The following is an 84,071-nucleotide window of genomic DNA, read 5'->3' as shown; positions in this document are numbered from 1 at the left end:
GGGCAGAAATTACCCTCATATAGGTAAACCTGCCCAAGTCGGCATACGCCGCCTCAGGGTTTCAGACCGTTCTATGACTTTTCAAACAGTCACTTGGCGGAAGCCGGCATCTGAACCGCTGGGTCGTCGGAGCGGGCAGTGCGGGTGTCGTTCTGAACATTCTGGGCATGAACGGGGCCTTCATGTCGTTTCTTCTTACCTTGGGTATTATTCTTCCGCCGATCGCACCGGTCATTCTGTTGGATGTCGTGATGCCGCCCCTGCCGGGCATGCGGTCGCGCACCGTTATCCACTTGCTGGCCTGGGGCGGGGGTGTGCTGGCCGGCATCTCCTCGCTGGCCGGTATGTGCGCCTTGACCGGCGTGCCCAGTCTGGATGCACTGATGGCCGCGGCTTTCGTGTCCGTGGCGGCGCGTCTGGTCCTGCAGATTCAGGGCATGGGTACCATCGGGCGCCGGCGGCAGGTTTGACGTCGATCATCACGTTTCAGGAGCCTTCATGGGTAGACAGATAGGATTTTCCACGCTGGCCGAGCAGTTGGCCAGCGTGCAGCCGCTGGCGCAGGATCGACCGGGGATTCCGGACGGGGACTATGCGGTGCGGCTCGGCAAAGCGGTGGAACTGTGCGCGGCGCGTGATATCGATGCGCTCGTCATCGGTGCCGGTTCGTCACTGCGCTATTTCAGCGGAGTACCGTGGAAGGCCAGCGAACGACCGGTGCTTCTTGTGCTGCGCGCCGGCGCGGAACCGGTCATGCTTTGTCCTGCGTTCGAACGGGGCTCGCTTCTCGACTGTCTGCGGATTCCGTGCGCCCTTGCATTGTGGGAGGAGCATGAAGATCCCTGTGCGGCGCTCGCGGACCTGCTGCACGGCAGGAAGCGGGTCGCGCTCGATCCCGAACTGCCGTTCCGGATTGCCGGGGCCGTCGCCGCGCTGGTCGAGGGGGCTGCGTTCGAAAGCGCCGCGCCGGTGATCGACGCGCTGCGGATGGTGAAATCGGCGGCGGAAATCGCCGTTCTGCGCTATGCGATGACGCTGACGCTCCAGGTTCATCGCCATGTGGCGGCGGCCATGCGTCCGGGGGTGCGGGCCAGCGAGGTCAGGCGCTTCATCGACCAGGCCCACCGTCGCATGGGGGCCGATAACGGGGCCTCCTTCGCGGCGGTGCAGTTCGGCCAGGCAACGGCCTTTCCGCATGGAATCGGGGGAGACCAGATCCTGCGGGACGACGAACTGGTGCTGGTCGATTGTGGCTGCCAGATTCACGGATATCATGCCGATATTACCCGCACCTATGTCTGCGGGATGCCCGGGAGCCGGCAGCGGGAGATATGGGATATCGAGCGCCGTGCGCAGCAGGTCGTCTTCGATGCCGTAAAGCCGGGTGTGCCCTGCGGCGCGCTCGACGACGCCGTGCGCGGCTTCTTGGCGGACAGTGGGCTTGGACCCGGCTACCATCTTCCGGGCCTGCCGCATCGGACGGGACACGGGATCGGCCTGGATATTCACGAAGCGCCCTACATCATGGGGGGCGATCGCCGTCCGATCGAGGTCGGCATGTGCTTTTCGGACGAGCCGATGATCGTGGTGCCCGATATATTCGGCGTGCGGCTTGAAGACCATATCCACGTCTCGGAGGCCGGGCCGTGCTGGTTCAGCCAGCCGGCGGTCAGCATCACACAACCCTTTGACGAGAAATGAACGGAGGTCAGTCGATGAACGAGCAGAAGACGGACGTGATTGCCGCTGCCGACGTGTCGCTTTCCCCGGCGGTCATGCGGGTGCTGGATGACGCGCAAAGGCGCTTTGCGGAGATCCTGCCCTTCCGCACCTTTACCGTCCTGGTCCTGGACGAGGCGCGGGGGTTGAACCGGCGCATCTATTCCAACGTGCCGCACATGTATCCGGTCGGCGGGGCGAAGCCGATCCCGCATACCGCCTGGTTCGATATCGTGGTCGGCCGCCGTGAGCCGTTCGTGGCTGGAGATGTCGCAGGTTTTGCACCGCATTACGGCGACTGGGCCTATCTTGAGTCCCATGGGCTCCTGTCCGCGCTGAACCTGCCGATCGTGGTGGACGATCGTTGTGTCGGGAGCTTCAATTTCATGGGGGAAGGGGAGGATATCTTCACGCCCGCCATGGTCGGTGCCGCAATGGCATGTGCGGCCGACCTTGGCCCGGAATTGAACGGGATCGAGGCTTATGTGTGACGCGATCGTCGATTGGCACGCAAACGGGACTTTGATTGTTTCGCCTGAGCGGAGCAGCTAGAGTCGAAGGCTGTTCATCGGTTTCGGTGATATGAAAGACGAGTCCAGGATTATATGCATACCAAAAGCAAAGCGGACCAACTCTATACCCGGTCTATTTCCGACCAGCTTTATGATTTGCTGCGTGAGCGTGTTCTCTCGGGCGAACTGCCTGCCGGCAAGCCGATCCGGCAGGATGTGATCGCGTCCTCGTATCAGGTGAGCAAGATCCCCGTCCGCGAGGCGCTGGCGCGCTTGCAACAGGACGGATTCGTGTCCGTCCATGCCAAACGCGGGTTTTTCGCCACATCCTTGACCCGTGCCGAAGCCGAGGACGTCTTCCGTCTGAGGCTTCGGATCGAGCCGGAAGCCGCCGCGCTGGGAGCGCAAAACGCGACGCCGGAAGATGCGCTCTATGCGCGCGAAACACTGGAGGCGCTGGAAGCGGCGATTGATCGCAAGGATGCCCAGCGCGGTGTCTACAACAGCCGTTTTCACTACGCCCTGGTCAAGCCGGGTGCTGGTCCGACCACGCTTCATGTTCTCGACCTGTTGAACGTGACGGCGGATCGCTACGTGCGATTCCACCTGCACATGCAGGATCATGACACACGTGCCAATCAGGAACATCGGGCGTTGCTCGAATGCTGGCTCAAGGGCAATAAGCGCCAGATCGAGAACCTGATGCGTGATCATATCCAGACGACGCTGGACGATCTTCGCAAGGCACTGTAGCGCTGGGAGAGAGGAAAGCGCGAGGCGGAACCTTTTGCGCGGCCAACTTTCTGCTGAGCCCTGTCGGTGGCGCCGCATAGGCTGGAAAAGTCTCGATTTGACGACTTTTTGCGAAATATCAGGAAGATGACAAAATCGCGTGGAGGTGAATATTTTTCATTCCGCTATCAAATGATACATAGTATACGATAAACGATAGCCTCGTCATTCGGCGGTGAGGCGAGCGGGAGTATGAGTTCATGAAGTGGTCCGGTGTTTTCCCGGCGGCGACGACGCAGTTCCATGCCGATCTGTCCATCGACATCGCTGGTACGCAAAAGGTTCTCGATACGCTGGTTGACGACGGCGTGCATGGTGTCGTGATCATGGGAACATGCGGCGAAAACAATTCGCTGGAGCCGGACGAAAAGATAAGTGTACTCGAAGCGGCGGTCGAAGCCGTAGCGGGAAGGGTCCCGGTCATCGTCGGCGTGTCGGAACTGACGACGCCCCGGGCCGCCGCATGGGCGAAGGAGGCGGCCAGGATCGGCGCCGACGCGCTCATGGTCCTGCCGGCCATGGTCTATGTGCCCAAGCCTCATGAACTGGAGTACCATTTCCGCGCGGTTGCGGCGGCGAGCGATCTGCCGATCATGCTCTATAACAACCCGACGGCCTATCGGGTGAATATCGGCATGGATGTGCTGCAGCGCCTGGCGGAGGTGCCGACGATCGCGGCGGTCAAGGAAAGCTCCGCCGATACGCGACGCTACACCGATGTCTACAATACGTTCGGCGATCGCTTCGTCATCATGGCGGGTCTGGATGATGTGGCCTTCGAGGGGCTTCTGCTGGGCGCACAGGGATGGGTCTCGGGCCTGACCAGCGCCTTCCCGAGGGAATCGGTGGCGCTGGTGGAGGCGCTGGCGCGGGGCGACGTGGAGACGGCCCGGAAAATCTATCGCTGGTTCATGCCGCTGCTGCATCTCGATGCCGAACATGATCTGGTGCAGTCGATCAAGCTGGCGGAGCAGATCATGGGACGCGGAAGCGAACGAGTGCGGCTGCCGCGCTTGCCGCTGGAAGGCGCGCGGCGCGACGAAGTCGTGCGCATGGTCGAGCGGGCGGCGGCATCCCGGCCGCTCTGAGAGCCCGTTGTTGGAAAGACATGGAGAGCCCGCTATGCGTCACACCTTCTTTTGCATCGACGGTCACACGGCGGGTAATCCGGTGCGGCTGGTGGCGGGTGGGGCGCCGCTGTTGCGGGGGGGCGACATGAGCGAGCGTCGGCTGGATTTTATTGCACGCTATGACTGGATTCGTACCGGCCTGTGCTTCGAGCCTCGCGGTCATTCGATGATGTCGGGCGGCTTTCTTTATCCGCCGACACGCGACGACAGTGATGGTGGCATTCTGTTCATCGAAACGTCGGGCTGTCTGCCGATGTGCGGGCATGGCACGATCGGCTTGGTCACGTTCGGGCTGGAGCATGGATTGCTGACGCCGCGCGTTGCCGGGCGGTTGCGCCTGGAAGTGCCAGCGGGGATTATCGACATCGACTATGTGGTGCGGGCGGGACGTGTCGCCAGCGTGCGGATCCGTAACGTGCCGTCCTATGTGGCGCGCACCGGCATCGCGATCACCGTTCCGGGGCTTGGGCCGCTGACGGTCGATGTTGCCTATGGCGGCAATTATTATGCGATCGTCGAGCCGCAGGAGGGTTATGAAGGGCTGGACAGCCTCGGGGCCGCGCGCATCCTTTCGCTCAGCCCGCTCGTGCGCGAAGCCGTGCGGGCGCAGTTCCATCCCGTCCATCCCGTGGACCCTTCGATCAACGGTGTCAGCCATGTCCTGTGGGCTGACCGGGGGGCGACACGGGAGCGCGGGCGGAACGCGGTGTTCTACGGCGACAATGCGATCGACCGCAGCCCCTGTGGAACCGGAACCTCGGCGCGCCTGGCGCATATGCGGCACAAGGGCATTCTTGGGGTCGGCGACCGGTTTATTCATGAAAGCTACATTCACAGCAGCTTCATTGGCACTGTGGCGTCCGACACCAGCCTTCCGTCGGAAGACGGCCCGATCCCGGCTATCGTTCCGTTGATCGAGGGAAGCGCCGTTTCCACCGGGTTCAATACGATCTGGATCGATTCCGAAGACATGTTCCAGCACGGATTCCAGGTCATATGACGGGTGGGGGCATGGGACATGCCCCATGAGGCGTAATGGACTGCGGTATCGACGAGATATTGGTTTTGACAGTGATGACGCGAAAAATGGCCTCCGGGCATGTCGTTTCGTCGTCATGGCAGGAAGATGACAGATGCAGATTACGACAAGGCGTATTGCGACGGATGTCGGTGGAACCTTTACCGACCTCGTTTATTTCGAGACCGATCCGTCGACCGGAACGCAGAGGATCGTCACGGCGAAAGCGGACACCACCCCGCCGAACTTTGCCAAGGGGGTGCTTGACGTCGTGGACAAGGGGGGGCTGAAACTGGCCGAAGTCGATTTCTTCGCCCATGGCTCGACGGTCGTGATCAATGCCTTGACCGAACGCAAGGGGGCGCGAACAGGACTGATCACGACGGCGGGCTTCCGCGACGTTCTGGAAATCGCGCGTGGAAACAGGCCAGATTTCTTCAATCTGTTGTACGAAAAGCCCGAACCCTTCGTCGAACGCTATCTTCGGCGGGAGGTCGGGGGACGGATGGATTATCGCGGCAACGAGACGGCACCCCTGGACCTGTCGGGCCTGCCCGCGATCCTGGATGATTTCCGGCGGGACGGGGTGGAGGCGATTGCGATCTGCCTTCTGCATGCCTATGCCAACCCAGCGCACGAACAGGGGGTAGCGGAGGAAATCCGTCGTCTGTGGCAGGATGTTTCCGTTGTCGCGTCACACCAGATTACGCGGGAATGGCGGGAATACGAGCGTACGAGCACGACCGTGCTGTCGGCCTATGTCCAGCCGGTGGCCGAACGCTATCTCAGCGGACTGGGTGATGGCCTGCGCGACGCGGGATATCGGGGCAGCCTGTATGTCATGCAGTCTAATTGCGGTGTCGATTCCCTGGCATCGGCGAAGGCGACGCCGATCACCATGGTCGAATCGGGACCTGCATCAGGTTTCTGGGCGGCGGCCGAACTTGGGCGGCTGATCGGTGAGCCCAATGTCCTGGCACTGGATATCGGTGGTACGACCGCCAAATGCTCGCTAATCGAAAATGGCCAGGTGCGTGTCAAGACAGATTACTGGATCGAGCGGAATCGTAAATCGGCGGGTTATCCGATCATGGTACCGGTCGTGGATCTGGTCGAGATCGGCAATGGCGGCGGTTCGATCGCCTGGGTCGACGAATTTCGCAAACTGCATGTTGGCCCGCGATCGGCGGGCGCGATGCCGGGGCCGGCAGCCTATGGGCGCGGTGGAACTGAAGCGACGACGACCGATGCGAACCTGGCGCTGGGGCGGATCAATCGTGATTATTTCTGTGGCGGGACCGTCGTGGCCGACATGAAAGCGGTGGATCGCGCGCTGGAGCGGCTTGCGGTGGCGCTGGACTGCGAGCCAGCCGAAGCGGCACGCGGAATCGTCCGGATCGCGAATGCGAACATGGTCAATGCGCTGAAGCTCGTCTCGGTCAATCGCGGCTACGATCCGCGTGATTTCACGCTCGTCGTCTTCGGTGGCGGCGGGGCGATGCATGGCGTGGCCCTGGGGCATGAACTGGGGGTGCGCAAAGTGGTCGTGCCACGCGGAGCGCCGGTATTCTCGGCGTGGGGCATGATGATGAGCGATCTGCGCCGCGATTATTTCATGACCCGGTTGCTGGAACAGGACGACGTGGGTGGGCTGGATACTCTGGCGGGTACGCTTGTCGACCATGCGACGGCGCGTTTCATCGAGGAAGGCATTCCGGCAGAGCGGGTGCGGCACCAGGTACTCGTCAAGCTGCGCTACATGAATCAGGAACATGCGATCGAGGTTCCTCTGGCGGCCGGCCCGGTGGATGCGGCGTCGCTGGCCCAGCTGTTGCGCGATTTCCACAATGCCTATGAGCGCGAATATACCTATCGCCTGGATTCGGGCGTCGAGATCGTCGGATTGCACCTGATCGCCTCGGCCGAGGTCGGTCGGTTGGAGGTTATGCCCCTGCCGGTTACGGGGGCGGTGCTTTCCGATGCCGTGAAGGGCCGCCGCCTGGTCGATTATGCAACGGACGGCATCCATGAAGCGACGGTGTACGATGCCGAACGGCTTGAACCGGGCATGACCTTCGCAGGGCCCGCCATCATCGAGGATCCGGGTACGACGATCGTCGTCCATCCGGGTAACGGCGTCACCATCGACGCCTACGGCAACACGCATATCGAGCTTGGGAACTGAAGCCATGGGTCATCCTTCCCACGACCAGGTCACGTTCGACATTATCCAGAATGCGCTGGAAGCCATTGCAGATGAAATGTTCGTCGTCCAGCGCAAGACGTCGATGAGCGCGATCATCTATGAGGTGCTGGACCTCGGGACCGGCATCTGCGACGCCAAAGGCGATATCGCTGCGTCGGGTGCCGGAATTCCGGCCTTCATCGGGGTACTCGACAAGGCCGTGACGGCTATCCTGAAGAAGCATCCGCCCGAGACGATCCAGCCGGGTGACCTGTTCGCATCGAACGACCCTTATTGGGGTGGTGTCACGCATCTGAACGACATGATCCTGGCGATGCCGGTCTTTGCTGCAGGGCGTTTGGTCGCCTGGACGGCGAACATCGCCCACTGGAACGATGTTGGTGGACTTGTACCCGGCTCGATGTCCTCCGACGCGACCGAGATCTATCAGGAGGGTGTGCGGATTCCGGCCGTCAAGCTGATGGAGGCGGGCCGGCCGAACCAGGCGGTCTTCGATATCCTATATGTGAATACGCGGTTGCCTGCCTTTCTCAAGGGCGATCTCTGGGCGGGGATCGCGGGTGTGCGCATCGGCGAGCGTCGGCTTCAGGAACTGATCGCGAAATATGGCGTGGACGTCGTGATCGCGGCGATCGACGACTTCATGGATCTGGGGGAACGCCGCGCCCGGACAGCGCTCAAGGGTTTGACGAAGGGTGTCTTCACCTTTGCGGAGGAACAGGACGACGGCGCGGTCTACAAGGTCAGCATCGAGATTACCGATGATGCGTTCATCGTCGACCTGCGCGATAATCCGGACCAGTCCGGATCGCGCAATTCCAGCCTGGAAGGGGTGGTTATCGCGGCGCAGCTTGCCTTCAAGGCTGTGACCGATACCGATGCCCCCGGCAATGGCGGATTCTTCCGCCCATTGAAGGTCGTGACCCGGCCCGGTTCGGTCTTCCATGTGGTCGAGCCCGGAGCGCTGGGCTATTATTCCGAAGTCGAGATCAGGCTTTTCGACCTGATCCTGCGCTGCATGGCCCGGTATGTGCCCGAACTGGTTCCGGCTGGAAATTTCGCGTCGATCTGTGGCACCAATATCGGCGGAAAACATGCCGAGACAGGACGTCATTACACGATTGTCGAGCCGCAACTGGGCGGTTGGGGCGCCCAGCGCGGCCGGGATGGCAACAGCGCGATGTTCTCGGGCTTTCATGGCGAGACCTTCAATTGCCCGGCGGAGGTCGCCGAGGCGCGCTATGGCCTGGGGGTTGAGGAACTCGCCCTCAATCCCGCTGCCGGCGGCGAGGGCCAATGGCGCGGGGGCAAGGGGATTTCCCTGCGCTACCGGGTGCGCGCCGACGACAATTTCCTGAGTGTCGGCTACACGCGCTCGCGCATTCCGCCCTGGGGGGTCGATGGCGGACTGGATGGCTCGCCGAATTTCGTCGAGGTGCTGCGGCCGGGGGAGATGCCCGAGCGCTATGCGTTCGGAACCAACATCCCGTTGCGCGAGGGCGATGTCGTCCACGTCGTGACAGGGGTGGGAGGTGGCTTCGGACCGCCGGAACGCCGTTCTCGCGAGGCGGTGCTGCGCGATCTGCGTGACGGATACCTGACCGGTGAGCGCGCGCGTGAAATCTACGGCATCGAAGACTGAGAGAAAGGGACGACGTATGGTCACGCAGTCCGAAAGCCTAGCAGCGCGCCTTGCGCAGGCGGTGGAAGCCGACTGGGCCAAGCAGGTGTCCTGGCTCGGCACGTTGGCTTCCTTTCCCAGCCTGCGCGGCCAGGAAGCCTCCTGCCAGGACTGGCTGGCGGGCCAGTTCGCCGCGCGCGGCTGGGCCGTGGACCGTTTTACCCTGGCCGAGGTCGAGATCGAGGCGCTGCCGGGTTTTTCTCCAGTTTTCGAGGCCGATTACGAAAAGGCCGTCCAGGTCGTGGCGACGGTGCCCTCCAGCGTGGGAGGGGGGCGTAGCCTGATCCTCCAGGGCCATATTGATGTCGTGCCTCCGGGGCCACTACAGGACTGGGCGCATGATCCGTTCGCTCCGCGGATAGACGGCACGTGGATCTCGGGCCGGGGGACCGCCGACATGAAGGTCGGCGTGACCGAGATCGTGTTTGCGCTCGATGCGCTCCGTGCCGTCGGCCTGCGTCCGGCCGCCCCGGTCCATGTCGAGACGGTAAGCGAGGAGGAATGCACGGGTAATGGCGCCCTGGGCACCCTGGCCCGAGGCTATCGGGCCGATGCCTGCCTGATTGCCGAGGCCGTCGGCAACCGCCTGCAAAGGGCACAGCTTGGCTCCATCTGGTTTCGTGTGCGTCTTTCCGGTACTGCCGCGCATATTCTCGAAGCCGGTCGTGGCGCCAGCGCGATCCTGGCGATGTATGATTTCATCACCGCATTACAGGGGCTTGCCGACCGCACGAACGAAGAGCACCGGGACTCCCGATGGTACGGGCACATGGCAGCGCCCGTTTCCTTCAGCGTCGGCAGGATTCGGGGCGGGGACTGGATCGGCATGGTTCCGTCCTGGTGCGAGATCGACTGCCGTATCGGCATCCTGCCGGGACAGTCGCTGGAAGCGGTGCGTCGCGCTATTCTCGACACGGTGGCCGCATGCGCCGGCGAGAAAGGCAACGAGGCCGGCGCGGACGTGACGTGGGTGGGATTCCAGGCGGAGCCATACGTCCAGGAACCGGGCAGCGCGGCCGAGGCCGCTCTGGCCCTGGCGCACAGGACCGTTTTTGGAACCGAGCTGGAAAGTTTCAGCATGCCGGCGACCTGCGACGTGCGTCTGTATGGATTCCATTACGGCATACCGACGCTCTGCTACGGCTCGCTTGGAGAGGGGCTGCACAGTCCGCGAGAGCGTGCCGACCTGGAAAGCATGAAAAAAACGACTGTCGTGCTGGCACTTTTCATCGCGGAGTGGTGCGGAACGGCACCGCTCAATTCTGCGGACTACGGATAAGGACGACAGCGTATGGTAACCGTCTTCGATCATTGCAATCTGCTCGATCTGGAACTGGGCGATATGCGGCCCGCCTATATCGTGGTCGAGAAGGGAACGGTTCGGGAAGTCTCCGACACCAGACCGTCCTTCAGAGAGGCCAGGAGGATCGATGTCGGGGGGCGGACCGTCATGCCGGGCCTGATCGACGCCCACGCGCATGTGACCCTGAGTGAAGTGAATCTCGGCCGGCTCGGCGCGGTGCCGCCGACCCTGATGGCCGCACGGGCTTCCAGTTCGATGCGAGCGATGCTTGACCGGGGCTTCACGACGGTTCGCGATATGGGCGGCGCCGATTACGGGCTGGTTCAGGCGGTGCGCGAAGGCCATTTTGCCGGCCCGCGCCTGTTCATTTCGGGCCGACCGCTCTCGCAGACCGGGGGGCATGCCGATCATCGCCTGCGGACCGAAGGGGACGGCTGCGGATGTAGCGGTGCCCTCGCGTTCCAGTCGCGCATCGTCGACGGGCGGGATGCCGTCCGGCGCGGGGTGCGCGAAGAGCTGCGTCTGGGCGCGCACCAGATCAAGATCATGGCCTCGGGTGGCGTGGCATCGGAGCATGACCCGATTGACGGTACTCAGTTTTCCATCGAGGAAATCGAGACAGCGGTCGCGGAAGCGGCAAGCTGGGGTACCTATGTCGGCGCGCATGCCTATGGTGCCGACGCGATCCGCCGGATCGTGCAGGCGGGTGTGCGCACAGTGGAGCACGGCAATCTGCTCGATGCGCAGGGTGCGCGTCTCATGGCCGAGCGGGGGGCCTACTTGGTGCCGACATTGGTGGCTTACGACATGCTTGCCAAATCGGGGGCCGAGCACGGTCTTTCCCCGGCGAGCGGAGAAAAGCTGCAGGTCGTGCTGGCGGCTGGCCTGGATTCTCTGCGACTGGCTCGCAACGCTGGCGTGAAGATCGGCTTCGGCTCCGATCTGCTCGGTCCTTTGCAGGGTGCGCAGTCCCGGGAGTTCCTGATTCGCGCGGAAGCGGAACCGCCGATTGACATTCTGCGTTCCGCAACCATGGTTAATGCCGAGATCGTGCAACAGAGCGGAAAGCTGGGCGTCATCGCACCTGGGAGCCACGCCGATCTACTGGTTGTTGACGGAAATCCCTTGAAGGATTTGTCCGTGCTTACTGATACGGGTGCAAGTCTGGAGCTTATCATGGCCAATGGTCGCATTCATAAAAACAGGATCGGGTAAAAACCGTCTATCTTATCACGAAATCAGCGGCTTATTTTATTCTGTATAATAAATGATTCAGCCGGATATTTGGTATCCGGCTTCATTTCAAGAATGCCCATGGCGGGTTCGGTCCATACTGGAGGGTTATGCCGAATGCCCGGATAGGGAGGAATGGCCACCTTCATGCCGATCCGGGAAAGCCTGGTTTGATTGTTTGTTTGCAGGGGCTGTATTTCCATCGTAGCCGTTGTCGGGTCGGCTCCATCTTCATTAAACATGCGACAGGAAACGGGCCATCGGGCACGTCATAAAAATTCTCATTACGAAGAAGTATCGTTGCGCGGACCTTTCATTTCGTATACGGTATCCGAATGAAGAACTTCGTCTTGCCATATGGGAGAATGTTGATGGCCGGCTCTTCGCATCTGATGGCATTGCTCGTCATTCCAGGGGTTCTGGCGGCAAGTAGCATCGCGTCAAAAGCTTATGCCCAATCCACATCGGACGAGGCGTCGAGCAAGTTGAAAACACGTGGACCGGCGGCAATGAAAAGGTCGGATTCGATGGACGAACGGCCATCGTCCAAGATCCGTGCCTCGCGGGATACAGCAAGAACCGATTCCCCGGCCAAGCCCGAGGACATCATGGTGACCGGCATTTCTAGGCGCGAGGCAATGCAGAAGGCGCCAGTTACGGCCAGTGTCTTTACCAGACAGCAACTGGCGGATGCGCGGGTTCAGTCGGTCGAGGACCTGATCGCGATGGTCCCGAATATGGCGATTTCGCAGGGTGAGAGCGTTGGCACGACGTTCGTGACGCTGCGCGGCATTTCTCAGGTGCGCAACGGGCAGAGTCCGGTCGCGGTCGTTGTCGATGGTGTCCAGCAAATGAACTACCGTCAGTTCACGCAGGATCTTTTCAATCTCGACCAGATCGAAGTACTGGAGGGCCCTCAGGGCGATCTATGGGGACGCAATGCCATCGGCGGTGCGATCATCATCAATACGAAGCAGCCGACCAATAAGCATCAGGTCGATCTTCAAGGCCAGTATGGCAACGGGGGTTACAGGGTGGGGCGTATCTCACTTCGGGGACCGCTTGTGAAAGACCGCCTCTATTACGATCTGAATGCCGACGTGCGTGATTTCGACGGTCTGTTGTATAATGTCTATCGCGACAAGACGGTCGATTTCCAGACGGAATATTCCGCCCGTGGCCACATCAAGGCTATTCTGACCGACGATCTGGTCGCTGATTTCCGGGCGGGAATCGATGAAGTGCGTGGTGGCGCGTTGAATGCCTGGTACCAGGGGACAAAACTGCAGCCGGGTACATGCAACCCTTCGGGTTCTAGCTACAGCAGCAGCACGTTCAGTGCCGATCACGTATATGATACATTCTGTGCGAATAATGGTGGCCTGAATACAAGGGATATTCGCGATGCATCATTTCGGCTGACCTATACTCAGCCATGGGGGCGGGTTACGAATACACTCGGATGGATGAAGCTGAATGAGTATTTCGCCAGCGATAATTCGCCCTATACCGCTGCCCTGGATGGGACCCAGTCCCAATGGCGTACCAATACCTCGTGGGAAGACGAACTTCGCGTCACGTCCTCCGACCGGTGGAAAGTCAAGTGGATGTTCGGAGGCTATTTTTTGGATGAGCGCGACTTCCTCTCGACGACCAGCGCCACGGATACGGGCCAGGGGATCGCGCGTGTCAGTACGACGCCGTTGTTTGGCTATGCTCCGAACCCGACGAATTCGTTCTTTGCGAATTCGGATCACAACCAGGATTTTGCGCTATTTGGCCACCTCTCCTATGATATACTCAAGAACTTGACCGCGGATTTTGGATTTCGTTACGACTGGAACGATTTGAGCCAATATGTGTCTCCAGATAGTACGGCTGGTGTTCCAGATGGCTGCTCAGCTTCCGATGGCGCGACATGCAAGCGTGAGCGCTGGTTCAGGCAGGCGCAACCAAAAGGCACGTTGTCCTATCGCCTCACGCCGCAGGTGACCTTCTATGTCGACTATGGCATCGGATTTCGGAGTGGCCAGTTCAACCAGAGCGGAACGGCCGCTGCCGTCGGGTTGCCGGGTGCCTATGATGTCGTCAAGCCCGAGCGTGCGAATACGGTGGATGTCGGCTTCAAGACGAGTTGGCTGCACGACAAGCTGCGAATCAATGGCTCTTTCTTCGATACGAGAGATCACAATTCATTTTTCTTCCTGTTTAATCCGTCTGTAAACGCGCAGATACTGGTTAATATCGACCAGGTGCATCTGACGGGTGGTGAATTGTCGGCGACCTATAATCCTCTTCCCGGTCTCAGCTTCTTTGCCAATCTGGGTTATACGCATAGCAGCATAACGAAATACAGCTACAATCCTTCGGCACAGGGTAATGCCGCGCCGGTCGTTCCAGAATATACGGTTTTTCTTGGAACGCAGTATGAGCACAAGCTTTTCCGGGGTGTTAACGGGTTCGGGCGGTTCGATATGACTTCGACCGGGAAAGAATATTGGGATCCGGAAAATACGACGGCACGCACCGCGTTCAATCTTTATAATTTCCAGCTTGGCCTGACGGCGCCGAACAAAAAGTGGCGCTTCGTCGGGTGGGTAAAGAATTTTACAAACAAGCGTTATAATTCAGAATATGATAGCTATGGCTGGTCGTATGCCGCCGAGCCGCGCACCTATGGCGGATCGTTCACCGTTTCTTTCTGAATTTGGAACGGGGCCGGTAATCATCCTGTGACGGCGGTATCGGCCAATGCTGAAATCAAGCGGACAGTCGTGATGAAAAAGCCATCATGGGAAGATTACCATGATGGCCAGTAGGCGGGGTGGACGGCATGACCTGGTATCGCTGCTTTCTGATGTTTGTTCTGGTATCGGGTGTTTGGTGTGGCGGGGTGTTCGCTGCGCATGGGGCACCTCCGCAGCATCGCTGGCGGATCGCGTTCCTCGCTGCCGGTGCGCAGAATGGATATAACCAGTCAGTCTGGAATGGTATCCTGGCCGCTGCCGCGCGGGCAGGCAATGTCGATGTCCGCCTGTTCGATGGCGGTTTTGATTCGACTCTACAATACAATCAGGTGGAAGATGTCGTTGCGTCCCATCATTATGACGGGATCATCCTCTTTCCCAATGATACGGTTTCCATCGCATCGGCAGTTGCTGAGGCGGCGGCTCTTGGCATGCCGACCGTTGCTCTGAATTTTCCGATCGGGCCTGATCTCGAGCAGATCACGCCGCAGGCACGGGGAGTGGTCTCTACGGTGGCGACGGCACCTGCTGTCATGGCTCGGCGTCAGGCGGAGGATGTGGGCTTGCATTGTCGTGCCCGGCCGGTGTGCAATATCCTGCTCTTGATCGGGCAGAAGGTCTATCCGTTCGATCAGTTGCGCTATCGTGTCTACCGCCAGACCCTGGCTAGTTTTCCCAATGTGCGGATCGTGGCGACAATCGAAGGGCAATATGATGCTGGAACAGCGATGAACGGCGTGCTGGACCGGCTTCAGGTTGATCGCCACATCGATGCCGTCCTGTCCACTGCGGATATTCAGACCATCGGGGCGGAAATGGCGTTCAAAAGTTATGGAATCGATCCGGCGGGGCTTTATCTTTCATCGGCAGGAGGGTCAGGAATCGGGGTGAGGGCTGTGCGGGAGGGGCGCTGGGCAGTCACTTACGGGACCCTGACCAGAAGCATGGGAGAGGCAGCGCTGGATGCGATTGTCGGCGCCGTGTCCGGACGAAAGATTCCCCCGGTTATCGACGCCGACAGCCTGTCGCCGCTGCCGCCGCTTTGGACGCGCGATATATTGCTGGCGCACCCTGCCTTTCAGGCGCAATGGGCGGGATAGGGATGCCGGAAGTCGGTCACCAGTCGTCTTCCACGGAAAGCTTGTTGAGCTTGAGGGGCATTTCCAAGCAGTTCGATGGGATCAAGGTTCTGTCGGATGTTAGCCTTGACGTCCGTGCTGGAGAAATTCACGCGCTGATCGGTGCCAACGGGGCAGGGAAATCCACGGTGGGCAAGATCGTCGCCGGGTATTACCGCCGTGACGCGGGCGAGATTCTTCTTGCCGGCCAGACCGTCGGATTATGGACGCCGCACCGCGCTCTCAACAGCGGTGTTGCGATGATCCATCAGGAGATACAGTTGGTACCGGGGCTTTCGGTGGCCGATAACGTGTTCCTGGGGCAGGAGGAACGCCGTGGCTTCTTCCTGCCGAAGGGAAACAGGGAACGTTATCAACAATTGGAATCCGAACTTGCGTTCGGCATTCGCGGAGATGCGATTGCGGGAACGCTGCCGCTTTACAGGCAGCAGCAGGTGGAAATCATGCGTGCGCTGGCGCGGCGTGCCGACGTCATTGTCATGGATGAACCGACGGCGATACTGGGGCCACATGAGGCGGAGCGCCTGCATGATATCATGCGTGCATTGCGAGCGAAGGGGCGGGCGATCATCTATGTTACGCATTTTCTCGATCATGTGCTGTCGCATTGCGATCGCGCGACGATCATGCGCGATGGGCAGGTTGTCGAAACCTGCGTGTTGAGCGGCCGGCGGCGGTCCGATCTGGTCGAAGCCATGCTGGGGAGATCCGTTACGCAGAGTTACCCGGACAAGCGCACTCCGGCCCCGCAGGCGCCGACGATATTGCATGCGCGGGGACTGACGGCTGGCTCTGCCGTCAGAGATGTGTCGCTGGACGTGCGAAAAGGCGAAATCGTCGGGCTTCTTGGTCTGGTCGGCAGTGGGCGGACCGAAATTCTCCGGGCGCTGGCTGGGGTGGATCGGCGCGACGGAGGGGATGTGATATTCGACGGCCGGGCCCTGCCGTCCGGAGACCGACATCGCGCGCGGCAGAGCGGGTTGGTCCTTCTTCCCGAAGATCGTCGCAGGCAAGGGATTTTTCCAGAGGAAAGCGTGTGTGCCAATATGACTCTGCCCTATCTGAGCCGGTTCAGTCGTTTCGGCTTTGTCAGGCGGGGCGCGGAGCGGGCGGCAGTCGGGAAGCGAATCAGGCAGTTCGCCATCGTGCCGTCGAACATGAATCTGAAAATACGTGGTCAGTCTGGTGGCAATCAGCAAAAAGTCCTGATGGCCCGATGGCTTCTGGATGATCCCGGGTTGATCATGCTCGACGAACCGACGCGGGGAGTAGATATCGGCTCCAGGCAGCGCATTTATGATGTGATTGTGGACATGGCAGCGTGTGGGATGGCGGTTCTTCTCGTGTCATCGGATTTCGAGGAGGTGCTGGGGCTGGCCCATCGCGCCTATCTCATACGGGAGGGCCGTACGATCGGCGAAGTCGCGCCGGACCGAGTTGCTGCGGACGACATCACGCGCATGCTTTTTTCCGGCGACAACAGGACTGGGCGGGATCTGCCATGACGGCGCATTCAGCGGATTCCCTTCGGCGAGGCCTTTCAGAGCGGCTGGGATCGCTCTCCCGGCATGATGTTTCAGACATGCTGCGTTCGGGGGCCGTGCTTATTCTCATCCTGCTGACGGCAGCCGTCCTGGCCGTTGGCAGCCCGCATTTTCTTGACCTGTTGAATCTGTTTAATATTCTCAACCAGAATGCGCCGCTCCTGATCGTGGCATCCGCTCTCACCCTGGTCGTGATCGGTGGTGGCTTCGACCTGTCGACTGGGGCGATCTTTGCGTTGTCGGCTGTCGTCTCGGCCAAGTGCGCGCACGATCCGTTCTTTATCCGCTGGTTCGGCGCGTCGGCGTGTTTCCTGGTTGGGCCGATGGTCGGGCTGGGGCTGGGGGTGATCAATGGGGTCCTCATCACGACGCTGCGTGTCCACTCCTTTCTGGCCACTCTGGCGACCGCCCTTATCTTCCGTGGCGTGGCCCAGCAGATTGCCGGTGGGAATTCTCTGACGCTGTTCGACCTCATGCCGGCGATCGAATGGCCGATACTGCCGCGCATCGGCCTGATCACGATTGCCTTCATGACCATGGTGGGATTCTGCGTGGCCATGGCGATCATTCTTAGTCGTACGATATTCGGGCGCCATGTCTTTGCGGTTGGTGGCAACGAAGATGCGGCGGTGCTCGCGGGAATCAGCCCCGCCAAAGTCAGGATCGGTGCCTTCGCGCTTGTTGGTCTGGCGGCAGGCCTTGCAGGTTCCATCGGGCTTTCGCGCGTTCTTGCCGCCAAGGCCAGCGACGGTGCGGGCCTAGAGTTCGATGCGATCGCGGGCGTTATTCTGGGTGGTAACAGCATCTATGGGGGGGCGGGCGCGGTCTGGCGCTCCTGGGCGGGGGTCATCCTGCTGGCCTTGGTTAATAATGGGTTCAATATCCTTCAGATTGATCCTTTTTATAAGGATATTGCGAAGGGGCTGATTATATTGTCTTCGGTAGCGATCGGCGTCCGGCGGCGCGCCTAGCTGTTAGGTTGTGAGACGTCATAGGCGTAGATCATGATGTGCTCCACGGCGGCCATAATGTCTTCTTTCGGCTTGGGTCGGAAGTGACGATTGGCAAGAGATGGTTTCTGCTCGAGGCGTTCGGCGACTTTGGCGGTTGGCGACAAACCGCCCAACAGGCATTGCCGACGCTGGTTATAGGCTTGGTTGAACCCGTGGCCGTTTCATTTTCCTTCGGGGTTTAGTGTGTCGGCTTCAAAAAAAAATTGAATGTTTTTTGAAAACGCGCTTCCTGTGTTTGTGGGTTAAGTAAATTATTGTACTTTACAGAAATTTCTCTGATTTTATTTGAAGAAAAAGTAAATCGATCGTGGGAGTTCGTGCATATTTCCAATATGATTTGGCTGCGCAATAATGGGCGTGGTGCGAAGCCTTCTGGCTTCATGGAGATCATGATGAGATTTAACACGTCGAACGAACTGTTTTCGTCCGGGATTTTCAGGGTTGGTATCGCGGCGGTATTGGCGCTGGTGGTTCTTCTGATTTTGAACCCGTTCTACCAGGTGGCATCGGGCTATTGTGGCGTTCTGCTGAATTTTGGCTCGGTGCAGCCCACGCCGCTTAATCCGGGTCTGCGCTTCGCGATCCCTGTCTACCAGCAGATCGTGCTTGTCTCGACACAGCCGCAGACCGTGACCTCCGACGAGCGGGCGGCCACCCATGACCTGCAGAACGTTCACACCGCGGTTTCGGTGACCTTTCACATCAATCCGGCCGATGCGCCGGGGTTCTATCGGGATTTCCGGGCCTTCAACGTTCTGGGGAGCCGTATCATCGGGCCGACGGTTTCCAACGACGTGAAGGCGGTAACCGCGAATTACAATGCCGAGGAACTGATCACGAAACGGGATATCGTTGACGGGCAGATCAAGGACCTGGTGATCAAATCGCTGCTTCCATACCATTTGAGTATCGAGGCCGTGAATATATCGAACTTTGCCTTCTCGCAGGTCTATGAGCAGGCCATCGAAGCCAAGCAGGTGGCCCAACAGCAGGCCCTTCAGGCACAATATACCTTGCAGCAGACCCAGATATCGGCACAGCAGCAGGTGGTGCAGGCCAAGGCGCAGGCCGATGCGGCGATCGCGACCGCGCAGGGGCAGGCGCAGGCCCTGCTGGTGACGTCGCAGGCCCAGGCCAAGGCCAATAATCTGGTCTCGCAATCGCTGACGCAGCCGCTGTTGCAGCAGAAGGCGCTGGATCGGTGGAACGGCACCATGCCGACCTATCTGAGCGCGGGGGCGCCGATACCGTTCATCGGCAGTACGATCACGCCATAGAAGCGATGGGCAATGTTTCGCGGCCGGGCCGGTGAGGTTGCACCCCCCGGTCGCCGCAAAAGGCCGTAAACGCGCGTTTACGGCCGACCCCTGACAGGCGAATAGAGCATTCATCTTATCCGTCAGGATGTGCTCGACCATTTTCTTTCAGATGGTGCATGTCGTCTTTGAAAGACGCCTTCAGGATTCTCTGTTCCAGACGGTTCAGGGTCAAGTATCTGCTATCCAATCCGACGTCCTGCAGAAATTTACGGATGCTCTTCCTGGACGGTTGTGGAATGTGCTCTTTTTACGGTTTTTTGACATGTGCGATGGAGCATCGGGATTTCTGGGGCGGGAACCTTGTCCGGGGCGCTGGCGGTCGGGGCTCGTCGGATATGGGAAAGATTCACTTCCGCATTCAGAAAGACATCGCTGCATTTTCCGGTTTCAGTCGGTGCGAAGAATTGCAGTGAAAGCCGGGGTATCGGGAGTGGCATGCACGTTTGCCATCGTCGCGCGATAGCCGCGCGTTTTATGACAGGCGTGCGTCGGGTTGAATTTTCCCCTCGGCACGACACAGGGATTCGTATTCTGGCCGGTCTGCGGTCCGATGCGGGATGCCATTGGATCCCGCCCGGTGTGGGGGATGTTCAGCCGTGCATCGCCTTTTTGATTTTCTGGTCCGTCTTGTACTGGCTGAGGGCGTAGACCGACCAGATTGCGGCGGGAATCCAGCCGATGACCGTAATCTGAAGAAGCAGGCAGATGATGCCGGCAATGGGTCTGCCAATGGTGAAAAACTGAAGCCAGGGTAGAAGGAGAGCGAGAAGGAGGCGCATGTGGATGGTCTCTGTGCGAAATGTTGATCAATGAGTCTCCTCGCGACGCAAGGAAACCCTGGGCCATGTATTCTGCGTGCGTTTCGGCCGCAAGCCAAAGGAAAGTTCCGGGGTGGCGTTGCGGCGTGACGTGTTGGGTCCTGCCACAGGGGCCCTGTGTACAATCATGTGGATAACGGGTACAATCATGGGATGGGCCGGCGGAACATGGCGCGCATCTATAATTAACCAGCCGGAAAGTAATGTCGGACATCGTGATGGTGATGGCCGTGTCTGCTTGAGGTGAAGGGAGCCGGTTCTGCCGCGCTATGGGGTGGAGCGGGTATTGTTGCAGTATGGCATAGAACTGTTGGCTGGCTGAGGCGTTCTGGCTTCGGACTATACGGCTCGGAATGACGTGATCAGGCGGCTGTCGTGCGTCGCGTCTCGGGTTGTTGTTTGAATGATTTGCTGAAAGGCTCTGCCATGCTGATGAATCGATTCTCCGCTCTTGCCGTTTCCTGTGGTCTGGCGTTTTCCGTCGTGGGGGCCGCGCAGGCGCAGGGTGTGCCGGCACAGGTGCCTGCCGGGACGACGCTCTCGACCCCGCCGGCTGGCAGCGTGCCGGTGACGTCGCCGGTCGATCCGGCATCCAATCCTGCGACGCAGGGTGCGCAGATTGTCAATGGCGTGACGGGTTCGACGACTGCGGCGACGCCCGGCGTGCTGGGCGAAAACGGGTTGCCGACGCTGGCCTCGGCCAGTGCGGGCAATGTTGCCGGTCTGGTGACGTATTGCATTCACAAGAAACTCGTCTACGGCACCACGGCGCGTACCACCGCGCGGGCGCTGGTCAAGCGTGATGACGTGAAGAACGACCAGTTCTATTCGGTCGGTGGGCAGGGTCTGTTGCAGACCGGTACCAGCACGCCGTTCGATATCTCCACGCTCGACCGGTCCAAGCGGGTCGAACTGTGCAGCGATTTGGTCAAGAAGGGCCAGTCGCTGGCCGACTGATACGGTTTTCGTGACCGGTGCATGCCGTGCGGCGCGGCATCACCGGTCATGATTTCTGGATTGCTGGCGGGTCGGGAGGTGAACGGTGTGTTGCCCGTGCTCGCCAGCACGCATGTCCAGGCAGGTTTTGTGAGTGTGCAGGGAGGTTGGCGGTGTCTGGACGGGGCGTGTGCGTCATTCTGCTGGCGGCCATGGCGATGGGTTTTTCCGGTGCGCGGGTGGCGGTGGCGGCACCGCAGGTGCTGGTGCTGAATCCGGGAAATACGGAGGCGCGATTGCATGCGCGGTCGGCGCTGACGGATATTGATGGCAGCTTCGCGGGCGTGTCCGGGCGGTTGCAGTATGATCTGGATCGGCAGACCTGCCATGTGGACCTGACCATGGATGTCGGGTCTCTGAAAGTCGGCAGTGCCGTCATGAAACAGATCATGCTCTCCGGCATCATGCTGGATAGCGACGCGCATCCGACCATGCGTTATGTGGGAGAGTGCCGGCCGAGGATCGTGGGTGGTGAGGTTCATTCCCAGCTTGTCGGCACGTTGACGATGCGGGGGAAGACGCATCCTGTCACGTTTGAGACCCAGATGCGCTTTTCGGGGAATACGCTGCATCAGATCGTCAGCAATGCGACGTTCGATCAGCGGCTGTGGGGTGTCAGCACGCTGTTGCATTCGGTCGATCCGATGGTTCGGTCAGAGACGGTCATTACGCTCAAATAGCTGATCCGTTCAGGTGTTTTGCGTGAACGGATGACCATGCTTTCGCACGTATAAAAGTCTTTTTCCTCTTTTTCATCAGAAAAAGAAGACCCCCTTACAACCGCGCCAGCAGCCCGGCGATCGGCATGATCAGGTGCCGATGAAGCCATCGGTGCAGCGGCTGGAAAGGCCGCGCGTAAGACTCCAGGGCAGCGGATTGAAAATCGGGTGCGGCGCAATGCCGGCCGAAATTCTTTGCGAAGGGGACGGCTGCGCCTTGCCGGACATAGCGGTGGTACAGGTCGGCATCCGCTCCCGTGCCCCAGCCGGCGGCCTGGCACAGCACGGCGGCGAAGGCCTGAGAGCGGGGAGGGAGCAGATCTGCCGCGTTTTCGGCCTGGTCGACGGCGATGGCGCGGTAGTGGAAGCGGCGGTATGGGGCGGCTTCGCTGGCGGCGAAGCGGGTGCGTTCGCCCTCGGTGACGAGCGGGCCGGACAGGGCGGCGGCGGTGCGAGCCTTTCGGGTGATGGGGAGTGTCGGCTGGTTGTCGGGCGGGACGAGAACCGCGACGGTGCGGCCGGCGCCCATGGAGAAGCCGCCGAGGAAGACCGCATAATCCGGGTCCTGCTCGGTGCCCATGATGTCCATGCCGTGGGTGCGGGCGATGGTCGCCGCCGTGAACCATGCCTGGGCGCGACCGACTGCCGTCCAGCGATGCTGCGCGTCGTGCAGCGCGTTGCCGTAGGTTCTGGCCCAGGTGCGGAACGGGGTGGGCTTGCCGTCGATGGCGTAGCGGGGATCTTTGTCTTCGGGGAAATAACCCAGGGATTCGGTGACGCGGCCGGCGCGGACCAGTCGGCGGGCGAGGATCATCCTGATCGTGTCGGGTTCGGGCGGGGCCGCCCATGGGATGGCCGGGCCGTGCGTAGCGGGGATGTGCGCATCGACATAATGGCGGAGTTCGTCGGTCGTGAGCACCCGTTCGGCGACGTAGGCGGCATCGAAAGCGATGCCGCTACGGCTGCCGGCGCTGGCGGCGGCGGTGTAGAGGCAATCGAAGGCCGCGACATATTGGCCGCGGGACAGGGTGAGCACGCCCTGCTCGGCGCGGAGGCGGCTGATTTCCTCCGGTGCCAGATCGTCATGGAGGGGGGGAAATCCCTTGGCGGCGTCGGCGTAATGGCGGGAGGCGGCGGCGAGGTCGCCATGCTGGATGGCCAGTTTGGCCAGCACCCAGTGCGATAGCGGGCCGGGCTGCATGGTGGCCAGTGTTTTTGCCAGATCATAGCGGCCGCCGCGATAGGCCAGGGCGGCCAGGCGGTCGGCCTGCGCGATGTGGTTGAGTCCGCGTGCCTGAATGGCATCGACGAGAGTGACGATGGCCGGATTGGGGCGGATGGTGCGGATTGCGGTGCAGTAGGGGCAGCCATTGCCGCGAAGGCCGCGCGCCGCGTCGTGATAGCCGAGGCCGCCCCGATCCGGTGCGTCGTAGTCGGATGCCGTGGCGGGGTCGTCGTTGATGATGTCGCCGGTGCGGGCCAGCGCATAGGCGACCAGGAGTTTCTGGGCGATCGGGTCTTCGATCAGGCGCTGGGCGCGGCGCGGGTCCGCCATGGCCCATCCGGCGATCAGTTGCAGCGAGATGACGCCGCCAGTGGCGCCGCGCGCGGCCTGTTGGGCATAGAGGCCGATGGCGTGGTTGAGGTTGGCGGCTTCGATATGATCGGCACAGGGGGCGCTGGTCAGGAAGGCTTTCCAGCCGCAGGCGGTCCCGCCGTCCATCAGATAGGATCGGGCCTGCTCGCCGTAGCTGGCGACGGCGAGGGAGAACGGATCGGGCGCGCCCTGCCGGGCGAGGGCGCGGGCCTGGGCGAAGGCGTGCGCGGCCGCCGCGCGGGCCTCGGCATTGCCGGTGGCGAAGAAACGTTCCTGTTGCAGGCGGCCGAGCATGTAGGCGGCCCAGACGGCGCGGCTCTGGCCCTGGCCGTCCGGGAGGTCGAGCACGGCCTGGAAATGCTGGCGGGCGTGCTCGGCATAATCGCCTGGGATGCCTTTGCGGGCGAGGGCGTAATCGACCGCGCCGGCAGTATAGAGGCGGATCGCGGGAGGGATGCCGTCGCCCTGGTTGTAGGCGGAATCGCCATCTATCGCGTTGCGCATCATGACGATGCGGTTCTGTTGCAGGGGTGTCAGGGCCTCCATGCCCGCTTCGGGCGGGGGGCTGTCGGGATCTGGGGATTGGGCGGGGCGGGGGACGGAACTGGCGATGCGAAGGGCGTCGTCCGGGACGACGAGATGGCTGGCTTCGTAGGCGAAGGACGTGGCCGGCGTGCTTTTGAGCGTGCCTTCGCGGTCGTCGAGCAACTGGTTTGGAAAATCCATGCCGCAGGCGAGCACGAGCGAGATGCCGGCTGCGCTTGACAGTGCGAAGGCCAGCGCGTGGCGGCGGATGGCGTGCGCGGCGGGTGCCTTCGGGGCGGGTGGATCAGCTCTGTCTGTCATGGGTTCCGGCATAGGCTCTGACTGTTCCCCGATCGCACCGCACCCATCCGATGACGGCCTGTTGCCCTGCCCGCAGCAGGCCGGGCTGCGCGCGCCGCAGCCACATGCCCTGGGCATCGTAATCCAGATTATAGCCGTTCAGGCCGTCGGCTCCGGATGGGCAGGGGCTCTCGATTCGGATGGCCGGCGGGGCTTCGGCATCCGCGTTGCCGGCATTGGCCAGGACGATATCGTAGGGCGCCGTGGCCGAGGGACGGTGCAGGCTGACCGACAGCGCGGTGCGCAGGGGCTGGTGGGTGATGACCGCGCGCCATGTCGGCAGGCTCCAGGCCCTTCTGTCGTCGGAAGTGGGCAGGCGGAACCAGGCCCAGCCGGCCAGGCCGTGCGGCGGGGCGTGTTCGATGCGTTTCATGAAGGCGGCGATTTCGGCGGGAGGGGCCACGAGTTCGTGGCCGCTGTCGGCGCCCATGAGACGGTCCTGCTCGCTCTCGATGCCCGCGATCCGTCCGTCGGTGCCCCATGTGACGCGCGTGCCGTAGGCGGGGAGGGCCACATGCCATGGGCCGCGACGGCGCTGGGCGAAGGTTCTGACCCATTCATGGGCCTTCTCGGGATTGAAGAGGCCGAATTGCGGATTCTGGACGGCGTGGATCTGCAAGACCGCGTCATCGACCCGGGCCAGCACCTCTTCCAGTTCGGGGGAGGCCAGCCAGGTCGGCAGGACGGTGATGGAAAGGGGCGTCGGCTCCAGCCGGCCGTGCAGCAACCCCAGGAAACGCGCATAGGCCGGCAGGCGGACGGTGGCGCAATCATGGTCGATTTCGAGGCCAGAGACCGTGATGCCGCGCTGCTGCCAGGCGGCTTTCACGGCGAGGATATGGGCGGCCAGTTGCTCCTCATCCCAGTCGGCCAGTTGGCCTTCGATGCGGATGACGGCGATGACCGGCGTGTGTGTGCGTGCCAGCAGGGGGCTGTCGGGGGTTGTGTCCACCCAGGAGCCGTGGCCGTCCAGCTCTGCCGCGAGGATGCGCCATGTGTGGATGACGGGCTGGCTGGCGGTGACGGCGGTGCTGACGGCCGGGGTCCATTGGCGTTGCCAGATATAGGCGTCACTGGGCAGCGTCCGGCCCGTGCGGGTGGTGAAGGCGGTGTGGATGCCGACCAGGCATAATAAAAATGCGATTGGGATGTAGGGCTTTTTTAAAAAATCGGTCATTTCGTCTGGTCGGGGGCTCCGGAAGCGGTGGAGGGCAGGGTCGCTTGCGAAGCGCGGTTGCTGAATGATCATGCCGTGACGGGCGCGCGGTCAACCGTCTTTCCTGCCGTGCTGTCCGGTTGGGGGCGCGCAACCTGGCTGGAGAGGGGGCTGTAAAAAAACTTTGCTCCGCCGGGGAGCCTTGTGCCGGGAGCATGGGATGTTCCCTGACCGAATAAAAGCCTTCCGGCTTCTTTTCCTTCAGAAAAGGGAAAGAGCGGTTGCGGTCTTTCCAATAATGTTCATCGTCGGGAATGGTGGTTTCCTTTAAAATAAAAAACGCATCTTTCGCTGCGGCGTCGTGTTCTGTCGGGAAGTGCTGCGATGGGGGGGCACGAAAGCGTGATGACTGCGCTGTTCCGACAGGAGCGGCAGGCGGTATTTTTCGGGGGCGTTCTGCTACTGCTATTGTCAATCGCCCGGCTTCTTGTCACGGATCTTGCGGAATGGCTCCGAAACGGGCAGGGGGCTTCGCTCTTGTCGGAGCCATCCTGCATCCGTCCTTTTTTCGAGAACAGCCAGAGTGACCCATCCCGCCCCTTCCTCTTCGTCTCATGGCGGTGCCGATACGCTGCGCGGCATCATGCTGGCCTTTGCCGCATTCGCCGCGTTTTCGTGCAGCGATGCCAGTGTGAAGCTGATCCGGGACGGGCTGCCGCCGTATGAATGCGCGTTTTTCGGCTCGTTGTGCGCGCTGGTGGTGTTTCCCTTCCTGCTCGGCGGGAGGGATCGGCTGGTTGATGTGTTCACGACGCAGAACCGTACGCTGTGGATGGTGCGCTTCATCGCCTATCCGCTGGGCATTATCGGCAGCGTTACGGCGTTCAGCCATCTGTCGATGGCCGAGGCGTTTACGCTGATCTTTCTACAGCCCTCATTCGTGACGCTGATGTCGATCGTCTTTCTGAAGGAGCGGATCGGCTGGCCGCGCTGGCTGGCGATCGGGTTGGGCTTCATCGGCGTGCTGATCGTGCTGCGGCCCGGTCTGCGGCCGCTGTCGATCGGTCATCTGGGCGCGGTGGTGGCCGGGATGGCGGGGGCGATCTCGGTCGTGACCTTCCGGGCGTCGGGGGCCCATGAAAAGCAGATTTCGCTGTTCGGGGCCGGTATTCTCGGCGGCGTTACCATCTGCGGGCTGGTCAGCCTGCCGTCCTTCGCGCTGCCCGATGCGCATCAGCTTGCCTTGCTGGCCAGTTACGGGCTGCTGGCGGCGCTGGCGAACGTGCTGCTGATGCATTCCGCGCTCCACGCCTCGGCGGGGGCCATCGCGCCGACCCAGTACAGCCAGATGATCTGGGCGCTGGCGATCGGCCATCTGGTCTTCGGTGATTCGGCGGACATGGTGACGCTGACGGGCATTGGCCTGATCATCTGTTCCGGGTTGATCACGCTGGTGCGCGAGCAGGAAAAGCATGTGCCCGGACCGCCGCCGATCGCGGTGAGCCGTGGGCATGCGGCGTCGATGCTCGTCATCGAAGACCACGAAGAACCAGCCTGACCGCACATGCGCGCTGGTGGCGAGCTGGCGCGCGTTGCTTGCGCTTCGGTGCGGGCGGCCATTGGGGGCGCTCCGTTCCGGTGTCCGGCCCCGCTGCGTGAGGGAACGGCGTGGGGACGCCGGCGTTTGTCTGGCACGGGGGCGGCGTGTTTGCGCCGGCATTCCTGTGCCGTGCTGTCTACCGTCATGCGTGCAGGGGCGGGTCTGGCTGGGAGGCGTTGTCCTGAGCCGGTGACCTTCCTATGGTCCCTGACCCTCTGCCGGCCCGGATCGGCGCGAGGTGTGTGGTGGAACTCGGAACGAAAGGCTTTTCAGGCATGAAAAGATTCTTCAATACGCGCGAACGTCTGGTGCCAGAGGCGCTGGAAGGATTGTTGCGTTCGCCCGCCGGGAAGGATCTGTGCCGCCTGGACGGCTATCCCGATATCAAGGTCATCCTGCGGCGGGACTGGGAGCGGGGCGCGGGCAAGGTTGCCGTGATTTCCGGCGGCGGCTCGGGGCATGAGCCCGCCCATGCCGGCTTCGTCGGACGCGGGATGCTGACGGCGGCGGTCTGCGGGTCGCTGTTCGCCTCGCCGGGTGTGGATGCGATTCTGGCGGGTATTCTGGCCGTGACCGGCGAGGCCGGGTGCCTGCTGGTGGTGAAGAACTATACCGGCGACCGGCTGAATTTCGGGCTGGCGGCCGAGCAGGCGCGCGCGCTGGGGCTGAAGGTGGAGATGGTGATCGTCGGTGACGATATCTCGCTGCCCGGTCATCGGCAGGCGCGCGGCATCGCGGGCACGGTGATCGTACACAAGGCTGCCGGGCACATGGCCGAAAGCGGGGCGTCGCTGGAGCGGGTGGCGGCATTCGCGGCCGACGTGGCGGCGCGCACGCGCTCGATCGGCCTGTCGCTGAGCGATTGCGACACCTATGACGAGGGCCATGCCAGCCGTCTGGCGGCGGACGAGGGCGAACTGGGCCTGGGTATTCATGGCGAGCCGGGGGCAAAGCGCATCGCGCTGGCCGATGCCGGCGGGTTGATGACGCTGGCGGCGGACGCCCTGCTGGCGGCCCTGCCGGAGGGCGAGGCGCGCCATGCCCTGATGCTGAACAATCTCGGCACGACGCCGGTGATCGAGATGTCGCTGTTGCTGGAAGCCTTTGCCGCTACCGCGCTGGCGCGCAGGGTGGCGCTGGTGGCCGGGCCCGCGCCGTTCATGACCGCGCTGGACATGAACGGGTTTTCTCTCACGCTGGTGGAACTGACCGACGAGATCGCGGCTTCGTTGCAGGCCGACGTGGCACCCACGGCATGGACGGGCATGGCGCCGTGGCAGGAGCCGACGGTGATTGCCGTACCGGACCTGCCGGATATTTTCGCTGCCGCGCCCTCGAACAATCCGGCGTTGCGGGATGCCGTGCAGCGTGGCGCGAAAGTGCTGCTGGAGAATGAAGAGGCACTGAACGCGCTGGATGCGCGCATCGGCGATGGCGACGCCGGTTCGACCTTCGCCGAGACGGCGCGTGTGATCGACGGTGCGCTGGACCGGCTGCCGCTGGCCGACCCGCAGGCGCTGATGCAGACGCTGGGGCGCCTGCTGGCCCGCCATGCCGGTGGGTCGAGCGGGGCGCTGCTGTCGATCCTGTTTGCGACGGCGGGGCGGAGCGAACAGGCGCGCTGGGAAGCCGCGCTGCTGGAGGGCATCGCGGCGATGCAGCGTTATGGCGGCGCGCGGGAAGGAGACCGCACGATGCTCGATGCGCTGATCCCGGCGGTGCGGGCGCTGGATGCGGGCGCGGCATGGGCCGAGGTGGTGCGCGCGGCGCGCGGCGGGGCCGATGCCACGGCGAAGATGGGCAAGGCGGAAGCCGGGCGGGCATCCTATATCCCCGACGGGCAGTTGGACAATGTGCCCGATCCGGGGGCCGAAGCGATTGCGCGGCTGTTCGAGGCGTTGATACCGGGAGGGTGAGGGACGGCGAGGGCGCTGCCCTCGACCCGCAAGGGGTCCTGGACCCCTTGACCCCCATTCGGTTGTTTCAGGCGTTTTTTTCGGGGGGCCTGGTCATATCTTCGGCGAGCATGCCGAGGAGGCGGACAAGCTGGTCGAAATCGGCCTTGTCCCAGTCTTTGAACAGCCCGACGGCCATTGTTGCACGGGCGCGGTCTATCGCGTCGGTCGCGTCCTTGCCCGATGGGGTGATCGTGGCCTCGCGCACGCGGCGGTCGGTCGCGCCGCCGTGGCGGGTGACCAGGCCCAGTTCCGCCAGCCGCGCGATCTGGCGACTGACCGTGGTGTGATCGCGGCCGACACGGCCCGCAAGATCGACCACCCCGATCGGGCCCAGGCGCTCGACCAGAACCAGGAGCGGAAACAGGGCGCGCTCAAGCGGCAGGCCGGCGGCCCTGAGCAGGGCTTCGTCGCGTTCCGGCTTGTTGATGACACCGACGATTTCGATCAGTGCCCGATGCAGGGCGGGGAGGCGTGCGCAGATATGTGTATTATGCACCTTTTTATTTGACATCCCGATACGCTCCTTAATATGTGCATGATGCACATTGTTCGTGCGGGAGGAAAGCAGAATGACTGTTTCACGTGACACGGACGTTGTGATTTGCGGCGCGGGTGCGGCGGGGCTGACGCTTGCGGTCGATCTGGCCCGTCGTGGCGTGGCGTTTCGCCTGATCGACCAGTTGGCGGAGCCGTTCGCGGGGTCGCGCGGCAAGGGTATCCAGCCGCGTACTCAGGAGGTGTTCGAGGATCTCGGCATCATCGACCGTCTGGCTGCTGCCGGAGGGCCTTATCCTGCGCAGCGCGTCTATCGCGATGATGGCACGCAGGATGACGTGCAGGAGATCACGATCGCGTCGGCGACGGTGGACGAACCCTATCGTGCGCCCCTGATGGTGCCGCAGTTTCGGACCGAGGCGATCCTGCGCGATCGGCTCGCGGCGTTCGGTCATCGCCCGGACTATGGGACACGGCTGACGTCCTTTGCCGATGACGGCGCTGGGGTGACGGCCCATGTCGCGGGTGAGGATGGGGCGGAGGTGATCCGCTGCCGTTATCTGGTCGGTGCCGATGGGGGGCGGTCGTTCGTCCGCCACGAGATGCAGGTCGGCTTTCCGGGGAAAACCCTTGGTGTGCGGGCAATTGTTGCCGATATCGTGTTGGAGGGCCTGGATCGGGCCGTGTGGCACCGGTTCAACCATGGCGACATGACGCGGATGATGGGGTTCTGCCCGCTGCCGGGTGGCGAACTGTTCCAGCTTCAGGCGCCCGTTGCGTTCGAGGGGGATGTCGATCTTTCGGTCGGTGGTCTTCAGGCGTTCGTCGATGCGCGCCTGCCGGGGGGCGTGGTCCGGGTGCGGGAGGTTCGTTGGGCGTCGGCTTATGCGATGAATGCGCGGCTCGCGGACCGGTATCGGGTCGGGCAGGTGTTTCTTGTGGGAGATGCCGCGCATATTCATCCGCCGACGGGGGGACAGGGGCTCAATACCAGCGTGCAGGATGCGTATAACCTGGGCTGGAAACTGGCGGCCGTGCTGGGTGGCGCGCCGGCGGCGTTGCTGGAGACCTATGAGGAAGAGCGGCGGCCGGTCGCGGCCGGGATGCTGGGTCTGGCGACCGGGTTGCTGGAGAAGGCCCGGCAGGGGGACATGCGGCGGGGGCGGGAAGTTCATCAGCTCGATCTGGGGTATCGCGGGTCGTCCCTTGCGCTGGATCTGGCCGGGGATGGCCGTCGCGTCGGGGCGGGTGACCGGATGCCGGATGCGGTGGTGCGCGGCGCGGGTGGGCAGGAGCGGCGGTTGTTCGACCTGCTGGCCGGGCCGCACTGGACCCTGCTGGTCGGGGAGGGGGCACCTGCGGTGGCGCCCCGTGCCGGGCTGAGCGTGTGGGATGTCGGCCCGGCCGGGGCGCTGCGTGGCAGCGTGCCGGGTCTGGAACCGGGAGAATACATGCTCGTGCGCCCAGACGGCTATGTGGGCGCAGTGGTGCCCCTGGCGGAGAAAGAGCGGCTGGAGTCCTATCTGTCCGGCGTGCTCTGAACTGATCCTGAACGAATCAAAGTTTTTTGGTTCTTTTTTTAAAAAAAAGAACGCCTACCCGGCGGCCAGGCTTCGCCGCAGCCGCGCCATGGCGCCGGGCAGGGCACGCACCTTGAGCACGCGCCCGGTCTCGTCATGGTCCTCGGAGAGCACGCGGGCGCTTTCGTAGATTTCGCCGATCAGTTTCTGTTTCGCGTAGGGCAGGACCAGGACGTCATCCACCATCTCGGCTTCGAAGAAGGCGATGATGGTTTCGCGCAGGGCGCTGACATCTTCCGGCGCGTGGGCGGAGAGCATGATGGCGTCGGGGTGCTTTTCCAGCAGGGCGGCGCGGCGGGTGGCGTCCACGCGGTCCATCTTGTTGAGGACCAGGCGGGAGGGCACCGTGTCGGCGCCGATTTCGCGCAGCACGCTGCGGCTGACCTCCAGTTGCGCTTCGTAGGTCGGGTCCGACGCATCGACCACGAAGAGGAGCAGGGAGGCTTCCAGCGCCTCGGAGAGGGTGGAGCGGAACGAGGCGACCAGATCGTGGGGGAGTTGCTTGATGAAGCCGACCGTGTCGGAGACGAGCACCCGAGGGCGGGTTTCGGGCTGGAGAGTGCGGACCGTGGTGTCGAGGGTGGCGAAGAGCTTATCCTGCACCAGCACCTGGCTGCCGGTGAGGGCGCGCATCAGGGAGGATTTGCCGGCGTTGGTGTAGCCGACCAGGGCCACGCGCAACTGGTCGCGGCGGGCGGAGCGGCGCTGGTCGCTGTCGCGCTGCACGGCTTCGAGCTGGGTTTTCAGTTCCGCGAGGCGGTCGCGGATCTTGCGGCGGTCGAGGTCGAGATGGCTTTCGCCGGCGCCGGGGCCCTGCTGGCGGCCGCCGCCGGTGCCGGATTCCCGCAGGCGTGGGGCGACATATTTCAGGCGCGCCATCTCCACCTGCAATTTCGCTTCGCGGGTGTTGGCGTGGCGGTGGAAGATCTCGACGATCACGCCGGTGCGGTCCAGCACCTGGGCGCCGGTGGCGCGTTCGAGATTGCGGATCTGGCTGGGGGAGAGTTCGTGGTCGACGATCACGAATTCCGGCCGGGGCGGTGCGTCCGGATCGGGTTCGGGGCTGGATGGCCGAGGGGTGTCGGGGGTGGTTTCGAACCGCTTGCGGGCCTTGGTCATCGGGGGCGTGGCCATGGAGGTGACGACGCCGCTGCCGCCGGTCAGGGCCGCCAGTTCCTCCAGCTTGCCGGCGCCCAGAAGGGAGGCGGCGCCGGTGCCTTCGCGCTTCTGCGAGACCGAGCCGACGACTTCGTAACCCAGCGTCTTGACCAGGCGGCCCAGCTCTTCAAGGCTGGCTTCGTGGGCGACGTCGTCGATATCGGGGGTCTGGATGCCGACGAGGACAGCGCGCGGAACGGGGGGTGTGGTTTCCATCGCGTGTTTGTAGCATGGATCGGGCCGTGGCCGGAGCCGTCGTTCTTTTTTGGAAAAAAGAACCAGAAAACTTTGATCTGGTCGGGAGCCCTGTGCTGGGGACACGCGATGGCCCTGCGTGGATCAGGGGAGTGGGGTGCTCAGCCCTGCCAGGAGCGCTGTGTGGAAGGCGTTCGGGTCCTGCATCTGCGGCGAGTGGCCCAGCGTGGGGAATTCCACCAGTTTCGCGCCGGGGATGGCAGCGGCGGCGTCCTTGCCCAGTTGGGGGTAGTGGCCCAGCGTGGCGCGGATGGTGGGTGGGGCGGCGTCGCTGCCGATGGCGGTGATGTCCTTGTCGCCGATCATCAGCAGGGTGGGGACCCTGAGGTCGGGCAGGTCGTGGACCACCGGCTGGGTGATGATCATGTCGTAGAGCAGGGCGGAGTTCCAGGCGACGTCGTCGCTGCCGGGGCCGCGATACATGCCGGCCAGCATCTGGGCCCATTTTTCGTAATCGGGGCGCCATTCATCGGCGTAATAGACTCGTTTTTCGTAAGCACGGATCTGGGCGGCGGTCTTGCCGCGTTCCGCGCGGTACCAGTCGTCGACGGTGCGGTAGGGAACGCCTTTCTGCAACCAGTCTTCCAGGCCGATCGGATCGACCAGTACCAGGTGCGTCAGCTCGCGCGGGTACATCAGGGCGTAGCGGATGGCGAGCATGCCGCCGGTGGAGTGGCCGATCAGCACCGCCTTCTGCACGCCGAGATGGGCCAGCAGGTCGTGCGTGTTGTGGGCCAGTTGCGGAAAACTGAACTGATAGGCGCGCGGTTTGCTGGATTTGCAGAAGCCGATCTGGTCCGGCGCGATGACGCGGTAGCCGTGGGCGGTCAGGAAGCGGATCGTGCCTTCCCAGGTCGCGGCGCAGAAATTCTTGCCGTGCAGCAGGACCGCGACCTGCCCGTTGGGGTGGAGGGCCGGGACATCGAGATAGGCCATCGTCAGCGGCTGGCGCTGGGAGGTGAAGGTGAATTGCCCGACTGGCCAGGGATAGGCGAAGCCTTGCAGTTCGGGCCCGTAGGACGGACCGCTGTTGCCGCCCGGCTCCGCGGCAGGGGCCGGCGCTCCGACGGCGAGAAAGGTGCCGCACAGGGCGGCGGCTGCGATGTGGCGGACGCGGAGCGGCATGGGGCTTATCCTTCGACGGCGGCGCCCAGGCGCAGCGCGCCGAGTTGTTCGGGCAGGGGAAGGGACAGGACGAGGAAGGGGGCGTGGGTGCCGTCGGTTCCGCCATTGAACATGGCGAGCTTTTCGATCTGCGAGCAGGGCACATAGAGCGTGCGCTTGCGGTCGATGAACAGGGCGTCGGGCGAGATCAGGCGCGGGTCCTGCACCAGCGTCGTGCGCCGGCCGTCGGGGGAGAGGATGACGATGCGGGCGTTTTCGCCGTCGGAGAGGTAGATATTGCCCAGCGTGTCGATGCAGGTGCCCCCGATGCTGGGGATTTCGGCGGCGACCTGCACCAGGGCGGCGAGGTCGATATCCGATTTGCGGTCGTCCAGCAGGTCGGCGACGCGGATTTTCTTCAGCGGGCCGGCAGGGACGGCGAAATAGAACCATGTACCGTCGGCGTCGATTTCGATATCGTCGCTCTGCACCTGCGGGCGGTTGCCCTGGGCGTCCTGGAGGATGCGGCCGCCGCCGCCCTTGTGGATGTGGGTGGCGTCGTTGCGCAGCAGCGGGTGCGCGGAGAGGCGGCGCAGCGTGCGGCCGGTTTTCAGATTGTGGATGACGATGCCGCCCAGCCCGCTGTCGGTGGCGAACAGCAGGTCGCCGTGGATGCGCAGGTCGTTGAACTGCGCGCCGGGGGGCATGATGTCCTCGGGGAAGCGCAGGACGCGCAGGACGGCGCCGGATGTCGTGTCGAGCTGCACCAGTTTCTGGGCGCCGGGTTCGGGAGACTGGCCCGGTGGGGCGCCCTGGTCGACCGCCCAGAGCGTGCCGTCGGCGAAGAGATGGATGGCGTTGACCATCACGAAGGCGGCGCTGCCGTCCTGGCCCGGTTTCCAGTCGTTCCAGCTTCCTCCAGGGAAGGGATGGACAGTGCCGTCAGGCGCGACCCGGCCGACCGAAAATGTCGCTTCGTTGCCGGGAAAGCGCGGCATGCCGAGAAAGATCGTCTCGTCCGGCGTGACCGCGACACCGCTGCACAGGAAGGGCGCAATGGCGGCGACGGAGAGGACAGGGGCCGCTGCCGTCGCTGCCACGGCCTGCCGTGACAGCGGGATGGTGGCGGCGGCGGCGAGCAGCGTTCTGCGGGTCAGGCCCTCGATTTCCGGTTTCATGGCGCGTGCTGCTCCCTTCGCTTGAACTGGTCGGGGAACGGTTCACCGCCAGGGCGGCCGGGTCAAGGGACGGGCTTGGGGCCTGACCGAAATATGTGCTGAAGAGGACGCGCGTCGCCAGCCCGCGTCTTTGGTCGGGCTTTCAGGGAATATAGCGCTGGGCCCGCAAGATTTCGAACAGGTCGAAGAAGGATTCCGGCGTGGTCTGGTAGGCGGTGAAGCCGAGGGTGCGGCTCTTGCTCATGTCGGTCACGCATTCGATCGGGCGGCCGAGATCGGCGTCGGTGTGCCAGGGGGAGGCCAGGCGATCGAGCGCGTTTTCGCGCAGTCCGTGCCGGGCCGCGATGTCGGCCCAGAGGGCGGCGTCGGCGGACAGGACGTTCTCAAGCGACGTGGCGTGGCCGGGATAGGGGGCGGCCGGGATGCCGAACCAGGCGGCAAGCTGCGGCCACAGCCAGTTCCAGCGGAAGACGTCGCCATTGACGATGTTGAAGGCCTGATCGCGGCCGGCGGGAGTGGTGGCGGCCCAGTGGATCTGGCTGGCCAGTTGGCGGGCGTCGGTCACGTCGGTCAGGCCGTTCCATTGCGTGGGCGAGCCGGGGAAGACGAACGGTCGGCCGGTTTCGCGGCAGATGCTGGCATAGACGGCCAGTGTGGAGCCCATGTTCATCACGTTGCCGATGGCGTGGCCGATGATCGTGTGCGGGCGGTGGACGCTCCAGGAGAACCCGTGTCGGGCCGCGGCTTCGAACAGGGCGTCTTCCTGATCGTAATAGAAATTCTCGACGTCGAGCCGGGGCATGGTCTCGCGGAAGGGCGTCTGGGGCAGGGGGCCTTTGGCATAGGCCTCGAACGGGCCGAGATAATGTTTGAGGCCGGTGACGAGGCTGCCGTGGATCAGGGCGTCCGGGGCCGGCAGGGCCGCGAAGACGTTGCGCAGCATGGCGCTGTTGACGGCGCAGTTCTCGGCTTCGGTCGCGCGGCGGGACCAGGTGGTGAAGAACACATGGCTGGGCCGGAGGCCGGCCAGCGCCGGGCGCAGGGAGGGGGCATCCAGCACGTCGGCGGTGACGGGCAGCACGGTCGTGGGCAGGGTGGCGGTGCGGCGCGCCAGACCGTGGACGGTCCAGCCTTCCGCGACCAGGCGGTTGGCCAGGTTCTGGCCGACGATTCCGGTGGCACCGACGATCAGGGCTGTGTGGGACATGGAACTCTCCGTAACGGGAAAACAGTTTCCGCAAATTGGGGCGCGTGGATACAAAGGACAATCCGGCACTCTTTCGTGCCCTGGGTACCAGAAGGTTCCCATAGGGAAGGGTCATCATGTCGCTTGCTCCGTTGCCCGATGCGTATCGTCAGGCCCCCTTCGATGAAGGCTGCGCGCCGCGACGGCTGCTGCGGCTGTTCAGCGGCAAATGGGTGACGATGATTCTGCACACGCTGCATCTGCTGGGGGGCGCGTCGCGGCCCGGCGCGCTGTTGCGCAGTATTCCCGGCCTGTCGAAGAAGATGATGACGCAGACGCTGCGGGAACTGGAAGAGATGGGGCTGGTGACACGCGAGGTGCATCAGGTGATGCCGCCGGTGGTCGAATATCGGCTGACGGCGCTGGGCCGGAAAATGGTCGAGCCGGTGGAGATGCTCTATCGCTGGGGGGCGGAACATGCCGCCGTGCTGGACCGGGTGGATGCCCATGTGACGCGCGCCCGCAAGGGAGCGCAGGGGGCTGTTTGAGGGTTACATGGACGGTTTTGAGGTATTCGCTGCAGGTGTGGGCTGGTGCTCTCCGTTCGTAAACGAAACTTTGCAAGCATCTTAGGCGTTCAGGAAACATCCCTGAAGCCTAGTCGGGGTGTTCCGGTTGGTGATGCTGGTATTTCGGCCCGGTGGTGGTTGGTAACTGGATGGTGAATTTCGGGATTTTCCACACTGGATTGTGAGCGTAATTTATCCGGAAAACATATAATTGTTATTTCTTCTTTTAGAGAAAATCCGACAAAAGCGGATGGTCACTCTCTTTGCAGAGGGCGGTTGGATTGTTTTTGTGACCGTTGGAGAGTTGGGTCATGATTGTGCGCCGGCTTTGCTCCCGTGGGTTTTCCCGATCCGGGATTGTTTCCCTGCTTGCAGGGGTTTTCGAGAAGTCTGTGCGGTTCGCTTCCCGTTGTGGGCGGCCAGCATGAGGGCGGGGTTCGCGGAATAGGAATCTCGCGGCCCGTGCCTCGCCCGGTAGGTGGTTGTCGGCGGAAGCGCCCATCCATGGGGCGGTTTCCTGCCTCTCAGAGACAGGACGGCGCGTGGCGGACTGAATGCGCGGTTGTTCTGTGATGCCTGACAATAATAAAGAAAAAGATCTGGCTATGTATATGTCCTCTGGGTTTTCGTCATTGTCCCGTTTGCAGAAAGGTGGACGGGTTCTGCTGCCTGCTCTTGCCGGCGTGGTGTTCGTCATGCCTGCCCACGCGGCGCCGGGAGACGCCGAGATCGTGACCACCCGTATCCAGCTCGCCCAGGCGACAGCGGGAACGGGTGCGACGGCTACGACCCCGCTTCCCACCCCGATCGGTGCGGCAGCGACACCGGCTCCGGCTCCGGCCGTCACGCCGATCGTGCAGAGCCGGGATTCATTCTGGCACGCGCCGCTCCAGCAATTGCCGCCGCTGACCAGCCGTCCGGAACTTTATGGCCAGCCGCAATCGCTGATGCTGCATCCGCTGACCCCGATTCAGTTGCATCAGGGGCCGTGGGGGGTGTTCAACGCGAACACGGGTGCGGCTTCCGGCTTCGGCACCGTGGGATATTATGCGGTGGCGCGTTGGGCCGAGGACTGGTCGAGCCTTCGCGACAAGCGCAACCGCCATGATTTTCTCGATCCGCTGAAATATATCGCGCTCAATGACAGTGGCTCGATCTACCTGACGCTGAGCGGCAATTTCCGGCATCACGGTTTCTGGGAGCAGCATCCAGCGCTGGGGGCGGTGGGGAAGAGCCATACCTATCTGTCCAACCTGCGGACCAATCTCGGCGCTGACCTGCATCTGGGCGAGCATGTGCGTTTCTATGGCGAATTGATGAGCGGTCAGGCGACCGGTGGCAACAAATTCGGCTATAATGCCCGCTGGCGGAACAGGGTCGATGCGCAGCAGGCGTTCGTGGAGGTGCGCGGGCGCATGCTGGGGGCGACGATGGGGGCCATGGTCGGCCGCATGTCGTTCCTTGACGTGCCGCCCAATATTTCGGCGGGCAGTGTCTATCCGTCCATTCCGTATTCATGGAACGGGTTGCGTGGCTACAGCGTCTGGAAACGGTTCCGCGTCGATCTGTTCGACCTATCTCTGACCAATTACGAATATCGGGCGTTTCATGATCAGGTCGGCTGGAAGACCCGGCTGTTCGGGGCCTATACGTCTTACGCGATCCCCGAATTCAAGACGTTCGGCAAGAAAAGCCAGATTTTCGTCGATACGTACTATCTCGGCTATCTGCTGGCCAGCAGCCCGATCACGGCGACGAAGGGCGTCGTCGCGGGTTCGACGCATCGTGATACGCCGGGTATGCGCGTGTGGGGCAATGCAGGGCCGATCGAATTCTCTGCCAGCGGCATGTGGCAGGGGGGGAATTTCCAGGCGGCGAAGAACGGCCCGACGCGGCCGGTGTCGGCCTATTCGTTCAATGCCTCGGTGGCGTGGCGATTCGCGAACTGGTGGGGGCGGCCCGCGATCGGAATTCAGGCCGACGATATTTCGGGTGGGGATACCCGCAGGAGCGCGACCAGCACCTGGGGGGGGCTTCCTTTCGCCCTTCGTGCCCAGCGCGTACTATCTGGACCTGGCGCAGAACTTCAACCTGCAGAACGTGATCGATGTGGGACCGCTGGTGACGATGTCGCCCACCATCAATACGTCGCTGCTGCTGAGGGTGCCGGTGCTGTGGCGGAATTCGATCCACGATACGATCTATTTTCCCGGCGGTGTGAATTATGCCTATCGGCCGTCGGGCGGTTATAGCGGCGTGCTGCCCCAGGGGAGCTTCACCTGGCGGGCGACGCGGCATGTGACCTTCAGCATCGACGGGCAATATACGGCGCTGTCGCGTGGATTGCGGGATGCCGGTGCGAAGCCGGGCGCCTATTTCCAGACCAATCTGGAACTCACGTTCTGAATGGTGCAGGATTGCATGCCGCCGGGATGAGCCGGCGGCATGCTCGTGGGCCCGCGCGCCTGGCGGGCTCGATTCCCGAGAGCGGATCGACCTTACTCTTATGATAACGCAGCCGTGAGGTTCCTCTTGACGGGGAAGCTCCGGATGCCCGTTATCACAGGCATCGGGCCGGAAATGGCCCGCTGGAAGGAAAACGACTTATGGCATACGCAACGACCAACCCCTATACCGGCGAAGTGCTGGCCACGTTCCCGGATGCCACGGATAACGAGGTGCGTCAGGCGATTGACGACGCCCACGCGGCATTCCTGGACTGGCGCGACACGCCGTTTGCGACCCGTACCGCCGTGATGACGAAGGCGGCCCAGATCCTGCGGGCCGAAGCTGATGATTTCGCGCGCCTGCTGACGCTGGAAATGGGCAAGCTGTTCGCCGAGGCCAAGGCCGAGGTCGAGCTGTCGGCGGCGATCTTCGATTATTATGCCGAGCATGCCGAGAGCCTGCTGGCGCCGGAGAAGCTGCCGGTGTCGGACCCGCGCTCGGGCGATGCGGTGCTGGTGCATCAGCCGCTGGGCGTGCTGCTGGCGATCGAGCCGTGGAATTTCCCCTATTACCAGATCGCGCGCATCATCGCGCCGCAGCTCTCGGCCGGTAATACCGTGCTGCTGAAGCATGCCTCGAACGTGCCGCAGAGTGCGGCGATCTTCCAGACGCTGATGAAGCGTGCGGGCCTGCCGGACGGTGCGTTCCGCAACCTGTACCCCACCCGTGGGCAGGTCGAGATGATCCTGAACGATCCGCGCGTGTGCGGTGCGGCCCTGACGGGCTCGGAAGGGGCCGGCTCGGTGATCGCGTCGCAGGCCGGCAAGGCGCTGAAGAAGACGACCATGGAGCTTGGCGGCGCCGACGCCTTCGTGGTGCTGGAAGACGCCGATCTGGAGAAGACCGCGAAATGGGCGGTGTTCGGCCGGCACTGGAATGCCGGGCAGGTGTGCGTGTCGTCCAAGCGCGTGATCGTGGTCGATGCGGTCTATGACCGGTTCCTGGAACTCTACACCGCCGGTGTGGCGGCGCTGAAGGCCGGCGACCCGATGGACCCCGAGACCACGCTGGCGCCGCTGTCGTCGCAGGGTGCGGCCAAGGAGATCCGCGAGAACATCGCCAAGGCCGTGGCGCATGGCGCGACGGCAACCGAGGTCGGACCCCGCGTGCCCGAGACCGGTGCCTTCGTGCAGCCGACGATCCTGACCGGCATGACGGGCGACAACCCCGCCCGCCTGTGGGAGTTCTTCGGCCCGGTGTCGATGATCTTCCGTGCCCGTGACGAGGCCGATGCGATTCGCATCGCCAACGACACGCCGTATGGGCTGGGTGGCTCGGTCTTCACCAAGGACACCGCGCGCGGTGTCGAGGTGGCGAAGAAGATTCATACCGGCATGGTGTTCGTGAACCATCCGACGATGGTCAAGGCCGACCTGCCCTTCGGCGGCGTCGGGCGCTCGGGCTACGGCCGCGAGCTGATCGGGTTGGGAATCAAGGAGTTCGTCAACCACAAGCTGATCGACGTCGTCGATATCGACGCGCCGTTCTGATTGCCTGACCGGGGCGCCGGCCGGTCCTGCGGGATTGGCCGGCGATCCGCCGGATGGGGGGTTGCAATGCCCTTTCAGGCCCGTTATACGCTCGCCTCGTTGCCGGTGTAGCTCAGTTGGTAGAGCACGTCATTCGTAATGATGGGGTCGGGAGTTCGAATCTCTTCACCGGCACCACTTCAGTCTTCCGCCGATCGTTCCTGTCGGTCGTTGCATATGGGCTGGGTGGTTTGGCAGCGTGCCGCATGTCCCGTTTGCGGGTTCAGCCTCTGGTATTTTCCTTCACGATGAGCGGATGGGTTGCCTGATCGGCTGATGGCTGGGGCAACGATGCTCAAGAGATCGTTATCTCGGCGAGACGTTCCTGTCATTTTGCCCCCCTCGTCCGAGTGTTATCCAAATATTCTGATTTTCCTGCGATGATCAGGGGCCTGCCGGGCGGGTCATGCGGTGGTCCGGCCGTTATTCGCGATGGAAATTCTCCCCTTCCGCCTGTCTTCCGGCTCTCGTCATGGCAGCAATATGCTGGATGACTATCGCCGATCCGATTTTGATTTATAGTACGGCGAGTCATGAGCGAGACGATGTCAGCGCGGACTTCACGCATGCTCCGTCGGGCCGCCTGGCCACGTCGGACAGCCGACCTGCGCCATGTCCGGACGATCGATGATCTGGTGGAATGTCCCGGATGCGGCCTGTTTCAGCGCCGCCCCCCGTTGCAGGCCGGCGAACTGGCCGCCTGCTCGCGGTGTGGGCAGACGCTGGAGTGGCGGCGCCGGACCTCGCCGCTCCAGACGCCGCTTGCCTTCTGCATCAGTTCCTGCGCGCTGTATCTGGCGGCTCTGGCGTCGTCCCTGATGACGCTGGACGTGTATGGGCGCGAACGTACGGTGGACCTGCTCACCGGCCCCATGGAACTGCTGCATGAGGGATGGGGGGAAGCCGGGCTTCTGGTCGGGCTGGTGACCATCGCGGCGCCGGCGGTGGTGATCGGGATGATGTTCGCCATCCTCTACGCCGCCAGCCGGCGGCAGATGCCTGACTGGGCGCCGCATCTGCTGATCTGGTACGAGAAGATGCGGCCCTGGTCGATGATCGAGGTCTATGTTCTGGGTATTTTCGTTGCCTATACCAAGCTGACGGATCTGGCCCATGTCGATGTCGGCCCCGCCGTCTATCTGATATCGGCCCTGATGCTGACCATGGCGGCCACGGATTCGACCCTCGATACCGAACGGATCTGGCGGCACCGGCGCGTGGATGCCATCACTCGGCAGGAGGATGGGGAGCGTGTGGCGGTCAGCCATGTGCATATCGACGAGATTCCGCTGCCGCCGGTCGATCATCTGGTGGCCTGCCCGTCGTGCGGGCTGGTGGGGGAACTGGGGGCGCCGGTCAGCAACCTGCGCTGCGTCGGTGTCTGTCCGCGCTGTGGCCACAAGGTCTGGCGACGGGCGCCCGACACGCTGGCGCGGACCAGCGCCTTTCTGCTGTCGGCCGTCATCTTTTATTTTCCGGCCAATCTCTACCCGGTCATGACCTTCTTCAAGATGGGCGGCGGGGGTGGCCATACGATCATCGAAGGGGCGATCGAACTGTGGCAAGACGGGATGATCCCGCTTTCCCTGCTGGTGTTCTTTGCCAGCATCCTGGTGCCGATGCTCAAGATCCTCAGTCTGAGCTGGATGGTGATCGGCACCTGGCGCGGGTCGTCCTTCGCGCTGGTCAAGCGCACGCGGCTGTTCCGCATGGTGGACGTGATCGGCCGGTGGTCGATGATCGATGTCTTCATGGTGTCGATCCTGGTGGCGGTCGTCCGGTTCAATTCGCTGGCGAGCGTCACGGCCAATGCCGGGATGGTGGCCTTTGCCTCGGTGGTGGTGCTGACCCTGTTCGCGGCATGGAGCTTCGACCCCAGGGTGATGTGGGATGCGGCTGGCCTGAACGGGCCGTCGCCCGATGGCGTGGCGTCCGCCGCCGTGCGTGCGCGGACCGGCCGGCGTACGGCAGAAACTGACAGGATGGAGCCGAGGCAGGCGTGACCGACGACCCCCAAGATCATTCCGACGATCGTGCCGCGGCTTCGCCGCCCGAGGCTTCGGCGCGCCGATATCGTTTCTCGATCGTCTGGCTGGTGCCGATCGTGGCGGTGGCCATCGCCGGCTATCTGGGTTGGCGCGGCATCATGGGGCGCGGCCCTGACATTACCATCGTCTTCGACACGGCGGACGGGCTGACCAGTGGCCAGACCCAGGTGAAGAACAAGGCCGTGCCCCTGGGTACGGTGCAGGACGTGACGCTGACGCCCGATATGCGCCATGTCGAGGTGAAGGTGCGCATGAGTGCCAATGCATCGCCGATGCTGACGGACCATGCGCGCTTCTGGGTGGTGCGGCCGCGCCTGAACGGCGCCAGCGTCACCGGGCTAGAGACCCTGATGACCGGGGCCTATATTGCGATGGACCCGGGGGTGCCGGGAGGCGCCAGCGCAAGCAAGTTCAAGGGATTGGAGGCGCCTCCGGGGATGCGCTCGGACCAGCCCGGCAACACTTATACGCTGATCAGCCCCTCGCTGGGGTCGATCGGGCAGGGCGCGCCGGTCTTCTTCCGCGACATCGATGTGGGTGAGGTGCTGGGCTATACCATGCCGCCGGGGGGCGAGGGGCCGATCCTGATCCAGGTCTTTATCCGCAAGCCCTATGACAGCTATCTGCGCACCGATACGCGCTTCTGGAACGTGTCGGGCGTGCAGGTCGGGCTGGGTGCCGGCGGCCTGAAGGTGAAGCTGCAATCGATCCAGGCCCTGTTCTCGGGCGGGGTGGCGTTCGGCCTGCCGGACAAGCGGGAGGGAACCTCCGCGCCGACCGCGCCCAAGAATTCTGTCTTCCGGCTGTATGACAGCAACGAGGCGGCGGATAATGCGGGCTATCGCGAGCGTGTGTCGCTGGTCACGTACCTGACCAGTTCGGTCACGGGCCTGACGACCGGGGCGCAGGTGACGATGTTCGGTATCCAGGTGGGCACCGTGACCAGCGTGAAGCTGATGCTGGACCAGAAGGATGGGACCGCCCGGGTGCGGGTGGGGATGGAGATCCAGCCCGAGCGCATTCTGCCGCTGAGCGAGATTCATCGCGATACCATGAGCGCGACCATTCAGGCGTTGGTGGATAACGGGCTGCGGGCTTCGGTCGACAGTGCCAGCCTGCTGACCGGCGAATCGATGATCGGCCTGAATTTCGTCAAGAAGGCCACCCCGGCCGTGGTGACGACGGAGGGCACGGCACTGGTCATTCCCAGCAAGGCGGGCGGCATGAGCGGCATCATGGATTCGCTCTCCACCGTTGCCGACAAGATCGCTGCGATGCCGTTGACCCAGGTGGGCGATAATCTGAACAACCTGCTGGCGCATTCCGACGCACGGATCAATTCGCCGGAAGTGAAGCAGGCCATCGTTGCGTTGCGCGATTCGCTGCGGAGCGTCCAGGGGCTGGCGAGCGACGCCCGCACCGGCATGCACCCGCTGTTCCAGCGCCTGCCGCAGATGAGCGCGCAACTGGACAGCACGCTGAAGAATGCGAACAAGCTGATGGGGAGTTATGGCGGCGATACCGACTTCCACCGCGATCTGCAGCAGATGCTGGTGCAGCTCAACGAGGCCGCGCGGTCGCTGCGCTTCCTGACCGATTTCCTCAATCGCCATCCTTCGGCGCTGATTACGGGACGCTAGCCTATGAGACTGTCAGGGCATCCTTCCCGCCCGTTTGCCTCACGACGGGCGGTTCTGCGGGGGGCTGGCGGCCTGTTTGCCGTCGCCGCCGCCGGCCCGCTGGCCGCGTGTTCGTCGGACCCGAACCTCTATGCCCTCGTGCCGTGGCCCGGTGCCGTCCAGGCGGGTGGGCCGGCGGTGATCGAGGTGCGGACGCCTTCGGTCGCGACATCGCTGGACCGCGAGCGCATCGTGCGCAGCGAGGGCGATTATCGCTTGAAGACCGCGAGCGGCGATGCCTGGAGCGAGTCGCTGCCGAGCATGATAGGTCACGTACTGACTGCCGACCTGCAGCAGCGCCTGCCGGGCAGCACCATCTTCGCCCAGAACGACGCGGTGGCGACCACGGCGTTGGCGGCGGTCGAGCTGACGCTGACGCGCTTTTCGCGCGATGCCGGGGGACAGGCAGTGCTGGGGGGTACTCTGGCTGTCCACTGGCTGGGGCATGATGGTGGGGCGTCGGACGTGCTGGCGCTGAACCTGCCGGTCAGCGGTTCGGGGACGGCCGGTCTGGTGGCGGCGCTGAGTGCGTTGCTGGGGCAGGTGGCGGATCGTGCGGCGGCGCATCTGCGGGCGCTTGGGCCTGTGGCGCCACCTGTTTGAGGGGCAGGCCAGGGCGCTGCCCTGGACCCGGCAGGGCCTGAGGCCCTGCACCCCGATTATTGAATAACGATTGGGTTTCCAAAGGACAAAGCCGTTGGAACGAAAAAGGGGCGCCTTGCGGCGCCCCTTTTTGTATCTGGATGGTCGGGCTGTCTTAGAGTTTTTCGACCTGGCTGTATTCGAGGTCGACCGGGGTCGAGCGACCGAAGATCGAAACGCTGACCTTGAGGCGCGCCTTTTCCTCGTCCACTTCCTCGATCGTGCCGTTGAAGGAGGTGAACGGGCCGTCGGACACGCGCACCTGCTCGCCGATCTCGAAGGTAATGGAGGGGCGGGGACGCTCCACGCCTTCCTGCGCCTGCTTCATGATCCGCTCGGCTTCGGCCGCGGGGATCGGCGAGGGACGGGTCTTGGTGCCCAGGAAGCCGGTGACCTTGGGAGTGTCCTTGACCAGATGCCAGGCTTCGTCGGTCAGTTCCATGTTGACCAGCACGTAGCCGGGGAAGAACTTCCGCTCGGAACTGACCTTCTGGCCACGACGGACCTCGACCACCTCTTCGGAGGGGACCAGAATGTCACCGAAATGGTCGGACAGACCCTTCTGAGCCGCCTGCTCCTTGATGTGCTGGGCGATCTTCTTCTCGAAGCCTGAATAGACGTGAACGACGTACCAACGTTTTGCCATGGTCGTTCCTCAGCCTCCCAGCCCAAAAAGTTCACGTACGCCCAGGCCGATGATCTGGTCGACGACAAAGAAGAAAACCGACGTCATGGTGGCCATTGCCAGCACGGCACCTGTCGTCACCAGCGTGGCGCGACGTGTGGGCCATGTGACCTTGCTCGCCTCGGCGCGGACATCTTGCACAAATTTCGCGGGACTGACCGACACGAAACACCCTTCTCGAACCACCACGCCGCAGTCCGGACCGGAGCGCGGACGAGGCCGGAAACACCCAAATACTGCATGTCGGGGGCACCGTCACGGTCCGGGCGGGAAAACTCCCGACCGGGGCGAGTGGCAGGGGTGGAGGGTCTCGAACCCACAACCTCCGGTTTTGGAGACCGGCGCTCTAGCCAATTGAGCTACACCCCTGCAAGCCGCCTGCGGCGCCGACCAACGGAATAGCGGAAAGCTGTTCCCCTGGCCACCCGTGCGAACCCGGCGCAGGCAGCGGAAAAAAGTATGCCCAGCGGGTAAAGTCAAGAGGGGGGAGGCGATTCGTTCTTCCCGGTGTTGATTCATGCCCTTGCAGGATGGCGGAGAGGGCTTGCCGGAGAGGCGGGTTCGGCGGTATGGAAGGGCCATATGGGCGGGCGTAGCATAGTGGTAATGCAGTAGCCTTCCAAGCTTCTGAGGAGGGTTCGATTCCCTTCGCCCGCTCCATTCTCCCGAATTCTCCGCGCATGATCCGATCGTCTCCCGTCAGGCCGCATCTGGTGCTGGCTGCCTGCTGCCTCAGCCTTTTTCTGGTGATGATGGACGTGACCATCGTCAACGTGGCGCTGCCGGCGATTCGCGCCGGGCTGGGGGGCGGACTGTCGACCCTGCAATGGGTGGTGGATGCCTACACGCTGGTGGTGGCGACGCTGCTGGTGCTGGCGGGATCGACCGCCGACCGGATCGGACGGCGGCTGGTGTTCACTTCGGGCATTGTCGTCTTCTGCCTTGGGTCCGTGTTGTGCGGTCTGGCGCCCAGCGCGTGGGCGCTGGTGCTGGCGCGTGGGTTCCAGGGGCTGGGCGGGGCGATGCTGAATCCGGTGGCGCTATCGATCATTGCCAATGTTTTCGTCGAGCCCGCGGCACGGGCGCGGGCGATTGGCGTGTGGGGCGCGATGTCGGGACTGGCGCTGGCACTGGGGCCGCTGATCGGCGGCATGCTGACGACGCTGGTGGGCTGGCGTGCCGTGTTCCTGGTCAATCTGCCTGTCGGGGCGCTGGCGCTCGTGTTGAGCCTGCGGGTGATTCCCGAATCGCGGGCGGTCCGGGTGCGGCCGATCGACCGGGCGGGGCAGGCGCTGGTGGCCCTGATCCTGGCGGCCGCTACCGCCGCCCTGATCGAGGCGCGGGATTATGGCTGGCACGCGCCGGGGATTCGCGCGGGGCTGGCGATTGCGGCGGTGGGGCTGGTGGTGCTGTATCGGGTGGAACGGCGCAGTGCGCATCCGATGCTGGACCTGCGGTTTTTTCGTGCGTTGCCTTTTTCCGGAGCGATCGTGATCGCGGTCTTCGCTTTTGCGATCTTCAGTTCGTTCCTGTTCCTGAACACGCTTTATCTTCAGGAGGCGCGCGGTCTCTCGGCCATGCGGGCGGGGTTGTACACGCTGCCCTTCGCGCTGGGGGTCGTGGCCTGCGCGCCACTGTCGGGGCGGCTGGTGGGCGCGCGTGGCGCGCGGTTGCCGCTGCTGCTTTCGGCGTGCGGGCTTGGAAGTGGGGCGCTGCTGCTGACGGGGCTGACACCGGTGACGCCGCCTGTGGTGCTGCTGCTCTCATACAGCCTGTGTGGCTGTGGCTTCGGGTTGTGCAACGCGCCGATTACCAACAGCGCCGTTTCGGGCATGCCGCGCGATCAGGCGGGGCTGGCGGCGGCGCTGGCCTCGACCAGCCGGCAGGTCGGCGCGCTGCTGGGCGTGGCGCTGTCGGGGACGATGATGGGCGCGGTGCTGACCCGCGCGGCGGGGAGCGGCGCCGCGCTGGCGCTGGCGACGCACCGGATCTGGTGGCTGCTGGTGGCGCTCTCCTGCGCGGTGGGCGCGCTGGGGTTTTTCACGACCGGGGGACGGGCGCGGGCCAGCGCGCAGGCGGCGCGGGCGCTGTTCGACGATGCGCCCGTGCCCGTGCCCGTGCCCGTCCCCGTGACTGTGCCTGTGGCGGGTTACAGGACCGACAGCACGCCGCCATCGACATAGAGCGTCTGGCCGTTGACGAAGGACGAGGCGTCCGATGCCAGGAAGATGGTGGCGCCCTGGAGTTCCTCCACCTTGCCCCAGCGGCCGGCGGGCGTGCGCTTCGTCAGCCAGGCGTTGAATTCCGGGTCTTCGACCAGGGCGCGGTTCAGGGGCGTTTCGAAATAGCCGGGGCCGATGGCGTTGATCTGCATGCCGTGGCGCGCCCAGTCGGCGCACATGCCGCGGGTGAGATTCTTCACCGCGCCCTTGGTGGCGGTGTAGGGCGCGATGCCGGGGCGGGCCAGTTCGCACTGCACGCTGCCGATATTGATGATCTTGCCCATGCCGCGCGGGATCATGTGCCGGGCGACCGCCGTACCGACGAAAAAGACGCTGTCGAGATTGGTGCGGATGATCTCGGACCAGTCCTCGGGCGGGAAGACATCGAGCGGAGCGCGGCGCTGGATGCCGGCATTGTTGACCAGGATGCGGATCGGCCCGTCTTCGGCCTCGATCGCGCCGACTGCACCCTCGACCGCCTGGCGGTCGGTGACGTCGAAGGGGCGGGTCAGGATGGTGCGGGTGGCGCCCTGCGGCGTGGTGTCGCGCAGGCGGGCGGCGGCTTCCTCCAGCTTCGTCGCATCGCGCCCGTTCAGGATGACGTGGGCGCCGGCATCGGCCAGGCCGGCGGCGATGGCGTAGCCGATTCCGCCGCTGGAGCCGGTGACGAGGGCCAGTCGGCCGGTCAGGTCGAAGAGGGGCGAAGCGGGCATGGATGTTTCCTTCTTTCCTGCTCGGATGCGCCGTCCCTGGGCGGGCGCATCGTGCGTTTGATGATATATGTGGCTTTGGTCGCCGGGCGAGGTGACTATAAGCGCGTCGCGGATGGATAACGCACCAACGCGCGGAGTGGTCGCGATGCGCAGGGGCATGGGCGGAGATGGCAGGTAGGCGGATGACGGGCGAGGAAGCGACGGGTGGCGCGCGGCGGACGACGGAGCCCGACGCCGCGGCGGTCGTGGCGCGCGCCAGCGTGCGGCCGACCATCATCGACGTATCCGTGCGGGCCGGCGTGTCGCGGATGACGGTGTCGCGCGCACTGCGGGCGCCGCATCTGGTGCGGCCCGACACGCGCGAGGCGATCGCGCGGGCGATCGACGAACTGGGCTATGTGCCTGATCGGGCGGCCGAGGCGCTTTCGACCCGGCGCAGCGGATTCGTCGGCCTTGTGGTGCCGACGCTGACCAATACCAATTTCGCCGATGCGGCACGCGGCCTGACCGACATCATCCGTCGGGAAGGGTACGAGTTGCTGATAGGGTATACCGACTATGATGAGAACGCAATGCTAAGGCATGTACGGGACATGCTGGGGCGGCGGGCGGAGGCACTGGTGCTGCCGGCGGGGCCGCGTGGGCCGGCGCTGCGGGCGCTGCTGGCGGGCGAGACGATTCCCATCGTGCAGATGGCGGGGCTGGTGGCGGACCCGGTGCATCCCATGGTCGGGTACTCCAACCACGAGGCCGGACGGCTGGCCGCCCGCCATCTGATCGCGCTGGGCCATACCCGAATCGGGGTGCTGGCGGCGGAAGGCGACGGCCTGTCCTGCGACCATCGTGGCGGGAGGCGGCTGGAGGGTTTCCTGGAGGTGCTGCGCGAGGAGGGACTGGGGGAGGACCTGGTACAGCGGATGGGCAAGCCGCCGGTCTCGTTTACCCAGGGTGGGCAGGCCATGGGTGCGCTGCTGGACAGGGCGCCGGACCTGCATGCCGTCTTCGCCGTGTCCGATCTGGTGGGCGTGGGGGCTTTGATGGAATGCCGGCGCCGGGGCGTGCGGGTGCCGGAGGACGTGTCGCTGATGGGGTTTGGCGGGTTTGAGATCGGCGGCGCCGTGGTGCCCGCGCTGACGACGGTGGCGGTCGATTACCGCGCGATCGGCGAGCGGACGGGGACCATGGTGCTGGACCTGCTGGCAGGCCGGCACGACGTGCCGCGCATCGTGGATCTGGGCGTGACACTGGTGCAGCGCGAGACGACGGCCTTCCGCCCCGCGCTGCTCTCGGTGCCGGCCTGACGCGCGTGTTGCGCGTGGCGGATCAGCATGCTAGAGGCGCGCCATCGGCTTGGACTTCGTGCCGGGCCGTTGGCGCGCTGCAATGACCTAAAGACACTGGGATGGAAAGACCGACCGTGGTTTCGGGTGGAACGACAACAATACCGATCGCCTCCGTTGCCAATGGCCTGCCCGGTCGTTACGCGACGGCCCTCTACGATTTCGCCGCCGAGCGCTGGCTGCTTGATGACGTGCTGGACCATGCGGCGGCGCTGCGGCGCCTGATCGCGGAAAGCGCCGAGTTGCGCGCCGTCCTGACGAATCGCACGCTGGATATCGCCGTGTCGACGAAGGCGCTGGACGCCGTGCTGGAAGCCCAGGGCTTCGGGTGGGTCATCCGCAATTTCGTGGGCGTGGTCGCCCGCAACCGCCGGCTGCCCCGCTTGGCCGAGATCCTGGACGCCGTGGCGGCGATCGCGGCGGCCCGCCGTGGCGAAGCCGTGGCCGAGATCGTGTCGGCCCAGCCGCTGACGGACGTGCAGCGCATACAGATTCAGGGCCGCCTCGCCGAGGCCGGCTATTCCAAGGTCAATATTCAGGAGCGCGTTGACGCGGCTCTGCTGGGCGGTCTGGTCGTGCGCGTCGGCGCCCGGCTCTATGACACCAGCCTCAATTCCCGCCTGACCCGCCTGCACCACGCCATGAAGGGAGCCGCGTGATGGAAATCCGTCCCGCTGAGATTTCGGATATCCTCAAGCAGCAGATCGCCTCGTTCGACACGAGTGCCGAGGTCGCCGAGACCGGCACGATCCTGTCGGTCGGCGACGGCATCGCCCGCGTCTATGGCCTGCAGAACGTGCAGGCCGGCGAGATGGTCGAGTTCCCGGCCTCCGGCCAGCAGGGCATGGCGCTGAACCTCGAGAACGACAATGTCGGCGTCGTGATCTTCGGCGACGACTCCGAGATGCGCGAAGGCGACACCGTTGCCCGCACCGGCAAGGTGGTCGAGGTTCCGACCGGCAAGGCCCTGCTGGGCCGCGTGGTCGACGGTCTGGGCAACCCGATCGACGGCAAGGGCCCGCTGGTTGGCGACGTGATCATGAAGCGCGCCGACATCAAGGCGCCCGGCATCATGCCGCGCCAGTCGGTCGGCGAGCCGATGCAGACGGGCATCAAGGCGATCGACGCGCTGGTGCCGATCGGGCGCGGGCAGCGCGAACTGATCATCGGTGACCGCCAGACCGGCAAGACCGCCATCCTGATCGACACCATCGTCGCGCAGAAGCCGGTCAACGCGCTGGGCGACGACAAGAAGTCGCTGTACTGCATCTATGTCGCCATCGGGCAGAAGCGCTCGACCGTGGCGCAGTTGGTGCGCACGCTGGAAGAGGCCGGCGCGATGGAATATTCCATCGTCGTCGCCGCCACGGCGTCCGACCCGGCGCCGATGCAGTATCTGGCCCCGTATGCCGCCTGCGCCATGGGCGAGTATTTCCGCGACAACGGCATGCATGCGCTGATCGTCTATGACGATCTGTCCAAGCAGGCCGTGGCCTACCGCCAGATGTCGCTGCTGCTGCGCCGTCCGCCGGGCCGTGAAGCCTATCCGGGTGACGTGTTCTACCTGCATTCGCGCCTGCTGGAACGCGCCGCGAAGATGTCGGACGAATATGGCGCGGGTTCGCTGACGGCTCTGCCGGTCATCGAGACGCAGGCCGGCGACGTGGCCGCCTACATCCCGACCAACGTGATCTCGATCACCGACGGTCAGGTGTTTCTGGAGACCGACCTGTTCTATCGCGGCATCCGCCCGGCGGTGAACGTGGGCGGCTCGGTGTCGCGCGTCGGTTCGGCCGCGCAGATCAAGGCGATGAAGCAGGTTGCCGGCAAGATCAAGCTGGAGCTGGCGCAGTATCGCGAAATGGCGGCGTTCTCGCAGTTCGCCTCGGACCTCGATCCGGCGACGCAGAAGCAGCTTGCCCGTGGTGCGCGCCTGGTCGAGCTGCTGAAACAGCCCGAGACCTCGCCGCTGCCGGTCGAGGAGCAGGTGTGCGTGCTGTTTGCCGGCACCCGCGGCTTCATCGACAATGTGCCGGTGGAGAAGGTGACGGCCTTCGAACGCCAGCTCCTGACCGAGCTGCATGCGGCCGGCAAGGACATCCTGGACTCGATCCGTACCGAGCGGCAGATCACCAAGGACAACGAGGTCCGTCTGACCGACTTCCTGACGGCGTTCAGCCGTCAGTTCGCGGGCTGAAGGCGGACAGGCACCCATGGCATCCCTGAAGGACCTTCGCGCGCGGATCGGCAGCGTCAAATCGACGCGGAAGATTACCAGCGCCATGAAGATGGTGGCGGCGGCCAAGCTGCGCCGGGCCCAGACCCGCGCCGAAGCCGCCCGCCCCTATGCGGCGGCGATGCGCCGGATGCTGGCTGAACTGGGTGCCGGCACGCGCGGCCAGAGCGGCCTGCCGACCCTGCTGGCCGGTTCGGGCAACGACCGGGTTCACCTGCTGATCCCGGTGACCAGCGACCGTGGGCTGGCGGGTGGCTTCAACGCCAACGTCAACCGCAAGACGCGCGACCTGATCGGCCAGTTGCAGGCCGAGGGCAAGACCGTTCGCCTGCTGCCTGTCGGCCGCAAGGGCGGCGATTACCTGATGCGGGAATTCTCCGACCTGATCGTGGATACGATCCATGGATCGGGCGGCAAGGAGATTCCGTTCTCGGCCGCTGCCGAACTCGGCGAGCGAATCGCCGCGATGGCGGAGAAGGGCGAATTCGACGTCTGCACGCTGGTGTATAACCGCTTCCAGAACGTAATGTCGCAGACGCCCACCGCGATGCAGCTGATTCCGCTGGCGCTGCCGGCGAATGATACGGCGGCCTCGGCCGACGCGCCGGTTTACGAGTTCGAGCCGGGCGAGGAAGAGCTGCTGTCCAGCCTGCTGCCGCGCAACCTCCAGGTGCAGATCTATGCGACGCTGCTGGAGAGTGCCGCGGGCGAGCAGGGCGCACGCATGACGGCGATGGACAATGCCACGCGCAATGCGGGCAAGGCCATCGACCGGCTGACGCTGAAATACAACCGTACCCGCCAGACCAACATCACCAACGAACTGATCGAGATCATCTCGGGCGCCCAGGCGCTCTGAGCAACGATCCGCTTCCCTCGCCGCAGGAGCTGACCCCATGTCGGAAACCAAAGTGAATGAGGCTCCTGCCGCCACGCAGGGCCAGTCCAGCAACATCGTCGGCCGCGTGACGCAGGTGCGCGGCGCCGTTGTGGACGTGCAGTTCGAAGGCACGCTGCCGCATATTCTCGACGCGCTGCATGTCACCTTCAACGGCCAGACGGTCGTGCTGGAAGTGGCGCAGGAAATCGGCGAGCACGAAGTGCGCTGCATCGCCATGGACTCGACCGACGGCTTGACCCGTGGCGCCGAGGTTGTCGCGACCGGCAGCCAGATCATGGTGCCGGTCGGCCCCGGCACGCTGGGCCGCATCCTGAACGTGATCGGCGAGCCGATCGACGAGCGTGGCCCGGTGGCCGCGACCAAGCACTACCCGATCCACCGCAAGGCGCCGTCGTTCGAAGAGCAGGCGGCCGCGACCGAGATCCTGGTCACGGGCATCAAGGTCGTCGACCTGCTGTGCCCGTACCTGAAGGGCGGCAAGATCGGCCTGTTCGGCGGCGCCGGCGTGGGCAAGACCGTCATCATCCAGGAACTGATCAACAACATCGCCAAGGCCCATGGCGGCGTGTCGGTGTTTGCCGGCGTCGGCGAGCGGACCCGTGAAGGCAACGACCTGTATTACGAAATGCAGGACGCGGGCGTGATCAAGCTGGGCGAGAACACGACCGAGGGCTCCAAGGTGGCGCTGGTCTATGGCCAGATGAACGAGCCGCCGGGTGCGCGCGCCCGCATTGCGCTGTCGGGCCTGTCGTTGGCCGAGTATTTCCGTGACGAGGAAGGGCAGGACGTTCTGTTCTTCGTCGACAACATCTTCCGCTTCACGCAGGCGGGTGCCGAGGTTTCGGCGCTGCTGGGCCGTATCCCCTCGGCCGTGGGCTACCAGCCGACGCTGGCGACCGAGATGGGCGCGCCGCAGGAGCGCATCACCTCGACCAAGAAGGGCTCGATCACCTCGGTGCAGGCCGTTTACGTGCCGGCCGACGATCTGACCGATCCGGCGCCTGCGGCGACCTTCGCCCATCTTGACGCGACGACGGTGCTGAACCGTTCGATCGCGGAAATGGGCATTTATCCGGCCGTCGATCCGCTGGATTCGACCTCGCGTTCGCTCGACCCGAAGATTGTCGGCGAAGAGCATTATCAGGTGGCGCGCGACGTGCAGCGCATCCTGCAGACCTACAAGTCGCTGCAGGACATCATCGCCATTCTGGGCATGGACGAGCTGTCGGAAGACGACAAGCAGCTGGTGGCGCGTGCGCGCCGCATCCAGCGCTTCCTGTCGCAGCCCTTCCATGTGGCCGAAGTCTTTACCGGCGCGCCGGGCAAGCTGGTTTCGCTGGAAGACACCGTGCGGTCGTTCAAGGCGATCGTGGCTGGTGAGTATGACCACTTGCCCGAAGGTGCGTTCTACATGGTCGGCTCGATCGAAGAAGCGGTCGCGAAGGCCGAGAAGATGAAGGAATCGGCCTGAACGGCCGGCTCCCGCGCAAGGAAGACAGCCCATGTCGATTGAGGTCGAGATCGTCAGCCCCGAGAAGGTTCTCTTCTCGCGCGCTGTCGAGATGGCGGTGATCCCGGGCCTGGAAGGCGATATCGCCGCCATGCCCGATCGTGCGCCGATGATGCTGCTGCTGCGCGGCGGTGTGGTCGAACTATATGAAAATGGCGTGGTGACGGAACGGTTTTTCGTCGCCGGCGGGTTTGCCGACATGACGGCGACCCGCTGCACCATTCTGGCCGATCAGGCGACGGCGCTGGCCGATCTGTCGGTGGCCGATGCGCAGAAGCGGCTTGCCGGGCTGGAGGCGTCTTACGACGCCGCCGACAAGATGAACGTGCCGGCGCTGGACCTGCTGATGGCGAAGATGCAGTCCGCGCGGGCCGAAATCGAAGCCGCTGGTGGGGAGGCCGTGAAGGCCGCCTGAGGCTTTCGCCAGTAGACTGGTTTCATGTGGAACGCCCCCGGCTCTTGCGAGTCGGGGGCGTTTTGCGTTCTTGGCCGATCTGTTCAGGAGCCTTTATCGCTGCGCGTTGCGAGGCTCCTGAACGGATAAAAGTCTTTTTGCTTCTTTTTCGGAAGACAAAAGAAGGCCTTTAACCGCGTCCCCGGTACCCCGGCACGTCCTGTGCGGGAATCCACACATCGGCCGGCGGTGCGCCGGTCTGCCAGAACACGTCGATGGGCATGCCGCCGCGCGGGTACCAGTAGGCGCCGATGCGCAGCCAGACCGGGGAGAGCAGATCGACCAGCGTGGTGGCGATCTGGACCGAGCAGGCCTCGTGGAAGGCGCCGTGGTTGCGGAAGCTGGTCAGGAACAGCTTGAGCGACTTGCTTTCCACGATCCACTGGTCGGGCACGTAGTCGATGACCAGGTGCGCGAAGTCCGGCTGGCCGGTGACCGGGCAGAGCGAGGTGAATTCCGGCGCGGTGAAGCGGACGAGGTAGCGCCGGTCGCGATAGGGGGCGGGGACGCGCTCCAGCGTCGCGTCCTCGGGACTGGCGGGCTGGGCGGAGGCGCGGCCCAGTTGTGTGAGGGCCTGGGTGCCGTCGTCGGGCGGGGTGGATGCGCTCACGTTCCGTGATCCTTGCGATGCGGGGCTGTGGGAGAGGGGTGATGCCGGAGCCGCCTTTGCCGCGTCAAGCGGCGGTTTTCCCCCGTGGGTGCTTTCGCACCGGTAGGACCCCATGATAACAGGACCGGATGGCGCGTGCACTCAAAGCGGATTTTCCCGCCCCTGTCCTGATGACCTCCACTGACGAACTGGTTGCGGTCGTCGAACGATTACGGCGGGAGCCGTTCGTGACGATCGATACCGAGTTCGTCCGCGAACGGACCTACTGGCCGGAACTGTGTCTGGTGCAGTTGGCCGGCGCGCATGACGTGGTGGTGGTGGACACGCTGGCGCCCGGACTGGACCTGTCGCCGCTGGGCGAACTGCTGGACGATCCGGCGGTGACCAAGGTGTTTCATGCCGCGCGGCAGGACCTGGAAATCTTCCTGCATCTGTTCGACCGGCTGCCGGCGGCGCTGTACGATACCCAGGTGGCGGCGATGGTCGCCGGCTATGGCGACCAGGTGGGATATGACAATCTGGTCTCGTCTCTGACGGGCGCGCATATCGACAAGGCGCACCGTTTCTCTGACTGGTCCGCCCGGCCGCTGTCGCCGGCGCAGATCGCTTATGCCGCCGCCGATGTGACCTATCTGCGCACCGTCTACCAGCTTCTGCGCGAGCGGCTGGAGACGGAAGGGCGAACGGAATGGGTGGCGGCCGAACTGGCGGTGCTGACCCGGCCCGAGACGTTCCGCCCCGACCCGGAGAGCCTGTGGGAGAAGATGCGCCCGCGCACCAGCAACCGGCGGATGCTGGGCATTCTGCGGGCGATTACCGCATGGCGCGAACTGGAGGCCCAGCGGGTGAACGTGCCCCGCCAGCGGCTGCTGAAGGACGAGAGCCTGCTGGAGATTGCGGCGACCGCCCCGACCGATGCCGAGGCGCTGGCCCGCGTGCGCGGCGTGTCGCGCGGGTTTGCCGAGGGTCGCAGCGGGGCCGGGCTGCTGGAGGCCATTGCGGCGGCGTATGCGCTGCCCGAGGCATCGTTGCCGCGCCAGAGCCGGGGCAAGGACGGCCCGCGCCCGTCGCCGGCGCTGGTCGCGCTGCTGAAAGTGCTGCTGGCGGCGTGCTGCGAGGAGCATGACGTGGCGCCCCGCCTGGTGGCGTCGTCGGAGGATATCGACCGTCTGGCGCTGGAGGCCGAGCCCGATCTGCCGGTGTTGCAGGGCTGGCGGCGGGTGGTGTTCGGCGAGGATGCGTTGGCGCTGAAGGCCGGTACCATGCTGCTGGGGGTGGATGGGACGCGCATTCGCAGGGTCGGGTGCTGAAAGCCTGACCGAAAACGCGGGTTGCTGAGCGAGGGCGGCCCTTCAGGGACCGCGCCCGGCCTGTGTCTCCGGGCATTGGAGCGGAGCGGCCTTGAGGGGCCGCGCGCATCGAAGCGCAGGGGCGCGCGCTCGATCGTCGTCGGCGCATATTTACGGACAGGTTCCGCACCGTTTTTCCCCCGGGTTGTGAACAGGTTACTCCCAGCCTTGTCCACAAGATTTTGTGGTGGGATGGTTGAGTCCACCACAAGATAAGCCTAGTTTTCGGCTGTCCTTCGTCAGGAGAGATGGCATGGCTATGGAATGGACCGAGGAGACGATTGCGCGTCTCCGCGCGCTTTGGCAGCAGGGGCTGTCGACGGCCGAGATCGGTCGCCAGCTTTCGGTGACGAAGAACGCGGTTGTAGGCAAGGCGCATCGCCTAGGTCTGCAGGCGCGTCCGTCACCAATTCGCAGACCGCCGGCTTCGGCCCGTGCGGCTGAACCCGGTGAGGCCGTCGCACCGGCCTCGGCTCCGGCCCCGGTAACCGCTGCCGCCGCTCCGGCGTCGGTCGTGGTGCCTCCGGCGGTGTCGCCGGTTGTTGCGGCACCCGCGCCCGTTGCGGTGGTGCCTTCGGCGGTCGTGCCACCTGTGGTGGCACCTGTTGTGCCGGTGGCGCCGCGTGTGGCCGAGGCCGCGCCGGTCGTGAGTCCGGTCCGGCAGCAGGCCGAGCCTGCGCCGCAGGCGCCGGTGCGCGCCGAGCGCGAGCCGGTGGTTGAGGTGGCGCCGCCGCCGCCGGTTGCGGCCCCGAGCGTGTCGCGCCCGGAAACGCCGCGTGCGCCGTTGCGCGCGGTCTCCAGCCCGGCGCCGCGTCGCAGCGGCCTGAGCTGCTGCTGGCCGCTGGGCGATCCGGGCACGCCGGGCTTTCATTTCTGTGGGGCGACGCCGGTCCCTGGAAAGCCGTACTGTGCCGAACATGCGCAGCTTGCCTATGTGAAGCTGCGCGATCGGCGCGACAACGTGGCCTGACACGCCGGTACGCCGGGAAATCATGAAAAAAAACGCCGCGGATCGTTATGATTCGCGGCGTTTTTTTATGTCTTCAGGCATGCCCGTGAAGGACGGCGGCGCGTTGCCGCGCCGCCAGCCGGGGCAGGTGTTCAGCCGGCCGGGGTTTCTTCCGCGGCCGGGGTCGGGGCGGCCGCCTCGACGGGCTGGGCGGCCGGCGCGGCGCCGGTGATCATTTCCAGATGGCCGCTGACCTGGCCGCCATCTTCGACCTGCAGGCGGCGGCACTTCGCCTTGCCCAGCAGGCGCCCGGAGGAGCGGATGGTCAGGCTGCCGCGCACCGTCAGCGTGCCGTCGATGGTGCCGGCCAGATCGGCGTCCTCGACTTCGATCTCGCCACGGAACATGCCGCCATGGGCGACCTGGAGTTCATGCGCGTTGATCATGGTGGATTCCACCGTGCCCTCGACGACCAGGCGCTCGGCGTCCTGGATCGAGCCCTGGACGCTGATTCCGCGCCCGACCACGAGGGTGCGACGATCGCTGTGATCCTTGCGGGGGGCGGGCGTCTGGCCGGGCAGGCCGGGGCGGCCGGGGATCGGGGACGCGCCGGGCGGAACGGGCGGATTGGACGGGAGCGGGGCGCGGGACATGGGGGCGGTCTCCTTGGACGACTGGGGGAGGGAAGGGGTGCCGGCGGCTGGCGTCGCGCCCTGGCGGACGGGCGTGGCACCGGCGGGCGGGGCCGGGAACTCGATCTGCGAACTCGCCGGCCGGCCGGTGGACGGCGACGCGCCGACGGGCGGCTTCGCGTCTTCCGGCTTGGGTTTTTTTCTGGAGAACAAAAGCATACCCCGCTGCTGTCGAAGGTGAAGCCGCGCATGGCCCGGCGATCGGAACACGGTTGGTTCCCGAACGCATCCGGAAAACCGGTGTCTGGAACGATTAAGGATTACACGCGCGGGTGATGTCGGAAAAGCGGGAAGCTGCAACTTTACGAACAAGAAATGCAACCATTGCGACCCCGCAGCCCCGGTGTTAGAGCCTGAGCGCAGATGCGGGCTGGCGGCGATTCAACGCGCGTTTCCTGCGCTTCGGTGCTCATGGCCATCACGGCCACTCCGCTCCGATGCTCGGAAACACGTGTCGGGCGCGGCCCGAGACGGGCCGCTCTCGCTCGCCAGCCCACATTTTCGGTCAGGCTCTTGGCGAGGGGGCTGTCTGTACGACGATCTTGGTGATTTGATGGCGGGCCGGCCACGCAGTTTCGCCGGTTTGCGTGGGAGAAGAATGGAATGTCTGTGACGGGTGCCGGCAGCGCGGCCGAATGCCGCTTCGATCTGCTGGGGATCGGCAATGCGATCATCGATGTTCTGGCACCGGTCGAACCGGATTTCCTGACCCAGCAGGACATGATTCCGGGCAGCATGAAACTGATCGATGCGGAGCAGGCCGAAAAACTCTACGGCCTGGTGCATCGCGAGCGCGAGATGGGCGGCGGTTCGGCGGCCAATACCTGCGTGGTGGCGGCCAATCTGGGCGCGCGCGTCGCGTATCTGGGCAAGGTGGCCGACGATGCGCCGGGCCGTACCTTTGCCGCCGACCTTCAGCAGTCGGGCGTCTATTTTCCGTCGTCGTTCCTCGATGGCCAGGCGGGGCGCGAGCAGCCGACGGCGCGTTGCCTGGTGATGGTGACGCCGGACGGCCAGCGGACGATGAACACGTATCTGGGCGCGTGCGTGACCTTCGGGCCGGAGGATGTGCTGGCCGACGTGGTGGCCGACGCGCATGTGACCTATCTGGAGGGCTATCTGTTCGACCCGCCGCATGCGCAGGATGCTTTCCGGCAGGCGGCGGCGCTGGCGCATGCGGCCGAACGGCGGGTGGCGCTGTCGCTGTCCGACCCGTTCTGCGTCGCGCGGCATCGCGATGCCTTCCGTGAACTGGTGCATGGGCATATCGACATCCTGTTCGCCAACGAGGAGGAAATCTGCTCGCTGTACCAGACCGAGGATTTCACGACGGCGATGAACCAGGCGGCCGCCGATACGCATTTCGCGGTGCTGACGCGCTCGGGGCAGGGCAGCGTGATCATCCGGGGTGACGAGCGGATCGACGTGGCGCCGGTGGCGACGCAGGTGATCGACACGACCGGCGCGGGCGACGCCTATGCCGCCGGCTTCCTCGCCGGCTGGACCTCGGGCCGCACGCTGGCCGAATGCGGGCGGCTGGGCAGCGTCGCGGCCTCCGAGATCATCTCGCATTACGGAGCGCGGCCGCTGGTGAACCTGCAACAGGACATGGAACTCTAGGCTTCCGGTTCCTCGCTCCCTGCGTGGCAGGGAGCATCCATGCCGTGGGCGGGCGGGACCTGTGGTGAAGTTTCGCGTGCAATCCGCGTGCGTCCCCTCTATCTACCCCGGTGAATAGAGATCATCCGTCGGTTCCGGCCGCGGCCCGCAGGGCACGCGGCCGGCCGGCTTGCCCGTCCGGGCCCGCGAAGGAAGTCAGGTCACACACGTATGGACATTCGCAATATCGCCATCATCGCTCACGTCGACCATGGCAAGACCACGCTGGTCGACCAGCTTCTGAAGCAGTCCGGGTCGTTCCGCGAGAACCAGCATGTCGCCGAGCGCGCGATGGACAGCAACGACCTGGAGCGCGAGCGCGGCATCACCATTCTGGCCAAGTGCACGTCGGTGGTGTGGAAAGATACCCGCATCAACATCATCGACACGCCGGGCCACGCCGATTTCGGCGGTGAGGTCGAGCGTATCCTGAGCATGGTGGACGGCGCGGTGGTGCTGGTGGATTCCGCCGAGGGCGCGCTGCCGCAGACCAAGTTCGTGGTCGGCAAGGCGCTGGCGCGCGGGCTGAAGCCGATCGTGGTGGTCAACAAGATCGACCGTGGCGATGCCCGCCCCGACGAAGTGCATAACGAGATCTTCGACCTGTTCGCCGCCCTGGGCGCGAATGACGAGCAGCTGGACTTCCCGATGCTGTTCGCCTCGGGCCGTCAGGGCTGGGCGGACGAGGAGCTGGAAGGCGCGCGCAAGGATCTGGCGCCCATGTTCGACCTGATCGTGCGCCATGTGCCGGCGCCGAAGGTGGACAAGGAGGCGCCGTTCGCCATGGTCGCCACGATCCTGGAGAACGACAACTTCCTGGGCCGCGTGCTGACCGGCCGTGTCGAGCAGGGCCGCGCGAAGGTGAACATGCCGGTGCGCGTGCTGCGCCCCGACGGATCGGTCGTCGAGACCGGCCGCCTGACCAAGCTGCTGTCGTTCCGCGGTCTGGACCGCGTGCCGGTGGAAGAGGCCGAGGCCGGTGACATCGTCGCCGTGGCCGGCCTGTCGGAAGCGACCATTCCCGAGACCATCGCCTCGCCGGAAGTGACCGAGCCGCTGAAATCGACCCCGGTCGATCCGCCGACCCTGTCGATGACCTTCCGCCTGAATGACGGCCCGCTGGGCGGCCGCGAGGGCAAGAAGGTGACCTCGCGCCAGATCCGCGACCGTCTGTTCAAGGAGACCGAGGGCAACATCGCCATCCGCGTGTCCGAGAGCCCCGAGAGCGAGGCGTTCGAGGTGGCCGGCCGTGGCGAACTGCAGCTCGGCGTGCTGATCGAGCAGATGCGCCGCGAAGGGTTCGAACTGACGATCGGCCGTCCGCGCGTGCTGTTCCGCACCAATGAAGAGACCGGCGAGCGCGAAGAGCCGTACGAAGAGGTGCTGATCGACGTCGACGAGCCCTATTCGGGCGTGGTCGTCGAGAAGATGGCGATGCGCAAGGGCCTGATGCAGGACATGCAGCCTTCGGGCGGCGGCAAGGTGCGCCTGACCTTCCTGATCCCGTCGCGCGGGCTGATCGGCTATCATGGCGAGTTCCTGACCGACACGCGCGGCACGGGTATCATGAACCGTCTGTTCTCGGGCTATCAGCCCTGGGCCGGGCCGATCGAGGGGCGCCGCAACGGGTCGCTGATCTCGTCGGAAGACGGTGCGACGACGCAGTATTCGCTGTACTCGCTCCAGGACCGTGGCACCCTGTTCGTCGATGCCGGCGAGAAGGTGTATATCGGCATGATCATCGGCGAGCATTCGCGCGAGAACGACCTGGAAGTGAACCCGGTCCGCGAAAAGAAGCTGACCAACATCCGTGCCGCCGGCAAGGACGAGGCGCTGCTGCTGACGCCGCCGCGCAAGATGAACCTGGAACAGGCGATCGCCTATATCGAGGACGACGAACTGGTCGAGGTGACGCCGTCGGCGGTGCGGATTCGCAAGCGCTATCTGGACCCGCACGAGCGCAAGAAGCGCGACCGTGCCGGCGCTTCGGCCTGAACAGGCTGAGACTGGCCGTCGGGAAGGCTGACTTTCCGGCGGGCGGGTAGAATCAGAGTGGGGCCATGGCGGGTTTCGGGGGTATTCTTCCCCCGGAGCCTGCCATGGCCCGACCTGTTTAACGGACCTGGAATTTTTGTATCAAGGCGTGGTCCGGCGCGACATTTTCGAAAGGCAAGACGTTATAAAAACGTCATGAAAGAAATTGCCTTGGAAGGGTAAATCTGATAGCCGCGCTGGAAATCAGCTTGCGTCCTGCCAGGGTGGCTGCTGGTGCAACGATCTCTTTGACGATGCAGGCCCTGAACCAAGAAAATTTCTGAAAAGGAAGCGGACGTGTTTTTCGCGGAGAATTTCGTGTCTATGCCTGCCGAGGAACAATGGGGCTACATCATTGCCCATACTCCGGAAACGATCAGGCGTGGGCTCTGCGAAATCGTGCGTCGGAACGGCCGGACATGCGTCGTCAATTTCTACGAGGCGCTGCTGAATCTGCCGGAAGCGGCGCTTTTTCTCGAACGCGATACGGTGGAGAGCCGGCTGCGGGGGAGCCTGCAGAACTGGCTGGAGCGGCTGTTTCCTGAGCAGGAGACCGATATAGCCGGCCTGCGGGCGCTGCAGGAGCGCGTGGGATCGGTCCATGCGCAGCTTGAGATCTCGCCGGGCCTGGTCTCGTACGCGTTCTATTTCATCAAGATGAGCCTCAACCTGTTCATCATCGATTATTTCGAGTCGCAGGACGATCGGCTTCAGGCGGTGATCTATTGCCAGTCCATGGTCGATTTCGCCATGACCTACATGAACAGGGCCTACAATACCGATTTCAAGAAGAAGGTGGAGCAGGACCAGTCCTTCAAGATGTTCTCGCTGGGACAGGACCTGAATTTCGAGAAAGAGACCCAGAAGACGACCTTCTTCGACTGGAGCACGCAGGCGCTGTTCTGCCTGTGCGAACAGAGGCTGGATGAACTGCAGACCATCGCGGAGTCGCAGTTCGGCCTGTGGATGGCGCACAAGGGGCAGAATCTGTTCAAGGGGACCGAGGATTTCGCGCTGCTCCAGACCATGATCGCGGGGATCGACCGGCGGATCGTGGCGGTGCGGGCGAGTGATGGGGTGCCGTCCGGTTTTGCGGCGGAACTGCGGAACAATATCCGCGACGTCACCTTTCTGACCAACCGGCTGTTCCAGGCGATGGAGGCGTTGCAGAGCGGGCTGGACCCGCTGACCAAGACGCTGACCCGCCGGTTCCTGGATGTGGTGATCCAGAACGAGATCGCGTTTTCCCTGTCGCACGACAAGGAATTCAGCATCATTCTGCTCGATGTCGATTTCTTCAAGAAGATCAACGACAGCGCCGGGCATCTGGCTGGAGACGAGGCGCTGCGGCATGTCGCCGAGACCATCATGGGGTCGGTGCGCAGCAATGATTTCGTCTTCCGTTACGGGGGCGAGGAATTTCTGATCGTGTTGACCGAGAGTTCCAGTGCCGCCGCCGCCGAATGTGCGGAGCGCATCCGCAGCCGGATCGAGGCCAGCGCCATTCCGTGCTCCACCGGCGCGACGCTTGCGCTGACCATTTCGGGCGGGATTTCGACCTTCCGGGGCGGGATCAAGATCAGTGCGCTGATCGAACAGGCGGATCGGGCGCTGTATGCGGCCAAGGAGGCCGGGCGAAACCGGATCGAGATCTATTCCCGCGACCGGATCGACATGCTTTCGCGCGACGGCTGATAGCGTGTCGTAATTCGTAACGTTTTTAAGTTTGAGATTACGTTGCAATTAAGGCAATGTGCCCGCAACTGGGCACATATATACATATTTTAATACGAGACGGATTTCGGGCGGCGTGCTACCACTATCATGCACGGTCCGTATGCCGCCTTGCGCCCCATGCCTGCGGGGGAGGCGTTCTCCGGTTACGGATCCGGGTGTTGATTGGGATGACATCCTGATTTCTGGAGACATTCAATGATCGTTTCGACACGTCGCTTCCTGGCCGCTCTTTCGACCGTCGCCCTGATGGGCGCCGTCATTCCGGCCTTTGCGCAGGAAGCGCCGGCCACCCCGGCGGCTCCCGCGGCCCCGGCCGCTCCGGCTGCGACCGCCCCGGCAGCGCCCGCCGCCCCGAGCACCCCGGAAGTCGCCCCGGCGACCCCCGAGACTTCGACCTCGACGGGCGAGGCGCCGAAGAAGCACAAGCACAAGCACCACCACAAGAAGAAGACCACGACGGAAGCCAGCCCCTCCAAGTAATCGGGCTGTTGACGTCACGGCGCGGGGCTGCGGCCCCGCCGCCGGAAAGGAAGCGGGGGTGGCCAGGCCATCCCCGCTTTTTTTATGCGATTTCCGTGACGATGCCAGAGGTCGTTGCCGGTGTGGGCTGTACGGAGCGGACCCTGTTTGAATGCGTGCATTCAAACAGGTGAGGATGCGGGAAAAACAATAAGCCCTCGCATTTCCACCGAACGGTTTTCGGTGGAAATGCGAGGGGAACCGGCGCGCGGTGGTCAGGCCGAGTAGCGGTCGATGGACAGGTCGAGGTGCGGGATGGCGGGGCGGCGGCCGGTGATCAGGTCGGCCAGGAGCTGGCCGGAGCCGCAGGCCATGGTCCAGCCCAGCGTGCCGTGGCCGGTGTTGAGCCACAGATTGCCGAAACGGCCCGCGGTGCCGATGACCGGCGTGCCGTCGGGCGTGTTGGGGCGCAGGCCGGTCCAGTAGGTGGCGCGGCCGAGGTCGCCGCCGCCGAACAGGTCGGAGAACGAGCGTTCCAGCGTGGGGCGGCGGTCGGGGCTGAGGCGCAGGTTGTAGCCGGTGAGTTCGGCGGTGCCGCCGATGCGGATGCGGTCGCCCAGGCGGGTGATGGCGACCTTGTAGGTCTCGTCATTGACCGTCGAGGTGGGGGCGCGGGTTTCGTCGGTCAGCGGGACGGTCAGCGAGTAGCCCTTGACCGGGTAGACCGGCAGCCTGATGCCCAATGGACGCAGCATCAGCGGCGAGTAGCTGCCCAGGGCCAGCACGTAGGCGTCGCCCGTGATGCGGCCGGCGGAGGTGCGGACGCCCATGATCTCGGTGGCGCTGGCGTCTAGCCCTTCGATGCGGGTTTCGTACTGGAAGGTGACGCCCAGTTCCTCGGCTTTCTGCGACAGGCGCTGGGTGAACATGTGGGCGTCGCCGGATTCGTCGCCGGGGAGGTAGAGGCCGCCTTTCAGCAGGTGGCTGGCGTGGGCCAGGCCGGGTTCGCGCGCGACGATCTGCGGCACGTCGAGCAGGTCGTGCGGGATGTTGCTTTCGGTGAGCAGGCGCATGTCGTCGCGGGCATGGTCGAGCTGGGCCTGGGTGCGGAAAAGCTGGATCAGGCCCTTCTGGCGGTCGTCGTAGGTGAGGCCGGTTTCCGCGCGCAGGTCGGTCAGGCAGTCGCGGCTGTATTCGGCCACCCGCAGCATCCGCGCCTTGTTGACGTCGTAGGCATGGGCGGTGCAGTTGGCCAGCAATTGCGTCATCCAGCGCAGCATCGGCAGGTCGAGGCGGGCGCGGATGACCAGGGGGCTGTTCTTCTTCAGCATCCAGCCCAGCGCCTTCAGCGGCAGGCCGGGCATGGCCCAGGGGGTGGAGTAGCCGGGCGAGACCTGGCCGGCATTGGCGAACGAGGTTTCCATCGCGGCGGCGGGCTGGCGGTCGATCACGGTCACTTCGTGACCCTGTTTGGCCAGATACCAGGCGGTGGTGGTGCCGATGACCCCGGCGCCCAGGACGATAACCTTCACGCGTTCTCTCCCTGCGGTGATGTGTCGTCGCGATAGAGGCGATGGTAGCGCGCGCCCAGGCCGGTCAGCAGTTCGTAGCCGATGGTGCCGGCGGCGGCGGCGGCCTCTTCGAGTGGGTGGTGGGGGCCGATCAGGTCCAGCGCGGTGCCGGCGGCGAGGGGTGTGCTGCCGAGAGCGGTGACGTCGACCGCCAGGCAGTCCATGGAAATCCGGCCGACGATCGGCAGCATGATATCCGGCCGGGTGGGCAGGATGGCGTGGCCCCGGCCACCGATGGCGCGGGGGAAGCCGTCGCCGTAGCCGACGGCCAGCGTTGCGATCCGGCTGGGGCGGTCGGCGATGAAGCCCGCGCCGTAGCCGACCGCCGTGCCGGGGCCGATCTGGCGGGTCTGGATGAGTCTGGCCTGGAGCCGGACGACCGGGTGCATCGGGTTCGGCTGGCCGGGCGTGGGGTTGATGCCGTACAGCGCGGCGCCGGGGCGCACCATGTCGAAATGCCAGTCGGGGCCGAGGAACAGGCCGGAGGACGCCGCCAGGCTGGCGGGCATGGCGGGCAGGCGGGCGCGCAGGCGCTGGAAGGCGGTGTGCTGGGCGTGGTTGGCCGGGTGCGCGGGTTCGTCGGCGCAGGCCAGGTGGCTCATGACCAGTTTCGGGGCGAGGCCGGCCAGCGGGGCATTTTCGGCCAGCAGCGTGCCGAGGTCTTCCTCCGACAGGCCGAAGCGGGACATGCCGCTGTCGAGTTGCAGGGCGGCGGGGAGGGACGCGCCGGTCTGGTGGGCCAGGGCGCGCCAGCGGGTGATCTGCTCCAGGCTGTTCAGGACCGGGACCAGGCCGGCCGCGTGCAGGGCGGCTTCGGTGCCCGGCATGGCGCCGTTGAGGACGAAGATCGTGCAGTCGGGGCCGAGCAGGGGGCGGATGGCCGCGCCTTCGGCGAGGTGGGCGACGAAGAAGGTGCGGCAGCCCGCGCGGTACAGCGCCGGCACCACGCGCGCGGCACCCAGCCCGTAGGCATCGGCCTTGACGGCGGCGGCGCAGGTGACGGCCGGACCCACCCGGTCGCGCAGGGTCCGGTAATTCGCGGCCAGGGCGGACAGGTCGATGGTCAGGATACCGCCGGCGCAGTCGGCCGGGATGGCGGAAAAGGTCTGTGGTGCAGCGTCGACTGGCACGTATCGCGGGCTCCCGTCGGAAGCGGTGACGATAGACCAATTTCGGGGTGACGCAATATCGGGCCGCCCGTGTGGGGGCAGGCCCGGCATGCGGTGGGGTCAGCGATCGTGCCCGGCGTAGGCGGTTGTTTCGAGCGCCATGAAGCCTTCGAATGACGGGCCGTCGGCGAAGGGCAGGATCTGGGTGGCCCAGAAGCCGCCCAGGCCGTTCTGCCGGTCGATCCAGTAATAGAGATTGGCCAGTCCGGCCCAGCCGAGCGCGCCTGCCGGCCTGCCGGTCGGCGCGGGTGCGTCGTTGATCATGAAGCTGTAGCCCCATGATTTGGGAAGGCCGGGGAAGAACTCCGCATCGTTCGACAGGGTGGGGATGACGCCACGCAGCGGGGTGATCCGGAGATCGCCCAGGCCGTTCGTGGCCATGGCGGCGACGGTTTCGGCGCGCAGGACGCGCCCGTGTTCGCCCATGCCGTCATCGAGGATCATGCGGATGAAGCGCATGTAGTCGCCGACAGTGGAATAGAGCCCGTGGCCGGCCATGTGCAGTTCGGGCTCCTGCGCCAGTTCGAAATCGGGGCGGGGGGTCAGCGTGCCATCTGGTTCGCGCTGGTACAGGCAGGCCAGGCGCGTCTGCGCGGCCGGGGTGAGGGTGAAGCTGGTGTCGGTCATGCCGAGGGGGGCGAACACGCGCGCCAGCAGGATTTCGCCCAGGCGGGCGCCGGCGATCCGTTCCACGACCTGTCCGGCCCAGTCGATATTGACGCCATAATTCCAACGTTCGCCGGGGTCGAACAGGAGGGGGGCCGTGATGGCGGCCCGGGTGGCGGAGACGATGCCGGGAAGGCGGCCGGTTTCGGCCAGTTGGCGATAGGGCTCGTTGAAGAAATCATAGCCGAATCCGGCCGTGTGCAGCATGAGCATGCGCGTGGTGATGTCGCGTTTCGGGGCGCGCAGGAGGGGGGTGCCGTCGGGCGCGAAGCCTTCCAGGACCTGGATGGCGCCGAGTTCGGGGACGTAGCGCCTGGCGGGGGCGTCGAGATCGAGCTGTCCGTCTTCGACCAGTTGCATGACGGCGACGCCGGCGATGGCCTTGGTGCAGGAGAAGATGCGGAAAACCGTATCCGTCGTCATCGCGGTGCCGTCCGGTCGGCGTTCGCCGGCGGCGCCTTCGTAGATCGTCCGCCGACGGTCGGTGAGCATGGCGACGACGCCGGGGACCCGGGCCGGGCCGGCCGTGGCATCGGCGAGGATCGCGTCATATCGGGATTTTGGTTCTTTGTGCATAACTGTCCAATGGAAAGAGAATAAATTGGACAATGCTGCCGGTGAGGGGCGGTCTCTGCCTGTGATCGGCATTGGGTGCCTTCGGTCGGCAGGTTTATGGCTGTTCGGCGTTCAACCCATGGTGAGCGCGGGCGAGCGTGGCTGAAGGCAGCTCGTGGAAGCGTGTGCGAAAAGCCTGTGCGAATGCGCTGAAATTCACGTAGCCCCAGCGGCTGGCGATGGTGCTGACGGTGTCGTGCGGGAGGGCGGCGTGCAGGTCGGCATGGGCGCCGAGCAGGCGCTGTTCGCGCAGGAAGGCGCTGGGGGTGGTGTCGCGGTGCTGGCGGAAGGCGCCGGAGAGGGCGCGCACGCTGATGCCGGCGGCGGCGGCGACCTGGGCCATGGTCGGCAGGGCGGCGGCGTGGGCACGCATGAAATCTTCGGCGCGGCGGACGTAGAAGGGGGCCGCATGGGCGGGACGGCTGAGGTCGATGCCGGCGGCGGTGGCCCAGTTGTGCAGCAGGTCGATGCAGAGGCTTTCCGCGAGGCGGGCCTGGAGGCGCGGGGCGGTTGTGTCGTACGCCGGTTGGGACAGGGTGCGGGTGACGTGGTCCAGCAGGGCGATCCAGGGGGAATGCCGGTTGCCGAAGCGGACCCGGGCCGTCCAGAGCGTGTCGTCGGGCGTGACGTCGAACCAGTGCCGGGCGGTGGCGGCCAGCATGTCGTGCGCGATCGTCAGGTTGAGCTGGAGGTGATCGGGGCTGGCGTTCAGCCAGTATGGGGTGCGGCTGCAATCGGCAACGAAGCTTTCGCCCGGCCGGGTGACGAGGCTGCCCCCGCCGGACGCGGCGTGCTCGATACTGCCGCGCAGGGTGGTCAGGACCAGGACGCGCCCGGCGGCGGGGTCGAAATCGGAGAGATGGACCGGGACGCCGTAGGAAAAGCGGGTGGCGACGATGCCTCCTGCCGCACGCGCGCACAGGGTGGCGCACGGAGCGGCCGGGGTGAGCGGGCGCGTGCGGTAGGGCATGTAGACCTGCCGGCAGAAGGCGCCGATTTCTTCCCAGTCGGAGGAGGGCGGCCCGAGGCTGTCGGCGGTGGGCAGGAGTGCATCTTCGAGCATCGGTTCCCGCCGGCTGTGCCGGGCTGGCAGGTTTCGGGGCCTGTCTTGTGGCCCGGTTATCCGTTCGGCGGGAAATCAAAATCTCCGGAAGGCCGGCGCGCGGCCGGCCCCCGGCGGTGTGTCGTGGGTCAGCCGGGCACGCCCTTGCTGGTGGAGTATTCGAAATGGAGCGCGGTATCGGGCCGCACGATGGGGTGGATGGCGTGGGCGGCCATGGCGGCCTCGCTGAAGCCTTGCAGGATCAGTTTCAGCTTGCCGGGATAGGTGGCCACGTCGCCGATGGCGAACACGCCGGGCAGCGAGGTCTCGCAGCTTGAGGGCACCACGGGGATGGTGCTGCGGATGGAGTCGAGGTCCCATTGGGCGATCGGGCCGAGATCGGTCGACAGGCCGAAGAAGGGGAGCAGGCGGTCGGCTTCCAGCACGCGGGTGTCGCCGTCCAGCGTCGCGACTTCCACGCCGTGCAGCGTGCCGTTGGTGCCGTGCAGGCCGTGGAGCTGGTAGGGGACGATCTTCTCGATGCGGCCGGCGGCGACGGCTTCGTCGAGTTGGCGCAGGCTTTCGGGTGCTGCGCGGAAACGGTCGCGGCGGTGGACCAGAAAGATCTTCTCGGCTTCGTCCTTCAGTGCCAGCGCCCAGTCGATGGCGGAATCGCCGCCGCCGGCGATGACGATGCGGGTGCCGGTGAAATCGGCGCGGCGGCGGACGTAATACTGCACCGCGCCCGTGGCCTCGAAGCCCTCCAGCCCGGCCAGCGGCGGGCGGTTGGGGCCGAAGGCGCCGGCACCGGCGGCGATGATGACGGCGCGGGCGCTGATGACGTCGCCCTTGTCGGTGCGCAGGGTGAAGGCGCCGCGATGGCCCTCCAGCCCCTCGACCCGGCGGCCGAGCAGGCGGGGGACGGCGAAGGGGGCGATCTGCCGGTCCAGGGCCTCGATCAGCGCGCCGCCTTCGATCGCGGGGTGGGCGGGGATGTCGTAGATCGGCTTTTCCGGATAGAGGGCCGCGCATTGGCCGCCGATGCTGTCCAATGCGTCGAGCAGCACGCAATCCAGTTTCAGCATGCCGCATTCGAACGCCGCGAACAGGCCGGTGGGGCCGGCGCCGATGATGGCGACATCGGTCGAGAGGGTGGGGGCGTCGGTCATGTCGGTTCCGTGTTGCTGCGCTGCTGAACGATCAGGGCTTCGGTTGTGCGGTCTGTTTTCGCCGAGTGCAAGATGGGCGGATAGGAGGGCGGGGAAAACGGGGTCTTGTGCCCCTGCCGGGGCGGTGGGCATCATGACCGGATGCAAGAACTGACCATCGATTTACCCGACCAGCACGCGACGGAGGACCTGGCCCGGCGGCTGGCCGGCGCGGCGCGGCCGGGGGATGCCATCCTGCTCTCCGGGGTGCTGGGGGCCGGGAAGAGCGTGTTTTCCCGCGCTTTCCTGCGGGCGGCCTGTGGGGACCCTGACATGGAAGTGCCGAGCCCGACCTATACGCTGGTGCAGAGTTACGACGCGCCGGGGGGGGCGATCGCGCATTTCGATCTGTGGCGGCTGGCGGGGCCGGAGGGGCTGCATGAACTGGGCTGGGACGATGCGTGCGAGGGCATCGTGCTGGTGGAATGGCCCGATCGGCTGGGGGCGCTGGCGCCGGCGGATGCGCTGCGGATTACGCTGTCGGTGACGGGCGAGGAGACGCGCGGGGCGCGGATCGAAGGCTGGGACGGACGGCCGGTATGGGCCGGACTGGCGGCGGGGAGGTCGGCATGAGCATTGCGATGCCACAGAAGGCGATGCTGTTCGCGGCCGGCGCCGGCAGCCGGATGCGGCCGCTGACCGAGGAGACGGCCAAGCCGCTGCTGACGGTGGATGGGCGCCCGATACTGGACCATGTGCTGGACCGGCTGGAGACGGCCGGGGTGCCGGAGGTGGTGGTGAATGTGTGCTGGCAGGCCGGCAAGGTGCGTGCCGCGTTGTGTGCCCGCGCCGAGGCCGGGCGGGGGCCGCATGTGACGATCCGGGCCGAGGAGACGTTGCTGGAAAGTGGCGGCAGCGCCGCCGCCGCGTTGCGGGATGGGGCGCTGGGGCCGGAGCCGTTCTTTCTGTTGAATGGCGATTCCCTCTGGCTGAACGGGCCGGTGGCGGCGTTGCGCCGGCTGGCCGCCGCGTTCGACCCCGCGCGGATGGATGCGTTGCTGCTGCTGGCGCGGACCAGTCTGGCGGTGGGGGCGGTGGGGCAGGGGGATTTTACCTCCGATCCGGACGGGCGGCTGTGCCGGGCGGAGCCGGGGATGGTGACGCCCTACGTTTTTGCCGGTGTGCAACTGGCGACGCCGGCCCTGTTCGCCGATGCCCCGCCGGGGCCGTTCAGCCTGAATCTGCTTTGGGATCGCGCCATCGCGCGGGGGCGGCTGTACGGGATCGTGCATGATTCGGTGTGGTGCCATCTGTCCCGGCCGGAGGATCTGCCGGCGGCGACGCGGGCGCTGCGTCTGGCGCGGGAGCCGGATGCGGCCGAGCGGGACGCCGCGTCGTGAGCCTGATTGCCACCGTTCCGCCGCATGTGCCGTTTCTGGACGAGATCGCGGCACGCTGGATGGCGGGGGTGGAGGACGATCCGCAACGCAGTGGTGACGGGCTGATCCTGTTGCCCAGTCGTCGCGCCGCGCGTGCGCTGACCGAGGCGTTTCTGCGGCGGGCGGATGGGCGGCCGCTTTTGCTGCCGCGGATTGCGCCGCTGGGGAGTCTGGACGAGGCCGGGCTGGCGCTGTCGGGGGATATGGCGCTGGATCTGCCGCCTGCTGTCGAGCCGCTGCGGCGGCTGGCGACGCTGGCGCTGCTGATCCTGAGGGCGGGGGATGCGTTCGGGGAGGTTCTGTCGCTGGACCAGGCTTGGCCGCTGGCGCGGGCGCTGGCCGAGCTGATGGACGATGCCGAGTGGGCGGAGTGCGATCTGGCCGAGACGCTGCCGCTGGCGGCGGATGGGGATTTTGCGGAACATTGGCGGGAGACGCTGCGGTTTCTCTCGATCGTCACCAGTGTGTGGCCGGCGTGGCTGGCTGAGCAGGGGGTGATGAATCCGGCGGCGCGGCAGGTGGCGCTGCTGCGGGCGCAGGCGGAACGCTGGCGTGCGACACCGGATGCGGAATCGCGTTTGTGGGCCGTGGGATTTACCGATGCGGTGCCGGCCGTGCGCGACGTGCTGGATGCGGTGCTGGGCCGGGCCGGGGGGCGGCTGGTGCTGCCGTGGGTGGATCTGTCGCTGGACGAGGCGATCTGGGCGGCGTTGCCGGACGGGCATCCGCAGGCGGGGCTGGCGCGGTTGCTGGGCGGGTTGGAGCGGACGCGGGCCGATCTGGCGGTGTGGGAGGGAACGGCGGAGGTGCCCGTGTCCTGCCCAGCGGCGCGGGGCGGGGTGCTGGCGCGGGCGTTGCTGCCGGCGGCGGCGCTGGGTGACTGGCTGGGCGACGAGGGCGTGGTGGCGCTGGACGGGGTGTCGGTGCTGCGGGCCGCCGACCAGCAGGAGGAGGCTGCCGCGATCGCGCTGGTGTTGCGGCAGGCGATCGTGACGCCGGGACGGCGGGCGGCGCTGGTAACGCCGGATCGGGGGCTGGCCGGGCGGGTGGCGGTGGAACTGGCGCGCTGGGGCGTGGTGGCGGATGACAGCGCGGGCGAGCCGCTGCATGCGACGCCGCCGGCCGTGTTCCTGCGCCTGCTGGCGCGGGCGGCGTCCGGCGGGTTGTCGCCGGTGGCGCTGCTGTCGCTGCTGAAGCATCCTCTGGCGGCTTGCGGGCTGGCGCCGGGGGCGTGCCGTGCTTCGGCGCGGTTGCTGGAGCGGGCGTTGCTGCGGGGGCCGGCGCCTCGGCCGGGATTCGCGGGGTTGCGCGACCGGTTGGCGGCGGCGCGGGATGATGCCCATGGCGCGCTGGCGGATCGGCCGGATGCGCCGGAGGATCTGGCGGGGTTCGTCGATCGGCTGGAGCGGTGTCTGGCGCCGGTGCTGGAGTTTGGCGCAGCGGGGAGCCGGCCGGTGGGCGATCTGCTGACCGGGTTGATCGCGGCGGCGGAGGCGCTGGCCGCGACGGACGAGAAATCGGGTGCCGACCGGTTGTGGGCGGGTGAGGACGGGAACGCGCTGGGGCAGCATCTGGCGGGGATGGTGGCGTTCTGCGACGTGCTGCCGGCGCAGCCGGGGTGGGTGCTGGAAGGGGTGTTGACCGCTTCGATGGGTGGGCTGTCCGTACGCTCGCGGCGCGGGTTGCGGGGACGGAGCGAGCATGCGCTGCATCCGCGCATCTTTATCTGGGGCCTGATGGAAGCGCGGTTGCAGTCGGTCGAGACCATGGTGCTCGGTGGGCTGGTGGAGGGCGTGTGGCCGCCGGCGACCGATCCGGGGCCGTGGATGAGCCGGCCGATGCGGGCGCGGGTGGGCCTGCCTTCGCCCGAGCGGGCGATCGGGCAGGCGGCGCATGATTTCGTGGCCTGCGGCTGTGCGGCGGGGGAGGTCGTGCTGTCGGTGCCCGGCCGGCGGGACGGGGCGCCGACCGTGCCGGCGCGGTGGCTGGTGCGGCTGGATGCGTTTCTCGCCGGGCGGGGGCAGGCGGTGCCGGCGCATCCGGCTTTGGCGTGGCTGGGACGGCTGGACCGGCCGGTGGAGGCGCCGCGCCCGGTGGCGCCGCCTCGGCCCTGCCCGCCGGTGGACTGGCGGCCGCGCCGGCTGACGATTACCGAGATCGAGACCTGGATGCGCGACCCGTATGCGATCCATGCGCGGCATATTCTGGACTTGCGCCGGCTGAAGGAGATCGAGGAGCCGGCGGATGCGGCCGATTACGGCACCATCGTGCATGCCGCGCTGGATCGCTGGTGCCGCCAGCCGGCGGGAGAGCGGGCGGACGAGGCCGGGTTGCGGGCGCTGTTTGCCGAGGCGCTGGCCGAGGCGCGGCTGCGGCCGGCGCTGGCGGCGTGGTGGGCGCCGCGACTGGAGCGGATTGCATCCTGGGTGATCGCCACCGAGGCCGCGCGGGCGGCCGGCGAGGGGCCGCCGATCGTGCTGACGCGCACCGAGCAGAGCGGCAAGGCGACGCTGAACGACCTGCCGGGCGGGCCATTCCTGCTGCGCGGGCGGGCCGACCGGATCGACCGCGATGCGGCGGGGGCGCTGGTGCTGATCGACTACAAGACCGGGACGTTGCCGAACCGCAAGACGGTGGTGGCGGGGTGGTCGTCGCAACTGGTGCTGGAGGCGGCGATGGCCGAACGCGGGGCTTTCGGGCCGGAACTGGCGGGGCCGGCGCGTGAACTGGCCTATTGGCGGCTGACCGGCGGGGCCGAGGCCGGGAAGATCCTGCCGCTGGCCGAGGGGGACGCGCTGGCCGCGCTGATCGAGGGCGCGTGGGAAAGCCTGCGGGGGCTGATTGCGATGTATGACGATCCGGACCAGCCTTATCTGTCGCATCCGCACCCCGGTGAGAGCCCACGTTTTGCCGATTATGCGCGGCTGGCGCGGGTGGCGGAGTGGAGTGCCGCGCGCGACGAGGCCGCGCCATGAACGTGACCTCGCGCGATGCGATCGGGCTGGCCAATGCGCGGCAGGCCGAGGCTTCGGACCCGGAAGCCTCGGTTTTCGTCTCGGCTTCGGCGGGGAGCGGCAAGACCAAGCTGCTGATCGACCGGCTGTTGCGGCTGATGCTGCCGCGCGTGGGACCGGAGGGGGTGATGCTGCCGGGGTCGGACCCGTCGCGCATCCAATGCCTGACTTTTACCAAGGCGGCGGCGGCGGAAATGGCGATCCGGCTCCAGAACCGGCTGGGGCGGTGGGTGACGCTGCCTGACGGGGAACTGGACCGCGAACTGGCGGCGCTGTCGGTGCCGCCCGGCGAGGCGGCGCGGCGGGCGGCGCGGGAACTGTTCGCCCGTGTGCTCGATCTGCCGGGGGGGATGCGGATCGGCACCATTCACGCTTTCTGCCAGTCGCTGTTGCGGCGTTTTCCGGTGGAGGCGGCGATCAGCCCGCATTTCACGCTGGTCGAGGATGCCGATGCGCGGATGGCGCTGGGCGAGGCCGTGGAAGCGGTGGTCGGCGCGGGCGGCGATTCCGTGGCGCTGCTGGCCGGGCAGGTGATGGTGGGGGCGTTCGCGGCGCTGGTCGGCGGCTTGCAGGCGCAGATGCGGCGGTTGCGGCCGGTGGTCGAGCGGCTGGCGGTGGATCGTGCCGGCGTCGAGGCCGCGATGATGCGCGTGCTGGGGGTGCGGAGCCGCGATGAAGAGTCGCTGCGTCATGCCGCCTGCGTGCCGCCGGACGAGGCGCATCTGCGCGCTGTGCTGCGGGTGGTGGCGGAGGATGGGCCGGCCGGCGCGCGGCGTACGGCGGTGGGGATGCTCGACTGGCTGGCGTTGCCGCCGGACGGGCGGGCCGCGCGCTGGGATGTGTGGCGCGCGGCGCTGGTGACGAAGGAGAACGAGCCGCGCAAGCGCGGGGGGCTGAGCGCGAAATTCGACGCCGAGCATGAGGGGGTGTGCGACGCGCTGGTGGCCGAGGCCGGGCGCGTGATCGCCATAGACGAGGAATGCCGGGCCATTGCCCTGCTGCGGGCCAGCATGGCGCTGCTGGATGTCGCGGTGCCGGTGCTGCTGCGTTACGGCGACCGCAAGCGGGGGCAGGGGCTGGTCGATTATGACGATCTGATCGAGCGGACGCTGGATCTGCTGAAAGATCCCGGTGCGGCCTGGGTGTTGTACAAGCTGGATGGCGGCATCGATCATCTGCTGCTGGACGAGGTGCAGGATACCTCGCCCGACCAGTGGGCGATCGCGGGTGGGCTGACGGCGGAATTCTTTGCCGGGGCGGGGGCGCGGGAGCCGGATGCGGCGCCGCGTACGCTGTTTGCCGTGGGGGATTACAAACAGTCGATCTATTCGTTTCAGGGGGCGGACCCCGAGGCATTCCGGCTGTGGCGGGCGCGGTTCCGCCAGCGCGTGGAGGAGGCGGGGAGCCCGTGGAAGGAGCCGGCGCTGACGGTTTCGTTCCGCTCCACCGCGCCGGTGCTGAATCTGGTCGATGCCGTCTTTGCCCTGCCGGACGCGGCACGGGGGCTGGTGGAGCCGGGTGGGGAGGTGCCGGTGCATCTGTCCGCGCGGCCGGGGCAGGGCGGCCGGGTCGAGTTGTGGCCGCTGATGCCGGTGGAGGATGACGGGGGGGAGGCCGATCCGTGGCGGGCGCCGCGCGAGAATGCGGGGCAGTCCACGGCGGCGCAGCGTCTGGCGGATGCGCTGGCGGCGTGGATCGTCGCCGAACTGCGCCGGCCGCCCGAGCCGGGGCAAGCGCCGCTGACGCCGGGTGACGTGCTGGTGCTGGTGCCCCGGCGCTCGGCCTTCGTGCGGGCGTTGATCCGGGCGCTGAAGACGCATGACGTGCCGGTGGCTACCCTGGTGCGGACCGGGCTGGTGGATCAGGTGGCGGTGCAGGACCTGATGGCGCTGTGCGATGCGCTGCTGTTGCCGCAGGACGATCTGACGCTGGCCTGCGTGCTGACCTCGCCGCTGGGCGGGGTGTCGGATGACAGCCTGATGGCGCTGGCGGCCGGGCGGGGCGAGCAGCCGCTCTGGGCCGCGCTGCGGCGGCGGCATGCGGAGCGGCCGGAATGGCAGGCGGCGTGGACCATGCTGGAGACGCTGTTTCGGCAGGTGGATTATGCCTCGCCCTACGGGCTGCTTTCCACGGCGCTGGGGACGCTGGGGGGGCGGGCGCGGCTGCTGGCGCGGCTGGGGCCGGAGGCGGCCGAGCCGGTGGACGAGCTGCTCTCGGCCGCGCTGCGCTATGAATCGCTGCATCCGGCGTCGCTTCAGGGGTTCCTGCACTGGCTGCGGGCCTCGCAGGAAACGGTGAAGCGCGAGCCCGACGCCGCGGCCGACATGGTGCGGGTGATGACCGCCCATGGCGCCAAGGGATTGCAGGCGCGGCTGGTGATTTTGCCCGACACGGTGGGGGCCGCGAAATACGATGGCGGTATCGTCTGGGGGCGCGATGACGTCTCCGGGCTGGAGGTGCCGGTGTGGGTGCCGCGCGCCGAGATGGGTGTGGACGTGACCGGCGCATTGCAGCGCACGATCCGCGAGGCGGCGGCCGAGGAATATCATCGGCTGCTTTATGTGGCGCTGACGCGGGCCAGCGACCGGCTGGTGGTCTGTGGCTGGCAGCAGAAGCGCACCGTGGCCGAGGATTGCTGGTATAGCCTGTGCCGGCAGGGGTTCGAGCAGGCGGGGGCGGAGGAACGGCCGTTCGATCTGGGCTGGGAGGGGACGCGGCTGGTGCTGGAGGCGCCGGCGGCCGTGCCCTCGACGGAGAAGCGGGCGGCGCGTGCCGAGGCCGTGCCGGCGGCGCTGCCGGACTGGATGGGCAGCGCGCCGGGGTGGAAGGCCACGCCGCCGCCGGTGGAAGCGGCCCTGATGCGGCCGCTGGTGCCCAGCCGGCCGGACGATGCGCCGCTGGGGCCGCAGCCGGCCGTGCGCTCGCCGCTGGCCATTGCGCAGGCACGGCGGCCGGCCGCGCGCGAGCAGGCGTTGCGACGCGGTGAGATCGTGCATGCGCTGCTGCAATATCTGCCCGATCATCCGCCCGCGCGGCGGCGGGAGGTGGCGCTGGCCTGGCTGGCGCGGCCGGGCAATGGGCTGGACCCGGCCGAGCAGGCGCGGATTGCCGGGCAGGTGCTGGCGGTGATGGACGAGCCGGCGCTGGCCCCCCTGTTCGGCCCCGGCAGCCGGGCGGAGCAGCCGGTGGCGGGTGTAGCCGGGGGCAGCGTGATCGTGGGACAGGTGGACCGGATGGTCGTCTGCCCGGACGCGGTGCTGCTGTGCGACTTCAAGACCAACCGGCTGCCGCCGAAGGACGTGGAGTCGACATCGGTGCTGTATCTGCGCCAGATGGCGTCGTACCGGGCGCTGATGGCTGCCCTCTATCCTGATCGGCCGGTTCGATGCACCCTTGTCTGGACCGAGGAGGTCCGGATTATGCCGTTGCCCGATTCGCTGCTGTTGCGGCATGCGCCCGACGCGGTGCCGGACGGACCGTAACTTGAATCCCGGTGGTCCGGCGCCATGTGCAGGCAGAGGGCCGCCAACGAAGCCCGAGGAGTGATGTGATGAGCGAGAATACCGTGGCCGTCAGCGATGCCACTTTCGAAAGCGATGTCCTGAAGGCCGAAGGGCCGGTGCTGGTCGATTTCTGGGCCGAATGGTGCGGCCCGTGCAAGATGATCGCCCCGGCGCTGGAAGAGATCGGCGCCGAGTTCAAGGGCAAGCTGACGGTTGCCAAGGTGAATATCGACGACAACCCCAATACGCCCAACGCTTATGCCGTGCGCGGGATTCCCACGCTGATCCTGTTCAAGGACGGCAAGCCGGCGGCGACGAAAGTCGGGGCGCTGCCGAAGAGCCAGCTTAAGGAATGGGTCAAGAGCAGCATCTGAGGCTTTGACCGGCGGGGGAGGCTGGGGCTCTGCCCCGGACCCCGCCAAAGGCCGGCGGCCTTTGGAAACCGATTCGTTGTTCTTTGAGCGGTGATGGCGTTACCAGGGGGCGCGGCCTGTGTTCTGGGCGCGGTTGTAGCCGACCAGAATGACCACGACGACGATCACGATCATGATCGGCAACGGAACGTGGCGCATGATCCGGTAGAGGGTCGAATACAGCATTGCGTTGTACATCGTGTGGACGATGCGGCCCGCGAACGCATGGGACGCGGCGTGGCCGGCGTAGCTCGACGCTTGAAAGAGCCCATGTGCGGCGGAATGAAAGCGCATCGTCATCTCCCTTGCGGAGAGAGCATAGCATGAATGCCCGCTGATCCGTTTGGGAGCCTGACGGAAAATGGGGGCTGGTCAGCGAGGGTGCCGCGCAGGCGGAATCAGTTGGACCAGCTTGTGGGGATGGCGTGGCAATGCGCCAGCCCGGCGCGGAAGCCGGGGCTGCATAGGGCCGCCAGTTCGCCCTGGTGGTCGTAGGTCGGCATCAGCTTTTGCAGCAGCGCGTCCTTGGCCGTGGCCGGGTGGAAATAGATTTCCGACAGGCCTTCGGGCAGGTGGGCGGCCAGGGCGGCGACGCGGTCGGCGGTCATGTGGCCGCTCCACGCGATGCCGAAGCACCAGTCGTTGGTGCGCAGGCCGGCCTTGCGGGCCTGATGGCGCAGAAGGCCGGTCCAGCGGCGCAGGGCGGCCGAGCCCATCGAATCGTTATAGGTGCCGGCCGCGATGAGCGGTTCGGGCGGTTCCAGCGGCACGCGGACGGCTTGCAGGCCGTGGCGCAGGCCGCTTTCGATCAGGTATCTGCCCACCGTAGGGTGCAGGTGCATGTGCTTGTGTGCGTTGGCGTGGTCCAGCCGCAGGCCGGTGCGGGCGAAGGCGGCGAACTGGGCCTCGATCTCCTGCGCCAGTTGCAGGCGCACGTCGGGGCGGAAGAAATAGCGGATGCCCAGATCGAGCTGGTCGGAGGGGAATTGTCCGTTGGCATCGACCAGCAGGGGGATTTCGGCGGGCGGCAGGATGGCCGGCCCTTCGATGACCACCAGATGCAGCCCGACATGGAGGCCGGGCAGGCGGCGGGCGCGCGCGATGGCGTCCTCGGCCGCCGGGCCGGCGACCATGAGGCTGGCGGTGGAGAGCAGCCCGTCGCGATGGGCGATCTCGATGGCTTCGTTGACCTCTTCCGACAGACCGAAATCGTCGGCGGAGATGATCACCTGCTTCATGGTGCGATCCGGTAAGCGGTGTAGCTCGGGACCGGGCAGGGCCTTTCGGCCCCGCCCTCCACGAATGGGTTTCCAAAGGGCGACTGCCCTTTGGTGGGTCAAGGGCAAAGCCCTTGAATCAGGCCGCGCGGCGATCCTTGAGGAACTGGAAGAACTCGACGCCTTCGCGCAGGCGGCGCTTCATCATCTGCGGGCTGCGCACCATCTCGTTGACGATGGAGGCGATCTTCGGGGCGCGGAAATAGAATTTCCGGTAGAATTCCTCGACGCCCTTGAAGATTTCCTCATGCGACAGATGGGGGTAGTGCAGCGGAGCCATCTGCACGCCGTTCTCGTCGATCAGCTCGGCGTTGCTCTCGTCCAGCCAGCCGTTCTCGGTCGCCTGCTTGTGCAGGAAGGTGCCGGGATAGGGCGCGGCCAGCGAGACCTGGAGCGTGTGGGGGTTGATCTCGGTGGCGAACTTGATCGTCTCCTGGATCGTTTCCCGCGTTTCGCCCGGCAGGCCGAGGATGAAGGTGCCGTGGATCTTGATGCCCAACTCGTGGCAGTTCTTGGTGAACTCGCGGGCCGTTTCGACGCGCATGCCCTTCTTGATGTTGTGCAGGATCTGCTGGTTGCCGCTCTCGTAACCGACCAGCAGCAGGCGCAGGCCGTTGGCCTTGAGCACTTCCAGCGTCTTGCGGGGCACATTGGCCTTGGCGTTGCACGACCAGGTGACGCCCAGCTTGCCGAGTTCCTTCGCGATAGCCTCGGCGCGCGGCAGGTCGTCGGTGAAGGTGTCGTCGTCGAAGAAGAATTCCTTCACCTGCGGGAAATACTGCTTCGCCAGACGGATTTCGGCCGCCACATGCTCGGGGCTGCGGGTGCGGTAATGGTGGCCGCCGACCGTCTGCGGCCACAGGCAGAAGGTGCAGCGCGATTTGCAGCCGCGGCCGGTATAGATCGAGATATACGGGTGCATCAGGTACCCGATGAAGTAGTCCTCGATCTTGAGGTCGCGCTTGTAGACCTCGGTCACGAACGGCAGGCTGTCCATGTTCTCGATGATCGCGCGGTCGCGGTTATGGACGATCTCGCCGGCCTCGTTGCGCCAGGAGATGCCGTCGACCTCGGCGAAGGGGCGGCCTTCGGCGATTTCCTTGATCGTGAAATCGAACTCGTTGCGGGCGACGAAATCGACCGGGCCGCCCTTGAGCAGGCTTTCCTCGGGCTGGACGGCGACCTTGGCGCCGACCATGCCGATCTTGAGCTTGGGGTTCGCGTCCTTGAGCATCTGCGCCACCTTCACGTCCGACGCGAAGGACGGGGTGGAGGTGTGCATGATGACCAGGTCGCGGTTGCGCACGTCGTCGAGGATCGGCTCCATGCCCATGCGCGCCGGGGGGGCGTCGATCAGGCGGCTGCCCTCGACCAGGGCGGCGGGCTGGGCCAGCCAGGTGGGGTACCAGAACGACCGGATCTCGCGCTTCGCCTGGTAGCGGGAGCCGGCGCCGCCGTCGAACCCGTCGAAGGAGGGGGGCTGAAGAAACAGGGTTCTCAACATGGTCATGGTACGCTGATCCTCGGACGTGGGGAGAACAGGCCCGGCACGGCCGTCTTCTCGGTCTGTCTGTTGATGTCGTGGCGGGCGGTTATTCGCCCGGCACGACCGGATGGGTAGGTGGCGCTATAGCCGAATGTGGTGTGATATGCATCGTCTGTCCACGCCAGGCAACGCGCGTGCCGCTGACGCTGCCGACCATGATGGCGGCCGACAGCCAGTCGCGCACCGGCAGGAGCAGAAGCGGAACCAGGCTGCGCTGGGCCAGCAGCCGGTCGGTAAAGAACGCGCAGACCGCCCGGATGGCCCACACGGAGAAGAAGACCCACCATGTCCAGGATGCATGGGGGTTCATCAGGACGCTGACCCCGGCCCAGAACAGCGGCAACTGGATGGCCGACGCGGCATAGCCCGCCGGCTCCAGCGTCTTGACCGTGCGGCCCCAGCGCAGTTCGTGCGTCAGCACGTCGCCGAAGCTGGCCTCGCCCACCGTGGTCCAGGTCATGCACGGGGCGATGGCGATGTGCAGGCCGCGCTCGCGCACCAGGCGGCCCAGCATGGCGTCGTCGGCGATGTGGGGGGCCAGGACCTTCAGCCCGCCGACGGCATCGAGCGTCTCGCGCCGCAGGGCCATGGTGGCGCCCAGGCAATCCTGCCGGCCGAGATAGCGCGAGAGCATCACGCCGGGCAGGAAATTATGGTTGATCTGGCAGGCGGCGAGCAGGCGCGGCAGGCTGCGCGAGGCCGGCAGGCCGGCATAGAGCGTGGTGGCCAGCCCCACGCCGGGCTGGGCCAGCGCGTGGACGACATGGCGCAGATAGTCCGGCGCCACGTGGATATCCGAGTCGGAAATGACCAGAAGATCGTGCCGCGCGCGGGGCAGCATGTTGATCAGGTTGCCGATCTTGCGGTTGACGCCATGCACGGTCGGGTCGACCACCAGGTCGATATCGCGCGTGGGGTGGCGCTGGCGCAGGCGGCGGACGATCGCGATGGCGGGGTCGCCGGCATCCTGCACGCCGAAGACGATCTGGAAGTGCGGATAATCCTGCGTGCAGAAGCTTTCCAGCGCCTCTTCCAGCAGCGGCTCGTCGCCATGCAGCGGCTTGAGGACCGTGACGGGGGGGAGCGAGGCGCCCGGTGGTACCCGTTCCTCCCGCCAGCGGAAGCGCGCCAGCAATCCGGTGCCCAGCCCTGCCTGAACGCAGCCGGCGGCCGCGACCAAGGCGGCGAGACCGGCGGGGGAAACAAGGGCTTGCAAGGCGGACATCAGCGTTCCGGTGAGGGGTGGTGGGACGGGGGCGGTGTGGCGGGCGTTCAGTCGTCAGAGAACGCCTTCACCTTTTTCTGTAGCAGGGCAATGAGATTCTGGACATTCCCCGATGAGAGTGTCGCGCTGAAATCGGACCTCTGGGCTGCGACCTGACTGATATGCGCGTTCAGCAACACGTCCACGATGCGCCAGCCCTGCGGGCCGGAGCGCATGACGTAGTCGATTTCGGTGCCGTCGGCATCCTCGGCCGAGCCGATATGGGTGGTCACGATCTGGTCGCTGCCCACCGGCGAGGGGCGGGGCGTGGGGTCGATGGTGAAGCGCGCGTCGCCGCCCGGTTTGAAGCTGGAGACGTAGCGGGCCACCGTGAACTGGCGGAACACGTCGGCAAGCTGCTGCTTGTCGGCATCGCTGAAGCTGGCATAGCGCAGGCCGACGGAGGCGCGCAGCACGGTTGCGAGATCGTAGACCTTGTCGACCACCGGGGCGAGCGTCTGCGTACGCTGCGCGAAGCTGCCGCTGTTGCGGGCCTGGATCTGGCCCAGGGCGGCATAGAGCGCGCTGACGGGCGCCGTGATTGCGGCGGCCGGTGCGGACTGGGCCAGCGCCGGGGCTGCGGGCAGCAGCGGGAGCGCCACCGGCGCCGCCCCGAGGACGGTGCCGAGTGCAAGGGAGAGAGAGAATGTCATACGGCGCATAACAGTCATGCTTTCAGTCCGATCGTCGCCTTGAGCTGGGGATGGGCGCTCTCTTCGAGGCCCAGTGCGTGCAGGGCGGTGGCTGCGATGGCGGTGGCGTCGAGGCCTGCCTCGCGATACTGGGCGTCCTGCGTGTTGTGGTCGATGAAGCGGTCGGGGAGCGTCATCGGGCGGAA

Annotated in this window: 67 protein-coding genes, 3 tRNA genes and 1 pseudogene; 46 read left to right on the top strand and 25 right to left on the bottom strand. The window is 65.4% G+C overall.

Going from position 1 to position 84,071, the window contains the following annotated elements; translation table 11 throughout:
• Nucleotides 1-182: 182 nt before the first annotated feature.
• The 10 genes from C7453_RS16765 (at nucleotide 183) to C7453_RS16720 (ending at nucleotide 11,576) form a co-directional block, all read left to right on the top strand.
• Complete coding sequence (locus C7453_RS16765) at nucleotides 183-470, top strand: hypothetical protein (RefSeq protein ID WP_114729123.1); 288 nt, start codon at nucleotides 183-185, stop codon at nucleotides 468-470.
• A gap of 28 nt (nucleotides 471-498) precedes the next feature.
• Nucleotides 499-1,701 (top strand): M24 family metallopeptidase, encoded by a 1,203-nt coding sequence (locus C7453_RS16760; protein WP_114729121.1) that lies wholly within the window; start codon nucleotides 499-501, stop codon nucleotides 1,699-1,701.
• A gap of 14 nt (nucleotides 1,702-1,715) precedes the next feature.
• A complete protein-coding gene (locus tag C7453_RS16755; RefSeq protein ID WP_114729119.1) occupies nucleotides 1,716-2,210 on the top strand; it encodes a GAF domain-containing protein in 495 nt (164 codons plus the stop codon).
• A gap of 114 nt (nucleotides 2,211-2,324) precedes the next feature.
• On the top strand, nucleotides 2,325-2,984 hold the full coding sequence (locus C7453_RS16750; protein WP_114729117.1) for a GntR family transcriptional regulator: 660 nt from the start codon (nucleotides 2,325-2,327) through the stop codon (nucleotides 2,982-2,984).
• A gap of 239 nt (nucleotides 2,985-3,223) precedes the next feature.
• Nucleotides 3,224-4,111: a dihydrodipicolinate synthase family protein gene (locus C7453_RS16745; protein WP_114729115.1), complete on the top strand. Its 888-nt coding sequence runs from the start codon at nucleotides 3,224-3,226 to the stop codon at nucleotides 4,109-4,111.
• A gap of 34 nt (nucleotides 4,112-4,145) precedes the next feature.
• A complete protein-coding gene (locus tag C7453_RS16740; protein WP_114729113.1) occupies nucleotides 4,146-5,153 on the top strand; it encodes a 4-hydroxyproline epimerase in 1,008 nt (335 codons plus the stop codon).
• Nucleotides 5,154-5,286: 133 nt separating this feature from the next.
• Nucleotides 5,287-7,356 (top strand): hydantoinase/oxoprolinase family protein, encoded by a 2,070-nt coding sequence (locus C7453_RS16735; RefSeq protein ID WP_114729111.1) that lies wholly within the window; start codon nucleotides 5,287-5,289, stop codon nucleotides 7,354-7,356.
• A 4-nt stretch (nucleotides 7,357-7,360) separates the two neighbouring features.
• Entirely contained in the window at nucleotides 7,361-9,019 is a 1,659-nt protein-coding gene (locus C7453_RS16730; protein ID WP_114729109.1) for a hydantoinase B/oxoprolinase family protein, read from the top strand.
• Nucleotides 9,020-9,035: 16 nt separating this feature from the next.
• Nucleotides 9,036-10,337, top strand: a complete 1,302-nt coding sequence (locus tag C7453_RS16725; protein WP_114729107.1) for an ArgE/DapE family deacylase — start codon at nucleotides 9,036-9,038, stop codon at nucleotides 10,335-10,337.
• 12 nt (nucleotides 10,338-10,349) lie between these two features.
• Entirely contained in the window at nucleotides 10,350-11,576 is a 1,227-nt protein-coding gene (locus C7453_RS16720) for a metal-dependent hydrolase family protein (protein WP_114729105.1), read from the top strand.
• A gap of 23 nt (nucleotides 11,577-11,599) precedes the next feature.
• Here the strand turns inward: C7453_RS16720 and C7453_RS18760 are convergent, their stop codons facing one another.
• Nucleotides 11,600-11,836 carry a hypothetical protein gene (locus C7453_RS18760; protein WP_141288999.1) on the bottom strand — a complete coding sequence of 79 codons (237 nt, stop codon included), beginning with the start codon at nucleotides 11,834-11,836 and terminating at the stop codon, nucleotides 11,600-11,602.
• Between the two features lie 129 nt (nucleotides 11,837-11,965).
• Between C7453_RS18760 and C7453_RS16715 the strand changes: the two genes are divergently transcribed.
• The 5 genes from C7453_RS16715 (at nucleotide 11,966) to C7453_RS16695 (ending at nucleotide 19,314) form a co-directional block, all read left to right on the top strand.
• Nucleotides 11,966-14,299 (top strand): TonB-dependent receptor, encoded by a 2,334-nt coding sequence (locus C7453_RS16715; RefSeq protein ID WP_211311094.1) that lies wholly within the window; start codon nucleotides 11,966-11,968, stop codon nucleotides 14,297-14,299.
• A gap of 128 nt (nucleotides 14,300-14,427) precedes the next feature.
• Nucleotides 14,428-15,441: a sugar ABC transporter substrate-binding protein gene (locus tag C7453_RS16710; protein ID WP_141288997.1), complete on the top strand. Its 1,014-nt coding sequence runs from the start codon at nucleotides 14,428-14,430 to the stop codon at nucleotides 15,439-15,441.
• Between the two features lie 50 nt (nucleotides 15,442-15,491).
• The gene (locus tag C7453_RS16705; protein ID WP_170222037.1) at nucleotides 15,492-16,985 is read left to right on the top strand and encodes a sugar ABC transporter ATP-binding protein; all 1,494 of its coding nucleotides are present in this window, start codon (nucleotides 15,492-15,494) and stop codon (nucleotides 16,983-16,985) included.
• Nucleotides 16,986-17,062: 77 nt separating this feature from the next.
• Nucleotides 17,063-17,995, top strand: a complete 933-nt coding sequence (locus C7453_RS16700) for an ABC transporter permease (protein WP_211311093.1) — start codon at nucleotides 17,063-17,065, stop codon at nucleotides 17,993-17,995.
• Between the two features lie 431 nt (nucleotides 17,996-18,426).
• Nucleotides 18,427-19,314, top strand: a complete 888-nt coding sequence (locus C7453_RS16695) for a prohibitin family protein (RefSeq protein WP_170143261.1) — start codon at nucleotides 18,427-18,429, stop codon at nucleotides 19,312-19,314.
• 632 nt (nucleotides 19,315-19,946) lie between these two features.
• Here C7453_RS16695 and C7453_RS16685 read toward each other — a convergent pair.
• Nucleotides 19,947-20,135, bottom strand: a complete 189-nt coding sequence (locus C7453_RS16685; protein ID WP_114729090.1) for a YqaE/Pmp3 family membrane protein — start codon at nucleotides 20,133-20,135, stop codon at nucleotides 19,947-19,949.
• Between the two features lie 465 nt (nucleotides 20,136-20,600).
• Between C7453_RS16685 and C7453_RS16680 the strand changes: the two genes are divergently transcribed.
• Nucleotides 20,601-21,131 (top strand): DUF2501 domain-containing protein, encoded by a 531-nt coding sequence (locus C7453_RS16680; protein ID WP_114729088.1) that lies wholly within the window; start codon nucleotides 20,601-20,603, stop codon nucleotides 21,129-21,131.
• A 152-nt stretch (nucleotides 21,132-21,283) separates the two neighbouring features.
• A complete protein-coding gene (locus tag C7453_RS16675; protein ID WP_245949115.1) occupies nucleotides 21,284-21,850 on the top strand; it encodes a YceI family protein in 567 nt (188 codons plus the stop codon).
• Between the two features lie 94 nt (nucleotides 21,851-21,944).
• Here C7453_RS16675 and C7453_RS16670 read toward each other — a convergent pair whose 3' ends face one another.
• Together C7453_RS16670 and C7453_RS16665 are read right to left on the bottom strand one after the other, a co-directional pair.
• On the bottom strand, nucleotides 21,945-24,332 hold the full coding sequence (locus tag C7453_RS16670) for a hypothetical protein (RefSeq protein ID WP_211311092.1): 2,388 nt from the start codon (nucleotides 24,330-24,332) through the stop codon (nucleotides 21,945-21,947).
• Nucleotides 24,316-25,548, bottom strand: a complete 1,233-nt coding sequence (locus tag C7453_RS16665; protein ID WP_114729086.1) for a DUF3142 domain-containing protein — start codon at nucleotides 25,546-25,548, stop codon at nucleotides 24,316-24,318. The genes C7453_RS16670 and C7453_RS16665 overlap by 17 nt, the downstream gene beginning before the upstream one ends.
• A gap of 562 nt (nucleotides 25,549-26,110) precedes the next feature.
• Here C7453_RS16665 and C7453_RS16660 point away from each other — a divergent pair.
• Complete coding sequence (locus tag C7453_RS16660; protein ID WP_245949114.1) at nucleotides 26,111-27,085, top strand: DMT family transporter; 975 nt, start codon at nucleotides 26,111-26,113, stop codon at nucleotides 27,083-27,085.
• 317 nt (nucleotides 27,086-27,402) lie between these two features.
• Nucleotides 27,403-29,043, top strand: a complete 1,641-nt coding sequence (locus C7453_RS16655; protein WP_114729084.1) for a dihydroxyacetone kinase subunit DhaK — start codon at nucleotides 27,403-27,405, stop codon at nucleotides 29,041-29,043.
• A gap of 67 nt (nucleotides 29,044-29,110) precedes the next feature.
• Here C7453_RS16655 and C7453_RS16650 read toward each other — a convergent pair whose 3' ends face one another.
• Nucleotides 29,111-29,596 carry a MarR family winged helix-turn-helix transcriptional regulator gene (locus C7453_RS16650; RefSeq protein WP_114729083.1) on the bottom strand — a complete coding sequence of 162 codons (486 nt, stop codon included), beginning with the start codon at nucleotides 29,594-29,596 and terminating at the stop codon, nucleotides 29,111-29,113.
• 58 nt (nucleotides 29,597-29,654) lie between these two features.
• On the opposite strand from C7453_RS16650, the gene C7453_RS16645 reads away from it, so the two are divergent.
• Nucleotides 29,655-31,121 carry an FAD-dependent oxidoreductase gene (locus C7453_RS16645; protein ID WP_114729081.1) on the top strand — a complete coding sequence of 489 codons (1,467 nt, stop codon included), beginning with the start codon at nucleotides 29,655-29,657 and terminating at the stop codon, nucleotides 31,119-31,121.
• A gap of 54 nt (nucleotides 31,122-31,175) precedes the next feature.
• Here the strand turns inward: C7453_RS16645 and hflX are convergent, their stop codons facing one another.
• The 4 genes from hflX to C7453_RS16625 form a co-directional block, all read right to left on the bottom strand.
• Nucleotides 31,176-32,534 carry a GTPase HflX gene (gene hflX, locus C7453_RS16640; RefSeq protein ID WP_114729078.1) on the bottom strand — a complete coding sequence of 453 codons (1,359 nt, stop codon included), beginning with the start codon at nucleotides 32,532-32,534 and terminating at the stop codon, nucleotides 31,176-31,178.
• 123 nt (nucleotides 32,535-32,657) lie between these two features.
• A complete protein-coding gene (locus C7453_RS16635; RefSeq protein ID WP_114729076.1) occupies nucleotides 32,658-33,698 on the bottom strand; it encodes an alpha/beta fold hydrolase in 1,041 nt (346 codons plus the stop codon).
• Nucleotides 33,699-33,703: 5 nt separating this feature from the next.
• Nucleotides 33,704-34,855 (bottom strand): SMP-30/gluconolactonase/LRE family protein, encoded by a 1,152-nt coding sequence (locus tag C7453_RS16630; protein ID WP_245949113.1) that lies wholly within the window; start codon nucleotides 34,853-34,855, stop codon nucleotides 33,704-33,706.
• 142 nt (nucleotides 34,856-34,997) lie between these two features.
• Nucleotides 34,998-36,062: an SDR family oxidoreductase gene (locus C7453_RS16625; RefSeq protein WP_114729074.1), complete on the bottom strand. Its 1,065-nt coding sequence runs from the start codon at nucleotides 36,060-36,062 to the stop codon at nucleotides 34,998-35,000.
• A 116-nt stretch (nucleotides 36,063-36,178) separates the two neighbouring features.
• On the opposite strand from C7453_RS16625, the gene C7453_RS16620 reads away from it, so the two are divergent.
• The 7 genes and pseudogenes from C7453_RS16620 to C7453_RS16590 all read left to right on the top strand — a co-directional run bounded on the left by C7453_RS16620 (nucleotide 36,179) and on the right by C7453_RS16590 (nucleotide 44,977).
• A complete protein-coding gene (locus C7453_RS16620) occupies nucleotides 36,179-36,589 on the top strand; it encodes a winged helix-turn-helix transcriptional regulator (protein WP_114729072.1) in 411 nt (136 codons plus the stop codon).
• Between the two features lie 626 nt (nucleotides 36,590-37,215).
• Nucleotides 37,216-39,016 (top strand): annotated as a pseudogene (locus tag C7453_RS16615) (alginate export family protein).
• 200 nt (nucleotides 39,017-39,216) lie between these two features.
• Nucleotides 39,217-40,608 (top strand): NAD-dependent succinate-semialdehyde dehydrogenase, encoded by a 1,392-nt coding sequence (locus C7453_RS16610; RefSeq protein WP_114729070.1) that lies wholly within the window; start codon nucleotides 39,217-39,219, stop codon nucleotides 40,606-40,608.
• 101 nt (nucleotides 40,609-40,709) lie between these two features.
• Nucleotides 40,710-40,785 (top strand) — tRNA-Thr (locus C7453_RS16605).
• 428 nt (nucleotides 40,786-41,213) lie between these two features.
• Entirely contained in the window at nucleotides 41,214-42,650 is a 1,437-nt protein-coding gene (locus tag C7453_RS16600) for a paraquat-inducible protein A (RefSeq protein WP_245949112.1), read from the top strand.
• A complete protein-coding gene (locus C7453_RS16595) occupies nucleotides 42,647-44,335 on the top strand; it encodes a PqiB family protein (protein ID WP_114729059.1) in 1,689 nt (562 codons plus the stop codon). Before C7453_RS16600 ends, C7453_RS16595 begins: the two co-directional genes overlap by 4 nt.
• A gap of 3 nt (nucleotides 44,336-44,338) precedes the next feature.
• Nucleotides 44,339-44,977 carry a PqiC family protein gene (locus C7453_RS16590; protein WP_114729057.1) on the top strand — a complete coding sequence of 213 codons (639 nt, stop codon included), beginning with the start codon at nucleotides 44,339-44,341 and terminating at the stop codon, nucleotides 44,975-44,977.
• Between the two features lie 154 nt (nucleotides 44,978-45,131).
• Here C7453_RS16590 and nusG read toward each other — a convergent pair whose 3' ends face one another.
• The 3 genes from nusG to C7453_RS16575 form a co-directional block, all read right to left on the bottom strand.
• Nucleotides 45,132-45,662, bottom strand: coding sequence for a transcription termination/antitermination protein NusG (gene nusG, locus C7453_RS16585; RefSeq protein ID WP_114729055.1), 531 nt, complete (start codon nucleotides 45,660-45,662; stop codon nucleotides 45,132-45,134).
• A 9-nt stretch (nucleotides 45,663-45,671) separates the two neighbouring features.
• Nucleotides 45,672-45,866, bottom strand: a complete 195-nt coding sequence (secE, locus tag C7453_RS16580; protein ID WP_114729053.1) for a preprotein translocase subunit SecE — start codon at nucleotides 45,864-45,866, stop codon at nucleotides 45,672-45,674.
• A gap of 127 nt (nucleotides 45,867-45,993) precedes the next feature.
• Nucleotides 45,994-46,070, bottom strand: a tRNA-Trp gene (locus C7453_RS16575).
• 217 nt (nucleotides 46,071-46,287) lie between these two features.
• Here C7453_RS16575 and C7453_RS16570 point away from each other — a divergent pair.
• A tRNA-Gly gene (locus tag C7453_RS16570) sits at nucleotides 46,288-46,361 on the top strand.
• Between the two features lie 20 nt (nucleotides 46,362-46,381).
• Nucleotides 46,382-47,884, top strand: a complete 1,503-nt coding sequence (locus C7453_RS16565) for an MFS transporter (protein WP_114729051.1) — start codon at nucleotides 46,382-46,384, stop codon at nucleotides 47,882-47,884.
• Here the strand turns inward: C7453_RS16565 and C7453_RS16560 are convergent.
• Nucleotides 47,851-48,636: an SDR family oxidoreductase gene (locus C7453_RS16560; protein ID WP_114729049.1), complete on the bottom strand. Its 786-nt coding sequence runs from the start codon at nucleotides 48,634-48,636 to the stop codon at nucleotides 47,851-47,853. The two genes, C7453_RS16565 and C7453_RS16560, sit on opposite strands and share 34 nt — an antisense overlap.
• A 182-nt stretch (nucleotides 48,637-48,818) precedes the next feature.
• Here C7453_RS16560 and C7453_RS16555 point away from each other — a divergent pair, with 182 nt between their 5' ends.
• The 6 genes from C7453_RS16555 (at nucleotide 48,819) to atpC (ending at nucleotide 55,038) form a co-directional block, all read left to right on the top strand.
• On the top strand, nucleotides 48,819-49,937 hold the full coding sequence (locus C7453_RS16555; protein ID WP_114729047.1) for a LacI family DNA-binding transcriptional regulator: 1,119 nt from the start codon (nucleotides 48,819-48,821) through the stop codon (nucleotides 49,935-49,937).
• Nucleotides 49,938-50,038: 101 nt separating this feature from the next.
• Complete coding sequence (gene atpH / locus C7453_RS16550; protein WP_114729045.1) at nucleotides 50,039-50,635, top strand: ATP synthase F1 subunit delta; 597 nt, start codon at nucleotides 50,039-50,041, stop codon at nucleotides 50,633-50,635.
• Complete coding sequence (gene atpA, locus C7453_RS16545) at nucleotides 50,635-52,173, top strand: F0F1 ATP synthase subunit alpha (protein WP_114729043.1); 1,539 nt, start codon at nucleotides 50,635-50,637, stop codon at nucleotides 52,171-52,173. Before atpH ends, atpA begins: the two co-directional genes overlap by 1 nt.
• Before the next feature lie 16 nt (nucleotides 52,174-52,189).
• Nucleotides 52,190-53,071 carry a F0F1 ATP synthase subunit gamma gene (locus C7453_RS16540; RefSeq protein ID WP_114729041.1) on the top strand — a complete coding sequence of 294 codons (882 nt, stop codon included), beginning with the start codon at nucleotides 52,190-52,192 and terminating at the stop codon, nucleotides 53,069-53,071.
• 37 nt (nucleotides 53,072-53,108) lie between these two features.
• Entirely contained in the window at nucleotides 53,109-54,584 is a 1,476-nt protein-coding gene (gene atpD / locus C7453_RS16535; RefSeq protein ID WP_114729039.1) for a F0F1 ATP synthase subunit beta, read from the top strand.
• A gap of 31 nt (nucleotides 54,585-54,615) precedes the next feature.
• The gene (gene atpC / locus C7453_RS16530) at nucleotides 54,616-55,038 is read left to right on the top strand and encodes an ATP synthase F1 subunit epsilon (protein WP_114729037.1); all 423 of its coding nucleotides are present in this window, start codon (nucleotides 54,616-54,618) and stop codon (nucleotides 55,036-55,038) included.
• Nucleotides 55,039-55,207: 169 nt separating this feature from the next.
• Here atpC and queF read toward each other — a convergent pair whose 3' ends face one another.
• Nucleotides 55,208-55,687: a preQ(1) synthase gene (queF, locus tag C7453_RS16525; protein ID WP_114729035.1), complete on the bottom strand. Its 480-nt coding sequence runs from the start codon at nucleotides 55,685-55,687 to the stop codon at nucleotides 55,208-55,210.
• Nucleotides 55,688-55,815: 128 nt separating this feature from the next.
• Between queF and rnd the strand changes: the two genes are divergently transcribed.
• Nucleotides 55,816-56,997 (top strand): ribonuclease D, encoded by a 1,182-nt coding sequence (rnd, locus tag C7453_RS16520; protein WP_114729033.1) that lies wholly within the window; start codon nucleotides 55,816-55,818, stop codon nucleotides 56,995-56,997.
• 298 nt (nucleotides 56,998-57,295) lie between these two features.
• Nucleotides 57,296-58,006 carry a GcrA family cell cycle regulator gene (locus tag C7453_RS16515; protein ID WP_174787986.1) on the top strand — a complete coding sequence of 237 codons (711 nt, stop codon included), beginning with the start codon at nucleotides 57,296-57,298 and terminating at the stop codon, nucleotides 58,004-58,006.
• A 131-nt stretch (nucleotides 58,007-58,137) separates the two neighbouring features.
• Here the strand turns inward: C7453_RS16515 and C7453_RS16510 are convergent, their stop codons facing one another.
• Nucleotides 58,138-58,836: a bactofilin family protein gene (locus tag C7453_RS16510; RefSeq protein ID WP_371858494.1), complete on the bottom strand. Its 699-nt coding sequence runs from the start codon at nucleotides 58,834-58,836 to the stop codon at nucleotides 58,138-58,140.
• A 444-nt stretch (nucleotides 58,837-59,280) separates the two neighbouring features.
• Here C7453_RS16510 and C7453_RS16505 point away from each other — a divergent pair, with 444 nt between their 5' ends.
• The 4 genes from C7453_RS16505 (at nucleotide 59,281) to C7453_RS16490 (ending at nucleotide 64,587) form a co-directional block, all read left to right on the top strand.
• On the top strand, nucleotides 59,281-60,297 hold the full coding sequence (locus tag C7453_RS16505) for an adenosine kinase (protein WP_114729029.1): 1,017 nt from the start codon (nucleotides 59,281-59,283) through the stop codon (nucleotides 60,295-60,297).
• A gap of 210 nt (nucleotides 60,298-60,507) precedes the next feature.
• Nucleotides 60,508-62,331, top strand: coding sequence for a translational GTPase TypA (typA, locus tag C7453_RS16500; RefSeq protein WP_114729027.1), 1,824 nt, complete (start codon nucleotides 60,508-60,510; stop codon nucleotides 62,329-62,331).
• 363 nt (nucleotides 62,332-62,694) lie between these two features.
• Nucleotides 62,695-64,065 (top strand): GGDEF domain-containing protein, encoded by a 1,371-nt coding sequence (locus tag C7453_RS16495; RefSeq protein ID WP_245949117.1) that lies wholly within the window; start codon nucleotides 62,695-62,697, stop codon nucleotides 64,063-64,065.
• A 237-nt stretch (nucleotides 64,066-64,302) separates the two neighbouring features.
• Entirely contained in the window at nucleotides 64,303-64,587 is a 285-nt protein-coding gene (locus C7453_RS16490) for a hypothetical protein (RefSeq protein WP_114729023.1), read from the top strand.
• Nucleotides 64,588-64,841: 254 nt separating this feature from the next.
• On the opposite strand, the gene C7453_RS16485 is transcribed toward C7453_RS16490, so the two are convergent.
• The 5 genes from C7453_RS16485 to C7453_RS16465 form a co-directional block, all read right to left on the bottom strand.
• On the bottom strand, nucleotides 64,842-66,098 hold the full coding sequence (locus C7453_RS16485) for a D-amino acid dehydrogenase (RefSeq protein WP_114729021.1): 1,257 nt from the start codon (nucleotides 66,096-66,098) through the stop codon (nucleotides 64,842-64,844).
• The gene (alr, locus tag C7453_RS16480) at nucleotides 66,095-67,267 is read right to left on the bottom strand and encodes an alanine racemase (protein ID WP_245949111.1); all 1,173 of its coding nucleotides are present in this window, start codon (nucleotides 67,265-67,267) and stop codon (nucleotides 66,095-66,097) included. The genes C7453_RS16485 and alr overlap by 4 nt, the downstream gene beginning before the upstream one ends.
• Before the next feature lie 99 nt (nucleotides 67,268-67,366).
• Nucleotides 67,367-68,548, bottom strand: a complete 1,182-nt coding sequence (locus C7453_RS16475) for a methyl acetate hydrolase AcmB (protein WP_114729016.1) — start codon at nucleotides 68,546-68,548, stop codon at nucleotides 67,367-67,369.
• Nucleotides 68,549-68,642: 94 nt separating this feature from the next.
• Entirely contained in the window at nucleotides 68,643-69,650 is a 1,008-nt protein-coding gene (locus C7453_RS16470; RefSeq protein ID WP_114729014.1) for an AraC family transcriptional regulator, read from the bottom strand.
• Nucleotides 69,651-69,778: 128 nt separating this feature from the next.
• The gene (locus C7453_RS16465; protein WP_114729013.1) at nucleotides 69,779-70,798 is read right to left on the bottom strand and encodes an NAD(P)/FAD-dependent oxidoreductase; all 1,020 of its coding nucleotides are present in this window, start codon (nucleotides 70,796-70,798) and stop codon (nucleotides 69,779-69,781) included.
• 141 nt (nucleotides 70,799-70,939) lie between these two features.
• Between C7453_RS16465 and tsaE the strand changes: the two genes are divergently transcribed.
• The 5 genes from tsaE (at nucleotide 70,940) to trxA (ending at nucleotide 79,107) form a co-directional block, all read left to right on the top strand.
• Entirely contained in the window at nucleotides 70,940-71,410 is a 471-nt protein-coding gene (tsaE, locus tag C7453_RS16460) for a tRNA (adenosine(37)-N6)-threonylcarbamoyltransferase complex ATPase subunit type 1 TsaE (RefSeq protein WP_114729011.1), read from the top strand.
• Nucleotides 71,407-72,177 carry a nucleotidyltransferase family protein gene (locus C7453_RS16455; protein ID WP_114729126.1) on the top strand — a complete coding sequence of 257 codons (771 nt, stop codon included), beginning with the start codon at nucleotides 71,407-71,409 and terminating at the stop codon, nucleotides 72,175-72,177. Before tsaE ends, C7453_RS16455 begins: the two co-directional genes overlap by 4 nt.
• Complete coding sequence (gene addB / locus C7453_RS16450) at nucleotides 72,174-75,191, top strand: double-strand break repair protein AddB (RefSeq protein WP_114729009.1); 3,018 nt, start codon at nucleotides 72,174-72,176, stop codon at nucleotides 75,189-75,191. The genes C7453_RS16455 and addB overlap by 4 nt, the downstream gene beginning before the upstream one ends.
• The gene (gene addA / locus C7453_RS16445; RefSeq protein WP_114729007.1) at nucleotides 75,188-78,712 is read left to right on the top strand and encodes a double-strand break repair helicase AddA; all 3,525 of its coding nucleotides are present in this window, start codon (nucleotides 75,188-75,190) and stop codon (nucleotides 78,710-78,712) included. The genes addB and addA overlap by 4 nt, the downstream gene beginning before the upstream one ends.
• 68 nt (nucleotides 78,713-78,780) lie before the next feature.
• Nucleotides 78,781-79,107 (top strand): thioredoxin TrxA, encoded by a 327-nt coding sequence (gene trxA / locus C7453_RS16440; protein WP_114729005.1) that lies wholly within the window; start codon nucleotides 78,781-78,783, stop codon nucleotides 79,105-79,107.
• Between the two features lie 99 nt (nucleotides 79,108-79,206).
• On the opposite strand, the gene C7453_RS16435 is transcribed toward trxA, so the two are convergent.
• From C7453_RS16435 to C7453_RS16415, 5 genes are all read right to left on the bottom strand, one after another.
• Nucleotides 79,207-79,440, bottom strand: a complete 234-nt coding sequence (locus C7453_RS16435) for a hypothetical protein (protein ID WP_141288988.1) — start codon at nucleotides 79,438-79,440, stop codon at nucleotides 79,207-79,209.
• A 104-nt stretch (nucleotides 79,441-79,544) separates the two neighbouring features.
• On the bottom strand, nucleotides 79,545-80,384 hold the full coding sequence (gene hpnK / locus C7453_RS16430; protein ID WP_114729001.1) for a hopanoid biosynthesis-associated protein HpnK: 840 nt from the start codon (nucleotides 80,382-80,384) through the stop codon (nucleotides 79,545-79,547).
• A 118-nt stretch (nucleotides 80,385-80,502) separates the two neighbouring features.
• Entirely contained in the window at nucleotides 80,503-81,927 is a 1,425-nt protein-coding gene (hpnJ, locus tag C7453_RS16425) for a hopanoid biosynthesis associated radical SAM protein HpnJ (RefSeq protein WP_114729125.1), read from the bottom strand.
• An 88-nt stretch (nucleotides 81,928-82,015) separates the two neighbouring features.
• On the bottom strand, nucleotides 82,016-83,194 hold the full coding sequence (gene hpnI / locus C7453_RS16420; RefSeq protein WP_114728999.1) for a bacteriohopanetetrol glucosamine biosynthesis glycosyltransferase HpnI: 1,179 nt from the start codon (nucleotides 83,192-83,194) through the stop codon (nucleotides 82,016-82,018).
• Between the two features lie 47 nt (nucleotides 83,195-83,241).
• A complete protein-coding gene (locus C7453_RS16415; protein WP_114728997.1) occupies nucleotides 83,242-83,904 on the bottom strand; it encodes an ABC transporter substrate-binding protein in 663 nt (220 codons plus the stop codon).
• Nucleotides 83,905-84,071: the final 167 nt, after the last annotated feature.

It is taken from the genome of Gluconacetobacter liquefaciens, assembly GCF_003350405.1.
In the GTDB taxonomy this organism is placed as follows: Bacteria; Pseudomonadota; Alphaproteobacteria; order Acetobacterales; family Acetobacteraceae; genus Gluconacetobacter; species Gluconacetobacter liquefaciens.
Note: the sequence above shows the minus strand (reverse complement) of the source record. Positions and strands in the feature narration are given on the sequence as shown.

Bases quoted from the DNA above. Each gene is read 5' to 3' on its own strand.
- C7453_RS16765 (WP_114729123.1), top strand. From the start codon at position 183: ATGTCGTTTCTTCTTACCTTGGGTATTATTCTTCCGCCGATCGCACCG.
- C7453_RS16760 (WP_114729121.1), top strand. From the start codon at position 499: ATGGGTAGACAGATAGGATTTTCCACGCTGGCCGAGCAGTTGGCCAGC.
- C7453_RS16755 (WP_114729119.1), top strand. From the start codon at position 1,716: ATGAACGAGCAGAAGACGGACGTGATTGCCGCTGCCGACGTGTCGCTT.
- C7453_RS16750 (WP_114729117.1), top strand. From the start codon at position 2,325: ATGCATACCAAAAGCAAAGCGGACCAACTCTATACCCGGTCTATTTCC.
- C7453_RS16745 (WP_114729115.1), top strand. From the start codon at position 3,224: ATGAAGTGGTCCGGTGTTTTCCCGGCGGCGACGACGCAGTTCCATGCC.
- C7453_RS16740 (WP_114729113.1), top strand. From the start codon at position 4,146: ATGCGTCACACCTTCTTTTGCATCGACGGTCACACGGCGGGTAATCCG.
- C7453_RS16735 (WP_114729111.1), top strand. From the start codon at position 5,287: ATGCAGATTACGACAAGGCGTATTGCGACGGATGTCGGTGGAACCTTT.
- C7453_RS16730 (WP_114729109.1), top strand. From the start codon at position 7,361: ATGGGTCATCCTTCCCACGACCAGGTCACGTTCGACATTATCCAGAAT.
- C7453_RS16725 (WP_114729107.1), top strand. From the start codon at position 9,036: ATGGTCACGCAGTCCGAAAGCCTAGCAGCGCGCCTTGCGCAGGCGGTG.
- C7453_RS16720 (WP_114729105.1), top strand. From the start codon at position 10,350: ATGGTAACCGTCTTCGATCATTGCAATCTGCTCGATCTGGAACTGGGC.
- C7453_RS18760 (WP_141288999.1), bottom strand. From the start codon at position 11,836: ATGTTTAATGAAGATGGAGCCGACCCGACAACGGCTACGATGGAAATA.
- C7453_RS16715 (WP_211311094.1), top strand. From the start codon at position 11,966: ATGGCCGGCTCTTCGCATCTGATGGCATTGCTCGTCATTCCAGGGGTT.
- C7453_RS16710 (WP_141288997.1), top strand. From the start codon at position 14,428: ATGACCTGGTATCGCTGCTTTCTGATGTTTGTTCTGGTATCGGGTGTT.
- C7453_RS16700 (WP_211311093.1), top strand. From the start codon at position 17,063: ATGCTGCGTTCGGGGGCCGTGCTTATTCTCATCCTGCTGACGGCAGCC.
- C7453_RS16695 (WP_170143261.1), top strand. From the start codon at position 18,427: ATGATGAGATTTAACACGTCGAACGAACTGTTTTCGTCCGGGATTTTC.
- C7453_RS16685 (WP_114729090.1), bottom strand. From the start codon at position 20,135: ATGCGCCTCCTTCTCGCTCTCCTTCTACCCTGGCTTCAGTTTTTCACC.
- C7453_RS16680 (WP_114729088.1), top strand. From the start codon at position 20,601: ATGCTGATGAATCGATTCTCCGCTCTTGCCGTTTCCTGTGGTCTGGCG.
- C7453_RS16670 (WP_211311092.1), bottom strand. From the start codon at position 24,332: ATGACAGACAGAGCTGATCCACCCGCCCCGAAGGCACCCGCCGCGCAC.
- C7453_RS16665 (WP_114729086.1), bottom strand. From the start codon at position 25,548: ATGACCGATTTTTTAAAAAAGCCCTACATCCCAATCGCATTTTTATTA.
- C7453_RS16655 (WP_114729084.1), top strand. From the start codon at position 27,403: ATGAAAAGATTCTTCAATACGCGCGAACGTCTGGTGCCAGAGGCGCTG.
- C7453_RS16650 (WP_114729083.1), bottom strand. From the start codon at position 29,596: ATGTCAAATAAAAAGGTGCATAATACACATATCTGCGCACGCCTCCCC.
- C7453_RS16645 (WP_114729081.1), top strand. From the start codon at position 29,655: ATGACTGTTTCACGTGACACGGACGTTGTGATTTGCGGCGCGGGTGCG.
- hflX (WP_114729078.1), bottom strand. From the start codon at position 32,534: ATGGAAACCACACCCCCCGTTCCGCGCGCTGTCCTCGTCGGCATCCAG.
- C7453_RS16635 (WP_114729076.1), bottom strand. From the start codon at position 33,698: ATGCCGCTCCGCGTCCGCCACATCGCAGCCGCCGCCCTGTGCGGCACC.
- C7453_RS16630 (WP_245949113.1), bottom strand. From the start codon at position 34,855: ATGAAACCGGAAATCGAGGGCCTGACCCGCAGAACGCTGCTCGCCGCC.
- C7453_RS16625 (WP_114729074.1), bottom strand. From the start codon at position 36,062: ATGTCCCACACAGCCCTGATCGTCGGTGCCACCGGAATCGTCGGCCAG.
- C7453_RS16620 (WP_114729072.1), top strand. From the start codon at position 36,179: ATGTCGCTTGCTCCGTTGCCCGATGCGTATCGTCAGGCCCCCTTCGAT.
- C7453_RS16610 (WP_114729070.1), top strand. From the start codon at position 39,217: ATGGCATACGCAACGACCAACCCCTATACCGGCGAAGTGCTGGCCACG.
- C7453_RS16600 (WP_245949112.1), top strand. From the start codon at position 41,214: ATGCTCCGTCGGGCCGCCTGGCCACGTCGGACAGCCGACCTGCGCCAT.
- C7453_RS16590 (WP_114729057.1), top strand. From the start codon at position 44,339: ATGAGACTGTCAGGGCATCCTTCCCGCCCGTTTGCCTCACGACGGGCG.
- nusG (WP_114729055.1), bottom strand. From the start codon at position 45,662: ATGGCAAAACGTTGGTACGTCGTTCACGTCTATTCAGGCTTCGAGAAG.
- C7453_RS16565 (WP_114729051.1), top strand. From the start codon at position 46,382: ATGATCCGATCGTCTCCCGTCAGGCCGCATCTGGTGCTGGCTGCCTGC.
- C7453_RS16560 (WP_114729049.1), bottom strand. From the start codon at position 48,636: ATGCCCGCTTCGCCCCTCTTCGACCTGACCGGCCGACTGGCCCTCGTC.
- C7453_RS16555 (WP_114729047.1), top strand. From the start codon at position 48,819: ATGACGGGCGAGGAAGCGACGGGTGGCGCGCGGCGGACGACGGAGCCC.
- atpH (WP_114729045.1), top strand. From the start codon at position 50,039: ATGGAAAGACCGACCGTGGTTTCGGGTGGAACGACAACAATACCGATC.
- atpA (WP_114729043.1), top strand. From the start codon at position 50,635: ATGGAAATCCGTCCCGCTGAGATTTCGGATATCCTCAAGCAGCAGATC.
- C7453_RS16540 (WP_114729041.1), top strand. From the start codon at position 52,190: ATGGCATCCCTGAAGGACCTTCGCGCGCGGATCGGCAGCGTCAAATCG.
- atpD (WP_114729039.1), top strand. From the start codon at position 53,109: ATGTCGGAAACCAAAGTGAATGAGGCTCCTGCCGCCACGCAGGGCCAG.
- atpC (WP_114729037.1), top strand. From the start codon at position 54,616: ATGTCGATTGAGGTCGAGATCGTCAGCCCCGAGAAGGTTCTCTTCTCG.
- rnd (WP_114729033.1), top strand. From the start codon at position 55,816: ATGGCGCGTGCACTCAAAGCGGATTTTCCCGCCCCTGTCCTGATGACC.
- C7453_RS16515 (WP_174787986.1), top strand. From the start codon at position 57,296: ATGGAATGGACCGAGGAGACGATTGCGCGTCTCCGCGCGCTTTGGCAG.
- C7453_RS16510 (WP_371858494.1), bottom strand. From the start codon at position 58,836: ATGCTTTTGTTCTCCAGAAAAAAACCCAAGCCGGAAGACGCGAAGCCG.
- C7453_RS16505 (WP_114729029.1), top strand. From the start codon at position 59,281: ATGTCTGTGACGGGTGCCGGCAGCGCGGCCGAATGCCGCTTCGATCTG.
- typA (WP_114729027.1), top strand. From the start codon at position 60,508: ATGGACATTCGCAATATCGCCATCATCGCTCACGTCGACCATGGCAAG.
- C7453_RS16495 (WP_245949117.1), top strand. From the start codon at position 62,695: ATGCCTGCCGAGGAACAATGGGGCTACATCATTGCCCATACTCCGGAA.
- C7453_RS16490 (WP_114729023.1), top strand. From the start codon at position 64,303: ATGATCGTTTCGACACGTCGCTTCCTGGCCGCTCTTTCGACCGTCGCC.
- C7453_RS16475 (WP_114729016.1), bottom strand. From the start codon at position 68,548: ATGCACAAAGAACCAAAATCCCGATATGACGCGATCCTCGCCGATGCC.
- C7453_RS16470 (WP_114729014.1), bottom strand. From the start codon at position 69,650: ATGCTCGAAGATGCACTCCTGCCCACCGCCGACAGCCTCGGGCCGCCC.
- C7453_RS16465 (WP_114729013.1), bottom strand. From the start codon at position 70,798: ATGACCGACGCCCCCACCCTCTCGACCGATGTCGCCATCATCGGCGCC.
- tsaE (WP_114729011.1), top strand. From the start codon at position 70,940: ATGCAAGAACTGACCATCGATTTACCCGACCAGCACGCGACGGAGGAC.
- C7453_RS16455 (WP_114729126.1), top strand. From the start codon at position 71,407: ATGAGCATTGCGATGCCACAGAAGGCGATGCTGTTCGCGGCCGGCGCC.
- addA (WP_114729007.1), top strand. From the start codon at position 75,188: ATGAACGTGACCTCGCGCGATGCGATCGGGCTGGCCAATGCGCGGCAG.
- trxA (WP_114729005.1), top strand. From the start codon at position 78,781: ATGAGCGAGAATACCGTGGCCGTCAGCGATGCCACTTTCGAAAGCGAT.
- C7453_RS16435 (WP_141288988.1), bottom strand. From the start codon at position 79,440: ATGCGCTTTCATTCCGCCGCACATGGGCTCTTTCAAGCGTCGAGCTAC.
- hpnK (WP_114729001.1), bottom strand. From the start codon at position 80,384: ATGAAGCAGGTGATCATCTCCGCCGACGATTTCGGTCTGTCGGAAGAG.
- hpnJ (WP_114729125.1), bottom strand. From the start codon at position 81,927: ATGTTGAGAACCCTGTTTCTTCAGCCCCCCTCCTTCGACGGGTTCGAC.
- hpnI (WP_114728999.1), bottom strand. From the start codon at position 83,194: ATGTCCGCCTTGCAAGCCCTTGTTTCCCCCGCCGGTCTCGCCGCCTTG.
- C7453_RS16415 (WP_114728997.1), bottom strand. From the start codon at position 83,904: ATGACTGTTATGCGCCGTATGACATTCTCTCTCTCCCTTGCACTCGGC.